Source organism: Desulfobulbaceae bacterium DB1 (assembly GCA_001914235.1).
In the GTDB taxonomy this organism is placed as follows: Bacteria; Desulfobacterota; Desulfobulbia; order Desulfobulbales; family SURF-16; genus DB1.
Map to the genome: position 1 here is coordinate 115,344 of MQUF01000003.1, position 115,343 is coordinate 230,686.

Sequence of the window (115,343 nt, forward strand, 5' to 3'; positions counted from 1 at the left end):
TCATCGTGGATCTGGTTGATGATGCGAAAATCCTCCATTTTGATCTTTCCTTCCTCCTGCATGCGCTCCAGGGTATCGGAGCGAACCGTGCCCGCATCCGCCACCCCGTTCAGCACGGCGAGAACGACGTTGTCATGCTTTTGCCCTTCCAGAAAGGCGGCGGTGTCTTTTTGCGGATCAATGCCGTTTTCCAGCAGCAGGCGCCAGGCCATGTGCGCCCCGCCGAAGGAGGAAAAATCTACCACCATGAACTTCTTGCCGCGGATGTCGGCGATGGTCTGAATCGGGCTGTCTTTTTTGACGAAAATAACCCCGCCGAAAACATCCATGGGCTTGCCGCCGACGGAATTAACCATGTTGGCGATGGCCCGGGCCTTATATTTCTTTTCCATTTCCACGAAAAAGGAGGAATTGGCCAGGAGGAAATCAATATTGCCGTCCTTGACCATGGGCTCGATCGCTTCAAACTTGAGCGGGATGACGGTTACCTTCTCGCCAAGCTTGTCGGTGAGATAATCCGCGGTGGGGCCCCACTGCTTGATGGCGACCTCCGCCCCTCGCTTGGCAAGCACCCCTATCTTGAACTCGGCCGATGCCGCACCGGCAGACAAAATGACGAGCATCGCGACGAACGCGACCAACTGAAAAACCTTCAAGGATTTCATGCCGTACCTCCCTCTGAAGAATTGAAGATTACGCAGCCTTTCGCAAAAAACCGCCGCTGCTTTTTGCCGTTTCGTTCCGGCACCTTTTGCTCTGCCGTTTCCACCATCCGGATCATGATATTATTTTGTCACTGCGGCTTTCGGGCAAACAACCGGGGACGATGTGTCACCAAAACATCCCGTAAACAGTCTAGGGATAAATGATATTTGCTGTCAACAAATTTTAAATACGGCAGATATCGCCTGCAAATCCGAGGGAAAATGGGGGGGGAGGAAATACCCGGACAGGGTCAATCGGTCCGGGCACTGAAAATAAGGATACAGCGAAGATGACGGAAAATCAGGAACGGTAATCGGCGTTTATTTTGACGTAATCGATGGAAAAATCGCAGGTATAAATGGTGTGTCGTGCCGTGCCGTCCTTGAGGTCGATGATGACGGAAAATTCCTTTTGCTTCAAGACGGCGGTGGCCTTTTTTTCTTCTTCCGCCCCAAGCCCGAGGCCGTTGCGCACCATCAGCACATCATCGAATGAGATGTCGACCCGGTTGGCATCAAAGATAACGCCGGAGCGGCCCAGCGCGGCGATAATGCGGCCCCAGTTGGCGTCCTCGCCGAAAAAGGCGGTTTTGACCAGATTGGAGTTGGCCACCGTGCGGGCGGCGCGTTCGGCATCAGCCGCGCTTTTGGCCCCCATCACCTGGACGGTAATGAGCTTGGTCGCCCCTTCCCCGTCCCGGACAATCTGCAGGGCCAGATCCAGGCAGACATCATCCAGGCATTGCTGGAAAAGCGCGGCATCGGTGCTATCAGTGCCGGTAATTTCAGGGCTGCCGGCCGCGCCGTTGGCCAGCAGCAGCAGCGTGTCGTTGGTGCTGGTATCGCCGTCCACCGTAATGGCGTTAAAGGAATGGCGCACGCTTTGCGACAGCATGGCCTGCAGCACATCGGGCCGCACTGCGGCGTCGGTGACAATGAAAGCCAGCATGGTGGCCATGTTGGGCATGATCATCCCCGCCCCCTTGGCCAGGCCGAGCATGGTGATCTTTTTGCCGGACAGGACAATTTCCCGGCGCGCCGTCTTGGGCACCGTATCGGTGGTCATCATGGCCCGGGAGACATCGGCAAAGCCCGTATCGGCAAGCCCTTCGGCAAGTCGGCCGATGCAGTTGCTGAAAATCGCAAGATCAAGCTGCATGCCGATAACCCCGGTTGAGGTAACCAGCACGGACTGCCGGTCAATGCCGAGACCTGCGGCCACCACCTCCGCCGTGCCGCGGGCCAGGTGCATCCCCTGCTCGCCGGTACAGGCGTTGGCAATGCCGCTGTTGACGATGATGGCCTGGGCGCGGCCGCATTTGAGGTGCTCCATATCAAGCAGCACCGGCGCGGCCTTCACCTGACTGGTGGTAAAGACGCCTGCCGCGGCGGCAGGTTTTTCCGAATAAATCAAACCCACGTCGAGCCGGTCCTTGCCGCGGATGCCCGCCTTGACCGCCCCCGCCTTAAATCCTGGAACACTCAATGTCTCGTTCATAGTCAATTACGCTGTGAAATCCTTTGTTTCCGACGTATCTATTCAATTTGCCTCGCCGCAGCATTTTTTATATTTCTTGCCGCTGCCGCAGGGGCAAAGCGCATTGCGCCCAACCTTCACCGCATCCCGGCGGGCCGTCGACTTTTTCGTGTCCGCCTGCTCATCGCTGCGGCTCATCTCCATCTGCCGCCGTTTCTGCAGCTGCTGTTCTTCAAGGCGGGAGATCTCCTCCTGCCGAGCCAGCTGAATAAGCAGCAGGGTGGATATGGTCTTTTCCTTGACCCGCTGGATCATCTCCATGAACAGGTTGTATCCTTCCTTCTTGTACTCATCCAACGGATTCTTCTGCCCGTATCCGCGCAGTCCGATACCCTGCTTGAGATGATCCATGCTCAACAAATGGTCTTTCCAATGGGTATCGACGATCTGCAGCAGCACCACCCTTTCCAGATAACGCATGTTTTCTTCGCCGATTTCCTGTTCCTTGGCGACAAAAGCACCATCCACTGCCTGCGCGATCTTCTCTTCAAAGGTTTTCGCATTGAGGCCCTTGCGCTCGTTCTCATCGAGCTCCAGCTTGAGTCCCATGGTGGCCAAGGCGCGCTCGCGGATCAGCTCCCATTCCCACTCCTCGGAGGGAATTTTCTCATCGCAGAATTCCGCCGCCAGGGCCGCGACAAGATCGACCCGCATGTCCTCGATAATGCTCTTGATATTGTCACTGCCCAAAACCTCGCGGCGCTGTTTATAGATCACCCCGCGCTGCATGTTCATGACGTCGTCATATTCCAGCAGATGCTTTCTGATGTCGAAGTTGTGGCCTTCCACCTTGCGCTGGGCGTTCTCAATGGCCTTGCTGATCATGGTGTGTTCAATGGGCTCGTCCTCTTCCATGCCCAGCTTGTCCATGATGCCGGCAATACGGTCCGAGCCGAAAATACGGAGCAGATCATCTTCCAGGGAAAGATAAAAACGGGATGAACCGGGGTCGCCCTGGCGGCCGGAACGGCCTCTGAGCTGGTTGTCGATGCGGCGGGATTCATGACGCCCGGTGCCGAGGATATGCAGCCCGCCAAGCTCGGCCACACCGGGCCCCAGTTTGATGTCGGTGCCGCGACCGGCCATGTTGGTGGCAATGGTCACCCTGCCCTTCTGACCGGCCTCGGCGACAATTTCCGCCTCCTGGGCATGGTGTTTGGCATTTAAGACCGAATGCTTGATCCCATCTTTTTTCAGCATGGCGGAGAGCATTTCGGAAATTTCAATATTAACCGTGCCCACCAGAATCGGCTGGCCCTTTTCATGCAGTTCCTTGATCTCCCGGACCACGGCGCGGAACTTGGCCTTGGCGTTTTTGTAAATGACATCGGCGTAGTCGATCCTGATCATGTCCTGATGGGTGGGAATGACCGTTACTTCCAGATTGTAAATCTTCTTGAACTCGGGCGCTTCGGTGTCCGCCGTGCCGGTCATGCCGGCCAGCTTGTCGTACATGCGGAAATAATTCTGAAAGGTGATGGAGGCAAGGGTCTGGTTTTCGCGTTCGATTTTGACCCCCTCCTTGGCCTCAAGCGCCTGGTGGAGGCCATCGCTGTAACGCCTGCCCGGCATGGTACGGCCGGTAAATTCATCAACGATGACCACCTCGCCCTCGTGCACGAGATAATCCACATCGCGACTGAAAAGGTGGTGAGCCCGCAGTGCCTGGTTGAGATGATGGAGCCATTCGATGTTCTGCGGATCATAGAGGTTCTCCACGTTGAGCAGTTTTTCGCCCAGGGCCACGCCTTCCTCGGTCATGGCCAGGGATTTCGCCTTCTCATCCACCTCGTAATGGATATCCTTCTGAAACCCGGGAATAACCTTGTTGACATGGTAATAAAGCTCGGTGGAAACTTCCGCCGGGCCGGAAATAATCAGCGGCGTCCTGGCTTCATCAATGAGGATGCTGTCCACCTCGTCGACAATGGCATAAAAGTGGTCCCGTTGACAGTAATCCTCCAGTCGGAACTTCATGTTGTCGCGCAGATAGTCAAAACCGAATTCATTATTGGTGCCGTAAGTGACATCCGCTCCATAGGCGGCCTTTCTCGCCTCATCATCCATGCTGTGCAGGATGGTGCCGGTGGATAGGCCGAGGAAACGGTAGATGCCGCCCATCCATTCACTGTCCCGGCGGGCCAGATAATCATTGACCGTAACCACATGAACCCCGCGGCCGGCCAGGGCGTTGAGATACACCGGCAGGGTGGCCACCAGGGTCTTGCCCTCACCGGTCTTCATTTCCGCGATTTTGCCCTGGTGCAGGATAATGCCGCCGATGAGCTGCACGTCATAGGGGCGCAGCCCCAACACCCGGACCGCGGCTTCCCGCGCCACGGCAAAGGCTTCAACCAGCAGATCATCCAGGGTTTCCCCTTTTTCCAACCGGCTTCGAAACTCCACCGTTTTGGCCGCCAAGGCGGAATCATCAAGCTTCTGCATCTCCGGCTCAAGCTTGTTGATGCGATTTACCAGCGGTTGAATCTGCTTCAGAACGCGTTCGTTTCTACTGCCGAAAAACCTGGTCAATACCTGTCCAATCATGAAAACTCCTTACCCCTTTTTTTGCCAGATCATTGCCTCTTCATTACAGTCGGGGAATTTCGGGCAATTGATGCAATCGCTCCACACCTTATGGGGCAGTTCTTTTTTGTCTATGGCTGTAAAACCCAAGGTTTTAAAAAACTCGGGCTGATAGGTCAGCGTGAATACCCGGGGAATGCCGAACGACTCCGCTTCCGCCAGGCAGGAAGAAACCAGCTGCGAGCCTATTCCCCGCCGCTGATAATTTTCGTCAACCGCAAGAGAACGAATTTCCGCCAGATTTTCCCAGCTGATATGCAGGGCGCCGACGCCGACAATGCGCTCTCCGTCTTCTTCTTGCACGGCATAAACCTGAAAATCCCGCAACTGATCGTAAAGAGAGCTGTAAGACCTGGCCAACAGAAGACCCTTCTGGGAAAAATGATGCAGCAGATTGTAGATCGCTTTCACATCCTCCATGCAGGCATTACGGATCATACGGAAGTCTCCTCGTGATTATTGCGGCAATTTTCCGCCGATTGCGGCCTGCCCATTTTTTATTTCTTCGTGTCGCCGGTCAATTTGGAGGCAGGCAGCAGGGTAATATAGGCCCGCACATCCTCCTGTTTTTCCAGTTTCACGGCAAGCACATTGGCATCGGCGAGCTTTTCAAACCTGCCGATAAAAACCCGGTAGGCATCCGTATCCCCTTCGGGCGCAAGATAAAAAGCATCATGCCCTTTGGACTGCCAGCCCAGCACATCCCGTTGCGCCTTTTTCTTATCGCGAAACGAACCAACCTGCAACGAAAAGAACGACGGCTCCGGATCCGAATCAATCGGCGTTATGACCGGGGAGGGCCCAACCACCTCGCCTGTTCCCGCTTTTTTCGCCATATCCGGCGAACGGGGAATGTGCTGCTGCATGCTTTTGCTTTTTTCCCACAATTCGGAGGCCATCCTGGTCAGCAGGTCCGCGCCTTTGCCCGGCGACGCGGGAAGAAGGATGGTCTGACCGCTCCACACCCCGAGCAGAAACATCCAAAGAAAAATGCAGAAACAGACCACACCCAGCCCCAACACCCCGCCGATGCCCAGTTCAAAACGAAGGACAAAGCGCTTCTTCTGTCGTTTGCCGGCAGCCATTTCCCTACATCTGTTCCGGCGCGCTCATGCCGAGGAGCACCAGGCCGTTGTGAAAGACGACACGCAGACTTTCACAGAACCAGAGGCGGGCACTGCTCAAGGCCGCATCATCGGACAGCACCTTATGCTTGTTGTAATAACTGTGAAAAAGAGCGGCAAGCTCCTGCAGGAAGTAGACTATCTTATGCGGCGCCAGTTCCGCCGCCGCGTCCTGAACCAGGGCGGGATAAGCGGCAATGGCCTTTAAAATTTTCTGTTCTTCCGGCGACGTCAGCAGGGAAAGCCGCGCAGCCGCCAGTTCTCCCGCCTTCACCCCCTTTTCTTCCGCCTGGCGGGCGATGCTGGCCAGGCGGGCGTGACCGTACTGCACATAATAAACGGGATTTTCCTGGCTCTGCTTCGTCGCCAGATCGAGATCAAATTCGAGCTGACTGTCTGCCTTGCGCATGAGGAAAAAGAAACGGGCCGCATCAACGCCCACCTCATCCAACAACTCGTCCACCGTGACAAAATTGGCCTTGCGGGTGGACATCTTTACCTGCTGCCCATCCCGCATCAGCGTAACAAACTGATGAAGCACGACCGTCACCTTTGACTCATCATAACCCAAGGCCTTGACGCCGGCCAGCACATCCGGCACGGTGGCGATATGGTCGGACCCGAAAATGTCCACCATCCAATCATAGCCGCGCTTGAATTTCTCCCGGTGATAGGCGATATCCGGCAGACGATAGGTTGGCTCGCCGCTGCTCTTGATGATGACCCGGTCCTGCTCCTGGCCGAACTCCGTTGTCTTGAACCAGACCGCGCCTTCTTTTTCATAGACAAGCCCCTTTTCGCGCAGGGCGGAAACCACATCGTCAACCAGTCCGTTTTCATACAGGCTGTGTTCGTTGTAATAGGTATCAAAGGCAATATCAAGGCGCTTCAGCGTCTGGTCGATGTCGGCAAAAATGGCCTTTTCCGCCGCTTCCTTAAACGGCGTCACATCCGCCGTGTCTTTCAGTGAGTCGCCGGATTTTTCCACCAGCCCCCGGGCAATATCATAAATGTACTGGCCCTGGTAGCCGTCCTCCGGGAACTGGTGGGGCAGCCCCAGCAGCTCGAGATACCGGGCCCTGGTCGACTCACCCAGCACCCGCATCTGGCGGCCGGCATCGTTATAATAATATTCCCGCTCCACATCAAAACCGCTTGCCTGAAGCAGACGGGCAATGGCGTCCCCCAGGACGGCCTGGCGGCCATGGCCGACACTGAGCGGGCCGGTTGGATTGGCGCTGACGAATTCCACCAGCGCCCGTTTTCCTTTTTTTTCAGCCGCCCGGCCGAAGCTCTCTTTCCGGGCACACACCTCCGGCACCACGGACTGCCACACGGATTCCCGGATAAAAAAATTAACAAATCCGGGGCCGGCGATTTCAACCTTATCATAAAGTTCGCTTGTCATTCCCATGACCGAGACGAGCTGCTCCGCCACCTGACGGGGATTGATTTTTCGGCCGCTTGCCTTTTTTTCCACCCCGCTGATCACCATGGCGGCATTGGTGGCAAAATCACCCTGACCTTCAAATTTCGGATATTCGACGGCATAGTTGCCGGCGGCAACCGCCGACCAGTAGCCCAACTCGACTCCCCGCTGGAAACACGCATCAATATATTTTTTCAACCGAGATTTGATCATAATGTAACGTTTTAAATTTCACTCCAGTAACAATTAACAGGCAACTGCATCACAAAAAGAAATGTAACTATCCAGCTGTTTAGACTGTAGACTGAAGGCTATAGGGCTGCCGGTACTGTCGTATTACATATTTTAGGCGCTTTTCCTTCAGTCTACAGCCTTCAGCCTATCTACCTGGATAGTTACAAAGAAATGTGCAATTTTTTATTATACTACTTTATAAACAGAGTTTGCAGAGAAATAAAGCCACTACTTGTGCTGATCGGCAATAAATTCAGACAACCTGATCCCGGCAGATTTTACTTTGACACCGGAATCGCGGTTCGAAAAAAGTGCCTGAAGTACTTAAAATGCCTAAAATACTTAAAGTGACGGTACCTTCTGATCAGTTAACACCTTACATTTTAGGCACTAAAACCGGCAACAGGCCGAAATCCGAAGTGGTGACATAACTTATTGAAATCATGTTACGACATCAGGAGTTCTGAAATTGCCCAATCTCCCCGAATGGCGGAACTCACTCGTGTGAGGACAAATAAACCCTTTTGTTTCTATTGCCGAACAGGCAAAGCACTTCGTAGTTGATGGTCCCCATCCATCCCGCCAGCTCATCGGCAGTGATCTCCCCGCCCTGCTGACACCCCATCAACGTTACCTCATCGCCGGGCACAACCCCGGGAATATGGGTGACATCAATAACCGTAACATTCATGCAGACCCGGCCGCGTTGCGGCGCGCGGCGGCCGCGCACCAGCACTTCCGCCTTGTTGGACAAGGAGCGGAGATATCCGTCATTGTAACCGACGGGCAGAACGGCAAGCAGGCTTTTGCCGGGGGTGACATAGGTACGGCCGTAGCTGACCCCGTATCCGGCCGGCACCTCTTTGACCTGCAGCACCCGTGTTTTAAACGACATAACCGGCCGCACGGACGCCTTCCGCGCCCACTCGTCATCCGCCGGACGACAGCCATAAAGGGAAAGCCCCGGACGCACCATATCCCAGTGCATATCCGGGAAACGCAGCAGGGCGGCGGAATTGGCGATGTGAAGCGCGGGTTTGTCCGGCCACAAGCCGTCAAAGGCGCTGACGGTTTCGGCAAAAAGCGTGTTCTGGGCGACTGCCGGCCCGGCATCGTCCCCATCTGCCAGGGGGCAATGACTCATGAACCCGACCGGGTAGACGTTTTTTGCCTGGCGCAGACAGGAAAGAAAAGCGGGAATCTCCCGGGGCAGGATGCCGATTCTGCCCATGCCGGTATCTATTTTCACATGAACCCCGATTTGGGCGCCGGATCGACAGGCAACACGGGATAACGCAGCCACCTGTTGTTTATCGAAAACAACGGGCTGCAGATTGTATTGCACGACATCGGCTATTTCGTCATTCGCCGCCCCGAGGAAAACGGCAATATCAGCCGTTATTCCATGCCGACGAAGCATGACCCCTTCGCCGACTTCCGCAACACCCAAGGCCGTTACCCCCTCCTCCGCCAGACAGCGGGCCGCGGGCAACATGCCGTGTCCGTACGCATCCGATTTCACCACGGCCATGACCCGGGTTGCATTGCCGAGACACCGCCGCAAGGAACGGAAGTTTTCCCGCAGGGCGGCAAGATCGATCTCCACCCACCGGGCATTCATGTTTCCAGCGTTCTCCACTGCCGCCAAACGGCAAGGCTCGCCAGAATAAGCCCCCATCCGACGGCAACAAGAACCAGACTGTAAATTGCCGGAGAAAGTCCGACAAGACGAAGAAAACGACCAAGAAAAATCATAACGAGAATGAGCGCCCATGCCTTAAAGGAGAAAACGGCTCCGAGGCAGGATCCTTCCTGCCTGGCAAGAATGCGGGCAATATTTTTTTCCGCACTCTTTTGAAACACCAGCAGCCCTTTTGCCGTGCCAAGCACGAAAGCCGCGCCAAACAGCAGGTAATGGCTTCCGGCAAGCAACACGCCGGCGCCGCGAACCAGCAGAACAATCCCCACCAGCGTCCAGAAGAAGGCTGCGGCAAACAAAAGGGTTTTCCGAGAGGCGGCAGGTTTGAAGCGGGAAAGCATGTATTTTCTCCGGAAAAAACCACCAAACCCAGCAAAGATGATTTCGTAAAAACTGAAAATCAACCACGGAGACCACGGAGCACGCAGAGGTAACATGCTGTAATTTAAAATATTTTCCCTGCGCCCTCTGTGCTCTCAGTGGTAAAAAAAGACTTTTTACGGGTTCATCAACAAAGGAGACTCAAAAAAAGATAGGCCCGTCTCCTTAAAGAAGACAGGCCTAATCAACAAGCAGAAAATCCTGCAAGATTACATCATATCTCGGTTACGGTGATGGCACCCTCGGGGCAGACCTCAACGCAGGTCTCACAACCCAGACACTCGTCAGCGTTCACAGGCTCGGCTTTGCCGTCTACCATCTCATAAACCTGAGCAGGGCAGGCGCTTACACATTCTTCATCACCAGCACATTTATCTTTATCAACTATTACTTCCCACATAATAACACCTCCTGTTCATTAAAATATTAGGGGGGAGACTTGTTCTACCCCGGCATCAACCCTCGTGCATTCGATGGCCACAATAATGTTGCTTTAGCCTGATCACAGCGGATGTTTTTTTATTCAGCGCCGCAAAATTGCGCTGAAAAGAGTCGCAACAGACCACCGAATCCTCTGCTTTTATAACAAAATGCAGCTCAAATCTGTTTTCCATTAAATCATAGCCTTCTATTTGTCAACACAATTTTTAAGCAGTTGACCTTCCCCTTTCAATATTTTAAATAGGGGTGAAATATCTTTTCCCGACCACAGGTTATCACGCTTTTAATTGAACGGAGCAGTCATGAAAATAAAGCAGAAATCAGCAAAAAAACAGGTGTCCGGCAAGCTTGCCGCGCAAAAATCAGAAGAGGCGATGATCGAAGGCATTCTCGAAGGAAGCCCGGAAGGAATCGGCGTCGCGGTTATCCGGCTGGACTGCGGCTGCAAAAAAATGGCAGCGGTGGACAAGAATGGCGACCCGGCCAGCAAGGTCATCATCTATCGTGATCTTGCCGACTCCATCTGTCCCAAGTGCAAGGAGGACAACGGCGCCTTTATGCGGGTCAAGGAGGAGTTTATCCACTGGGTTACCCCCGCCCCTGATGAGGCCACCATGCAGATGATCACGGAAAAGGTGCTCGGCACCCGATCAACCCATTAACTTCCCCCAGCAACCGGAATTTTGTCATGACTTCACCAAAAGTACTCTTTTTGCCCATGCTGTTTTGCCTTTCCTGTCTGTTCGTCATATCGCCAAAGGCGCATGGCGCGGACACCCCTCCGACTGACTTTATCAAGTCCGTGGTCGACAACGTCTTTCACACCCTGAATATGTATCCGGTGGCCGGGCCCCAGGAAAATCTGCCGAAGCGGCGGGCGAAAATAAAAGAAATTATTGACGAGAACTTTGACGCGGAGGAAATGGCAAAGCGCGCTTTAGGCAAATACTGGAAAGCACAACCGGTTGAAAAACAGCAGGAGTTCACCAAACTTTTTTACTGGCGTCTTTACAACTTTTATATCCTGCGAGTGGAGACCTATTCGGACGAAAAGGTCATGTATAAAAAAGAGCTGCTGAAAGGCGACATTGCCGGCGTTCATACCCTGATCAGCAGCAAAAAATATCCGGAGTTCGACATTGAATACCGGGTGAGAAAGGCGGACGAAAGCTGGAAAATTTATGACGTGGTGATTGAAGGGGTCAGCCTGGTGGCCAACTATCGCAGTCAGTTCGGCAATTTTCTCAGCAAGAAAACCTTTGATGAGCTCCTGCGGGAACTGCGGGCGAAAAATGAGGAAAACAATCTGCGTTAAGGTCGGCCTGATTGATTCGTAACAACTTTAAATCATAACGCAACGTCGCAAAGCCCCAACGAAAATCCCCCGGAAACACCGAGTTGTCTTTGCCGCTCCGTGCCTTTACGTTGAAAAATGACCAATTAAAGTGAAACGCCTTACCGGGATGCGGCATACTCCCTGGCCTTGGCCACCAGGGCGCGGGCCCATTCCGGGGTACCCACCGCGTGAACATGGGCATAGAGCGCCAGCACATTTTTATAAACCAGGCCGTCGCCGCCGGCGGCAAAACCCACTCCTCGTTTCATATCAAAGGCGAGATCGGCAACGCTCCCTTGCCAGTGCGCCACCCGGCTGTAACGAAACTCATGCCCCTTGATTTCCGTTCCGACCGGATAGAAGGGATTTCCCGCACGGGCGGTGAGCACCGTGTATCCATGGGCCTGGGGTTTTTTCTCAAGGGTAAAATGAACGGGAAAGATGCCGACCAGCGGATAATCGCGGCCATCCAGACATATTTTCTCCCCCAGATAAATCAAGCCGCCGCACTCGGCATAAACGGGCAGACCATGCTCCACCTCCTCGCGTATCGAGCTGCGAAATGAAACATTGGCGGCAAGCAGGCCGGCACTTGTTTCCGGAAAGCCGCCGCCGATGTAAAGGGCGTCAATTTTCGGCAACTTCTTTTCCGTCAGGGAATTGATATCCACCAATTCCGCTCCCAATTCCTGCAAAGCGAGAAGATTTTCCGGATAATAAAATTGAAACGCCGCATCGCGTACCACGCCGATGCGAACCTTGCCGGCAGCGTCGGCACAGACCGCGGTCTGTTTTTGCTTCGGCATGGGCGGCTTGGGCATGAGGCTTTTCACCGCGACAACATCAAGAGAGCGCGCCACCGTTTCCGCCAGCAGGCTGATCGCCTCCTCCGCGCCGTCATACTCCTGAAATGGAGTAACCCCGAGATGGCGCATGGGAAAGATATCGCGTTTTAAACGACGGATTGCTCCCACCACCGGCACACCGGCATATTTTTCCACCGCCTCGCGCACAACGCTTTCATGACGGGAGCTGCCGATCCTGTTCAGAACCACGCCGGCGATATCGACCCCCGGATCAAGCATTTTACAGCCCAGCACCAGGGCCGCCACCGTTCGGGTTGTTTTGGTGCAATCGACCACCAGCAGGATCGGCAGCCCGAGGCGGGAAGCCAATTCCGCCGTACTGTATGTCCCGCCGGCATCGACACCGTCATAAAGCCCCCGGTTTCCTTCAACAATAATAAAATCAGCGGATCGGCCGTGTTCGGCGAATGAGGCCAGCATGGCCTCTTCCTGCATCAGGTAGGGATCAAGATTGAAACACGGTCTGCCCGCGGCCAGGCTGAGCCAGCCCGCGTCAATATAATCCGGCCCCTTCTTGAAGGGCACCACATGATGCCCCTCACCGGCCAGAAGGGCCACGAGCCCGACAGACACGACACTCTTGCCCGATCCGCCGCCGAGCCCGGCAACGACAATTCCTTTCGGACTTTTCATCTTTCAGCTCACTCTTTGATATACGCTTAAAAAAAATGCGCCCCTGCCGGCAACGCAAAATACCCATTCCTTGTTTCTCACATTTTCCTTTTTCATGCCACCGACCTCCAGTCAAGTCAAGCACTCATTGGAATTTGAGAAATCTTTTCGCTTCCTGCTTCACGCACTTGAAATTCTCCATTAACATGGTTACAGTCATGAAACTTATGCAAAAATGACCGAAAAAGCATTTACTGGAGAGCGACGAAAGAAACCGGGAGCATTCTCATTGATTTTCCTGAAATTTTTTCCCGCCTCCGCTACTTCCTCTTTCGCAAGCAACGTGCTCTCACACAGAAAATTTCACTCTAATGATGAGGATATCCATGCCCGACAAACAACTCAGAGAAGATCTCCCGAAAGTCATTGCCGAGATGGAGCAGAAATGCCAGGAACATCCGGAATCCATCATGGCCCATCATCATCTTGCCCTTGTTTACCGCAAGGCGGGTCGCCACAATGATGCCATTCGTGAATTGAAAAAATGTATTGAAATAGACGATCATTCCGCCGAGGCGTATATTAATCTCGGCGCCGTCTACTTTGAACTGGGCCAACTCGATGAGGCCCTGCAGGCCAACAAAATGGCCCTCCTGTATGCACCGAATCCCGCCCAGGCCCATACCAACATCGGCCTCATCATGCAGCAGAAAGGCGAACAGGAAAAAGCCATTGACGCCTATACCAAGGCAACACTTGCCGATCCCGAACTGGGATTCGCCTGGGTGAACCTGGCATCGGCGCAAATCATGACCGGCAATTTCGATGCCGCGCTTTCATCCGCCAAAAAGGCGGTTGAGCATGATCCGCAGTTCGGCATGGCGCACAACAATCTGGCAGTGGCCTACTACTATGCCAAGGATTACAAGGCCGCCAAGAAATCCATGGATGAAGCAGCACGGCTCGGCTATTCCGTTGATCCGAATTTCGTCAAAGCCGTGGAACAAGAACTGTAACCATGGCGAAAAATCCCAACATCAAAGTCCGTCCCTGGTGTCCCTTCTGCGGCCAGGAAGTCAATCCGCCCACGGAACCGCTCAAACGTAAAATTGATGAGTTCAAGGTGGGCAATTGCCAGTGCGGCGCCGTCTACACCTCCGATCCCACCGGGTTTAATGTCGGCGCGGCAATGGTTGAATGCATGATCTACGCCTGCGACGAAAACCCTGATCTTGCCTGGGAACTGGTGGCGGATGATGATTTTCTTACCGGCCGTATCGACAATTACGACGAAGTGACCCATCAGGTTTACGAATTTAAAAACGTGGACGGACGCAGGGTGGCCGGCGTTCTCTACTTCATCCGTCTTACCCGCGATCTCGCCGATCTATCGAAACGGCTCAAACATCATAAGGAAAAAACGGATGAAGTCACCAGCAAACCAATGGCAAAACTGGTCGTTCCTCCCCTGGAACCTGAACGCGACCCCAAGAGGAAGAAAAAACGGGCAGACAAATCGAAAATCAAGGAACTTGTTTTCAGCGGCAATATCGACGCCTTGGTTGATTTCTGTTTCGACGATATGAAGACACTGCGCTTCATGCTGCGGCTGCTTTATGATCCGGACGAGGGAAAACGCTGGTACTGCGCCCAAGTCATCGGCCAGGTCTGCGCCCGTTTGTCCACACGAAAGCCGGGAGTGGTCAGCGACATGCTGCATCGGCTCTATGAATCCTGCACCGATTCCGCCTCCACCCACTGGGGGCTGCTTGAGGCAATCGGTTCCATTATTGCCGCACGACCTGACATTTTCGGCGGATTCGCCAGGCATCTCCTCATGTACCGTGGAGTGCCGACCAGCAGGGCGCTGGTTTTATGGGCCATGGGCACCATTGCTGAAACAAGCCCGGAGGTGGTTCGCAACACGCCGATTTACAGCGTTTTTTCATCCGTCAATGACCCTGACCCCCTGATTCGGGGCCAGGCAATCCGGCTGTTCGGAAGAATAAATGCCGTTGAGTTGAAAAGCAAAATCGAGGAACAGGTCAATGACAGTGCGCCGCTCACCGTTTATGAAAAAGGTCTGCCGGAGCATACCACTGTCGGCCGCTTGGCACATGAAGCGCTGGCCTTGATGACTGAATAGTAATTTTATTTTGCAAAGTTTTTTTGGAGAGAACAATGACAGCTTTACAACAGAACATACAAAAAGCGGAAGAGGAAAAAAGCCAGGCGCGTCTCGACTATGAGTCCGGCTTGGAATTCATGTCCAAGGGAGAGATGGCCCAGGCGGCCAACATGTTTCATAATGCCCTGGTCGGCTTTGAACAGGATAAGGATATTAACGGGATTGCCAACGCCACCGACAAGCTCGGAGATATCTGTTCGGATAGGAAAGATTTGAATAATGCCCTCGCCCACTACGACAAGGTAATTTCCATTTGCCAGGATCAGGGTGACAGCTTCAGTGTCTTTGCTGTTGACAAGAAAAAAGCCAGGCTCTTTGCCGCCTGCGGCAAATATGACGATGCAATCACCATGTATCTGAATATAGTGGATGAATACAATGCCATGCGCAACCCGCAGGGAACCGTCGACACCCTGGAAACCCTGGCCGAGGTCTATGTCGCAGCCGGCAACCGGGACAAGGCCGCGGATTGCTACCGCACCGCCGCTCGGATCCACGAGAAATACAAACACACCCGGCATGCAGCAACCCTCCTGCAAAAGGCGGAAGAAACACTCAAAGTTGCGTAGTGCCGTGTAAATCTTGAATTGTCCTGTAGGTCGGCATACCTATGCCGAGGCTATCTTGTCGGGAAAGGGTTCCCGACCTACAATAAAGCGTCAATCGAAACGTCTTCCAATAAAAAAAGCCGTCAATCCCATTTGGGGAGTGACGGCTTTTTTAACATTCTGAAAAAACAGACTACAACTTATTTTGCATCCTCGGCAGCGTCACGAGTTTCCTCGTTCTTGATCCTGGAAGGAAGGGCGTACATGGTCGTGCTGCCGCTTGACCAGAACATCAATTTTCCTTCTTTTACCAGATCATTGGCAATGTTTTTTATTTCACGCGGTTTCGCGTCGGGATCACAGGCGTAAAAGTCCTTCACATAGAGCTGCGGTTTGGGAGCTTTGGTTGCCTTGTCGATCATTGCTGCCTTGAGTTCCTCTTTGCTCATCGCCATTTCATTTACTCCTTTTTATATTGAGTTCAGGTAAACTTCCATTTCCGCAGCGTTCTAAAACTGCAGCGACTGCAGGAACATGACGTTCCTGCAGTCATTAAGAAAGCCCCAACTGCTGAAAGGCAGTCAATTACTTAATATGGCTGGTGAACTTGAACTGGGTGGATGTTCTCCAGGTGTCGTAGGCCAGACGGTAATCGTCAACGGACTTGATGGTGAACGGTATTCCGGTCAGTTCGAAGAATTTCTCCCAGCCGATTCTCTCAGCCCACTCGCCGAGACGCTCGTATTTACGGGCATGCTTGGCGTAGGTCTCAAGAATATTCTTCACTGCGGCAACAGTCTCCGGCCAGCGGGGAGTGTTGTTGGGCAGGAAGGGGATAACCAGCTTGGAGAATTTCGGCATGGAACGGGAGTTGGAAACCTTACCGCCGACAAGAATGGCGATACCGTCACCTTCCGGATCAGCAAGCGGCATGGCCGGACACATGGTGTAGCAGTTACCGCAGAACATACAACGCTCAGCGGTTACCTTGACCGATTTTACTTCCTCGCCCTTGCTGTTGGTCTCTTTGGCGGGCTTGACAGCTCCAAGAGGACAGGCGGCGATGGCCAAGGGCAGCTCGCAGAGACCGGAGATGGCGTCATGGTCGATCATCGGCGGTTTCCGATGAATACCGAGGATAGCGATATCGGAAGCGTGTACGGCACCGCACATGTTCAAACAGCAGGCCAGCGCAACACGAACCTGCGCGGGCAGGGTCATGCTGGTGAAGTAGTCGAACAGTTCATCCATAACGGCCTTGACGACACCGGAAGCATCGGTTGCCGGGGTATGGCAGTGTACCCAGCCCTGGGTGTGAACGATGTTGGACACACTTGCGCCGGTGGCGCCCACCGGGAATTTATTGCCGCGGCTCTTCAAATCGTCCAGCAGGGGCTGCACTTTTGCCTTGGAATCTACCATGAACTCGACATTATTCCTGGTGGTCCAGCGGACACACCCGTTACAATGCTTGTCGGCTATTTCGCAAATCTCGCGAATATGCTCGATACTGATCAAGCGGGCAGCACCGACGCGAACCGTCCAGCACTCGTCGCCGCTCTCGGCCTTGTGCATGAGAACGCCCGGCTGGGCGATCTCATGATACAGCCATTTGCCGAAATTCTTTTTGATCACCGGCGGTAAAAACTGCTCATAATGTGGCGGACCAATATCTGTAATTCTGTCTACCATCGGATTTTGTGGATCGTAACCCATTGTATACCTCCTTCTCTATCAGTAAGTATAGTAACTTATATTTAGCGCAGGAACGAGCAACGCTTATTGAGCGTGACGAGCGCGGAACTCTCGGATGTCGCGCTCCCAACCGCCTTCAACCTCACTTTCTTCCCAGAAGATATAGGGGTTGGAGCGGGGCTCTCTCACATGCTGCGGAATCGGCTCAACTTCCATGACCTTCAGGAAGGTGGGCAATCCAACGCGCTGCATGGTCTCACCGACACGCTCGCGGTTCTTGCCGACTTCCATCCACCAATCCCAGATCTTCTCGATCTTCTCGACAACCTCTTCGTATTCACTCTCAGCATCGATGTTGACAAAGGGGAAAGTCATGGTGGCGAACTGGGCGCCGTCCAGAATCGGAGCCTTGGCGCCGATACAGATGGTCGCACCCTGCTCCAGGCCGGGACGAAGGGCGCGCGGCATGACGTTGATGCAGTGCATGCAGCGGGTACACTCTTTATTATCGATCTTCAGGGTATCGCCTTCCATCCACATACAGCCGGTGGGGCACAGGTCGATGACCTCTTTCTGAATATCGAACTTACCCCAGTCGCGACCGGCATGGGCGCCGCCGTTGGAGGGGTATTCACCCTTGATGTAACCTTTGACCGCAGCCTGATCGATGCGGATGTCATCACGCCAGGTGCCGATAACGGCAAAGTCGGAACGGGCGATGGCGGCAACGCAGTCATTGGGGCAGCCGGAAAATTTGAATTTAAATTTATACGGGAATGCCGGGCGGTGAATCTCATCCTGATAATGATTGGTCAGGAAGTGGCACAGGGCCTGGGTATCATAGCATGCCCACTCGCAGCGGGATTTACCGAGACAGCAAGCCGGAGTACGCAAGTTGGAGCCGGAACCGCCGAGATCCTGATTCAGATCATGGGTCAGCTCGTAGAACAGGGGCTCCAGATTCGGGGTGGTGGTACCCAGAAGTACCATGTCACCGGTTGAACCGTGCATGTTGGTCATACCTGATCCGTATTTCTGCCACAGATCACAGATTGCGCGCAGTTTTTCCGTGCTGTAATACATACCGGACGGCTGAGCGATACGGACGGTGTGGAAATGGGCGACGCCGGGGAACTGCTTCGGCACGTCGGAGTAGCGGCCGACGATACCACCGCCGTACCCGAATACACCGACGATACCACCATGCTTCCAGTGGGTAATCCGGTCTTTGTAAGACAACTCTACCTGACCCAGAATGTCGAAACACTCCGGTTTGGTCTCGGCCTGACGTTTGAGATCTGATACAAAGCTCGGCCAAGGTCCTTTTTCGAGTTCGTCCAATAAGGGCGTATCATGCTTTGGCATTTTCTCGTTTCCTCCTAAGGATCTGTTAAAATATGTAAGCCAATAACCTGCTCACCCGTCAGCTATTCCCATCATGACGCGCCTAAATACGCTCACTTTCCGCCTCGGAATGAACAAACACAATACTGAATAGTAATTCAGTTTTGACGAACTTATCCATCTCACATCGTTTTGTCAACAAAAAATCTTTATCTTTAAAAATGAAAATCACGGAATCGTCAAAATCGTTTTTCGTTTGTCATAACACAATGATAAATCAACACGATAGCACACGCATTCGCTTTCCTCTCCTTGTTCCCGCAGACTCGGAACACAGGCTTCGAGCTTTTCCCATTTTTCGCTCCGATTTGCCGAGCATCCGCGATCTTTTTTTCATCAAAAAAAAGATCGCGACAACCCAATTCCCACGAAAATGTTTCTCTTTTTTTGCACATTTTTTTTGCTTTCCATGGTTAAATGGAAAATGCAGGCTCATTCATCGAAACCATCAGGAAGAAGAAAGAAAAGTGCCACGACCGAAAAAAACTCGACTCTGTGAAGGCGGCATGTGCGGCCGGGCTTTCAAACCGACCGGCACCCCCATGCCGAAATTGCGCAAGATTGATCTGCTGCGCGATGAACTGGAAACACTGAAACTCTGCGATATGGAAGGTATGACCCAGGAGGAAGCGGGAAAGCGGATGGGAATATCCAGAGGAACGGTGCAGCGTATCCTGACCACTGCCCGAAAAAAAACGGCAGAGGCCCTGGTGACCGGCGCGGCTCTTGTTTTCCAGGGTGATTTCCCTGAAATAAAGCCGTTCCACCCCAAGGCCCCGGACCTGGATGCGACAGAGGACAGCTGAAAGAAATCAGCCGGTACGCCCTCCATGCCTTTTATCAATGATGGCAGTCACCCCCGCCCTGACAGGTGTGCTGGGGCTGCATCATCGGAAATCTGTCCTGCAGAAAGCCGGCAATGACCGCTTCCACGTCCTGGTAGTCATCCCGCTGGGCGAAATAAACATCAATCCCCACCTCATTAAAACCTATCAGGGGCCGGGCACCCATGCCGCCCACCACCAGGGCGTCGACATTGCGCTCCTTGAGCAGTTTGACCGGCACCATGCAGCCTCCCGCCTCATGGGCCACATTCTCAAGGGTCTCAATTTTGGCGATTTTTCCTTCCTCAATATCAATGACGGTGAAGAGGTCACAGTGACCGAAATGATCGGAACGGGTGGCCTTGATGCCACCGGGACTGTTCGTCGGCACGGCAAGTTTTAATGTTTTCATGTTGTTCTCCTTTCATCACGCCTCTTCGGGAGGCGGACCGAAAATTTTATCAGTGAATTTGACATACCAGGCAGCGGACCGCACCTGAATAATACAGGAAGCACCAAGCCGCCCCGCCACAGCGGCAGGACGTCATCGTCGCGCCGGGTGTTCCAGACACCGGACACCACATTCCTCCGCAACCTTGAAAATCGCCTTGAAAATCTTCACCATGCACCCTTTACTCAACTGTGGCCGGACCAAAAATTCTCGGCACCAGCTTGATATACCAGGCAGCGGACTGTATCTGAATGACATAAGCAAGGGCAATCAGCAGTGCAATGGTCATACCCTGTTCCTTGAAGGCAGTCATGGCAATGGCCAAGGCAATGGACAGATCGCGCATTACCACGCCGAACACCATGGCAATGGCATCATCGCGGGAAAACATCATCTTGCCTATCACGGTCAACATAATATACGAGAGAAGATAAAAAATAATCAGCGGAACCAGAATCACCATGATGTCAGCGGGATTGGCGATGATATTTTTTGCCTTGAGGGACATGGCCACAAAAGCTATCATCGTAACTCCCAAGGCGGAGATGGGCGGAAATTTCGGCTTATAAATCTCCATCCAGGCCTTCTTGCCATGTTTTTTGACCAGATAATTCTGGGTAAGAATCCCGGCGACCAACGGCACAAAAACGAAGATGCAGATCTCCTGAAACATAAACATCATATCCACATCAACGGTGGCCCCCATGAACACCTTGGTATAAACCGGGGCAGCCATGGCGCCGATGAGGAGTCCGAAGACGAGCATCTTGGTGGCCGCCTCTTTGTTCCCCTTGGCAAATCCGGTCCAGGATATGGTCATCCCCGAGGCGGGCAGAACCCCGATCAGAAACAGACCAACCGCCCACAGACCATATTTTTCCGCTTCGCCGGCAAAGAAAATTTTGCCGAGGGCAAAGACGATGATTGGGACAAGAATAAAATTAATGAGCTGCGTGGTGAGCTGCAACTTCGTATCCTTGCCCTGGAAAATCGATTTGACGTTAAGGGTCACCATCATGGGATAGACCATGACGAAGGTAATGGGAATAATGAGCTGCTTCAAAGGTTTGGCGTCAAAAAGATACCCGCCGCCGACAAGCCCGCAGATCATGGAAACAGGAATAGTATAAACAAGATTTTTTTGCAGAAATTTCAAAAAATTAAACATTGCATGCCTCCTCGAAAATGAACCAAGCGCAGAGCATATCAATCTCGCATTGTTTTTTTAGACAGCCCTACTTTGCCTCGTCGATCATCGAGCGTATCTTGGCAAAAGTCTGGGCCAGGGATTCAGGAAATTTCGGGTCATCAGGGACCAGAGCTGCAATATCCCCGGCACTGAAACTGAGATAACGGATCTGGGTTTTGTTGTTTTTGGAAAAAACATGGACAAATTTAGGCATCAGAATGGCACGCTCCGGATTACCGCTCAAACTCTTGTCCGCCTTCGTGGGCTTGCAGACCTGGATCATATGCAGATCAAAGTCTTCCGGAACCTCACCACCATGCTCCCGGAAAGTTTTTTTCATATCCATGGTGTCAAGATTATTCACCACAAATCCATTGGCCTTGACAATGGCGGCGAAGTCGGCAACAAAACGGCTTACACTCTTCGCGCTTTCGGTTACATAGAGATCTTCATTCCTGTTCATAGCCACTCCTCCATTCCTTTCCTTAAAATTTATGAAAACACAAAATGCCGCTTGAAATTATTATGTGCATATGCTCATATATACGGCGGTGAAAAAGGATTGTCAAGGGGAAGCTTAAGCATTTTCTAAAATTTCAATTATGCAAATTGACACTACTTGTTTTTCGTACTATAAAAATCATTCATGCATCTGTTCAACAAACGAAACAGCTCCCGGAAGCACTGAAGCACAAAGAAAAACGGAGAAAAAAAATGGGAAAAAAAATTGTCATCATCGGCGCTGTCGCCGCCGGGCCAAAGTCCGCCTGTCACGCGAAACGGCTTATGCCGGATGCGGAAATCACAATTCTTGACCAGGACAGCCTCATTTCCTATGGCGGCTGCGGTATCCCCTATTACGTCTCCGGCGACGTCAACGACGAAGACCAGTTGCGCAAAACAAGCTTTCACATGACCCGCGACGTCGCGTTTTTCGAAAATGCCAAGGGCGTCATGGTTCGCACCCGTACCCGGGCGCTGGCCATTGACCGACAAAAAAAATGCGTTGAGGTGCAAAATCTCGACAGCGGCAACAAAGAAGCGATCCCCTACGACAACCTGGTGATCGCCACCGGCAGCCGGCCCTTTGTCCTGCCCATCCCCGGCGCTGATCTGGACGGGGTTTACACCATCAGCGACCTGCACAAGGCCATTGCCATCAAGGAACGGCTGGCCAAGGGAATGATCGGCAAAGCGGTCATCATCGGCGGCGGCGCCATCGGCCTTGAAATGGCGGAGGCCTTTTGCGACCTCTGGGGTGTCGAGACCTCGCTGATCGAATTCATGCCCCAGGTTCTGCCCCGCATCATTGACGCCCCCTTTGCCGCCATGCTGCAGAACCATATGCGCCGGCACGGAGTTGCCATTTATACCGGGGAAGGCGCCCAGGCCATCGAAGCCGACGAAAACGGCAAGGCCTGCCGCGTGGTGACCGCAAAACGGACCATTGATACCGACATCGTCATCATGGCGGCCGGTGTCCGGCCCCGGACCGATCTGGCCCGCGACGCCGGACTCTTGGTTTCACCCCTGGGAATCGTGGTCAACAACCGGTTGCAGACCTCGGACCCCAATATTTATGCCGCCGGCGACTGCATTGAGACCATCAATCTCATCACCGGCAAGAAATTTTTCGCTCCCATGGGTTCCCTGGCCAATCGAGAAGGCCGGGTGGTCGGTGACAATCTGGCCGGTGTTCCCTCGACATTTCCCGGCGTTGTCGGCAGTTTCGTCATGAAGGCATTTGAAAGCTGCATCGGCGCCACCGGACTCAGCCTGGAAACGGCCCGCGCCGAAGGGTTTGACGCCGACGCCTCCATCAGCGCCCCGTCCGACCGGGCCCACTTTTTCCCCACGGAAAGCAAAATGCCCATGCAGCTGGTCTTTGACCGGAAAACACGCCGGGTGCTCGGCGTTCAGGCCTTCGGACCCATGAACGACGCGGTGCTGGCCCGCATCGATGCCGCGGCGGCCCTTATCTCCAAAGAGGGCACCATCGATGATTTCAGCCTGCTGGAAATGGCCTATGCCCCACCCTTTGCCACTGCCATTGACGCACTGAACGCCGCGGCCAACGTGGCGGACAACATGGCCTGCGGCCGCCAGCGCAATATCGCGGTCAACGACTTTCTCGCCTGGATTGACAATCCCGCCTCCCATGGCGACTGGCTTGCCCTGGACATCAGACACCCCAAGGAGGTTGAACCATTTGCCGAGAAATTCGGCCCCATCTGGCTCGGCATGCCCTATGCCGAGGTGCGCCGACGCGTTGCCGAACTGCCCAAGGACAAAACCCTGCTCATTATCTGCGATGCGGGCACCCGCTCCTATGAGATCCAGGTATTTCTCGACAGCCTCGGACGCACCAACAGCCTGGTGCTGGGCGGCGGATTTAATATTATTTCCCGGCTCGGCGTGGAATGGTGGCCGAAAAAAGCGGTTTAATATTTCACCCAGGGATTGCACATTGACATGACGGATTCACGCTGCCGGTTCATCATGCCGAAAATCGCGGCACAGGCAACATGTGCCATGCTGGTCATTTTATCCCTGTGCATGATCCGGTCGGAAACCGCCCTCGGGCTGACCGGCCGGATCGATCTCAATTCCGCCACCCAGGAACAACTGCGGGAACTGCCCTATATCGGGCAAAGCCGGGCCAGGGATATTATCAAATACAGGACCCTTCACGGCCCGTTCACCAGCCTTGACCAGCTTCTCGCGGTAACCGGCATCGGCCCTGATTCGCTTGATGCGATCAAGCCCTACCTGGCGATCGGCGGCACCGCAACCGATCCAATCGCCCTTGCCGATTTCCACAAAAAAATCACCACCCATGCCGGCGACATCATCATGCTGCCGGACGGAAAATACTACGACACCCTCGTCGACTTCATCCGTCGGGCGGACCATTCGATTGACATGGCCATGTTTCTGTTCAAAACCACGTCCTCGTTGCAGAACAAACCGGCCCTGCTGGTCAAGGAACTGGAAAAGGCCCGAAAAAAAGGAGTGGAAGTCCATATCCTGCTGGAGAATTCCGATTATGACGACTCCATCAACAAGGAAAACCAGAAGGTGGCGCGCGCCCTGCGCAAAAGCGGCATCAGCGTCGCCTTTGACGGGGCAAAAAACACCACCCATGCAAAAATCGTGGTCATTGACCGCCGCTATTGCTTTATCGGCAGCCACAATCTGACCCATTCGGCCATGAGTTTCAACCATGAGTTTTCCCTGCTCATCGACGACACAAACCTGGCCTCGGAACTTATCGAATACATGCAAGGTCTGCGTTCGTCGTAAGAGGGAGCTTTCCGCCCAGACCGCACGATCACTACCACTGCAAACGTTCCCTGGAGACGGAACGAAGGAGTATCAGCATTATGCCCATTGAAGCCGAAATAGCGGCCGCGCTTGAGCTGCAGCAACAAGGTCGGACCGAGGATGCCTTGTCCTGCTGCCTGCCCCTGCTGACACTTGACCTGGACGACTTCCGCGTCCATTTTCTGGTGGGAATGCTCTACCGGCAACTTGAAAAAAGCGCCCCCGCCATTTTCCATTTTTCAAAAGCCGTGGACCTTCAACCCGATCTGGCCAGCGCCCATTACAACCTGGGCGTCCTCCACTATGCCGAGGGCCGGATGACGGAGGCGGCGGCGTCCTACCAGCGTGCGGCGCAACTCCTGCCCGACGACCCCGATATTTTTTTCAATCTGGCCCTCACCTTTAAAAGCCTGGGCCGTTACTGCGAGGCAAAAAGCTGCTATGAGCAGGTGCTCGCCGTCAATCCGGACGATATTGACGCCCACTATAACCTCGGCGTGCTGCTGCGGGACATGCATGAAGCGGAAGAGGCGATCAGTTCTTTTGAAAAAGCGGCAGCACTTTCACCCGCCCATCTTCCTTCCCGCAAACACCTGGCTTCTCTTTTCCACCTGCTCGGCCACCGGGAAAAGGCCCTTGCCGCCTACCAGGCCATCCTGGCACTCGACCCGGACAATGAATCCGCCCTGCACATGGTCGCTGCCCTTGCCGGAGAAACACCTGAGGCCCCTCCTTTATCCTACGTCCGGGAACTTTTTGACCGGTTTTCCGAGCGCTATGACGAAACAATGGCGGAAAAACTCGAATGCAGCATTGAAAAACAGCTGCGGGACATGCTCGACAGCCGCTGCGGCGACATTCGATTTGCACGGGGGCTGGACATGGGATGCGGTACCGGACTGTCCGGACTGGCCCTGAAAGAGCGGGTGCGCCATTTCACCGGCATTGACCTGTCAGCCGGCATGCTGCGCCAGGCCAGGGAAAAAGGGGCCTATGACGAGGTGGTTCAAGGCGACATCATCACCTTTTTAAAGAAAACGGATAAACTCTATGATTTTTTCCTGGCGGCGGACGTCTTTGTTTACCTGGGCGACCTGAGACAGGTGTTCGATCTTGTCCGGCAAAAGGCCCATCCCGGCGCCTGCTTTGTTTTTTCCTCGGAGACCTGCGACGCAGGATTTCGCCTGCAGGAGTCAGGGCGCTATGCCCACGCGGAGAACTACGTCAGGGAGCTGGCGGCGCAATGCGGATTCCACTTTGATTGCTGCCGTCCGGCCAGGTTGCGCAAGGAAAAAGGTGAATGGATCAGGGGCAATCTCTATCTGTTGACGGTTGCATGCTGAATTGCAGGTTATCTGCCGCCATTATTACCTGTCAATTCTCAATTTTCAATTGCTGCCCTATCGTTTGACCCGGCGAATAACCACCTTCTTTTTCGTACTGCCGCCCGTCGGCGTGCTTGCTTTTTTGCGGCGGACGAGAATTTTTTTCTTTTTCTCCGGCAACGATTCCTCGCCGGCCGCATCGTTCCCTCCCTTACTATCAAAGGGCTGGGAATAACTGCAGCCCGCCTTGGGGCAGCGCAGCACCGTGAGACCAGACGCGGTCTTTTTTTCCACCAGAAAGGGCGAACCGCAGCCGGGGCACTCGACCGCATAGGGTTTGGACCAGGCCATGAACTCACAGTTCTCCGCTGAACACACATAGAGCTTTTTACCGGTGGGCGTCCGCTTGGCCCCAACCGATTCCTTGCCGCAGACCGGGCAAAGCAGAGCACCCTCCTCCTCAGCCTGGGCAAAGGCTTCGGAATGACGGCAGGCGGGATAACCGGCGCAGGCCCAGTATTGCCCGAATCGATCGCTTTTCAACACCAGCTGCCGCCCGCAGGCAGGGCATGATTTTTCCCCTTTTTCTCCCGCGGCCACGGGCTCCATCACTCTTTGCCCGACCGCAGGGGCTTCGGTCGACGGCGCGGTGAACAACGATTCGTGCTCCTCCGGCTCCAGCTCTTTCGTCTCGTCCGGCGGCCCGCCGACCGTCTCCATCTCCTCACCCGACTCCGGTGCAGGCAACACCTCGGACGCAATGATGGCTGCCGCGGCGCTTTCCCCTTCCTCTTCCGGCTGCGCGTCAAGGTCGGACCGCTCTTTTTCCCCTGCCTCCGGAAGCGGTTCGCAAACGTCGGCATCCGCTGACAGGACCGGAGATCCCTTCTCCGGAACCTGTTCTTCAATCGCACCCTCTCCGAGTCCGGCTTCAGTCTGGCCGGAAAGCTTAATGATCTTTTTGGAACGCTGCTGCTGCAACGACACCGTCCTCGGCACCTGAACCTTGACCAGCGGCACGCCATGCATGACAAAATTCTGGTCAAACTGTTTCAAGGCAAAATCAAGCGGTTTGCGACCGCTTATGACCTCATTGACCGTCTGCTCAAAGTAAGCGGACAGATTGATTCCCTTCATGGCCGGGAAAGCGCGGTTCAAAATGGCAACAACCTTGCCGCCGTTCTCCTCCAGGTGAAAAGAGCCGTTGGCATCAATGGCCAGATAGCCTTTATCGAGCATCTGCTGCATCATTATGACCATTGATGTTTCGGCCGGCAGGGAAAAATCGCGCAGATCATCAAAAAGGGTTTCAAAGGTATAGTATTCCAGCGCCACGCTTGACGCCTGTTCCGGAATAACTTGCTCCACCCGGATTTGCCGGCCCTCCGCCAAATCCGCCAGCGGACTTTCCCGCAGCAGATTCGGATCATAGCCGCCCTGAAAAACCTGCAAAAAGCCTTTCTCATGCAGAATCGGGCCTCTGCCGTGGAAGAGGCAGCCGCCGCTGCCGCACTCCACCAGCAGATGAAGGCCGCGGGCAGCATCCATCTGGCCGGCCAGGGCGCGGCAACGGATCAACTCATAAAGATTTTTTTCCTGCTCGGAAAAAAAATCCGGCAACTCGCTGCCGGCAAGACCGGGCAGAAGAGGGAGAATCACCCTTCCCTCGACCCCGCGCGCCACCAGCTCCTCCTCCCCGTAGCAGGCGACCACTTCTAATCTGATCCGCGCCATGGTTCTCTCATGATCCATCGAAGAACGGACAAAAGGGGTCGTCGTCAGGCCTGTATGCCTGCCGTTGATTTCCGCGCCGCCGTAAAACTTGTGCACGCTCCGAACTACCGCGGCAGGTCCCATGCCGAGCAGGGTGACGCCGTCATGCAGCAATTCCGCCAGGCTATAGGGCATGGGCGGTTCAATGACGAATTCCGTTTCCTCGATTTTTTTCACCAGGCAGGGCTGGTTCTCAAAAAGCGCCACCGCCTTTTTCGCCGCGGCGGCATCCCTGAAAAAGCCGTCGTCGGTAATTCCATAGGCCTCTTGCACATGTGCCGGGAAATCACCCCTGGGACCGGACAAACGAACATTGATCCGCCATTTTGCCGGGCCGGCAAAAGAGGCAATTTCAGCCTGCCGATCTTCCAAAAGAAACAAAGACGTCAAAAAAGAAAAATTAAGCAAGATCCCGCCGGGACCGCTGGCGGTACCGAGCAGCCGATTGATATGCCGGATGAGACAACCGTTGAAAAGCGACCGAATATACAGTGCGGCGGCCTTGCCGTCATCAACCGGTTCCACCATATGAAAAGAAGCGGCCAGCTCCTGTTCGGCAAAGCCGGAAACATGAATTCTACGAGCGGACTTCCGTCCTTTGGTCGCGGCGAAAAGAAATTTCCCCACCACCCAGCTCCACAACTCCCCTCGTTCTTCGCCGTCCAGCGCGAGATAGATATCTTTCTGCAGATTGGTCAGCAGATTTTTGGCAAATTCCTTTGCGTCATCGGCCGGAGCAAACTGAAACCCGACCGTGCCGCTATAGAGCTTCGGTTCTTTCGGATTATGAGTCACCTTCATCGGCATGGCGCGCAAAAGCAAGACATCATAGTCCCCGCCTGTTTGATCATGTAAGGATTTCGCCTTTGCTTCCGAATCAACAATCACCAATGATGCCATGCACGCTTCTCCTGCTTGAGAAAAGAATAATAACAAGTACGAATTGTATTGTAGCGATTGAATTGCAAAAAAGCAAAATATAGATTTTTTCCGTTCCCTTCTGTATTCTGAAAAAAAAGAGGTAGTTACAACCACCAGCCAATTTTCAGCCAAGACACGGCGCAGAGAACAGACATGGCATTTCTCACCCTAAGCGGCATCGATGAAGCCATTTCCCAGCTTAATATCAACCCTGACACCCTTAAAGGGCGTCTCATCGAACTGATTCGTTCCCATTTCACTGATGATGAAAGCCTGCAGACACGAGAATCCATTGACCCGGCGGAAATCATTCACGCTTTATGGGAAACAGTGGATCCGGAACAGATCCGGCAAAAAAAGAAAAATCTCTCCAGCCTCAAATCCGCGCTCAACAAAACACTGAAAGAGCTTGCCCTGGAAGGAAAAAACCCGGAAGGAATCATTCTCAACCGGGACAACATCTTTGCCATCTCAGATGAACACAAGGATTCGATCCTGCAGCAACTCGGCCTCAGCAGGTCAATGACGACGCAGGACCTGGTTGCGGCATTCCGTGAACTCCTGACCCACGCCCTGCAGACGGAAAATCCACGGGAGACGGCCGCCCAGCTTTTGCATGAGCTGGATATAACCAAAAAGATGGTCGCACAAACCGCGGGACTGACGGAACAGGGCGCAGGAACAGGAGCCGGAGAAAGAAACGATGGCGTCGAGGCATCTTCGAACACACAGGAACCGATTGAAATTGAAGAGGTGGAAATCGGCGAAGACGAAGATTTCGAAATACGAGAAGAATTTATTACAGAAACGGCTGATGCGATCACCGGCACCACGAACGAACATACAGCGGAGGAGGTATCGCAGACTATCATTTCCGACGAGGAAGAAGTTGCCGAAGCTGAAATCCTGGAAGACGACGAAACGGAAATTATCGAACTGGACCAGGAGGTCATACTTGAGGAGACCGACCAGGAAACAGGAACAGCGGACGGCGGCATACCCGAAGCTGAAACTCTGGAGGACGACGAGGAAACCGAGATTGTCGAGCTGGACCAGGAGGTCATCCTTGAAGAAACCGGCCAGGAATCAGGCGCGCAGGACGGCGACATACCCGAAGCCGAAACCCTGGAGGACGACGAGGAAACCGAGATTGTCGAGCTGGACCAGGAGGTTATCCTTGAAGAAACCGACGACGAAACAGGCGCGCCGGGCGGCGACATACCCGAAGCCGAAACCCTGGAGGACGACGAGGAAACCGAGATTGTCGAGCTGGACCAGGAGGTCATCCTTGAAGAGACCGACCAGGATTCAGGCGCGCCGGGCGGGGATTTGGACGCGGCCGGAGGAGAATTCACAGCAACGGAAAAGGGCTCAGATGGCCACGGAGGAGAAGGAGAGACTGCGCAGCAGTCCCGCGAGACTGGGCACCCGCTTGACTTGAGCCATTACATCGATGCGGATGAGGCTCTGGCCGCCCCACCAGACACCCTGGCGGAATCACACGATGAGTATATCGCCCAGATCCTTGAGCGCTTCATGCCCAAGTTTATCAAGATACCGGCAGGCCATTACATCATCGGCGCTCCCCATCCCAACCCCAATGAGCGAGCCGCGGACAAAGTACGGCTTGCCGGTTTTTACATCAGTCAGCTGCCGGTTACCAATGACCTCTTTGATTTCTTTGTCCGCGAGACCGGCTATGAAACGGATGCGGAACGGGCCGGATTCGGCAATGTCTGCAGCGGCCGCATCACCAGCCGTACCGACCCTGAAACCGGCCGTCATGTTGTGGCCATCAGTCGCGGTTCGTCCTCGCAAAGGGTGCAGGGCGCCAATTGGCGGCATCCGGCCGGACCGAACAGCTCACTGGAAAACAAGGCGAATCATCCCGTGGTGCAGGTCAGCCGCCGGGACGCCCTGGCCTTTGCCTCCTGGGCGGGGAAAAGACTGCCCACGGAAGATGAATGGGAAGCTGCCGCACGCGGCACGGAGGGGCTGCTTTTCCCTTGGGGAAACGAATGGCGAAACGGCATGGCAAACATCGAATCTTCTCTTGTCGGCGACACGACACCGGTCATCCGCCACGGCAAACAGTCAATGAGTCCCTTTGGGCTTTACGATCTGCTGGGCAACATCTTTGAGTGGACGGCAACGCTCCATCATCCTGCCGCATCGGGGCCTGGATCGACGTCCCCCATTTATATTCTCAAGGGAGGATGCTGGACATCAAAGGAGGGCATCACCTGCGCCGCACGGCTGCTGGAAAGAGATACCTGGTCCAATATTATCGGCTTCCGTTGCGCGGTATAAGGCCGCTCACCACTGACACAAATCGTATCATTGCCGGATGCTCGCGTGACGATCAATCATGACGACAATGCCGCATCAATCAATTCATCCGGCACATCATCGGTTATTGTAACTTTGCCTATGCAGGTGGGCAGGACAAAAAAAGGTTTGCCGGATACCGACTTTTTATCTGTTTTCAAAAACGATTTCATCAATTCCTTATCCAGCCCGCCGGGAATCGCCACCGGCAGTCGAAAGCCCGCAAGCAGCGCGCGGATTTCATCAGCCTCCTCCCGGGAAAGCAGCGATTTGGCCACGGCAAGCTTATTGACCGCCACCATTCCCATTGCCACCGCCATGCCGTGGGCAATGGTGAAATCAGACGCCGCCTCAACGGCATGACCAAGAGTGTGACCGTAATTCAGGATGCGCCGCAGATCCGCTTCCTTTTCATCAGCCGCAACCACGGCTGCCTTAATGGCGCAGCAGCGCATGATCACCTCTTCGAGAACCGGCAGGTCAAGGGCAAGAATGCGATCCCGATGGCGATCCAGGTAATGAAAAAAATCCCTGTCATAAATGACACCGTACTTAATCACCTCGGCCAGACCGTTCAACAGCTCTTCAAAGGGCAGGCTGCGCAGCACACGGCTGTCGACATAAACCGCTTTCGGCTGGTAAAACGCACCCACCAGGTTTTTTCCCTCAGGAATATCAACCCCGGTTTTCCCACCCACCGAGCTGTCCACTTGGGACAGCAAGGTAGTGGGCACCTGGACAAAGGCAATACCACGCATATAAATCGCGGCGACAAACCCGGTTATGTCGCCGGTGACCCCGCCGCCGAGGGCGATGAGACAATCCTTGCGATCGACGCCCATACGGGCCAGGGAACTGGTGAGCATGGTAATGGTGGCAAGATTCTTGTTGGCCTCGCCGTGGGGAAATGTGACGATATCGCATGCCAACCCAGGCGCCCGCAGGGAATGAAGCAGTTTTTCGCCATACAGTTTCCCCACCCGGTCATCGGTGATGACCACATATCGTTTGCCGCAAGGCCGATGCCGGAGAAAGTGGCCGATTTCCTCCAGCAATCCCTCTTTCACCGTAATCGGATACGATCTGTCGCCCAACCCCACATCTATTTTTTTTATTTTTGATTCATTACTCATTTCTTTTCGACTCCGGAATACATTCTACAGGCTGATATGGTAAGTTTGCTTGACAAGTGAAACAGGTCCAATAGACTATTACAAGAGAAACGATACGGATCTGATATTTTTTTCGCATGAGGAGGCACCATGAGCGCATCAAAGGAAGCAGAAAAGAAAAAAACCGACGACAATCAGTTAACCAAGGCAGGACGGGAGGTGGGCAAGGCTCTGGCCCGCTCCTCGTTTCAGGCGGAACAAACCGGCAGAAAAATAAAGAAAAAGGTCGGAGAAACAGTTTCCCGCATGACGGGGAAAGCTACAAAAATCAAATCCCCCTTTACCGAAAAAGGCGGCATTGCCGTTACTGAAACCATGGGTTTTTTGGCAGGAGAAATCTTTGATTACCTCTGCCAAAAAGGAGAAATGGGGACAGAGCAACTTGTTCATACCATTATGCACCGGCAGAACTCCAGTGCCATGGTTTACTGCGCCATCGGCTGGCTGGCGCGGGAGGGAAAAATCACCTTTTCATCGGATGGGTCTCTCATTTCCCTTTCCGAAGAATGTTGAAATAATTCGCATAAAAAGACCATCCCACAAGAAAAAGGAAGAGGAAATCACCATTCATCTTCATCTTGGAACTCGATGCACATTCCTTTGTCATTTCCCGAGAGAGCCAAACACAAAAAAAAAGGAGACGCCGAGAGGCGTCTCCTTTTTAATGTCGGAATCAGGAATAAACTTCCGAATTACATTGCCGATCCTGATGCAGCACCCTGCATTTTGACGGCAACTTTCTCGGTGAGGCCTTCATAGTACTCGCGCAGAATAACCAGAACTTCCTCACGGCCGAAATGATCCGGAATAACAGCGCCCTCGGAAAGAGCCTTCCGCAGCTTGGTACCGGAAAGGATAACACGATTTGACTTGTCATGCGGACAGGTGCGCAGAGAGGCCATGCCGTCGCACTTGGAGCAGTAGAAGGTCCAGTCGATCTTCATCGGGCGGCACAGCAGATCTTTGCTTGCATCACCGGTGGTGGGGATCTTGTCGAAGATTGTCTGCGCTTCGAACAGACCGTAGAAATCGCCGACGCCTGCATGGTCACGACCGATCAGCATGTTGTTGACGCCGTAGTTCTGGCGGAAGGTGGCATGCAGCAGACCTTCACGGGGACCAGCATAACGCATGTCCAGCGGATAACCGGCCTGGATGACGTTGTCTTTTACAAAGTGATGCTCAACCAGGGTGTCGATTGCCTTGACGCGCACGTTGGCAGGAATGTCACCGGGTTTCAGGTTGCCGATCAATGAGTGGATCAAAACGCCGTCACATACTTCGATGGCGATCTTGGCCAGGAACTCATGGGAACGATGCATGGGGTTACGAAGCTGCAGAGCGGCAACATTTGCCCAGCCTCTTTCCTCGAACATGGCGCGGGTCTCGGCCGGGGTCAGGTAAACACCTTTGTACTCGGCGGGGTACTCGCCCTCGGACAGAACTTTCACCGGGCCGGCAATGTTGACGGGCTTCTGGGCCATAACCATCTGAACGCCTGGATGATCTTCCATGGCAACTTTCCAGAATTTGTCATCGGCACTGTCGTCGCCTTCGCCCTTGAATACTTTCTCACATTCCCATTTCTTGTCGGCGTCGGTCATCTCGAATTTTTCGGTGACCTTCATGGTGGCCATCAGCTCGCCCTTGCAAACAAGTGCGATTTCCTCGCCGGCAGAGATGGCGTTTGCCTCGTCCTTGGAAATATCAAGGGTAATCGGCACGGGCCAGAAGGTACCGTCCGCCATCTGGAAATTCTCGCAAACGCCTTTCCAGTCGGCTTTGGTCATGAAGCCGCTCAGCGGACTGAAACCGCCGATACCCATCATGATCAGGTCGCCTTTGGCGCGGGCGCTAACCTCGATTTTTTTCATACCGGCAGCTCTGTCCTTCTCTGCCTGCCGCTCGCTGCCATGCAATAATGCACAAACAAGACCTTTCCCGCCATGAGGCGCAACTAATTTTGCCATTTGATTCCGTCTCCTTTAATGATAGTTAAAGTCAGATATGTCCTCTAACAGAAATGAACCCTTATTCATTTTTAGACACATTTATATAAAATGGGACTGTTTGGTTGTCAAGAAAAAAAAGGGGATAAAACGGATTAGACAAAAGAGACGGCTTCAGGAGAAACGGCGGGAAATGAACGTACGCCTAGTGATGGAAGAAGAAATAGCTCTTCTTCACGGACTGAAAATAAAAAAGAACACGAATCATTTACACTTTTTCGTCAAACAGCAACCCGATAAGATCCTGCAGTTTTTCCTTCAACTTCAACACCTCTTCCGAAGGAAACTGCTTGATGACCTCGTCTGTTTTTTTGTCCCGCAGCTGACTGACGATGCTTTTTGAGTCCAGGTCCTTGTGGAGCCCGAAACGAAACGTGCTGCCGATGGAATCAAGGCGCTCGTTAATTTCCTTGACGGCCTCTTCCAGGTCTTCCTTTGACAGCCCCTTGTCTTTTTTTTCTTCCTTGCCCGACTTGCCGTGCAGGGCCTGATCATTCAGCTTAACCGTCGCCCCGTCGCTGCTTTCAGGCACAGGCTGCACCTGAGGCTTGGTTGCGTCTTCGATCTCAACCGTCGACACGGCAGGAATGCCATACACTTTGACATCGGTAGTTACATTGACATCCATGACAACCTCCTGCTTGTTAATCTATGCTTTACTGCTCAGATATCTCGGCTTGGGACCTGCTCCATGATTCATGCTGTACCCTTTGAGCACGGTTTTCCCCCGCCGCAGTGTCCGCAGTTTTTCCTTTATTTTTCCCCGTTGATTTCGCACCTGCATGATGAGCACGCGCTCATCATCACGTATCTCAGCCATTATTTTCATGAGCTGCGCGGCAGTCTCGCTTTTGCCGTCCAGCGAAGCGGGATCAAACAGCTCAAGGCACTGTTGTAATCGCACAAAAGCACGTTCGCGCCTCCCCGTCCATTCCGCAAGAGTCTGCAACCGACCTTCGGCGACCAGGGAGGCATGCTCCCGCTGCATTGCGGCAAACTCGCGCAATGCAGCGGCAAGCTCATCCTGTATGTTTTTCGGCTGAGCCATAACCTTGTCGGCGTTTAAATGGAAAAAGACAATCCGCCCTGAACGGCAACCTTACGTTCGACTTCCAAAACCTCTCCTGTCGACCCGCCGTAAGACTCGAGCTTATTCTTTTCCTTTCTTTCAATTTCAGCCATGGCGGTTTCTTCCCATATCTCTTTTAAACGACGCATATACGATATGGTCTGGCGCACGACTTGTTTGTCGTTCTTAACCGCGGCCCCTGGCAGCTCCACCAGGATTGCATTGTAAAGGCCCCGCAGAAACGTGGCGGCCTCGGAATTGTCATCCTCTTTCACCGAGGCATTCAATTCGGCAATTATGGCAATGGCTTTGCCCAGATTTTCTCCCCTCAGTTGCGGATTATTATTTTCAATACCGATCAGTGCCATATCAAGATGAACCAAGGTCCTTTCATACATGAGATGGATGAGCTTTACCGGGTGAATTTTTGATTGGGCTTCGGACTGCCGATAGGCATTGCGGGCATGAGCTGAATTCATTCTTTTCTCCTTTATGGACAGACTTCCATTCTGCCATACTTTCGGCGTTTAGTGTTATTTGTCGGCACCGGCCCATGATTTGGCGATGCTGTCAAACTGGTTGGCAAGGTAACTTGAAAGCGATGTCATCTGGTTCATATATCGGTCTAATTCAATGAATTGTTTAGTCAATAATTCATATTTTTTATCCAGACGGTCATTTTCCTGCTCAATCTTCAATTCCAAGTCATCAATTCTTGCCTGCGCCGAATTTTCTTCGCCTTCAATCTGGCCTTCCGCGCCGGTTATGAAACGAAGCTGATTATTGACTTTATCGGCAAACCCTTCAATATCACGGGTGGCGTCGCCCAGGAAAAAGGCGCTGACACCATCGGGATTATCCGCAAGGGCCTGGTCAAGCATTTCTTCATTTAATGAAATTGATCCATCCCGGTTAAATTCCAGGCCAAGATCAAAAAGAGTACTGATATCTCCCCCCTCGTCCCCATACGCGGCGGATGTCATGAGACTCTGCAGGCTTTTCGGCAAATCGCGCACCGTGGTGCGGGCAAGGACCCCGAACTGTTCGGCTTCGCTGTCATAGCCGGTCGTCGCCTTCATTTCACTGACGGCGTCATTATACGCGGTAACGAGGCCCTGAATCATTTCCTTGATGGCGTCATTGTCTTTCGCGATGGTAATGGTTGCCGCACCTGCCCCTTCCAGGGTCAAGGTCAAACCGGAAACAACATCGGCAACGGAATTGGTCTGGCGCTGATAGTTGACGCCATCCACGGCGAACTGGGCATTGAGCGAGGCGCCGGCCGCGCCTTCCTGCTCCGCCATGGCCATATCGGAAAGCTGGGAAAGAAAGGTAATCCGGCCATCTTCGCCGGTGCTGCTTGAGCGAAGACTGAGGCGATACGGAGCCGTCGGATCACCGTCATTGATCACCTGAGCGGTGACCCCGGGATTGTCCGAGGCATCGTTAATCAGATCGGCGAGCCCGGCAAGTGTGGTATCCGCCGCAACCGTCACGGAAACCGTATCGCCGTCGCCGACTTTGTAAAAAAGGGTTTTGTCGGGCGCGGCAAAATCAAGATCCGCAAGATCTTCAGTGACCATGACCCGATTCTCTTCACCTGTGCCTGCGGCAAGATCGCTTCTGATGCGCAGAAAGGTTTCCCCGCTTTCGCTGTATGTTTCCGCGGTAACCAGGCGGCCGTTGTCGCCGGCGCCGACATTGTCGACATGACTGTTAACGGCGGTGACCAGCTCATCCATGGTCATGTCGGCGCCAATGGCCAGGGCAATATCAGTATCGCCGCCAAAGGTAATGGTCATTGTTTCCCCGGCATGGGCGACGATATCAACGGAGCTGTCCGCCACACCGGTGGTGGACTGCCGACTCACCGGCACATGGATGCTTGCGGTCGAATCCGCCATGCCCTGGGCCGACAACCAGGAACTCTGGGAGGCAAGCCGGGTGACATCAAGGGAAAGACTCTGGGCTGCCGCCCCGTCCACCACTGTCGCCCCGGCGACACTTTCATCGGAACTTGTCGCGCTTCTGCCCAGAAAAGACCCGGACAGAGACAGTTTCAGGGCAGCGCTTTTCACGGACAGCAACTTATTATTGACCGTGGTCAAGCCGGTCAGCTGGTTTTTAAACTTGGTAATTTCATTCTGCTTGCGGTCCACAACCTGCTGATCAATCTCGCGCAACTGCTCAAGCATGCCCTGCAGATCGATCCCGGATCCCACCCCAAGCGTTGTTATTGAACCTACCATTGCGTATTCTCCGATCAACCAAAACGTTATTCTGCTTTCAGTGTTATTCTAGATAATATATCGACATTTCACGAGACGGACTTGAATTTTTTTTATTTTCGTAGAAAAACCCAACAGGAAGGGGAGGAAACGGATCAGACGCAAAAAAAAGGGGACAACAGCCGTAAAGCCGTCGTCCCCTGTTGAGGTTTCTATCAACTCCCGTTGAAACGTTGCAGTGTTCAAACGTTTCAACGTTTTTTCAATCAGTCATTATCCCTGCAGCAGGCTCAGAACGTTCTGGGCGCTGGCATTGGCCTGGGCCATGGCAAAGGTGCTGGCCTGGGTCAAAATCTGCATCCTGGAGAAGTTGGCTGATTCCTCGGCAAAGTCAACGTCGCGGATTGACGATTCAGCGGCGGAGATATTAACCTTGGTAACGGAGATATTGGATATCGTCGAGGTCAGCTGGTTCTGAACGGAACCAAGGTCGGACCGTACTTTGTCGAGATCCTTCAAGGCCGAGTCGGCAACCGCGATGGCAATCTGCGCCCCTTCCTGAGTAAGAACGCTGACGTCAGCCAGACGGTTGGTGGTGGTATCGGCCATCTTTGTTCCCGATGAACCACCGGCGTTGGCCGCCAGGGTGGACCCGGACTGAATGACGGAATCCTTGGCAATGGTCATGTCCTGGGCCAGGGTCTGATTCCCGCTGGTGACATAATCACGCTCCAGGACCGTTCCCGCGCTGAGACTGACCGTCCCGGCACCCTCGACAAAATTCATGTCGTTGGTCAGGATGGTGCCCTGGGCCAAGGTGGTGCCGTCAAGGAGGATAGAACCGGCGGAGAGGCTCACCGCATTCTGGGCAGTCAAGGCACCATCGGCAACAACGCTGCCGCCAAGGGTGGAACCGGCGGCCAAGGTACTGGCCGTGGCAATGGTGGAACCTGACTCAACCGCCATGCTCTGGGTTGTGGTCAAGGCACCGGTAAGAGTGACGGTACCGCCAATCTCGCTACCGGCGAGCAGGGTTGAACCTGTTGCCTCGATCGTACTTCCCGCCTTCACGGTCATATCCTGAGTCAATGTCGTGTTACCGGCAGTGACGAGATCCACGCCGAAATAGGAACCGGTATTCAAGGTACTGGTGTTGTTCAGCACGGTACCATGGGCCACGATCATATCGGAGCTCAAGGTTACCGCAGAGAGGGCAAGGGTGGTATCCGCATTCAGGGTGGTTCCCGCCGCGATGGTGTCCCCGTTGGCATCAATCAGGTCCTGGGTGATAACCGTACCGGCGGCCAGGGTAGAGCCGCCGGCCAGGGTTGTACCGGCGGTCAACAGGGCCGCGCCGGTGGTGGTATACGTGGCTGCGGAGGTGGTGAATTTGCCGCCCAGCACGGAACCGGACTCAATGGTGGATGTACCGCCAATGGTGGAACCCGCCTTGATGGTGGAATCAAATGTGCCGACAATATTGGCGGCAAAGTTGGTATCACCGACAAGATTGCCGCCGATGGTGGTGCCGGCCGCAAGCGTACTTGCCGTGGCAATGGTGGAGCCCGCCGCCAGAGTGGAGTCGATGGTGGTGCTCATTGCACTGCCCGTGGTCACGTTTGTCGTAAAGTCCGTGGCGGAACCACCGGCCAGGTCGGTAACCAGCAGCTCGTTGGAGCCGGCCTGTTTGAGCTGCACATGACCGAAAGTCGACATCTGCGAACCGGCCAGTACCGCACCGGTGCCGCCGGTCACGCTGATGGCGCGGCCGTCGGACGAGGTCAGCTTCAGGATGCCGTCGGCGCCCACGCTGGCCGATATGCCGTGATCCGAGGTTTTATTGTTGATAGCCTTGACCAGGGCGCCGTCCGAATCATTGGCCACGGTGGTTACCGCGCCGATGGACACGCCGTTGATGGCGAAATCGGAACCGGTGGACCCGGCAGCCACTGCCGCGCTGCTCTTTGACTCAACCACCGCGGAGGCGGAAATACCAAGAACGTCGGAGAGCTTGTTGATGGCGTCAGCCAAGGCGCCCATGCCGTTTTCGGCACTGTTGTTGGCCTTGATGTCGACCGCCTGCAGGGTAAATTCCTTGCTCTGCAGATTACTGTAAATGGAAAGCTGCACCGTTCCGCCGGAAGCGTTGGTCAATGACAGATTACCAGAGGTCACATGACCGACTTTGGTTGATTCGGAACTGGCGATGGAGATATTAACGGTTTCACCGGAATAGGCACCGACCTGGAACTTCTTATCAGTAAAGTTACCGGAAAGCAGTTTCTGGTTATTGAATGCCGTAGTCTGGGCAATGGTGTCCAACTCCTCCAGAAGCTTGGTGATGTCGGACTGAATCGCCTTACGGGACTCTGTGGTCTGACCGTCCTGAGCTGCCTGGATGGCTTTGGTTTTGATGGTATTAACGATATTGATGGACTCTTCAAGCGCACCGTCCGCGGTCTGCACCATGGAAATACCGTCGTTGGCATTTCGAATCGCCTGACCAAGGCCAAGGGCCTGGGACTTCAACGAGTCGGCAATAGCCATACCGGAAGCATCATCGGCTGCCTTGTTGATACGAAGTCCTGATGACAATTTCTCCAACGAAGCCGAAAGAGCATTGTCGTTTTTGATCATGTTTTTGTGGGCGCTCAATGCAGCTACGTTGGTGTTAATTCTAAGGGCCATAATTTTTTCCTCCTTGATTTTAAAAATACGGGAATCCTTTCCCGCGCCAAAACAAAATAGAAATCAATACAAATTGTACAAACCGGAAACACACTTATTTTTGTTTCGAAACAGCAATCACCCCCCTTTCTTCCGTCATTCCATTATATTGTTGGGTTGGAAATGTTTCTTCAAAGTACTTATCGGCCCCCTCTTTCCCTACTTAAATATTTTTTTACGGCGGGTTCATCACCGGCAAAAACAGAGTTTTCTTCACCACGAAAAAAATGGTATGCTTTTTGCTAATAAATCCGGGCGGTGGATACCGGCCAATCGTTTTATCAAATAAGCTGAAGGGATTTTTCAAATGAGCACGAAAAAATCAGGCAGGACAAGAAAGGGCGCCAGCCCACAGGCACAGGAAAACCGTTCTGCCCAGGCCTGCCGGCAAAAACTGGAAAAGGCCGTCGCGCTTCACCATCAGGGAAAACTTGCCGAGGCGGGCAAAATTTACCGGGACGTACTGAAAACGGAGCCCAACAACCAGGACGCCCTCCACCTTACCGGCCTGATAGCCCTGAGTGATCAAAAATTTGACACTGCCAAGGAATTGATCACCAAGGCCATCGCCATCGCGCCCAATGTTTCTCTTTTTCACGCCAACCTGGGAAGGGCCCTCGCCGGGCTGCCCGACTATCCGGCAGCAATGAAAGCATATCTTACGGCCACACAACTTGATCCGGAAAATATCGAGGCGACATTTCACCTCGGCAATCTCTATAAAAACACCGGAAAATTCGCCGAAGCCGAATCATGCTACCAGAAAGTCCTGCGCCATACCCCGGATCATGTGGCCGCATTAAACAATCTCGGCAACATCTATAAGGACCAGGGGAAGTTTGAACTGGCCTTCGCCTGTTACGAAAAAGCCATTGCCGCTGACCCGTTGGTTGCGGATCTCTATATCAACATGGGCAATGCCTATAAAGACATGATGATGCCGCAGGAGGCCGTAAATTTTTACCGGAAGGCCATTGAAGTCCGTCCCGACTTCCCGGATCCATACAACAATATCGGCTATATATTGCAGCACACGGGGAAACTGAGCGATTCAATCATCTATTACCAAAAGGCGCTCGATATGGAGCCGGATCTGCCCGAGGTGTACCACAACCTCGGCAATGTCTACAAGGACATGGGTGAATTTCCGGAGTCGATTGCCGCATACCGCAAGGCTGTCGCGTTGCGACCCGACTTCGTCAATGCCCACACCAATATCCTGTTTGCCATGAACTATGATGAAAAAGCGACCCCTCCGGAAATGCTGGACGAGGCACGAAAGTGGTGGCAGCAGCAGGCCGCGCACCTGGCAGACCAATACAGGCTCATGAACAGCCCGGTCCCTGGCCGCAAGCTTCGCATCGGCTACGTTTCTCCTGACTTCTGCCTGCATTCGGTAAGTTTTTTCTTCCTGTCCCTGCTGGAAAAACACGACGCAAACCGGTTTGAGACATACTGCTATTCGGATGTGAAAAGGCCTGACGCCATGACGATCCGCCTCCAGGGACTTGCCGGTCACTGGCGTCAAATTACCGGAATGACAGACGAAGCGGTCGCCGACCTGATCCATTCGGACAAAATCGACATTCTCTTTGACCTGACCGGTCATACCGCCAACAACCGCTTGCTGGCCTTTGCGCGAAGACCGGCTCCGGTCCAGGTTTCCTGGTTGGGCTACCCGAACACCACCGGCGTTGCCACCATTCAATACCGGATTACCGATGCCGTTGCCGATCCGACCGGAACATCGGATTGCTTTTACACGGAAAAATTAATCCGCTTGCCCGGCTGTTTTCTCTGCTACTCGCCACCCGAAACCGCGCCCGATATCGGAGAACTGCCTGCCGGACAACAGGGGAAAATAACCTTTGGCTCTTTCAACAATATCACCAAAACCTCTGAATCGGTGATCAAGGTCTGGTGCGACATCCTCAAACAGGTGAAAAACTCCCGGATCATGCTGAAAAGCATTGTGTTCGAGGATCCCGCCGCCCAACGACGCTATCTGGATATGTTCCGGCGATACGGCATTGCGGCCGAGCGGGTTGTTCTGAAAAAACGCACCACCTCGACGGAAGAACACCTGGGCCTGTATAATGAAGTCGACATCGGACTTGATCCCTTTCCATACAACGGCACAACAACCACCTGCGAGGCTCTCTGGATGGGGGTTCCGGTTATCGCCCTCAGAGGGAATCTTCACTGCTCACGGGTAAGCGCCAGCATCCTCACCAACACCGGCCTTGATCAGTATGTCGCGGAAACACGGCAGGAATATGTGAACAAGGCAGTTGCCCTGGCCGGTGACATGAAACAACTCGAGCAATTCAGGGCCAGTGCCCGAACCCTGCTTTCACAATCAGTTCTCCTCAACAAAGCATTGTTTGCCGCGGAGATGGAAAAGGCGATCACAAAGATGTGGCACCACTGGTGCGCATCACACCAAGGACAACCAACAGCCATGACGGAAGGGGAAATGATGAACCGGCAAAGCGCAGACGATCTGAACAAAAAAGGCGAAGAACTTTTTGAGCAAGGACAGCTCACCGAGGCCGCGGACCTGTTCACCCTAGCCATTGAAAAAGAACCGCTGCATGCCGCGGCCCACAACAACCTGGGAGTCCTGCATTACCACCTCAACCAGTATGACGAGGCGCTGCGCTGCTTCCGCAAAACCCTGGAGATAAATCCGCAAGACCGGGTTGCCCTCGACAACATCGGCGATTTACTTACCGCCATGCTGCCTCCGTCATCCTCTCCGGAACGGATTGCCCCGGTGGCGGAAGATCGGGAATCCGTCATTGCCGCCATGAACTCCTTTCCCTTCTGGTATCACAAGATAAAACTTCCCGGCGGCATCGTCACCCCGGGATATGCCCCTATTCATGCCGATGCATACCGCATCCCCGCCGACCTTACCGGGAAACGGGTGCTTGACGTGGGGGCATGGGACGGTTACTGGAGCTTTGAAGCGCTCAAAAGGGGAGCAGACGAGGTTGTTGCCATTGATGATTTCAGCGACTACCTGGGCTCCCTTGAAAAACGCGACCGCAAGGCCTGGGAAACCTTTGACTTCTGCAAAAAACAACTCGGATACGGCGATAAACGCTGCAAACGCCTGGAACTGAATGTCTACGAAGCAAGCGAGGCCCGGCTCGGCAAGTTTGACGTTGTCTTCTTTTTCGGCACCCTTTATCATTTGCGTTACCCTCTCCTGGCTCTCGACAAGCTATCATCCCTTTGCGATGGGGAAATATTTGTCGAAACCGCCATTCTCGATGATTTCAGCCCTTACAAGGGAGGTTTTCAACAAGGATATCCCGGCCGGCAGATGGTGATGGAATTTTATCCGGGCAAGGAATACGGCAACAACGAAACCAACTGGTGGGCTCCCACCCTTTACTGCCTGATCAACATGGTAAGTGCCGCAGGTTTTCACAACTGCCGTGGCTGGAAACTGACGGACAACCCGCAGGAACTGCCCCACTGCCGGGGCTTTGCCTACGGCAATAAATTTACCGAAAATGAAGCCATTGCGTGAGCCAGCCTTTTTTCCCTGCCCACCGCACTCCTCACCTGCAAACCTGCTGAACCAGTCAAGAAAAAATTGACGCAGCCAAAAAGCAATGATACCTTCAGGAAAAATGATCATTCAGCGAACGAACAATAACCATTCAGAACCTTCGAGTCTCTGCAAGATGATTAATATCGACCGTTCCGCATTCCTGCTGCCGACCAAGGCATTCCGCCGCCTTACAATACTGTTGACGATCCACCATTCGCCAAGCATCAGTCAGCACAAAATCGCCCAGGAAACAAACCTGAGCAGTTCCATGGTGAACAACTACATTAAGCAGTTGACAACCCATGGCCTTGTTTCGGTTTCAAGCCGCAATAATCGGGACTGCAATTACCAGCTCACCAAAGAGGGAAAAAACGAACTCACCTCCCTGCTCATGGGCTATTCCGCTGAAATAGTTCAATTTTACGCGCAAACCAAAAACGAAATATCCAACCGCATCGCAGCTCTTCTCACCGGCAAGAAGCAACTTCGTTTTGTTCTTTACGGCGCCTCCGAAACGTGCGAACTGGTCATGAGGGCGCTGGAAAATTTTCCGCAGGTTACGATTGCAGCCATTGTCGACAGCTTGCCCCACAAGCAGGGGGAAGCATTCAACGGCTTTACGGTCCAAAAACCGGACGCAATAGCCGCCATCAAACCGGACTGCGTCTTGATAACCTCCTATGCCAAACAGGATGAAATATACGATGCGACAAAACATCTTGAAAAAAACGGCATAACCGTTCAACGACTGACCACGGTGTAAACGCCATGCAGACTCTTCAGATCGGCAGACATACCATCGGCGAGGACATGCCGACCTATATCGTGGCCGAAATCGGCATCAATCATAATGGTGATGAAAGCCGGGCGGCCGCGCTCATTGCCGAGGCCGCCCGGGCCGGGGTAAATGCGGTCAAGTTCCAGAAAAGGCATCTTCCCAGCCTCTACCCCGCGGAGCTGCTCAATACACCGGAGAAATTCGAACAGAACTTTCAGTACATGATTCCACTGCTCAAAGAGGTGGAGTTGCCCGATGAGGTATATCCGCGCCTCAAAAAACAATGCACTGAGCTGGGGATTGATTTTCTTTGCACCCCCTTTGATATAAAAAGCGCTGATTTTCTTCATGATCTCGGCATCAACGCCTATAAGATCGCCTCCGCCGACCTTACCAACCTGGAGCTTTTGGCACACGTGGCTGCCTTTGGCAAGCCGCTCATTGTTTCCACCGGCATGTCGCTCTGGGAGGAAATAGAGGCTGCTGTCGATTTTCTGCGCCGGCAACCTGCCCCCTTTGCCCTGTTGCATTGCCGCAGCGTCTACCCGGTCTGGCCGCGGGAGGTCAATCTGCGCATGATCAACAAGCTTAAAAAATTCGGCTGCCCGGTGGGCTATTCCGGTCATGAGGTCGGCATTGTCATCCCGCTGGTAGCTGCCTCCATGGGCGCCTGCATCATCGAAAAGCACATCACTCTGGACAAAACCATGCGCGGCCCGGACCACAAGGTGAGTCTCGACCCCTATGAGTTCAAACGTCTGGTGCGCGACATCCGGGTTGCCGACCAGGCTGTCGGCAAAAGCAAGCGCTATCTCCTCCGGGGGGAAGTGCTCAACCGGGAGCTTTTCGGTAAAAGCCTTGTAGCCTCTCGGGATATTCCCGCCGGCACCGCTATTTCCCGCGAGATGGTCATGACCAAAGGGCCCGGCAAGGGACTGAATCCCCTTAAAATAAATGAATTGCTCGGCACCACGGCCAAACGCCACATCCGGCAATTTGATTTTTTCAAACAATGCGATCTGGAAGACGCGGACAAGGCAGCAAACCTTGCAAGATCGTTTAAAAACGAGTGGGGCCTTATCGCCCGCTTCACCGATGCCGAAGCCATGCTGGCCCACCACCCCAAGGTGCTTGAGTTTCATCTGGCGGAAAAGGACTTCTCCCTCACCCCGCATCTCAACGGCGAATACCCCTGTAAACTCGTGGTGCATGCCCCGGAATACATGGGAGACGAACTGCACGATCTGGCCAGCCATAACGAAGGGGTCCGGCTGCGGTCCGTGGACCAGACAATCCGGGCAATCGAACTGACGAAAAAACTGGCCCCATTTTTCCCGGGCAAACCGAAATTCGTGACCCATCCCGGCGCCATGAGCCTGAATACCAAGCTGAATCCGCTGGAATTGGCAGCCAACCTCGGCAAATCCGTCCGCGAAATCATGCCCATGGCCGGTGACGATATCGAATTCCTACTGGAAAACCTTCCCCCCTATCCCTGGTATTTCGGGGGGCAATGGAAAGGCAACTATTTCATGGCAGCCGATGAAATTGCCGCTTTCTGCACCCGGCACGGGGTAAACATCTGTTTTGATCTTTCCCACGCCGCGCTTTACTGCAACGCCAAAGAGATGGATCTTGCCGACTACATACAAACCGTTCTCCCTTATATCCGGCATATCCATTTTGCCGATGCCTACGGCCTGGACGGCGAAGGCATGCAGATCGGCGAAGGCGATATTGATCTTAACCGCATCATGCCGCTGTTTGCCGACTATCACGGCACCTGGGTTCCCGAGGTCTGGCGCGGCCACCTGGAAAACGGGCAGGGATTCTTGACGGCGCTGGAACGGCTCAGGCCGTATCAGCTGTAACGGCGAAAAAAACATTTAACTATCAACCGATTCATGCCGAACAGCAACACATACCGTTCACTCATTAAACGATCTTTTTAAGGTAATTTTTCCCGATGAACATCCTGATGATCACAGCCAATGACCCGGCAGGCATGGGCATTGCCTTTACCAACGCCATCAACCGGTACAGCGGGCATCGATGCAGGCTTGTTACCAGTCAGGACCGTTATGGGATCGATTTCGGCAAGGACATCCATCTGCCGGATATCCACGATGATGATTTCGGCGAGGTGGAGCAGCTGCTGAAAGATGCCGACATCATTCATTTTCATATGCTGACGGACGAGAACTCGCATCTCGGCCCGCTGGTTATCCGTCACTATACGGAAGGAAAAAAGATCCTGCACCATCACCATGGCCATCCCGATTATCTGATCAACGTGGCGGCATACAACGAAAAATACCGCAGGCTCGGGCGCCGGGTTATCGTCTCCACCCCCGACCTTCTGCAGATTGCCGAGAATGCCACCTGGGTGCCGAACCTGGTGCCCATCAATGATACGCATTACCTGCCGCGCCTTGAAGAGAGTCTGCCCCCCGGACCGCTGAAGATCTGTCAGGCCCCGACCAGGAAATTCGATAAGCATACCGATGTGTTTTGCCGGGTTTTCCTCAGGCTCAGGATGGAGTACCCGCACATCGATCAGGTGATCCTGGAAAGGATGAACCACCTCGACTGCCTGAACAGCAAAAAAACATGCCATATCGTTTTCGACCATATGCGCGGCTGGTTCGGCATCTCGTCACTGGAGTCCCTCTGCCAGGGGAAACCGGTGATCGCAGGACTTGACGACTGGAACATCAAATGCATCAAGGAGTTCACCGGAACCGACGAACTCCCTTGGCAGGTGGCCCGCGATGAGGACTCCCTTTATCGAGTCCTGCACACATTGATAGCGGACCGGGAATTACGCGACGCGGTCGGCAGGAAGTCCCGGGAATTCATGGAACAGCACTGGACCGAGCAGCAGGCCCTGCAGGTGCTGCTTGCTGTTTACGCCGCTTTGTAAGGACACAATATGACGCTGAAGGCAAGCGACAACCCGCCCTCCTGCTTTCCGGATGATCTTTTTGGGCGGCCGGCTGCCGGCGACGAAACAGTGTGGTGGGTTGCCCGCACCAAAAGCAGGCAGGAAAAGGCCCTGGCCTGGGAGCTGAAGGCAAGAGGACTCGCCTATTATCTGCCGCTCACGGCAAAACCGCAGAAATGCCGGGGCAGGATGCGGACTTCGATTCTGCCGCTTTTTAACGGTTACCTGTTTTTCAAGGGTGACAGGCAGGGACGCTATGATGTCCTGTGCGGCGGCCGCATCGCCCAGCTCATCGAGGTGCCGGACCAGGAAAGAATTGCCCATGAACTGGCAAATCTGCACCGGGCCACCCAGGCCAGGATACATTTGACCCTCTGCGACTTTGCCAGAGAGGGCCAGCGGGTGCTGGTTATTGCCGGCCCCTTTACCGGCATGGAAGGCATAGTCCTGAAACAGAAAAATCAGACCCGCCTGATCCTGAACCTCGCAGCGATCAAACAGGCGGCAACTGTTGAAATTGCCCTGGACCACGTCCAGCCGATTTAACACAACTGGTTGATATCAGAAAGATTTTATCAAAAATTCGGGTGTACCCGAAAGGGACGAAGTGCGCCCGGCGTTTGTTACGGCGCCACTGGCCCTGCCACAAACAATGCGAAGCCATCCCGAATAACTCGCTCACCCAAAACAGACTATGGAATTAAAGTCCGGTAAAATACTGGTGACAGGAGCCGACGGTTTCATCGGCTCGCACCTTGTCGAATATCTTATTCGCATGGGATGCGATGTCAGGGCCTTTGTCATGTACAACTCATTTAACTCCTGGGGCTGGCTGGACAGCCTGGACAGGGACGTGAAGCGCGACCTGGACGTGTTTGCGGGTGACATTCGCGATCCAATTGGCACCAGGTCCGCCATGCAGGGTTGCCATACCGTCTTTCACCTGGCGGCACTTATCTCCATCCCCTTTTCCTATCATTCGCCGCAGGCATTCATCGATACCAACATCAAGGGAACACTGAATGTGGTACAGGCGGCCCGGGATCTTGGCGTTGCCAAGGTCGTGCATACATCCACCAGCGAGGTTTACGGAACGGCCATCTCTGTTCCCATGGATGAAAAACACCCCCTGCAGCCGCAATCGCCCTATTCAGCTTCCAAGATGAGTGGAGATCATGTCGCTCTCTCTTTTTTTCACGCCTTCGAGACGCCGGTGGCGGTAATCAGGCCCTTCAACACTTACGGCCCGCGTCAGTCAGCCCGGGCCGTCATTCCCACCATCATCTCCCAGGTGCTTTCCGGCGCCTTGGAAGTTCGCCTGGGCGCCATGCATCCGACGCGGGATTTCAATTTCATCTCCGATACCGTGGCGGGGTTCATTGCCGTGGCGCGATCGGATAAAACGGTCGGCGAAATAATCAATGTCGGCGGCGGCTGCGAGGTGGCCATCGGCCGTCTGGTGGAATTGATCCTGGATCAAATGGGCTCCACGGCGCAAATCATTACCGAAGAGAAACGACTGCGACCCAGCAACAGCGAGGTGGAAAGGCTTTGCTGCGACAACGCAAAGGCCCGGCAACTTACGGGATGGCGGCCCGAATACCATGGGGAAGAGGGCCTGCGGCGCGGTATCGCGGCAACGGTGGAGTGGTTCTCCCGTCCCGGCATTATGGACCTTTATAAAACGGATCGCTACAATGTCTAAGACCGCGGTGATACTTGCAGGAGGCAAGGGCAAACGGCTTCGCCCCTATACGACGGTTCTGCCAAAGCCTCTCATGCCGATCGGCGACTATCCCATTGTCGAGGTCATCATCCGACAGCTCGCCGCAGCGGGCATCGACCGTATCATCATGGCCGTCAATCACCAGGCGGACATCATCAAATCCTATTTCAATTCCGGCGGCAAGTGGGGGGTGAAAATCGAATATTCCCTTGAAAAACATCCATTGGGCACCATGGGGCCGCTCAGATTGCTCAACGGCAGGCTGCCAACCCATTTCATGGTCCTTAATGGCGATGTCCTCACCGACCTCGACTTCTCCGCCTTTTACGACCACCATGTCCAACAAAACAACCTTTTCACCGTGGCCGCCCAGCACCGCGAGGTACGCTCCGAGTTCGGCGTGCTCGAAACCAATGCCGAAGACAGGCTCATCGCCTTTCAGGAAAAACCCGTACAGAGGCATCTTGTCAGCATGGGCATCTATATGGTTGCCAGGGAAACGGTGGATTTCATCCAGACCGACAGGCTGTTCGGCTTTGATGATCTGATGCACGCCCTCTTAAAGGCGAATCGCGAGGTCAGCATCATGCGGCATGATGGACTCTGGCTGGATATCGGCAGACCCGACGACTACATGCGGGCCATCGACCTCTTCGAGGAACGACAGGAACAATTTTTAGGCAAAGGCTGGAAATAGCGGATGGAATGGCAAATCCCCCTTTTTGACCTCAACCTGGGACAGGAAGAACGGTTGGCGTTAATGGGCGTCCTCGACTCCGGCTGGTTGACCATGGGCAGAGAGACTGCCGGCTTCGAGGAGGAATTCAGCGTCCATGCCAAAGTACCCCATGCCATAGCCGTGACAAACGGCACCGCGGCGCTCCATCTCTGCCTGAAGGCCTTCGACATCGGTCCGGGTGATGAAGTCATCTGTCCGTCCCTGAATTTTTGCGCCGGTCCCAATGTCATCGTTGCCGTGGGGGCCGAGGTGATTTTCGCGGACATTACCTCCCGGGACGATCTCTGCCTTTCTCCCATGGACGTGGCTGCCAGGATCACGCCGCGCACCAAAGCCATCATGGCGATGCATTATGCCGGATACCCCTGTGACATGGCGCATCTCAACGACATCGCCCGCAACCACGGCCTGCACCTCATCGAAGACGCGGCCCACGCCTTGGGCGCCGAGCTGGCTGGGACCAGGTGCGGCGCCCTCGCCGATGCAGGATGCTTCAGTTTCTACTCCAACAAAAACATGACCACCGGCGAGGGCGGCATGATCACCACCTCCCACCCGGAACTCGCGCAACGCCTCCGCCTGCTGCGTTCCCACGGCATGAGCGTGCCCACCCTGGACCGCCATAAAGGCCATGCATTCAGTTATAATGTGATTGAGCCCGGTTTCAACTACCGCATGGACGAATTGCGGGCGGCCCTGGGGCGGGTCCAGCTCAAACGGCTCGACGCGGGGAACGCCGGTCGTCGCGAGCTGGCACAACGTTACCGCGACAATCTTGCGGGAGAATTCGTGACCTTTCCTTTCTCCAGTCCGCGCGGCCAGAGCGCGCATCACATTCAGCCGGTTCTCCTGCCGCCGGGCACGGACCGCGGAGACTTCATGCAATTTCTTAAAAGCCGGGGAATCCAGACCTCCATCCACTATCCGCCGACCCATCTCTTCGATTGGTATCGCGGCAGATACCCAGGGGTGAGCCTGCCGGTCACCGAGGAGGCGTTCCCCCGTCTTGTCACCCTGCCCCTTTTCGCCTCCATGCGCCAGGAACAGGTTGATCGTGTCTGCGAGGCGGTTTGCGATTATTTCTCCAGCCAAACAAGGAGGACCGCATGAACGTTCTTGGCGTCGGTGCCCATTTCGACGATCTCGAGCTGGGCTGCGGCGGTACGCTGATCAACCACGCCAGGGCGGGTGACAGGGTAACCATGCTGGTCATCACCCACTCCGGGTATGTCGATCCCGACGGCAATGTCATCCGCAAAAGAGAAACTGCCCTGGCTGAAGGGCTCAAAGCGGCAGGGATCATCGGTGCCGATTTGATCTGTCTGGAATATCCCACCCTCGAGATTTCCTTCGATGAAGCGCTGACCAAACGCATTCAGCAGATAATCGAAGGGCGGCAAATAGACACCATTTACAGCCACTGGGAGGGAGACCTGCACCGTGATCACAAGCTCACCGCCCAAAGCACCCTCATGGCGGGCAGACACGCGCCGCGCTTTCTGATGTATCGCAGCAACTACTATGTAACCGGTCAACCCTTCGGCGGGAATTTTTATGTCAACATCTCCGATGTTATTGAAGAAAAACGCGAAGCCATCCGGGCGCATGCCTCGGAAATGGAGCGGGTCAACTACAGCTGGCTCGACTTTGTGGAGAGACAGGACGCCAATCATGGCCTCATCATCGGGGTGCGGTACGCGGAGCAGTTCAAGGTAGTTCGCTATCTGCTGTAAGCGGCAAACCATGATCGTGACCATTCATCAACCCGACTTCGCACCCTGGCTGGGCTTCTTTGACCGCTGGCAGAAGAGCGATCTCTTTATCGTGCTGGACGACGTGCAGTTTCTGCGCCGGGGCTGGCATCACCGCGACCGGGTCAAAACCGCCGCCGGTCCCCGCTGGCTGACCGTGCCGGTGAAAAAGAAAGGGCGCTTCGCCCAGCGGATCAATGAAACCGAAATCGACAATGCCATTGACTGGCGGACAAAACATCTGGACACCATTGCCGCGGCTTACGGAAAAACGCCGGGATTCAGGACGGTTTTTCCGCTTCTTGCCCGTACATACGGCGAGCGGCACACCCTGCTCGTTGAATTCAACCTTGCGCTTCTCGCCCTCTTCGCCGGGCTGCTGGGGATCGGCACGCCAATGGCTTTCGCCTCGGCCCACCCCTCCACCAGCCGGGCCGGCGAACGACTGGCCGAACTGACCGCAATCCATGGCGGCACGGTCTACCATACAGGGACGGGTTCCCGCAGTTATCTCGACGAGAATATTTTCGCCGCGCGCGGCATTGCGGTCCTCTGGCAGGAGTTCGGCCATCCCCACTATCCGCAGCCGCACGGCGATTTCGCGGCCGGCATGTCAGTGATCGATTTTCTGATGTGCCAATCCCCCGCAAATGCCAAAGGATACCATGCCTAACATATCCGGCCCCAGGCATCGAACGCTTGACTGGGATTCAGAAATACTCGGCATAAGTTGCGGCCAAGTGTTCCCGCCCTCGGTCGAGGCTGATGGCGACGCTCTTGCTCGCGATATTCTCGCGGCCATTCCTCCCGGTGAATCGCTCACCTTGTGCAAGCTTCCGGCATCCTGTCCGCGCACGGCGACCGCATTGCTGCGGCGCGGCGGCAGGTTCGTGGATTCCGAGATGGTTTTCCACTTTCATGACAGCGAAAAGCTGCCGCAAAACACCATTGAGGTCAACGCTGTTTCTTCCGTCGCCCCCGGTCCGTTTCTTCCTCTCGCCGCCGAAATAACCCATAGCCGTTTTTTCCTCGACCCCGGCATAGGACGGGACAAGGCAATAACCCTTTGGCGCGAATCCATCCGCAACCTCTGCGCCGGCCGTGCGGACCAACTCATCGTGGCCCGGCTTGATGAAAGCCCCGCCGGGCTTGCCGCGGTCTTTAACGAACAAGACGGACGGAACATTTTCCTGGTCGGGGTATTACCGAATATGCGCCGCAAAGGGGCAGGCCGGGCCATGCTCCACTATCTTGCCGTCCAGAACCTCGGACCATTACGCGTCCAGGTTCTGGCCTCAAACACGGCCGCCCTGAAATTCTACGGCGACTCCGGCTTCAGACTGGAATCGGTTCGCCATATCCTGCATCTTCATGCAGGAGAAATGACCGAAGCACCAGAGCCTCTCCATTATGCAAAACGAATTTGACCATGTTACAGGTACATTACGACAAGCAGCGACATGAACTTTTCTTTCCGCTGGACCAAACGCTTCCAGCGGAACTCTCGGGACATGAAGCCCTTGACGATTTTCTGAAACTTTTCAGGGCATTCGGGGGGGAACCCCATATGTCCGGGGATGACGATGCGCTTGTTTCGCTGTCCATCGGCATCGACAACTGGCGCAAGCTGCTCAACGCCGCCTTGCCGCCTCGCGAAGCGCGCTTCCACGCAGATGCGCTCCAGGGAATTCTGTCTTCGGACACAAGGGAACCAGTTGACGGCCTGCAGGTAAATTTCCACCAGAAATCCTTCGACACTCCGGCACGATACTGGAACTTCCTTTTGCAGCAGGGCCATTTCACCCGTTATTTTTTCAACCGGGTGGGGTGGATTTCCGGGCCCGAACATCGTATTGTCAGCCCGTTTCCCCTGCATGTGGATATTGAGACCGCCAGCACCTGCAACATGAACTGTCCCATGTGTTACCGCCGCATGCTCAAAGAGACCGGGCAGATGGACCCAGCGCTTTTCCGCAGGATCGTGGACGAATGCGCGGAACAAGATGTTTATTCGGTCCGGCTTTCCTGGCGCGGCGAGGCCCTGACGCATCCACACATCAAAGAACTCGTGGCCTACGCCTGCAAACGCATACCGAACGTCTCGTTTCTGACCAACGCCTTCTTCGTCGACGAGTCCATGGCCCACTGTTTCATTGAAAATGGCGTCAGTTACGTGGCGGTGAGCTTCGACGGCATCGGCGAAACCTATGAAAAAATCCGCGCCCCCGCAAAATTCGAGGAAAACCGCACCAGGCTGGCGAAACTGCGGGAACTGCGAGAAGCGGCGGGTGCAGGCCGGCCCCAGGTACGTCTGTGCACTGTCTGGCCAGCCATAAAGGATGAGCCGGAGGCTTATTATGAGGCCATGAGCCCTGTTTCGGACTACATCGTTTATAACCCCTACATCAACTTCACAGGACCGATGGAAATAAAGCCGGCTTTCATCTGCCAATACCCGTGGGAACGTCTTGTCGTCGCCTTTAACGGCGATACCCAGTGCTGCACAGGCTGGAATGCGAGGGACATCATCCTTGGCAACGCAACGGATCGCAGCCTCAAGGAAATGTGGCACAGTCCGAAGATGAACCGGATTCGCGACATCCACGCCTCCGGCTGCAGAATGACTCTGGAATCCTGCGCCGCATGCCGGCACGGCTCCAAGGGAGATGAGGATGCCGGTATCGACGAAATCCTTGCGCGCCGCTGGTAACACCGCACCGTTGCGGGTGGCGCTCATGGCCTGCTGGGGCATTGGCCTTGAAATTCTCCAGGCCTTGAAAGCTGACCAACGCATCTCGATTGTCCTGGTATTGAGCCGGCCGCCATGTGCCGACGATCCCTGGGCCGGCAGAGTCACGGAACGGGCGATCGAGCTTGGCATCCCCACGATTTCTTTTATAAACATGAACGTTAACGACCTGCTCAAGACGCTGGACGGAAGGAGTGTCGACCTGCTCCTTGTCCATGCCTATCCATACAAACTTCCGCGTGAAGTATTCAGCCGGCCCCCTCTGGGAACAATCAACATCCACCCCTCGCTGCTGCCCCGTTACCGAGGCCCTCAGCCGACACGCGAGGTCCTGGCCGACGGCGGGAAAGAGACCGGCCTCACGGCCCATTTCATGGATGAAGATTATGACACGGGCGATATTATTCATCAGGAACGCATTCCTGTTTTTGCCGCCGATACCGTCGAAAGCGTGATCGAACGTCTTAAGACCGTGGTGCCGGCACTGATGCAAGAGACGGTTTCCCGTCTCCTTGATCCGCGCTTCAATCCCCTGCCGCAAGGCGGTATGCTCTCGAAAGCGGGAGTCAGCGAGCAAACGATATTATGAAAAAATCGGAAACCCTGGTCCAGTTCAGCTGCGAAAACTGGCTTGAATACCTGCGCAATGAATGGCGGCGAAGCAGGGGAAAATCATTATCCTACCTGGTCAATCGTTACCAGTGGAAAAAATATCCCTGTAAAAAGGTTCCCCGCTTCCCGTTGAACGTTGATATCGAGGTGAGCAGCCGCTGCCAGATCAAATGCGCCCACTGTTTTCGCCAACAGGTAAATATCGGCGAAAATGACCTCATGGACTTCGAACTGTACAGAAAGATCGTCGCCGAATGCGGCAGGCAGGGACTCTTCACCCTCAAGTTCTCCATGCGGGGCGAACCGCTGCTGCATCCGGACATCGTCGAGATGGTCGATTTCGCCAAACATTCCGGCGTCAAAGAGGTCTGGATCAACACCAATGGCGGCCTGCTCAGCGAAGAACTGGCCGAAGGGCTGATGCGGGCCGGGGCCGACTGGATCACCATGAGTTTCGACGGCCTGCGGGCCGAGTACGAAAAAGTCCGCTTCCCCCTCAACTACGAAGAGTCGCTGGCCAAACTCCGCATGCTGCGCCGCGTCCGGGACAAGATCGGGGCCAACACCCTGCTCAACGTGCAGAGCATCTGGTCGGCGATCAAGGACTACCCCCGGGAATACATCGGCCTGATGAAGTCAATCGTCGACCGGGTGGCCTACAACCCTGACATGAATTTCAAAGATGTCCTCCTCACCCCGGATCCAGCCTTTATCTGTCCGCGCCTGTGGCAGAGGATCTGTATTACCAGCAGGGGAAACTATCTGAAATGCCCCTCGGACTTCCGCATGGAAGAAATCCTGGGCAACGCCGCAGAGATGAGCGTCACCAAGGCCTGGGAAACGGTGCAGGAAGAACAGCGCCGGCTGCACCTTGCCGGCCGTCGGCTGGCAAGTCCGGTCTGCGCGCGGTGTCACCATGGCGCGCAAAAAAAGAAAATCGCCCGGCCGATCAACGAGGAAATGCGCGAGGACTTCACCTACGACTTCAAAGAGGAATTCGCGGGCTGGGGGGCGGCAAACCGTCCGGACCCCGACCGCCGCACCAAGGAGAGTTGACCGATGCCGCAAACGAAGCCGTCCGCAGCCGAGGATTACTGGGGCAAATTCCTCGGTATCGAAACCTACAAGCTGGAGTGGCATGCCAAACGGCTGCTGTACTCGCTCTTCGGCATCACCCTGCCCAAGCTCAGGGACCAGCGCCATTACTGGCAGCGGCGCGGCGAGGTCTACCTCGACGAGATCACCTCCTCGGGCTACCTGGACCGGGAGATCTTCTTCCAGAACATGCTGATCGATTTTCTGGGCCGGGTGCCATTCTCCAGTTTCTTCGAAGCCGGCTGCGGCTTCGGCTGGAACATCGGCCGCGTCAAACGCGAGTTTCCCAACGCCTTTGTCGGCGGCGTGGATTTCAGCCGCAGCCAGCTGACCAATGCGCGGCGCTATCTTCAGGGAGCGGAGATCCCGCTGGTCAACGGCGACGCCTGTGCCATGGCCTTAAAGGACAAGGCCTTTGAGGTGGGTTTCTCCCTCGGCGTCTTCATGAACATCCATCCGGCCAGGATACGCGCAGCCCTTGCCGAGATGCTCAGGGTCTGCTCCCGCTGCGTGGTGCACATCGAGTACGACGAGAACAACACCACCCCGGCGCTGCGCGAAAAACGCGCCTTCAAGACCAATATCGTCAGCCACGATTACCGTGGACTGTATCGCGAACTCGGCGCAAAAGTTGTCGAATTCCGTACCCATGCGGACTTTGGCGAGGCTTTTCGCGCCCATGCCCGGACAACTACCAGCCGCCTCGATCGCTGGGAAGGATTCGAAGGACCGGAAAAGTACATCTTTCTTGTCGTCGAGCCCTGAACACCAGCCAGACCGACAGGACAAAAACGACGTACGAAAAATGAAAACGATGAAAACAAACCACCGTCCTTACCTCATTGCCGAGATCGGTTTCAACCACGAAGGAAGCATGGAGACGGCCAGGCGCATGATCCAAGCGGCCTCCCGGGCGGGGGCCGATGCCGTCAAGTTCCAGACCTTCCGGGCCGACGACCTCGCCCTGCCCTCCGCCCCCCACTACGAAATGATCAAACCGGCGGAGATGACGCGCGACGAGCTGCGCCGGCTGAAGGCCTGGGCTGATGAAGCGGCAGTGGACTTCCTGTCCACCCCGTTTTCGCGCGAGGCCGTGGAGTGGCTTGCGGGGTTAGGGGTAGCCGCCATCAAGGTGGCCTCGATGGACTGCACCAACACCCATCTGCTCGGCGCCATCGCCGCCACGGGATGCAGGATCCTGCTCTCCACCGGCATGGCCGGTCTCGACGAAATCGGCCGTACCCTCGACTTCCTGGACGCCCGGAAGAGCGGCGAGGTGGTGCTGCTGCACTGCATTTCCAACTATCCGGCCGCGCGCCATGAGCTGAACCTGGCCGCCATCCCTCTGCTGCGGCGGACCTTTGGCCGGCCGGTCGGTTATTCCGACCACCATCCCGACCCAAAGGCCTGTCTCACGGCCGCCATCCTGGGCGCCGAGGTCATCGAAACCCATTTCACCCTCGAACCCAACCGCCAGGACGGTGACCATGCCCACTCCCTGGGGCCGGATGCCCTGCAACGCCTCGGCGCCGACATCGCGGCAGCCGTGGAAATGCTCGGCAGCGAAGAAGCCTTCCTGACGCGACCCGACCGGCACAATGCGGCCACCTTCCGGCGGGGACTTTACGCCGCCCGCCCGCTGCATAAAGGCGAACGCCTGGCGGAACAGGACCTGCTGCTCTGCCGTCCCGCTTCGGAGTTCTCCCCCGCGGACCTCGCCTGGCTGACCGGCAAGGTACTGCGGCAGGAGGTGGCCCAGTACGTGGCGATCCGCCGCAACGACCTGATGATGGACGATGTCTGATTCCGACACAAAACAGGACATCCTGATCGTCGTGCAGTGCCGCTACAACTCGCGGCGCCTGCCCGGCAAGGCCTTGCTGGAACTGGCGGGGCGGCCCATGCTCGAGTTCCTGTTGCGCCGCTTAGGCCCGGCGGCCGCCCGGCCAGGGACCCTGCTGCTCCTGGCCACCACCGAGCAGAGGGCGGACGATGCGGTCACGGCAGTGGGCCGCGCCCTCGACGTTCCCGTGATTCGCGGCGCGACCGACGACCTGCTGGCCAGATACCGGCAATGCCTGGCGGCGTATCCAGCCAGGCAGGTGGTGCGGGTGACGGCCGACAACCCCTTGACCTGCCCGGCGATGCTCACCGCCTGCCTCGACTGGCTGCGGGACCACGATCCCGACTACCTGGCGGTTGACGGCATGCCGTACGGCACCGCCACCGACGTCTTCGCGGCCCGTACCATTGCCTGGATGTGCGAGCACGTTACCGAGGCGGCCGAGCGTGAACACATCAACCTGCATATCCTGAGAAATCCGGACAAATTTACCATACAGCAGCTGAAGGCACCAAAGGAGATATGCCGGCCCGAGCTGCGCCTGACAGTGGATACCGCCGAGGACTATGCGCACCTCGTCTCCCTTTTTGTCCCAGCCGACCCCTCGCCCTGGGCAATGCCGCTGACCGAGGCCATGCGCCGTCTGCAAATCCTGCATGCGCGGACGGAGATGGCAGGAGCCCAGCCATGATCTATCCGGCCATGAACACCCTGTGGTTCTGGTTCGACAAGGCGACGCGCCGTGCCCTGCATGGCGCGCCCGTTGATTGCGAACGGAAATTCGAGATACTGGTTGCCAAAGTCGGCTGGCAGGGCCTGGAAATATTCCTGACCCCGGCCCGATTGCATCCCCATCAGGGCTTCTCGCGCAACTTCGTCCGCGCCTTCCGCGCACTCGACTACCGCTCCGTGCATATCGGCGATGCGGACCCGGACTTCCTGGACGGCCGGCAGGCGGCCAGGGACCTGCAGCGGCTGCACGTCGTGCTGCAGGAACTGGAGACCCCCCGCATCATCCTGCATGCCCATCACCTGGAAAAAAACCGCGGCCGACGCGTCGCCCTGCTGCGGTATTGCCTGCCCGGCACCACCATCCTGATTGAAAACAACGGCTTCGACGCCGGCTGGGGCTATCGTCCAGAGGATTTGCTCGAACTTTTCCGCTCCTGTCCCGAGTTCGGCCTCTGCCTCGACATTACCCACGTGGCCGACTTTCAGGAGCTCTGCCTGGCGGCCTTTCTTGCGCACCCGCCCCTTGCCGGCCGCATCCAGGAGATGCACGTCAGCTACTCCACCCATTTGCTGGAGCAGGACCCTTATGCTGCAAGGGGCTATATGGGCTACAGCCCCTTCCACGCCCTGTTCTCCGTTATAGACGAGGCGCCCCCGCGGGAAGCTGTGGAACTGGCGCAAAGGGTTCCGGTAATACTCGAAGGCATTGTCCCTAAAGAAGATACGGATTGTATCTTCCTGGCCAGGGAGAAAGCCCTTTTCGCGGATCAAGGAGAAATACAATGAATGGGCCCCGCTTTCCTGTGTGGCGGCCTTTGCGCACCTGGATCGACGAGCCCTTCGGCGGCCATGTTCCCGGACAAGTTGCCATCCGAGTGGATGGAGCACGCCGTCCGGGCCTGTCCTTCGGCCATGTTGCCCGTTGCGTTATTTTAGCCGAGGCAATTCGAGCACGAGGGGGCGAATCGACCTTTCTGATGGCCGAGGATGAGGAGGGCATGCTGTTTGTGCGGCAGCGGGGATTTACGGTCCTGCCCTTGACCGGCCCGGCCAACCGCCTGGAAAACACGGCCCGCCTAGTCGACGACCTTGGCGCGCGATGGATAATCGTGGACCTGCCTTACCCGGAACTTGACATCCATGCCCTGGAGGCATGGAACGACTCCGGCGCCAGGGTGATTTTCATTGATGATGCCCGCTTTGTCTTCCCCCGAGTGACGGCCGTGCTGAACAGCAGCGTGCGGGCAGCGGCGGCGGCCCGCCTTGCGCCGGGCAATGGCGTACGGCTTTTTCTCGGCCCCGAGCACTTCATCCTGGGCAATGTGCCCGTGGCTCGCGGCCCGCGGGCTGCCGGCGATCCGAGTATCCTGCTGACCTTCGGCGGCTCGGATCCCACCCGATTGACCCCCCGAGTGGTCGCCGCGCTGGCCGCAGGGAACTGGGGCCTGGCCCGTTTCACGGTCGTGCTCGGCCCCGGCTACGGTGAGGCCGGCGAACTGTTGCGACTGACCGCCGGTGATGAGCGCTTCGATTTCGTCAGGGCGCCGGCCTGCCTGCTTACGGAAATGTTGCGCCATGATCTGCTGGTCTGTGCCGGGGGCAGGACCATGCAGGAATGCCTGGCCCTGGGGATGCCTTTTCTGCCCGTAGCCTCAACCCACAGCGAGGCGGAGGAAATCGCGGCTCTGGCCGAGCTGGGATGGGTGCAGCGCGGCCTCGGCATCTGGAACGCCGAGGCATTCACCGCAACGCTGGCCGGCTTCATTCTGGATGCGTACCCTTGTCGCGAACACTACCCTGCAGAACCTTGACCCATGCAATCCAAAACGATGACAACAACTCACATTGACATCAACGGTATCCGGATCGGCCCGGGCGAGCCCCCGTATTTTGTCGCGGAACTGGGCATCTGTCACGGAGGCGACCTGGAAGTGGCCCTGCAATTGGCCCGCCAGGCTGCGGCCGCTGGGGCGCCTTGCGTGAAAACCGAAACATTTCAAGCTGATCGGTTGGTCGGCGACCCTGCCCTGACCACGTCTTACGTCATAAACGGAGAAACGCGAACTGAACTCCTTGCCGAACACATGAGCAGATTTCAGCTGAGTTTCAACCAGCACCACGCGATCAAAAAGGAGTGCGACCGGCTGGGAGTAAGTTTCATGGCCACGGCCCACGATGCGGAGTCCGTCGAATTTCTCAAAGATATCGGCGCCGCCGCAGTCAAGGCGGCTTCACCCGATCTCATCCATATTCCCCTGTTGCGCTGCATGGCCGCTTCGGGCCTGGCCGTTTTTCTCGACACGGGCAGCGCCCATCTGCACGAGATAGTGCAGGCCGTTTCGACCTTGCGCGGCGCCGGGGCGCAGCGGATCGTGGTCAACCACAACCCGGCCGGCCACCCGGCAGCGGCGCACCGGCACGATTTGCGACAGATCCCGCGCCTCATGCAGATCCTGGGGGTGCCGGTGGGCATATCGGACCACTATGAAGGCTACGACATGCTGCCGGCAGCCACCGCGCTCGGCGCCTGCGCGCTCGAAAAACCGATTTCCGAGGATCGGTTCGTGCAGGAGCCGGAACGCAACTGGTCCATCTCCATTGCCGATCTGCCCGAGCAATTGCAACGTATCCGGGAGGTCTATCTGGCCCTGCAGCCCATGGACACACTGCATTTGACGCCGGAACAGGAACAGTACCGGCTCCGCAACCGGATGTCTCTGGTGGCGGCAAAAGACCTTGCGCCGGGAGATCCGATCGACCTGCAGCACGTGGACTTTGCCCGGCCCCGCCAAGGCATCGGCGTGGAGCACTGGGATGCCGTGCACGGACGACTGCTGCGCAGGGCTAAACCCGCCAGGTCTTTTATCGACTGGAGTGATCTGGAGTAAGCCCATGCCGGAAAACTGTCTGTGCGTCATCGGCGCCCGCGCCAACTCCCAAAGGCTTCCGGGAAAGAACAAACGAAAGCTTAGCGGCAAACCGCTTTACGCCATAACCATTGAGGCGGCCCTGGCCTCCGGTGTTTTCAGCCGGGTACTCTGCAGCACCGACGACGCGGAGATCATCGCCGGTCTCAAGGACTATCCGGTCCAGATCCACCCCCGGCCGGATGACCTGGCGCGCGGCGACGTCATTTTTACCGAGGTGCTCGGCAGCATTCTCCGCCACCCGCAATACGGCGGCAACGAGGCAGCGGTCTGCGTCCTTACGCCATGCCATCCCTTTCGCGGAGCAAACCATATCCGCGAGGCATATACCCTCTTCCGGCAACGGAGGGTCGCCTCCCTGGCGAGCCTGACCCGTTATCCCTGCCCGCCCTCCCTGGCAATGACCTTGCAGGACGGTCTTATCGTCAATCCTCCAGAGGGACGGATAGAAAAAGGCACGTCAGGACCGGCCTATTATCCCGACGGCGCCATTATCTTTGTCGACCGGCAACGATTCCTGGCCGCAAATCGCTTTTACATGCGGGAAACGGCGGGCTACGTCCTGGCTTGGCCTTACGGTCTGGACATCGACGAGGCCGAAGACCTGGCATTGGCCAGACGGCTGGCCGGCTGCTTTCCGGCCCGACCATGAACGCTGCCGGCATCCAATCACCAAACGAAACGGCGATGGACGGTAATGCCGCAGGCGCCCTGCTCCGCCAAGTCTGGGACCTCAACTGCCAGAAGGTGGCCAGGCTGCACGGAAGCGCGCTTATGGTGCGGACGGCCGAGGGACACTACGTTCTCAAACGTCATGCCGAGCACTGCACCCCCAACCGCGATGGTCTGGCAAGAATCTATGCAGCCGTCAGTGCCGCCGGCCTTTCCCCAGCCATGGTTACCTTGCCGAACGGCGGTGTCTTCTGGGAAGGGGGCGGTTGCCTATACTCGCTTCAGGTGCATGGCGTTTCATGCGCAAAGGCGCCGACCCCTGCGGCAACGGGAGAGTGGCTTGCGCGGTTGCATGACTGTCTGGCCGCGGTTGAGGGGGCGCCGGTTGCCAATCACCTGGATCGACTTGTACCCGATGTACCGCAAGGCGCTGACGAATACTGCCTCACCGAGGCGACCCCCTTTCTCGGGGAGGCGGAATCCTTGCACAGACACCGCCAACCGGTTCATGGCGATCTGCACCGCGGCAACCTGCTGTTCACCGCAAAAGCCCCTTTGGCCATCGACTTCGACTCCGCAACCGGCAGCCACCCCGCGCTGGACGTGGGATTTGCCGCCTACCGCCTGTTCGGCGCCGACCCCGATGCCTTCCGCGGCGTTGCCCTGGCATACACAAAGAGCAGGCCGGAAGCGGGAGTCTCGCCCAGAACCGCTGCGCTGATGCTGCTGCACGCCGTGGTGCAACGGATTGTGTTCATTCTTCGCACTGCCGCGAAAGGGGATGGTCAATGGCTCTACGACCTGGACAGGCAGCAACGGTATCATCGGGACGCCCTGAGTCTCGTCAACCACTCGCAACGCTGCAGCATGTAATCGCTTTCAAAAAACAGTAATGACAAAAAAAACCCGGATAGTTTTCTGCCAGGGGCCGATACAGCTTCTCAACTGCATCGCGCTGCTGGAATGCCGTAAAACGCTCTGCCCCGCGGAGGCGCATACCGATTATCTTCTGCTTGGCGGTATGTGCTCGCAGGACAAAACGGCCGGCATCGTCCACGCGGCCCAAAGCATTGCCACGCTCTGGCCCTGGGAAAAAATCGTCGATCTCTCTGCTGACGAAACTTCGATCTGCCAACAGTATCGAAACGCGCCACGCAAGGCGGAAGGGATGCTGCGGGAGATATGCGGTTTGCCCGGCGCTGACGAGGTCTTCACGCAACGTAACTGGCAGCCCGTCAACGAGGTTCTCCTCAACGCCTACCGGGATGCTTATCACGTTTGCACAGGCGACGGCCTCGGCATCGTCGATTTTTCTTTTACCGACTATTTCGTGCCGTACCACGAAGTCAACACCTTCCTCTCCATTTTCCACAACAACTTCCGGGAAAATACCGCTAAAACAGGGAAAAAACCGCTGCTCCGGATATTCGACAGGCAACACCTGCTTGCCGCAATCGACAGGTATATCGCGGTCTCCGCCGAATACCGAGGAACGCTCCCCACCACCCGTCCGGAGGCAGCGATACTGCTGCTTACCAGCAACTTAAGCGAGGCGGAATTTGCGCCCCTTGCGAGCGAAATCGACCTGTACGTCAACCTCGTTGCCGCCGTGTACCGGGGCGAGGAGGTTGTCGTCAAGCCGCACCCCAGGGAACGGAGCGACAAGGCCGACATGGTGGCCAACGCGCTTAGGGAGCGGCTGGGCGCCCAGGTGCACTGCATCGAACATCCCCTGCTTCGTTCGCTGCCGGTGGAAATACTTTTACGGCAGTATCGTTTCAGGCACTTTCTGGGGCTGCAGACGAGCGCCATGCGCAACGCCCTTTTCTTATACGGCAAGGAGCCGGATCGATTCTGCTTCTCGCGGGAAATACTGCCTTTCTATTACCCAGGGGTCCGTAATTATCTCGGAAATCTTTTCCGCATGGAAAAAATCATCCAGAAAAGGATCGCCACCTGGGACGGCAAGAGCATCCTGTTCGACACCCGGATAGACAAACGCAGCCGCGCCGATTACCAGATATTCCTGCAGGGGGAGCGGCTGGCACGGCAAGGGAAGCGCAAGGAGGCCTCCGAATGTTTTCGAAAAGCGAACGAAATCGACTCGAATTTCGCATTGCCCTACTTCGGACAGGGGCTCCTCGACCTGGAGGAGGGCGAACCCGGCCAAGCAATACGCAATCTGCGGAAGGCATACGAGTGCAATCCGAGCAATGCCGGCCTGGTCTTCGACCTTTACCATACCATGGTCAAGGCGGCAGGAAACGAGGAGGCGGAAACCATGCTCGACGATTTCTTTGCCAGTCCGCACCCCGCCATCGATGCCCCGAATATCTTCCTGCGCCTTTTTACGGAAGCGACTCCTTCCTTGCAAGATGCGGCCACTGAAGCGCGCCTGGACACGGATTGCCTCTTCGACCTCTTGGAATCCTGGGCCGAAAAGAACATTTCGGCGGAACAACCGGAAGGACGCTTTCTCCGGCAATTGATGGGGACCGCCATCGGTTCTGCGCTCCGACGTCGCTTCCACCATCTCCGTCCCACCTGTAAAGAGTTCCCCGGCAACCACGTTGTCATTCTCTCGGATGGCTCGGTGACCACCTGCTGCATGGATTGGCGCGGCAGCAACACCTTTGCCTCCCTCTACGAAAAACCGCTGGAAAAGATATGGAAGGAGGAGGTGCGGGCCGCGCTTCGCGGCGATCTGTACGATTTCGAATTGTGCTCCCAATGCGTCGGCTCGGCCCGCACGCCGCAGCTGACCGCCGACACGGCCACACGGCAGGCATGGCGCCGGACGGAGGAAGGCTTTCCCGATTCCCTGACCATCGAGGTGATGGGGGCGTGCAATTACGCCTGCTGCCCGGCCCGGGAGGTCGGCACGCTGCGGCCGGTAAAACCGGATCTGGGCCTGATATTCGCACATATCGAGAGCATGCTGCCCGGAATTCGCCGTCTGCGTCTTTTCAACTGGGGAGAGCCGTTACTCCATGACGGTCTGGCCGACTTCATAACCCAATGCCGCAAAGCGAGCCCAAAGATCGTCCTTCTCGTTTCTTCCAACGGCATCTTGCTCGACGAGGCCATGGCCAGATGTTTCGTCAACAACCGGGTTGAGCACCTGGTCATCTCGGCGCACGGCGCGCCCGGCACGGAAAGCATGCTCAGGTATTCGAAAAAAAATGCCGATTACGACAAAGTGCTCGGCAATGTCCGCCGCTTGCTCGATATCCGCAACAAGTCGAATGCCGTCTATCCCAAGGTATCCCTGCGGGCCATCCTTTTTTCGTGGAACGACTCCGAGGAGGCCATGGGGCGGTTCAGAAGGGACGCGGCGAGCCTCGGCCTCTCCGCTGCAAACGGCCACCCCGACCACGACAATTATCACTGGATTCTCGACAGCGGCGGTCTGGGCAAAAACGCGTCCAAACGTTTTTATCGAGGTTCCGGGGAACTGGAACGGTTAATAAACGATAAAGAATTTTTTGCTCCCAAGGCATCGTAAGCCGTCGCATGCACTACCGAGCTGAAATGCCGCCCATGGCCCCCCAAGTGTGTATATCCAACACCAACCATAGGAAATAGCATGAAAATCGGAGCTCTCGTGCCGGCCCGGCTCAACTCATTGCGTTTGCCGCGCAAGAACATACTGCCGCTTGCCGGAAAACCTCTCGTCAATTGGACCATCGATGTCCTGCTGGAAAGCGACTGTTTCGCGGATATCACGCTCTCCACCGAAAGCGAAGAGATCGCCGATGTGGTCAGGAGCCATTATCCGGAGAGCGCCGTAAAAATTCTCTTTCGCCCCGAAGGGCTTGCCCGGCACGACAGCCCGATGCGGGAAGTGATCAGGCATTATCTGCAAAATCGGCCGGCAATCGACTGGCTGGGTATTTTTCTGCCGACTTTCCCCTTCCGCACGGCGGCGCAGATCCGGAAAGCAAGCAACGCCATTCATACCCTGGCCCCCATCCGCGTCACCTCGGTGACCAGAGAGGAGACCTTTTCCCGTGATTTTTATTACGAGAGCAAGGAGGGCTTCCGCCATTTTTTCCGCGATCACGGCATATTCTGTCGCCACAGTTCGGGATGTTACACCTTCCACCACCGTGACTTTACGGACGGCGAATGGAGCCGGTACAACCTGGCGATGAACGAAAGAAACTATCGCCTGCAGGTCGACGCCAGAGAGAATACCGATGTCGATACCCAGGAAGACTTCGAGCTGTCCAAACGCCTTACGTCGGTGCGTGAAATCGAGCCACGGCCACTTGTGCTCCACGAAGCCGGGCCATGGTTCGTCTCCCTGCCAAAGGGAGTCCCGCTCGAAGACTTTCTGGCCTTTATAGGCCCCGCCCGGCTCGCCGACCCCGGCCAACCGCTCCTGATCCTCGAAAAAGCGCCACAGCCGGTTTTTCAGTTCCGGTTTTACGAATCCTCGCCAATGCGAAAATATCTTGCCTGCCAAACGGCGGAACGTCTTATGCGCCCAAGCGAATTAGTCGTCAAAACACAAAACATGCAACTTCTGCCAACGACTTACAGGCAGAACGAATCGTACAGACTGACCGCGAAAGCCCCGAACGGAGCCACGCAGATCGAACCCGTATCCAAGGAAGCCATGCTGCACATTCCCGCCACGGACACGGAAGAGGCCATTGCCCATGATCGCGTCATCTTCATGGAAGAGCTGAGGAAACAGCAATTTTATCTGGATCCCTTTCTCTTGACGTAAGATGCCCCTCATCAATATCTATCATTGCTGTATCCAAAAAAGCGCGAGTCAATGGTTCCTGCAACTGCTGCGGGACGACAGCGTCAAGCGCGCCTGCTCCCTGGAGGTTTTCTCGCCGCACCTGGATTTCACCATAACCACCGAAAATCGCGAACTTTTGAGGCGCGGATTTCCCGGCAATGCGATCGTCTCGCCGCTCTACATCCCATACGAAGAGTTCCTGATCTTGCCAAAACCGCCTGAATGGAAGGCCTTCTATGTTGTTCGGGACCCAAGGGATATCCTGATATCCTGGTATTTTTCAGTAAAATGTTCGCATGTCCTGAACAATGCCTTTCTCCGTGAAACGAATCGACTCCTGCGGGCGCTCTCGCTCCGGCAGGGATTGGACTATATGATCGCCAACATCGAAGGGTTGCACCGGGAAATGTATGCCGCCATGCACGGATGGCTGGCCGCCGGCGAAAACGAAAAAGTGCTGCTGGTCAGGTATGAGGACGCCACCGGCGACGCGCAGTTGGAGACAATGGAGCGGCTCTTCGATCATCTGGGTATCGGGTTGTCGCGAGCAAGCCTCACTTCCCTTTTGCGGAAATACTCCTTCGCGCGAATGAGCCGGGGCCGGGAAAGAGGCGACGAGGATGCGGGTTCCCATTACCGCAAGGGGCTGCCCGGTGACTGGAAAAAATATCTGCACGCTTCGCAGCAGCAGGCAGTGCGGGGAAAGCTACAGGGCATCTTGACCGGCTATGGTTACGAATACAGTGCTGATAACGGGCTCTAACGGTTTTATCGGCAGCAGCCTGCTTGCGAGATTCGGCAAACTGGGCAAAACGGTAGCTCTGGACTGCGGACCGGTCGATATGACAGGCCTTGCCGCCCATTACGTTTCGATGCGTCTTCCTCATCCGGGGATAAAGCAAGTGATGGCGCATTTCAAACCGCGGACGATCGTCCACTGCGCCGGCACGGCCTCCGTCCCCCAGGCCATCGCCCATCCGGACGCCGACTTCCGTTCCGGCCCAGAAACCGTCTTTCAGTTACTTGACGCCATACGCCAAAGCGGCATAGAAACCACCTTCATCTTTCCTTCCAGCGCCGCTGTGTACGGCAACCCACGGCAACTGCCGATAGAGGAAGATGCCGCCACCGCTCCCATTTCCCCGTACGGATACCACAAACTGATCTGCGAAAAGATCATTGAAGAGCACCAGCAACTCTACAACATTTCTGCCGTTATCCTCCGGATTTTCTCCTGTTACGGCGAAGGATTGCAAAAACAACTGCTGTGGGACCTGTGCCGCAAGATGCACACCGGCAAACTCGAACTTTTCGGCACCGGTGAGGAAACGCGCGACTTCGTCCACATCCGCGACCTTGTCCGTGTCATCGAGCTGGTTACGGAAAGAACCGAAAAAAATCTTATCCTGAATGTCGCGAGCGGCCGGCAAAGCTCCATACGCCAAGTCGTTGACCTTGTCCTGCGCGCTTTCGGCAGCGACGTCCAGCCCGTTTTCAACAATATCGCACGGGCCGGCGACCCGACTCACTGGGCAGCCGATATCACCAGACTGACGGAACTCGGTTTTCGGGCCGAGGTTACCCTACCGGACGGCATTTCCCAATACGTCCGATGGTTCAAAAAGGCCCATGCTCCCGCCTGAACGGATGCGCATAGGCTTTCCCGTCGTCGGCGACCGCAGCTGGATCGGCGGGGTCAACTACATCCTCCACCTTATCAAGGCGGTCTCGTCGCTTCCTGCGGCCGAGAAGCCGGAAAGTTATCTCATGTTCCGCAAGTGTTTCGCGACCTCGGAGACGATAGCGCTGTACCGGGAGGTCTTCCCGCATCTGAGGGGTTTACTTTATTACGGGCCGGAGCCGGAGCTCGGCCGCTTGCTCGGCAGTCAGGTCCATGTCCGCCCCGACATCGAGAGCGCCTTCGATCTTATCGATTTCGTTTTTCCGGTCATCTACGACGCCGCGGACTATCCCTCGGCATCATGGATTCCCGATTTTCAACACAAGTTCATGCCGGAACTCTTTACCACCGGGGAAATAGCCTACCGTGACGGCTGTTTTGCGAAAATCGCGGCCCATGCATCCTTCGCGGTCTTCAGCAGCCGCGCCGCGGCAAAGGATTTCAGACATTTTTACCCGGATTCCGCAGCCGTAAGCCAGGTCCTCCACTTTCGCTCCCTGCCCGAAGAGAAGTGGTTCGACGAAAATCCCCGCTCAGTTTGCGCGAAATACGGTCTGCCGTCGCAGTTTATCATGTGCTGCAATCAATTTTGGGCCCACAAGGATCACCATACCCTTTTCAGCGCCCTGGCCAGAATGAAAGCGCAGGGCCATCCGGTGTCGCTTGTCTGCACCGGCCCGACGGTTGACCACCGCCAAAAGGCCACGGCATATTTCGCGGAGTTACAGCAAACAGTCGAGGAGTTACAAATCAGCGATCAGGTCAGGATCCTGGGGCTTATCGACCGTTTCGAGCAGATCCAGCTGTTAAGGGCCAGCCGGGCGGTCGTGCAGCCATCTCTCTTCGAGGGGTGGAGTTCGGTCGTAGAGGATTGCCGCGCACTCGGCAAATGCATTTTTCTCTCGGACATCGAGGTGCATTGTGAGCAGCAGCCGCAACCGGCCTTTTTCTTCCGGGCCGGCGATGCTGCCGATCTTGCGGGGCTCCTGGCCAGGGAGCTGCCCGGATTAACGCCCTCGCTCTGCCACCAGCTGGAGGAAAAGGCCCTCAAGGGACTTGCGGATGAGCGGGAAAAATTGGGCCGCGCCATCGTACGTCTTGCAAAAGAAGGTATCGGCATCCATACGCGAACGAAAGGGCAGAGCCCCACTGCGGCATCGCCTTCATGAAAATCTTCACCAGCCTGGCGCCACACAACCTTCCCAGACAGCAGCTCGCGGTACACAGTTGGCTTCGAGCCGGCTTCATTCCTTACTCGCTGAACATCGGAGAGGAAATCAGGCTGCTGGAAGACAGCTTCCGGGATGTGCGGTTCCTTGAGGTGCACGACGAACAGACCACTATCGCCTACCTGGGGAAGGCGTTTGTCAATATCGACGCGTTTTTTGCCCATATTCTTCGTCATGGCGAAAACGAGGTGTGCGGCATCGTCAACGCCGACATAATCATCGACCCTCCCTTCGACCTCCACGATATTCTCATCAAGGAGGCCGCTGGCGGGCTCGTTTTCGGCAACCGCATCGACATTCATGCCCCGGAAGAGAGAAATGGCGAACTCTTCGGGCTTGGCTTCGACTACTTCTTCCTGGACAGCAATCTGGCCGCCTGCTATCCGGCCTCGAAATTCAGCATGGGCAAGCCCTTCTGGGATTATTGGCTGCCGATTGTGCCCTTACGAAAAAAACTTGGACAAGTAAAGTGGTTACGCACACCGATAGCCTTTCACCAAAACCACCCGACGTGCTGGAACAGGGAAGATTACATCTTTTTTTGCTTTGAAATGGCGAAGTCGCTCCAGATGGCGGATTTTGCCGGCGCGACGCCGGGAAATCGACAGGCTGCAGACGCGGAAACGCTTCGGAGATGCAGCGCCGCGGCGGATAAGCTGCTCGAAGAGATCCGGCTGTCGGCCCTTTCCCTGTCCGCAGCGCCTGCTCAGTCCGATTTTTTCACGGCAAAGGCGACCCCATAGCCTAAATCCGAAAACTCATAGGAGGAAAAATTCGCGAGCGATTTCACTTCTCTTTGCCAGACCGCGCGGAGATAGGCATGGGCAGGATGAACAATATCGTCGAACACCACCACGCCGCCGATGCGGAGTCTTGGCAGCACAACCTGCAGGTCTTGCGCGGCGCCCTCTTCGGAATGGTCGCCATCGACGGTTATCATATCGAAATAGGCCTCGGCATTGTCCGTAAAAAACCGGGGCACCGCCTGATGCGAATCCCCCGAGACAAGGGTGAGTTTCCCTGAAAATCCGACCCTGGCGAGTTCGGCGGCAACAAAATCCGGCCCGGGATTTTCCATGCCGGCATAGTCCTTCTGCCACAGGTCGAACCCGACTAACGAGGCCTGCGGTCTGGCGGCGGCAACCATGGCCATGCTTCTTCCCCTGCGCACGCCGATTTCGAGATAATCGCGCAGTTCAAAAAGTTCCGCAAGACTGAAAAGCACAGTGCAGATGTCGGCGTACTTCCATCTCGCCCCGTACCGATCCATGCCTCTGGCGAGGAAATCGACAAGAAACAGGGAATACGCGTCGGGAGAAAGCCGTTTCAGGGTCTCGCCCACCGTGAGGTACACCTTGGCATCGAAAATGTACTCCGTCAAGGTCTGGGCGCCCGCCAGGGCGGGTTGGTAAAATTGCTGTCCGGTATACCCGGATACATTGCAGGGAACGACTCTGTTTTCTTTCATCGTGTTTATTTTCGGAAAAGTGTCTACGGGAGAAGACAGCGCCGCATGCGCGTCTAAGATACCTTTTTGTCCATCAGCGAGGAAAAAACGTTTCCAATAAACGTACTCGAAAAATGAAGCGAACGAAACACATCAAAAAGATTCTGTGCATTATCAAGCCGTAAAAGTGCTCCAGAAAAGAACATAAATGAAGCTGCAAAATACCAAAAGCCCAATAATTAATGCCGTCCAGAAATTTCTGTGATGGAGGCATAGGTTGATGTTTGCGCATCTATTTATGGCATTGTGTCGGTATCCGATTACCCCAGAAATTCAGCCTGAATACGTGAGCGCGGCCCTGCATATCGACAAATTGGCTAAAGAGTGGCGGAAATCCCCTTTTTGCTTCTTTTTTTTGATTAGTTATCACTCGAAATCAATGTACATTTCTCTTTTATCATGTTTTCATCCCCTTTAGCGCATCCATTAGTCACCATCGTCATCCCCACCTTCAACCAGGCCCGCTATCTGCCGGCCTGTGTGGATCACTGCCTCTTTCAGAGCTACCCGGACCTGGAAATCATCATTGTGGACGGCGGCTCAAACGACGGCACCAAAGAGTATCTGGCCGGCCTCAAAAACAAAATCGCCTCCCAGCAGATGGAGCCGGTGAGCCACCTCGCTGAAAATGACGAAATCATCCGGACGCCTGTTCGTGTCTATCCCCAGAACAGAAAACTGGAAATTATCACCTTTGCAAAGGACATCGGCGCCACGCGAACGTATAACGAAGGGTTGGGCAAAGCGACGGGAAAATACTGCACCTATGTGGTCGGGGACGACCTCCCCCACCCGCACATGATTGAAGAGATGGCGCACATCCTCGAAAACCATGACACGGATTTTGTGTACTCGGACATGAACCTGGTCGACGACAGCGGCTGCATTGTCCGCCAGATGCGGCAACCCGACTATGACTTCAGGAGATGCCTGGCCGACTGGTTTCATCTCGGGGTGAGCAAGCTCTACCGGACCGAACTACATGAAAAGGTGGGGCTGATGGACGAAGGCTACACAGCGGCCAACGACTACGATCATTATCTGCGTTTTGCCATGGCCGGCTGCCGTTTTTACCACCTTCCCAGGGTGCTTTATTCCATCCGCTGGCATGGTCCGGAAAGAAAAACCGGCCAGCACAGCCCGAGCCGTTATGAAATCCTGCTGGAAGAGTCCAGACAGTGCGCCGGAAGGGCACGAACCTTTCTTCAAGAACATCGGCCGGCTCCGGAGCGGTAAACGTGTCAGTCAACATCCCTCTTTTCATTCTCGGCCATCCCCGCTCCGGCACCACCGCCCTGGCGCAACTGCTCAACACGGTGCCGGAAGTTGCCTGTTTATACCAGGAGGGAAATCTGCTCTATCGACTCTGGCAGACCCTGCAGCGGATCGACGTGCTGAACGAGCCCGTCTGCGACCTGCTCATGGATTTCAGCGTAACCGCCCGGCACAACCTGGTAAACCGGGTCCCCAAAAAGGACGCCCGAAAACTTCTTTTCCCGCAAGACGCCATTGAACAGCTTGAGCAAACCTACCGGCACGGACTTCAAACATCACATGACCCGCAAGAGATATACGCCCAAGTCTCCACGGCGTTTTTTACGCTCTTTGCGCGAAACGCCAAGGCCAGAATCGTCGGTGACAAGGTGCCTGATTTCATCCTTATTCCCGAGCACATTACCGCCCCGCACCCCGACAGCCGGGTTATTTTCATTGCCAGGGATCCCAGGGCGGTCGTACATTCGACCCTTCGGTTCAACAAGCAGTGTCTTCACCTTTTTGCCGCGCCAAGCGCCTTTGCCATGGCCGTGTCCTTTTGCCTCAAGCAAAAGGGCCTCAACCGTTTTTTTGCCGATTTTGCCGGCGACAGACTTCTTTGCCTCGATCAGGAAGAACTTCGCACCTCACCGCAGGCTGTTGCCCGCAAAGCAGCCGCCTTTCTGTCAACCCCCGTTCCGCCAGGCAAAACCAGCGGAATTCCTGCCCCAGAAACAAAAAACCGGCAAACAGAGATGGCGCCGAAAGATAAACAGGCCGTAACCGCCGTGGCTTGCGCCTTCGGCGTTTTGGACGCGAAACGGAAAACTCCGGGAAAATGGCGGGAAAAGGCCGAAGGCATGCATGAGCTCTCCTGCTGCCCCGCTCAGAGTATTCCGCAATGTGTCCGGCAGGCGGCAACATTTTTCCGCGAATCAGCTGCCGAAAAAAATGAGCTTGGCCATACCCTGGTCCAACTTGCCGATTACTCGCATAAACGTGCCGATTTTCACCGGGCGTCATCACTTTTCCGGCAGGCCGTTGCCGTTATACCGCAAGATCCCGTGGCCTGGTATAAGTACGGCACCCTCTGTTATGATATGAAACAATACGACAAGGCCCTGTTCTGCGCGGAACAAAGCGGCAAACATTGCCCCAACACCGCATATTATGGCTTTCTGCAAGCCAAAAACCATTATTTGGCCGGTATGACGGAACGACTCATGGGCAGCACCCAAAAGGCTGAACGTGCCTTTCGCGCCGCCCTCAAGACCAAGCCGGACTTCAGCCTGCCCTTGAAAATGCTGGACATCCTTCAATCTCAAAAGGCCAACCCACTATGAACGAGGCACATCCGACTCTTCTACAGCACAATATCTCCCTGCTGCAGCAACACAGGCCTGAGTTGCTTGCTCTTGCCGTTCCCGTCGACCAGTCCGCCGGTTTTACCGTTATCGTGTCTGACGACGGCAAGCCGAATATTGAGGCCCCCCATCCGCTGACCCATGTTGCGGACCTTGTGCATGACCCCCTTCATGTTGCGAAGAGTTTCAGCAGTCTGCTTGAACTTCTTGCAAAAGAACAAGACGCTCTTGTTTTTCTGGTGGGCATGGGCCTTGGCTACGAGGCAACGCTGCTGGTAAGCAGCTATCCTCATTTCCGTTTCGTCATACTTGAGCCGAACGCGGAACTTTTCTCCGCTGCCCTCAAAGCGGCTGACCTCGCTCCGGTACTGGCAAATCCCCATGTTGCCCTGCGGGTGGGAAATAAAATAAACATCCCCCAGCTTCTTCGAGAGCAAGACGATGCCCTGCGCGCCCTGCCCATGCACCTGGTTGGTCATCGGAAACTGCTGGAGCTTTTTCCCGGCACATACAACCCGATCTACTCCAGGTTGCAGGCTGAGCTGCTCAACTTCAAGGGAAAACTGCAGACCATTGTCAAACAGGGGCCCCTTCTTTTTCACAACACCGTGGCAAATGTGCCCCGGTTGAGCGAGTCGGTGCATGTGCTGGCCCTGAAAAATATCGCCCAGGGGTTGCCCGCGGTCTGCGTGGCCGCTGGGCCCTCGCTGACAAAAAACGTATCCCTGCTTCACGGGCAGGAAAACCGGGTCTTTATTATCGCCGTTGACAGCGCCGCCAAGATTTTGCTCGATCACGGCATCACCCCCCACCTCATCGTGACCATCGATCCCATTCCGGCCGGCATGACCAAACTGCGGCATGTTATCGCCGGTCATGGGAACATCCCGCTGGCCTATACGCCGGAGGCATTTCCGGAAACGGTACAGGGCTTTCAAAACGGGCCCAAATTTGTGATTCCCGGAGTCAATGATCTTTTCCGCCTCTATCTGGCGCCGCTTCTTGATCAGGACGAAACTTTTCCTCACATGATTTCCGTCATGCACGCAGCCACCCAGCTTGCAACGGTTGCTGGTTGCAACCCCTTCATTTTCATCGGTCTCGACCTGGCCTTGGCAGACGGGCAAGACCATGCGCAAGGTTGCCCGGTTTCCTGGAAAAATTTTACCCGGGAAGAAAAGATCAAAATCCCCGGCTGGCATGGAGGGGAGGTCGAGACCGTTGCCGTTCTCAAGAACCAGCTCCTCGCCCTGCAGGACATTATCAGCCGGAACAGTGAGAGCCGCTTTATCGACGCTACCGAAGGCGGTGCCTTGATTCCAGGAACCGAAATTATGACCCTGCACGAAGCCCTTGGCAAATATGCCGACAAGCAGATGTCCTTTGCCGTGGTCATTGAAAATATCTTTCGAAAGGCGGTGAAACCGTCTTGGGAGGCAACGGAATATGCGCTGCGCGATCTGCTCAAAGCGGTGAAATCAAGCCGGAAAACTGCACAAAACGGCCTGCGAAGCGGCCAGGAGGCGACGAAAGAATGGAAGTTTTCCAAAATCCCGAACAAAAGAAGCCTGGCCTTAAAGAAATTCAAAAAAAACGTTATTGCCTCTGGCGCGTCATTTGACAAACTGACGGGATCGTCCGAGATCATCAACGCCCTTTATCCACTCCGTGCCGAAGCGCACCATGAATTCATCTATGCCCGGGAAAAATTCACCGAATCGGCCCCGAAAAAAACCCCGGAACAGCGTGTCCTTGAGGAACTTGAACACAACATTGCATATTTTTCCTCCTGGTTTGCCACAACAAAGGATGCCGAAACAATAATCACCCCCGTCCTGAAAGAACTGGCCGCTCACGGCGCCAAGGGAGAAAAAACAAACACATGACACGCGGATCCCAACGAAAAAGAGCTTTTATCACCGGGATTACCGGTCAGGACGGCAGCTATCTGGCCGAGCTTCTTCTCGCCAAGGGCTACACGGTTTACGGGCTTGTTCGCCGGGTGGCCTTCGAGGATGCGGCCCATAGAATGCACAGGATCGCCCACCTGCTTGAGCGGATGGAACTCATCCCCGGCTCCCTGGAAAGCTTTCCCAGTCTCTATAACGCCATTCGAAAAACCAAGCCGGATGAAGTATACCATCTGGCAGCGCAGAGTTACGTCAGCGCCAGTTTTGAAGATGAATTTTCCACAATGAACGCCAATATCAACGGCACCCACAATATACTGGCCGCCTGCCGTGACCTGGTACCGCAGGCCCGCTTCTACTTTGCCGGTTCCAGCGAAATGTTCGGACGTCCCACCCAGGTTCCCCAAAACGAGAACACCCCTTTTGATCCGCGCTCGGCCTACGGCATTTCCAAGGTTGCGGGCTTTCATCTCACCAAAAATTATCGTGAAACGTATAATTTTTTTGCTTGCAGCGGTATTCTCTATAACCACGAATCACCGCGCCGCGGATTTGAATTCGTCACTCGCAAAATCACTTCCCATGTGGCCAAGATAAAAAAAGGTCTGACGGACAGATTGGAACTTGGCAATCTTGATTCCCGGCGCGATTGGGGGCATGCCCGAAAATATATGGAAGCCGTGTGGTTGATGCTGCAGCAACCCGAACCGAAAGATTACGTCATCTGTTCCGGCAAAACTCACACCGTACGGGAATTCTGCAAAATCGCCTTTGATTATGTTGGTCTCGATTACCGCGATTATGTCCATTCGGTACAGAAATTTTACCGGGCGGATTCCGGGGGAAAAATACTTATCGGTGACCCGGGCCAGGCAGAAAATCATTTAGGCTGGCGCTATGATTTCCCTTTGGAAAAACTGGTCCATGAAATGGTAGACCACGATCTTTCCATTGTCCGGCCAAGAGAAGGAGACAAGGCGGTTGAGCGATTTCTTCCCTTATGACGTCACTCCGCGGCAACAATGGAGACCCTGAAAACACAACTTGTTGTTATCGGCGCCGGGTTGGCCGGGATTACGGCGGCACTGACGTCACAAAATAAAATTAAGGATATTGTCCTTATCAACAAAGGCGAAATTTTCGCCAGCGGTTCTACCTTTCGTAACCGCAATCATTGCTGGGGTATTACCTATGCCGGCAATGACGGGGAGAAAGATATCCTGTATGATACGATCAGGAAAATCAGCAAAGGGACAAACACGGCCCGGCTGAGCCGCATTCTGGTTGAAGAATCCCAGCAGGCCTTTCAGCTTTTAACGGACTGGGGAACATCTTTTCGGCGCGACGCAAAAGGGTCGATCAACCGGATACGTCCTTGCTTCTGCGAGCAGCCGCTTGCGGCAATTATTACCTCAACGGAAAAATTCGCCCACCGTCTGGCAAAACGTCTGGCAACGAGCAAAATTCGTGCTCTGGGAAAAACCGTAGCCAGCCAATTACTTCTGGAACACGACAGAATCACGAGCCTTATTGCGGAATCAGCAGGGCGCGAGATAAAAATTTCCTGCCGGGCGATTATCCTGGCATGCGGGGGAGGAGCAGCCTCTTTTCACCCGAACATCGTCGATCCCGGCCTTACCGGTGACGGATACACACTCCTCCGGCAGCTCGGCGTCAAACTTCACAACATGCAGTTTGTGCAAGCAGTATGGGAAGATGTTTCCCCTGAAGCGCCACGTTTCCAGCTTGGCTGTTTTGCCGACGGAAACCATGTTTTTTTTGATCGGCACAACAAAGAAATTCCCCTTCCCCCGCCTGCCACGCAACTCAGCAAATCCCGTCTTGGTCACGTGTCGATCAGTAATCTCCAGGCCGATCATCAATTTGATGCGCCTCTTCTGACCGCCGCCGAAAAATCCCCCATAAAAGTGGTTCGGATTACAACAAACGAGACCATCAACACTCTTCTCCCCCACATACAGGTATGTAACGGCGGGGTGCTCGTCACGGAGCATGGAGAAACAGGCGTAAACGGTCTTTTCGCGGCCGGAGAAATAACCACCGGCATGCATGGCGGTGACAGGATTGGCGGTATAATGATAGCGAATTGCCTCGTCTTCGGCAAACGAGCGGCTGATGCCGCCATCCGCTATCTGTCATGAGAGACGGCCTTCCCCCTTCTTGTCGTCGACAACCAAAGATATATCGGCAGCAACATGTTATTCCGCCGCATCGTCGGCGGTTGCTTCCTCCGAGTCAATCTTTCTGCCGAATATCCAGACCGCAACAATGCTGATCTCATAAAGAATAACCAGCGGCACGGCCATGAGCAGCTGATTGACCACATCCGGCGTCGGGGTGAGGATGGCGGCGATAACAAAGGAGAGGAGAAAGGCGTATTTTCTGTTGCGGTTCAGGAAAGGCCGGTCAACAATGCCCAGTTTGGCCAGCAGCACCATGAACACCGGCAATTCGAAAACAACCCCGAAGGCGATGAGCAGACGCAGGCTCAGGGCAAAATACTCCTTGACCGTGGGCAGGGCGGAAAGAAAATCAGTGGTGTAGCCCATGAGAAAACGGAAGGCCGGCGGGAAGACGACATAATAACCGAAAGCGGCGCCGCCGAGGAAACAAACCGAGGAAAGCAGGGTAAAGGGGATAATCACCCGTTTTTCATGCTGATACAGACCGGGGGCGACAAAGGCCCATAGCTGCCAGAAAATAACCGGGCTGGCCAGGAGAATGCCGCTCACCAGGGCTAATTTCAGATAAAAAAAAAGCCCTCCTGGTACGAAGTGAAGATGAGGCTTGAATTTTCCGGCAACACCTCAAAAAGAGGCCGGACAAACCAGGCGCCGATATCCTGAACAAAGGCATAGGAGACGGCGAAACCGACAAAAATGCCGATAACCGACCGGATCAGGCTGCTGCGCAGATCACGCAGATGCTCGGTCAGCGCCTGTTTTTCAAATGTATCCATTGGAACCTGCCGATAAAAGAAATGGTTACGGAATTGACGACGCAAATTTTCCAAACGCCACTATAGCCCCAGGGAACAGGGTGGTCAAGAAAACATCCGCGGCAGGAGTTGAAATCAAAACAAAAAAACGGTATGTAAGACCATGCTGACCCCACAACAACAAGAACTCTGCCGCTCCGGCCTGGAGCGGCTGCACAGGCCGATCCTTCCCCTGGTGCGCCTTGCCGGCATGCTTTATCTGACCGGCCCCTTTGCCGATCTCGAAGCGCTGCTTGCCGAACTGGCAGAACCCGTGGAAACCGGCGGCGTCTTTTATCAGGATCCGCGCAGCCTGCTTGCGCCCTACCTTGAGGCAATGCGTCCTTTTGAACGCCTGAAGAATCCCCGGGAGCCCGCCCGGATCATTGTCGATGCCAACCTGCAGGCCGCCGATCAATTCACCGCACTCGACGGCTGGGTGAGCCAGAATGTGCTGACCCGGGAACTGGAAGAAATCAACAGTCTGCTCTGCGGTCCCTGCAAGTGCACCCTTTGCTGCACCGGGCCGGCGCCAGGCGCTGCTCAGGATTTTTTCGAGATCCCGGTCACGGAAGACGAGATCTCGCTTTTTCCCCTGGACAGGATTGACACCCCGGAAAGCCGCCGGGCAGCCCCGGAGGAGGAACCTCCCCTGGAAAACGATGGTACGCCCTTTTACCGGCAACCAATCGCGCTCTATCACTGGCATACGGGCTGGAGCATGATCCTGCCCCGGCAGAGCCGGTGCCCCCATCTTGATCCCGCAAGCGGCGGTTGCCGTATTTATCCGCGACGGCCCGATGTCTGCCGCAGACCGCAGATTTTCCCCTACATGCTTGAACGAAACCCTGAGCTTGACCGGGAATACGACGACCGCCTGCTTCCCGCCTTTGTCATGCGCGGCAAACTCCTGGCGGTCTGGGACTGCCCCTATGTCCGGCAGTTTCAGCAAGAGATCGGCACCTATGCGCAACGATGCGGACTGGAGCCGATATTTAAAGAAAATAAAGCATAATGGTGTGGCTGAAAATCCCTACCGCCCCCGATTTTTCCGGAAATCTCAATTCGTGTTGGCAGCCAGTTTGTCCACTTTCTCACCCAGCCGCTTCATTAATCCCGCATATTGCTCATTGCGAATAATATTTTTAAATTGGCTGCGGTAATTCTGCACCAAACTGACCCCCTCAATCACCACATCATAAACAAGCCATTGACCATCTTTCCGGACAAGCTTATACTGAATCGGAATTTCCAGATTATTCCGCTTGATCACCGTGGGAACGATGGATTTATCCCCCCGCGCCCTGTCTTTCTGAAAAATGATTTCCTCACCGGAATACGCTTCAATCTTATCGATGTACGAATTCTCGATCAGTCGGGAAAATGAATCGACAAACCTTTCCTGCTCGCTTTCGTTGATCTGTTTCCATTCAGCGCCCAGGGTGAGTTGCGACATCTCGGCAAAATCGAAATGATGCCGGACAACGGTGAGAATCAACGACCGGCGCACATTCATTTTTTCCGGGGTTTTCAACTCCTCGTTCTGCAAAATCGCCATTATTTCTTCCACGGCACGCTGCATGCTTTCGCGTGCGCCGGGACTCTCGGCCCCGCCGGCACTGCCCACAAGCAACAAAAAACAACAAAAAAAGGAGAAAACGACCCTGACACTATTTTTTTTTCTGCGTGAATGCATGATGACGTATTACCTTTGAAGACCGGAAAGGGGTTCCCGTCCGCCGTTCCCCGCCCAAAGCCACCAGAGCGGGGTTATTTTACGAATTTTCCTTTCAGCCAGATACTCCCAGAAGATGCGTGCAGGGGACAGGGGAGCATCCGCCGGAAGAAATACTTTTTCTTCCGTGACAATCATATGAACGGGCACGTCCCAGCAGGACATGGGCAACGGCTCATCCACCACCTGCTCGCGGCCGACCAGGGTGACCACCTTGGCGTCGGATGCCAAACACTCCAAGGCGGCAAGAATTGCATGACTCAGGTCGAAAAAACCTTGCCCATCGCCGATTCTCCCCCCGCAGGCGTCTGCCGAGAGTGAGCCGGTAACCAGCAAAGAGATCCGCAGCCCGGCAAAATCCGCGCGCGACATTTTCCCGGCAAACTTCGTCAGTCCCTTCATGCTGACGGCATGCGGCAGATCACGGAAAGCAATGGTATTGGGGAAAAAGCGGTAAAAACCTTCCTTGAGACCGGGACCCGGCATTATCAACTGTTTCCCGTCAAGCAGACAATTGATGCGGACCTGAAGCAACTGGGGCGAAGGATCAACGAAAATCAGGCCGGCAGCCTGATACCAAGGTTCCCGCCGCAACAGTTCAGCGGCTTTCCCGCCCTTGCGCCAATCAGAGGAAATGATTCCCTGAAGGGCGCAGCGATCCCGCACAGCCTGTTTGCGCCGTTGCAGTTCGTCTCTTGCGGAACACATTACCGGGGGGCCTGAAGTTTTTATAAGTGCGGCTGTTTTTTGGTTCCGTGCAGAACCTGAAGGGAATTATTCTTAAAAGGCTGAGTGACTGAACTCATGGCGATTTTTCCGGCAGAACCCGAGTTATTGTCCATGGCGGCCATTTGTGCCTTGCGGGCAAAGCCGTATTCAACCAGATGGCTGATATCATTCCACATGGTTTCACTGCCCATGATGGCCACCACGATTTCGTTGTCCCCCCGGCTGAATTTGCCGACATAGGTCTGCCGGGCAGCGTTCGTATAGCCGGTTTTCCCGCCGACAGCTCCCTGGACCCGCCACAATGCCTTGTTGTGGCTGTGCAGCACCTGCCCAAAACGGGTTTTCACCTTGGTCCGCCGCATGCGCTCGGCAAACTCCCTGTCGCGCATGGCCTTGTCAAAGACAACAGCCAGATCGCGCGCCGTTGACATCTGACCCGGCGCGGTCAAGCCGCTGGCGGTTTTGCAAACCGTATTCGTCGCGCCGAGGGATCGTGCCTTGCTGGTCATCAACTTGGCAAAACTCTGCTCGGAACCGGCCACTTTTTCCGCCACAGCCACGCTGGCATCATTGGCGGAAGCAAGCAGAACGGCATTAATCATATCATCAGCCACATAGGACTTGCCGGGTTGAATATAAATCTTGGATCGGGGCATGCCGGCCGCATGCCGGCTTGGTTTGACGATATCGGTATCGCGCAGGGATTGAATGGCGATAAGCCCGGTCAGCACCTTCAAGGTGCTGGCAGGCTGAGCCGGGCGGTCCGGTTCATGGGCATAAAGAACCGCGCCGCTGCCGGAGTCCATGATGATGGCGCTGCGGGCAGAGAGTTTCCGACGGAACTTATTGGTCGACTCAGCCCGTTTGGCCTGGACAGTGGTCGGTTTTTGCTTTTTCTCCGCGGAAGGACTGAGAAGGACTGCGCCGTCCTCGGGACTCTGCAGCTTGATTGCGACAGGAGCTGCCTGTGTCTTCTTGGCGGCGAATTTATGCGTCGTCTGAAGAATAAAGGAACTGGAAGTATTTTTGGCCCCAACCTCCGACCCGCCCCAGAAAAAGAGCAGCAGAAAGCAGAGTGCGGAAATATAAACACGGGACAGGAATTTTGATAAAACGGTCGCAGGGGTCATCATAAGCACGGAGCCGGTTAATTGAGCCGAACATTCAGCGGGAATTATGAAAAACAAATCAGCAGCAAGTAAAATGTCGTTCAATTACCCCGCACCCGGCAGGGATTGCAAGGATAATTGCACAACCATATTTCCACCTTATAGAAGAGATTTTGGAAAATCAAGACTTTTTCTTCAACAAAAAATCGCCATCCCATTGTTTTCATGGCATAATCATGTCAATTCAAGCCTGTTGCCGGAGAGCGACGAACCACCTGGCACATCAATTTTATCCTAAAATATCAATATGATAAACGAATTTCCCATCGTCAGCCAAACTGTTTCCACTTCTTCATTTTTTTTCTTTACCCTCAGCCGGAACGGCAGGGTGATCCATCTCACTTTTGCACAGGAAAAACATCGCCGGGCATGCCTTTTTTTACAAAAATCCGGCGCCATTGTTTCCTCGCCCCCGACAGAGCTGTCTCGCGCGGATCTCCTGACGCTTCTCCAGCGGACACCATGCCTGACGGAGTTCAGCGCAACCACGTTTATCGAGCAGGCCACCTCTTTTCAACGGCGAGTCTGGCGGCTTATCTGTGAAATCGGCTTCGGCTCGACACGAACATACGGGGAACTTGCGGAAATGCTCGGCAATAAAGGACTGGCGCGGGCAGTTGGCCGGGCATGCAATGCAAACCCGATCGCGCTTTTCATCCCCTGTCATCGGGTGGTGGGGAGCGCGGAGATCGGCGGATTTTCCGGCGGAATGGAAGTGAAACAAAAACTGCTGGAGCTGGAAAAAGTCAAACCATGTCGAGCATCACCTGACTGATCTGATCAAGCGGCACCACCCGGTCGACACCACCGGCGGCAATCGCCTCCTTGGGCATGCCGAACACGACGCAGCTCGCTTCATCCTGGGCAATGGTCTTTGCCCCGGCCTCGTGCATCTTCAACATGCCCTGGGCGCCGTCCTTGCCCATGCCGGTGAGAATAACGCCGATGGCATTCGCCCCGCCATAGGCGGCAACGGAATTAAAAAGCACATCCACCGCCGGTCGCTGATGGCAGACCAGGGGGCCAGTTTTGACATTGACATAATAGCGCGCACCGCTGCGCCGCATAACCATATGGTAGTTTCCCGGCGCCACCAGCGCCTGTCCCGGCAACACGGCATCCCCATCCTCTGCCTCCTTGACCCGAATTTTACATAAACCGTCGAGACGCTGGGCAAAACTGAAAGTGAAATTGGCCGGCATGTGCTGGACAATCATGATACCAGGAGCTGTGGGAGGCAAACGGATGAGCACCTCCTTCAAGGCCTCGGTTCCCCCGGTGGACGAGCCGATGGCAATGACCTTATGGGTCGATTCCGTAAGAGAGCGCTTATAGCTTGCAGGAGTTCTGCTGATGTCTGCGCCGCAACTCTTTTGCAGATCCGCCGGCCGAACCCTGGCCGCGGCCCGAATCTTATCGGCGAGCTGCACGCTCATATCCCCCACCGAATAAGCCTCGCCCGGCTTGGAAACGACATCCACCGCTCCTGACTCAATGGCCTCCAGGGCCAAGGCGCCGCCTTCACGGGTCAAGGAGCTGACAATGATCACCGGCAGGGGATAATGCTTCATCAGCTTGCGCAGAAAAGTCAGCCCGTCCATGCGGGGCATCTCGATGTCCAGGGTGATCACATCGGGCTGCAAATGGACAATCTTGTCCCGCGCCACATAGGGATCGGGAGCCGCGCCGATGACCTCGATATCCGGCTGCCTGGAAAGCTCTTCCGTAAACACCTTGCGGACCACGGCGGAATCATCGACCACCAGTACCTTTATCTTTCCCATAATTACAAACTCAACAGTTCCTCGGCCCGATCGAGCTCGGCAATCAGATCCACCATACACTTCTGCACCGTTTCCATGGAAATGGAAAATCGGGCAAGCCCATCCCCCCGCAGCTCCGATGCCAAACCGTCGACACCGACACCGATGCCGAGCGAGATAACCAGACTGTTACTCAAGGCGACAAGGGCGGTCAGCGGGGCTTGCTGCAAGGCATCGGCGTTATGGTGACAGCGGACCGCATCAATCAGGGGCCGGTCGAATTCCCATTTTTTCAGAATCATCCCTCCCAGCTCGGCATGATCAATACCGAGAATCTCTTTCTCCGCCTCGACAAAAGAACACCCTTCCAGCTCCACCTTGGCGTTGATTCTCCGTAAATCATCGGCGACAAAGCCGCTTAAAAAGCGCTTGCCGATATCATGCAGAATGCCGGCGGTAAAGGCGCTTCCCGAGTCAACGTCTTTTATGTGTCGTACCAGGATTTTGGCCGTTATGCCGCAGGCGATGGAATGCTTCCACATGTCCCCCGGGTCCAGCCCATAGCCCGCGCCCGCCGCTCCCTGGTAAAACCGGGCGCTGCTGCTGGTGATAATGATATCCTTGAGGATGTCGTGACCAATGACCACCAGCCCTTCGTCCAGGGAGTTCACCTTGCGGGGCAGGCCGAAGTAAGCGGCATTGCAGATTTTAAGAACGTTGGCGGTAATGACCGGGTCATACTGGATCACCTCGGCTAACCGGTGGGCAGTCACGTCGGGATCCTTGACAAGTTCCATCACCCTTTCCGCAACTTTGGGAAAAGGAGGCACATGGCGGATTAATGCCACAATTTCTTCAACACGGCTCATAACTCAAATTCTCCCCGCCCTGAAACCTTTAAAAGCACCCGTCCCGAACCGATCTCCAAACTCACGGTTCGATTGACTGAACCGCCGATATCCTCTTTGGCGATGGAAATATTATTTTTTTTAAACAGTTGTCGCAGCAGCAGATAATTCCTCTTGCCGATACTAAACAGCCCGGTGGGATCAAGAATCTGCGCCCCGCCGACGACCTTGACGACCAGGCGGCTCTTGATTGCCCCCAGCAGATAGGCCTCCTTGAACAGGCAAGGAATGCCCGTATCGGCGAACATGTACGGATTTTTTCGCGCCCGCTCCCGGTCAAGTTTTGACTCGGGCAGCATATAGTGAAGCAGGCCGCCCACCTTGACTGCCGGGTCCCAGATGACAAGACCGATGCACGAGCCCAGAGAATAGGTAATCAAGGTCTCTTTCGCGTTGTTGCTGACCTTCATGTCTGAAATGCCGACAATGACTTTCATAATCCGTTATTTAATTTTCCGGTAAACGGTTGTCGCCGCCTGACGGAATCGATTGGTGATACTTGTCAGACTTTCCGAATGACCGATAAAAAGATAGCCACCCGGCGCCAGGCAATGATAAAATTTCTCCACCAGCTCCATCTGGGTTTCCCGGGTGAAATAGATCATCACGTTGCGACAGAAAATCACATCCATTTCTCCCTTCCAGGGAAAGTCGTCCATCAGGTTGAAGCGCCTGAAGGTGACAAACCGTGACAATTCATCCTTTGCCTTGACATAGCCCGCACACTTTCCCACCCCTTTCTGGAAAAACCTCTTCAGATATTCCTGGGGCACCTTGTCCATTTTATCCATGGAATAAATCCCCTTTTCCGCCACGGACAGAACCTTGGTGGAAATATCCGTGGCCAGGAGGGAAAAACGGAAGGCAGGATTGGCGGTCATGAACATGGAAAGCGCCATGGCCAGGGTATACGGCTCCTCCCCGGATGAACATGCCGCGGACCAGACCTTCATGCCGGAGGACGCCCGACCGCTCTCCACAAACTGGGGAAGAACGGTGGATTCGAGAAAATCAAAATGAGCTTTTTCCCTGAAAAAACTGGTAAAATTAGTGGAAACGCAGTTGATGAGATGAACGAGTTCACTGCCGCTCGCATCGTGGACAACCAGATCGTAATAATCGGCAAATGAAGTGATGCCGCAGGCCCTGAGTCTTTTCCCCAGGCGCGCATTGAGCAGTTCCTTTTTTTCCGGCTTCAGGTAGATGCCTGTTTTCGAAAAGATAAGCGTGCTGAACTTTTTGAAGTCGTCATCGGTCAAACGACTCTGTTGAAAAGAGATATCCATCCGCTACTTCCGAAGTCAGGCAACAGGCCGCTATATTGCGGCCGACCTCAAGCCTGCTTCGCCGATAACTTCATCAACATCAAGAAGGATTTTCACCCGGCCCTTGATTTTTGCCATGCCGAGAAAATTTCCCGTTTCCAAGTCTCCGCCGAATGAAGGCGGAGGCTCAATCTCTGATTCGACGATATTAAGCACCTCCGATACGGAATCAACAATCATGCCGACCAGGAGAACGCCGGACTCGCCCTGTACCTCAACGACAATGATGCAGGTCCGTTCATTATACTCCTGGGAGTCCATGTTGAATTTCAGGCGCAGATCAAGCACGGGAATAACGCTGCCCCGCAGGTTGATCACTCCCTTGATGTAACGGGGAGTATGGGGCACGGCGGTGATCTCCATCAGGCCGATGATTTCCCGCACCTTGAGAATGCCGATGCCATACTCTTCACGGCCCAGGTCAAATGTCAGATACTTGCCGGCCAAGTCCTTTACGTTCTGTTTTGTTCCCGCCTGTGCGTTTTCAAGATGTGCCATACTTTCTTCTCCAATAAAAAAGTCTTGTTGCGAGATTACACTTTTCACCCTGCCGGCTTGCCGGATCCCAGCTGATCGCTGAGATTGATCAGGCCGGCGAGATCAAGAATCAGGCCGACTCGTCCATCGCCCAGGATGGTGCCGCCTGCCACTCCCCTGACATCTTTCATATAGCCGCCGAGGCTTTTGATAACCACCTCCTGCTTGCCGAGCAGTTCATCCACCAGCAGGGCCCGTTGTCGTCCTTCGTTTTCAATGACCACAACGATTCCGTCACCGATCTCGGTGCATGCATCCGCCACGCCGAACAATCGGTAAAGGCGTATCACCGGAATCAGCGTATCCCGAACCAACAGGGTTTCACCCTTGTTCTGCACCGTGTTGTAATGATCCATCTGCGGCCGCATCGACTCCCGGATGGCAATGGTCGGGATAATATAGCGTTCCTCGCCGACCCGCACGACAATGCCGTCGATAATCGCCAGGGTCAGCGGAAGATACATGAGAAAAAGGGATCCTTCCCCCGGCGTGCTCTGCAGCTCCACCTTGCCCCGCAGTTTTTCCACTCCCTTTTTCACCACATCCATGCCGACCCCGCGGCCGGACACATCGGTTATCTTGTCGGCGGTGGAAAAACCGGGCAGAAAAATCAGATTGTTTATATCGTGATCGCTCAAATCGTCATTTTCACTGATCAAACCGCGTTCAATCGCCTTTTTCCTGATTTTCCCCGTATTGACCCCTTCCCCGTCATCGGCGATTTCGATGATGATGTTGCCGCCTTTCTGATAGGCGCTCAACCGCACCGTTCCCGATTCCGGTTTGCCGGACCTGATCCGCGCCTCCGGGGCCTGAACCCCGTGATCCACGGAATTACGGATCATGTGCACCAGGGGATCATAAATGGAATCGACCATGTTGCGGTCAATCTCGGTTTCTTCCCCCTCCATGAAAAGTTCCACTTTCTTCCCTGTTTTCTTCGACAGGTCGCGGACAAGACGGGTCATTTTCTGGAAGGTCTGGCGGATGGGCACCATGCGCATGGACATGGCGGTTTTCTGCAATTCAGTGGTGATCCTGGTCAGTTGGGCAAAATCCTTGTTGAGCTTTGGGTCGGAAAGCCCCTCGATGACCGGGTTGTGGCGCACCATGGCCTGCATGATGACCAGTTCGCCCACCGCGTTCACCAGCCCGTCAAGCTTCGTGACATCAACCTTGATGGAGGCTTCGACAGCCTTCTTCTGCCCGGCGGGCGAGGATGCAGAGCTGGTTTCCGTTTTCGGCGGATCAGGGGCCGCCGGAGTCACGGGCAATGATGCGGCAGCCTTTTCCCCCGGTGCCTTTGACTCTTCGGCAACCGCGGGCGCGGCAACCGCCGTCTTCTTCCGGCTGGTTTCCGGGACAACCTCTGCCGCGCCGCCTCGCTGGCAGATCTTTATCCGCTCAAGAAAATCGGCTATGTCATAACGCTGATAAACAGAGGGGCCTTTTTCCAGAACATCGCTGACATTCTGTATCATGGTGCGGAGAAAATCACCGACCCCGAGGACGATATCAATGATATCCGAGTTCATTGAAAGCCGGCCATTGCGCACATCATCAAGCAAATTTTCCGTGGCATGGGCAAGTTTGTTTATCGTCATCAGGTTGAGAAAACCGGAAACGCCCTTAATGGTATGAAAGGGGCGGAAAATATTGTTGATAATTTCCAGATCTTCCGGATTCTGTTCAAGCTCCAGCACATTCAGTTCAATGGATTCCAGATGTTCGAAGGCCTCGGTGATAAAACCACTGATCAGATCGCTGTCCTTCAAAAAATCAGGCACCTCGCCCTGGGCAAGAAGAGAAGCCTCCTGCCCGCCTGGTTCCCGACTCTGGGCGGCGACCTCGGTCTGCTCTCCCTTCTCCATTATCCGGGTGACCAGCTCAAGGGACTCCTTGACAACGGCCCGCCGGTCCCTGCTCGTATCTTGCCCCGCATCCATTCCGGCCTGCCCGGGAACGACGCCTTTTTTCCGCTCCATAAGTGCCGTGATCAGCCCCAGCTGATGATGAATATCGGGAGCATTGTAGGCAACACCGTTTTCATAGACATCCTGGACATGGGCAATCATGATTTTCAGGGTGTCGGCAACCCCGAGCACCACCTCGATGACGTCGCCGTCCATGGCCATCGTGCCGCTCCGCACTTCGTGCAGTAGACTTTCCGTGGCATGGGCAAGCGTACTGACGGCATCCAGCGCCAGGCTTCCCGCTGTGCCCTTGATGGTATGGAAGGCCCGGAAAGCCGAATGAATCGCCTCCTGATTATCCGGCTCTTTTTCCAACGACAGCACAGTGGTTTCAATTGTCGTGAGATACTCGGCGGTTTCATCGAGAAAACACTCGAGCAGTTCCCGATCCTTGAGAAATGCGGCGTCATCGTCCGGCATGCCTGATGCGGCCCCTTCCCCGCCGAAAAGAGCGCCTTGGTCTACCTTGCAGCCGATACTGTTCAGATGTGCGCAAAAAGCATTCAAAACAGCATTGTCGCCGCTTCCCCGGGCCACCTCCTGCATCCGGGAAATACAGTCGCCAAGGCGTGCGTAACTTTCGGCGGAATCCGGCAGCTCGCCCATAATCAATTGCTGCAGGGCCTGTTGAAAGGCGGCGGCCATGCGCAACAGGGGAGACGGAGAGGCAATCTCGCCACCGGCGCGCAACTGCTCCAGCAGCTCCAGCAGCTCTCCCACCAACGAGAGATCTCCCGGCTCAACCACCATTATTTTAACCGCCATCTCGTCAAGCAGATCCCTGACGCCTTGTAACTCACCGGCCATATAACCCCTCCGACTTATCGGAAATAAAAAATCTCCACTCGTGCGCGAACTGCGCTTGTTTTCCTCTTTCTATTTGCCCAAATCACAAAGTTTTTTTCAAGTCTTTATCAAGCAACCACCCTTTTTCACCCATTCTTCATTGTTCGAGCAGCCCGGGATTCAATCTTGCCAGCTGTTCTTCAATGGCCTGCAGGTTCTGTTTCACCTTGTCAATAATCTCCGCCTGCGGATATTTTTCCGTAACCTGCACAAGCAACCTCCGAGACTCCATCAGCAGTTTTCCTTTCTGCTCAGGATTCTGAACATTGCGCGATTTCACGAAAAATGCCGCCGCTTCCTTGCGTAATTCCGCCGCGGCAAGAGTCGATGCCTCAACAATCTTGGCCTGGGCCTTCAGGCGATATGCCTCGTTGTCGGCGAGCTGCTCAAAAAGGGTGATGGCCTGATCAAACTGCAGCTGATCGAGCATGGCAACCGCGTCATTCCATTGGCCTTCAAGGGCCCCCATGCGCAACGTTTCCAGGTTTGCCGCGACATCGGCATCAGGCGGCCTGATCTCGGCGGCCACCTCTTCTGCCGCTGCCGGCGCCTCATCCCCGCCACTTTCCACCTTGCCGGATAATCCATCCAGCAGCGATCTTGCCGCACCGGCATAATTTGACCCGGGAAACTCCTCTTCCAGCAGGCGAACCCCCTCCACCAGGGGGGAGGGCACATTTTGCCCGTCAAAGGTCATCCAGCCGAACAGTGAGCGGCGAAAGAGATCAAGCTCCCGATCATGCGTCCCTTGACCTTCAAGCAGCGCCAGCCTTGCCGCGATGTCCTTTTGCGCCTTTTCCACGGAGCTGAAAAGCCCGGCAACATGCTCATACTCACGCCGCGCCTTTGCAAATTCGCCCAGGGCAAAAAATATCTCCGCGGACTGCACCCGTAACGGCCATCCCTCCAGATCATTCATCGCACCGGCCACGTCGAGAAAAACAGCGGCCGACTCCGCCAGACGGCCCTCCTCTTGTAAGGCCTGACCGTAAACGCGACGCGCTTCGATACTGGGAACGGCGTCGGGATGGGCCGCCCGCAGATTTTCATAGGCGCTGATCACTCCCGCGGAATCTCCTTGCTGCGCGCGGTAACGGAGAACATCTTCTCCCTGGCGACTGACGACATCCCGGTATTTGTCCAGTTGGCCGGGAAGAGCTCCTGCTGCAACGGCAAAAACCGCCCGGCAGTCTTTTTCATAAAAATCGATGTCCTGCTGGAAAACCACAAAGGGCAAGGAGGGAATTTGCTCCAGTCCCACGCCTTCCTCATCCAGCAGGGCGTTTAATTTTTCATAGCCTTCAACAATCCCGCTCAACAATCCGGAGCATTCACGCCACCGTTCTTTTTCCGGCATGGGATAATCATACATGGCGAAGCTGTCGGCCAGCTCGCGCCATTGCTGCGCCTGCTCGCCATAAACGTCTTTCCGTCCGGCGAGAAAAGCCCGGTCCGGCAGGATTTCCCGCAGGGAATACACGGGCGACCGCGGTTGCACGGGAATGACGGACTCCGGCGACATGACGTCCTCCGACGCCGGCAAACCAGCGGACTCAGGAACCTGTCCGGAACCTTTCACTTCCTCATAGGGGGGCACCTTTTTTTTCGGGGACATCGCCTCCCAGGATGATTTCGCCGCCCCGCAACCGGCAAGCAGGGACAGCATGCAGGCCATGCCCAGCAACTGCCCCGCCGTATTTCCTTTTTTCTTATGCTCGATCACACGATTACCTCTTCTTCACTGATCACTGTTTCGCCAGAATGGCCGGAAAGAACGCTCGGCCACAACCTCGCCACCGGCAGAAAATTTTCCAAATGTTACAACAGAAGCCTTTTGCTGATTATCAGCCGACACCGGCAGGCCTCCGTTGCCGTCACTGACCGCCACCTCGACCTGTCCCAAATCAGGATAGACAAGGGGCACCTCGTTTTGCCCGGAAAAGGCCAGGTCAACGACATCGAGCATGCCGGCGTAATTTTTAGCAAGAACGACACTGGCCGCAACCTTGGACCATGCCGGCAGCGCCCCGCTTGAACCGGCAATGCGGGTCGAATTGCGGGTCATCGGCCTGTTGTCGTCAAATCCCACGTAGGCGGCAACGGTGAAGCCCTTTTGGCCGACGGTCAACCCGTCTCCCGTGGCGCGGACCTCCGGTACCACCCCGGCAAACGAGGCATTGGTAAAACGGTTCGATGTCCCGGTTTTCCCCAGCACCGGCACCCGCAGGTCAAGCTGGGCCAACTGCGCCTCCACCACCGGGTCGCTGCTGTGCAGAAAAATATTGTCAGCGGCATAGCGACCGGTACCGAACCGCACCACATTGCGAAGAATATCGCTCACCGCCAGCGCGGTCTTTTCATCGAGCAGACGCCGACTGCCGACCTTTGCTTCATAAATGACATCCCCATCGGCGGACTCGATCCTGCTTATCAAGGAAAGCCCGGGATTTGCATCCTGGCCGCTGCGAAAGGCGATACCGGTTGTCAAGGCTTCATAGACACGGGCCAGCTCGAACAAACTCATGACATTCGAGCCGAGGGGGAAGGACAGCACCGGCTCAAGGCTGCTGACAACTCCCATTTCCCGACTCAGCCGGATGAGATAGCGCAAACCGGCCAGCACCCGAAAATCGCGGATGGAATGAAGCACCTCGTCCCCATAGGACGGCAGAGATGATAATTTCTGCAGTGCGGTGCGCATATTCTCGGCAAGCAGGTCGATCGTTGCCAGGCTGAGCTGATCATCCATGCGGACATTTGCCAAAAAGTCTCTTTTTTCCCCTTCCGACAGCGCGCCGAGCAGCTCAAACAGCGCCCGGCGTTCCACCGGGCGCCAACCGGGGCCGGGATTCCCATCCGTATAGCTAAAGCGCTCGCTTCCCGCAAATGCCGTCCCCTGCCCCCATCCTCCATCCGCAGCGGGAGACGAACGGACGTAGAGGCCGGAAACAAAAGCGGAACTCCCGGGGGACATCTCCAATTCCGCCAGGAATTGACGCTGCAATTTTCGATAGCGAATATAATTACGGCCGACAATCCGCGCCCGAACCTCACCTTCGGCGGGGGACACATCATCGGTAAGTTCATCCAGCTCATCCTCAAACTGGTCGCTGAAATGAATAAAGGCGAGATTGTTCACATCCTCCTGGCGACCGTCAAAAATAAGATCCGCCTCACTTGCCGCCATCGCCTGTTCAAACGCGGCCTGTTCCAGGGCTGTTTTTTCAACCAGAATCCCCATTTCGTCCCGCACCCGGCGCAGGTAATCCTGGTAGGATTCCCCTTTCTCACGCGCCATTCCGACATGGGCAAGAACCTCCTTGAACTGGGCGGGCGTCAGCTTGTCGCAAAGATGATACAGCAGCCAGACCGAGGCGACATTTTCAGAATGGACCCCTGCCCAGTTCATGGAAACCCATTTATGGGGACTGTCGTGATCAGGGCGGGGAATATAGGCCTGTCGATGATAGACGAACATGTTGCGCGCATTATTAAGCGGATCAAGGGAATTCCAGCCGAGCTGCATGGCCGCGGCGTAAAGCAGCGGTTTGACGACCGAGCCCATGGGCCTTTTCCCGGCAATGGCCCGGTTATAGAAAAAATTATCCATCCCGCCGACCAGGGCCTCCAGCCGGCCTTGCTGCAAGACAAGCGCCGCGCCCTGCAGTTCAGGGTATTTCTCCAGATCAAACAGGTATTCCCCCGGCTCCTTGCCGGTTTCGCGGACGGACACATAAACGAGATCATTCGGCTTGATCTCCTGGAACAACTGAGGAACATCCTTTTTCGAGGCAACACTCCAGCGTTGTCCCTTGTACTGAATCAGGGAGGAAAGAAGCGGCAGAAGCCCCTTTTCATCAATCATTCCCTGTTGCACCGCGTCATGGCCGTTGGTCGAAAAGGAAACCAGGATGCCGGCCGGCGGCCCCTTCCTGATTTCCAGAACCCGGGCAACGAGAAACTGCCCGACGGAGAGGTTCCTCCCTCCGCCGAATACCATATCAGCATACAGCTTCTGCAGTTGCTGCCGGTCATAGCCGTTCAACCTCACGTCAAGCCGGCTCAATTCACTCTGGACGGCAAAAAGGGTACCATCCTGCAGTTTCTTGTCAATGGTGGTGAAAATCCGCACCCCGGACGTTGCCACGTTATCGATTCCATACTCCTCGAGAGCCGCCTCAATCTCCGCATCATCCAGCCCATCCTTGACAAGATCCATCAGGGTGTTGAGACGAAACTGCATCTTGCCCTTGTTAAAGGGGATCTCACTGCTTGTCGCCTGCTGGTATTCGTCCGCGGAAATCATGCCGAGCTTCTCCATCTGCCCCAACACGTATCCCGTGCGTATCCTGGCATTCTCCCTTGCCTTGTTGATGTCTTCTTCGGTTTTTTTGATAAACGGATTGTAATAGTTGGGCCGCTTGACGCTGCCGGCGATGAAAGCGGCTTCCAGCAGATTCAGCTCATGGGCTTCCTTGTCGAAATAGTAGCGGGCGGCAACACCGAGACCAAGCCCGTTGCCGCTTACATAAAACTGGTTGGCATAAAATTCGAGTATCTTTTCCTTCGGATAATGATATTCAAGCCGCAGGGCAAAAAGCAATTCCGTCAACTTTGCCTTGACGGACCGGCCTTTTCTTTCAAATAGATTTTTTGCGGTCTGCTGGGTAATGGTGCTGCCCCCCTGGACGACCCTGCCGGCCCGCAGATTGGCGAACATGGCCCGGGCAAAGCCGGGCAGGTCGATGCCGTGATGTTGAAAGAACTGGTGATCTTCCGCGGCAACAATGGCCTTGATAAAACTTTCCGGCAGCTCGTCGTAGGAGAGATACTGCCGATGGGCATCCTGAAAGAAAACGCCGATTTTGGTCACCCCGTCGGCATAATAGGCCGGGCTTTCCATGGCTAATTTCTTTTCAATGTTTTCCTGACGGATCGCCTCGCCGGGGGAAACAACGACGAGCCATTGAAAAAAACCGGCAGCGGCAAGCACGGCCGCAAACGACAAAGCAACAAAAATATATAGAATTTTTTTTCCCATTCGCTTACAACTATAAAAATGAATTAAGGTTCATAAAATCTTGCGGCGGCAAAACCGGCCGGGGCGGCATCATTGCCTGATTTTGTTCAATTTCAGCCGACAGAGCGTCATCGCCGCAAAGACGGCCGACTAAAGACTATTTAATTGCATTTCACGGCCGTGTCATGTAAGAAATCTTTATTTTTTTTGGTACGGATATTGATTGCTTGCAAAGAGCCGCCCAAAAAAACCGGGGAAGGGGAATTTCTCACCGAGTTCACGCCTCAAACAAAGACCCCTTTTTTTATGCAGGACTCAATCCTGTCAGCCCCGACGCCGATAAACGGTGCTGGATCAATTATAGACGCCTCTCTCTGAGAATGAACCATAAAGCGTCTGCCAACAATACTTTTTAGAAAAATGCAAAATAAATCACCATACCTATTTCCTTTCTTTCTTTTTTTTCTGTTGACCTTTCTCTGGGGCTGCGCCGCAACCGACACCACCCGGCAACTGGCTTCCATTGACGATGACTCCGCGAAGATTGAAGAAAATGCGGCAGCAGAGTTTGAAGAAAACGCGGCAACGGACGACTCAACATTCTCCGAACCGGAGTCCACCATGGCCGAGGAGCTGAAAGAACTGCAAAACCTCGGGGTCTGGATGCCGAAAAACCAGTATCAGCTTGAAGAAGAAACCAGTTATGATTTTCCGGTCACCATGAATAAAGAGGTGGAGTTTTATCTGGATTTTTTCCAGAACAAGCAAAGAAAATTATTCACCACCTGGCTTGAACGCTCCACCCGCTATCTGCCGATGATCAAGGAAGAACTGCGCGAAGCCGGACTCCCGGAAGATCTTGCCTACCTGCCGATGATTGAAAGCGGGTACAGCCTCACCGCCTTCTCCACCGCCAAGGCAGTCGGCCCCTGGCAGTTCATGAGCCCCACCGCCCGTGATTACGGCCTTGAAATCAACAAATATGTTGATGAACGGCGCGATCCCGAAAAATCAACCAAAGCGGCGGTCGCCTACCTTTCCAACCTTTATAACATGTTCGAAGACTGGCAGCTTGCCGTGGCGGCCTATAACGCCGGCGAGGGCACGATTAAAAAAGGCATCAAGAACTGCAATGCCGGCGATTTCTGGGAACTTGCCCAGCAGCAGTATTTGAACAATGAAACCAAAAGATACGTGCCCAAACTCATCGCCGCCATCATGATTGCAAAAAATCCGGAAAAATACGGATTCACCAATATCAATTACGCGCCGCCCCTGGAATACGAGACAGTGGATGTGCCGCCCGGCACATCGCTGCGCGCCGTGGAAGTCGCCTGCGAAACAAATCTCGAGGACCTGCGGAATCTGAACCGCCAGCTGCCGCAACTGATGACACCGCCGGGCGAAAAGGAATATACGCTGAAGGTTCCGGTGGGCAAGAAGGAATCCGTTGCCAAAAACCTTCCCAATGTCAAGGCAACCGCTGGTATCGAATACAAAACCCACGTGGTGGCCGGCCGCAGAGAAACCCTGACAAAAATATGCTCCCTTTACAATATCAGCAAAACCACCCTGCTGAAGGCAAACAATCTCCGCCAGTCAAAACTGACTCCGGGACAGCGCCTGAGAATTCCCCAGAGAACCATCAACTATGTCCTGTGGGACCAGAATTCGCCCAAGCATGCGGAGGGCACGACACAGCAGCACATGGTGCTGCACAAGGTGAAGCCCGGCGAAACCCTTTCCAGCATCTGCCGCCGCTACAACGTGCCGGCCGAACTCATTGTCTCCTGGAATGACCTGAAGAATGCCAACTCCATCAAGGCCGGCCAGCAGCTGGCCCTTTATGTGTCCGATGCCGCCGGAATGGAGAATGTCGTGGCCGAGGCCGTGACCGGAAACCAGACCGCCGCCCTGCCTGCTGACGATCCTGCCTCTTACAAGGTGCGCAAAGGCGATACCCTGTGGGCGATTTCCCGACGCTTTCAAGTGACGCCGCAACAAATAAAGAAATGGAACAACATCAAAGGCAACGTCATTCAGCCCGGCACCATCCTGCGGCTGAGCGAGTCGAATGAAATTGACGTCCTGTCCATGCTTCCTTCCAAAAAGGCAGCCCTTTAATCACCCCTGAAATCATGGAAATTTCCGGCAAAACAGCGCTGGTTCTCGGTGCGGGCAAAGGCATCGGCAAATATATCGCCCTGGCCCTGGGCGGAGCCGGGGCACGGCTTGTCATTACCCATTTCGACTGGCAGGAAGAGACCAAGGAAACACTGGAGGAATTCCGCCAAAAGGGCTTTGATTATCTGGCCGTCAAAACGGATCTGCGGCAGCCGGGACAGATAGACCGCCTTTTTACCGAAATCGGAAAGAAATACGGCAGGCTCGACATCCTTATCAACAATATAGAACGAGGCGGCATGCCGGTGCTCCACGGCCCCTACACCTCGGAACAGTGGGATCTGGAGCTTGAAACCACCCTGAAGGCCAAATGGTTTGTCATGGACCGGGCCCTTCCCCTGCTGAAGGCCTCGGGCAACGGGGTTGCCCTCATCTTTTCATCCATCTCCGGCCTCGTCGGCCGGACCGGGCCGGCCGGACTGATCTTTAACGACGGCTACAGCGCCGCCAACCGGGCGATCTCCTCTTTCACCGAAACCTGGGCACGTTTGGGCGCTCCCCAGGCCAGGGTCAATGAGCTGATGCTCGGATTCTTTGAAACCCGTCATGCCGAAGGAACACGGGGGTGGCCCCTGCTGACCGAAGAAGAGCGACAAGCGATCCTTGACCATACCCTGCTCGGCCGTACCGGAAAAATCGACGATATTATCAAGGCGGTCTTTTTTCTCATCAAGGACGCGCCCTTCATGACCGGCACCACCATCAGGCTCGACGGCGGATACCCCCTGGGCGCATCCGCCGTGCCGCCCATGCCCAAGGGAATCATCTAATCGACGCGCTGCAATCAATCGGAACAGTTACATTTGCCCGCTTTCTGCGCCTCCAGCCTTTTCAGCACATCCTCCACGGCCCATACCGGGATTTGCCGCATGATAACCTCGACCGCGGCCTGCTTGATCGAATCCGGATTTTTCGGATTTTCAGGCTTTGCCTCGGCAAGAACATCTTCCGCGTCATACCAGCAAAGCTCCTTGCCCTGCTTGTCATAAACAGTCAGGATGCGCCGGTTGTTTTCGTGGATATGTTCTTCCTCGATCACATTGCCGACAATCTGTAACGCCACTTCATAGGGAACGAATTTTACCTCTTCACTCATTGCTACCTCCTGAATTTATAGCTCCATTTCAAAATATCAGGCCAGCGACTTCGGCCAGAAAATCCGCTGATACATGTTCTGGGCATAACGGTCGGTCATGCTGGCGATAAAATCGCAGACCCTTCTTTCCGGTGAGGTGCTGGCGGCAAAGCTGCCGATCTCTTTTTCCAGAAAATCCCGGTTATGCAGCAGATATCCATACAATTCCCGCAACAGCTTGCTCGCCTTGACAAACTCATTGTGCACCTGGGGCGACTGATAAACGTTTGCATACAAAAACCGGCGTAACTGCTGCATGGCCAGCCCCACCCCCTCTTCCACCCCGAAAACCAGCTTTTCATCTTGCGGGTGGGTTTCGGAAAGCACGGCTTCGATCATGGTGACAATCCGCTTTGCATGCTCCTCCCCCAATGCTTTTTTGCACTCACGGGGGATGTCATCCTGCCGGATGACCGAACTGCGGATGGCATCATCAAGATCATGGCTCAAATAAGCGATGATATCGGCGTAGCGGACAACACATCCTTCCGCCGTAATCGGCAGATCCCGCCGGTTATCAGGCAGCACCTGCCCATAGCCCTTGGAATGCTTCATAATGCCGTCCCGTACCTCATAGGTGAGATTCAAACCGAGTCCGTCATTTTCCAGCACGTCAACAACGCGCAAACTCTGCCTGAAATGTGAAAAACCACCGGGAACGAGCTCATTCAACACACTTTCCCCGGCATGGCCAAAAGGAGTATGCCCCAGGTCATGGCCCAGGGAAATGGCCTCCACCAGATCTTCATTCAGGGACAGCGCCCGGGCAATGGTCCGGGCAATCTCGGAAACCTCCAGGGTGTGGGTCAACCGGGTCCGGCAATGGTCACCGGTGGGCGCCAGAAAAACCTGGGTTTTATGCTTCAGCCGTCGAAACGCTTTTGAATATACGATACTGTCCCGATCGCACTGAAAGGCGCTGCGGATCGGACATTTCTCAATCGGCACGGCTCGGCCGCGGCTTTCAGCGCTCAAACAGGCATAAGGGGAAAGATGCGCCCGTTCCCGCTCCTCGATTTCCTGACGAATAGTCACCACTGACACCTCAAGCGTCGCTCACCAACACGACTCCATTCTCATATCGGCAACACAGTGAGAGCCGCAACGCGGCAATCACAAAAAAATCACGCTCTTGCACAACAGCCCCTCAGCCTTTGAAAAAATATCTCGGCCACAGCACGCAGCGACGGCAATACGGAGACGCAACGCAATGCTCGATGCCGCAGAGGTTATGTCGTAACGGCTGCTAATTTCTTTGACGCAACCGAAAACAGCCGTTATGGTACGGTTTCCGTCGCGTGCGCATCACCCATGCAGCATACTGTTCCCGCAGGGAAAGAACAAAGGAATACCCATGAACCACAACCACGAACATTTCATGCTCCAGGCCCTGGAGGAAGCGCAACAAGCTCTGCGGAGCAAGGAATTCCCGGTGGGCTGTGTTCTTGTCCATGACAATCGGGTTGTCGCCCGGGGCAGACGCATTCACAGCGGTTCATCCGGAAGAAACGAACTCGACCATGCGGAAATCGTCGCCCTGCGTCATCTCATCACCACCCATCCGGATATCAACCCCGAACACATTACCGCATACTGCACCATGGAGCCATGTCTGATGTGTTATGCGGCCCTGTTGCTCAGCCGCATCGGCACCATCGTCTACGCCTATGAAGATGTCATGGGCGGCGGCACCGGGCTGCGGCTGGCCGGGATGCCCCCTCTCTACCGCGAGGCAAAAATCGAAATCATCTCCCATGTTCTGCGACAGGAAAGCCTGCAGCTTTTCCGGCAGTTCTTCCAGGATCCGGCCAACAACTACTGGCAAGGCAGTTATCTGGCGGAGTACACCGTCAGCCAACCCTGATCTCCACATAGAAAAACCGGACATGCCTGATGGGGGGCTCACGTCCGGTTATGTGCAGTTTTCCCGGCAAACTGCGCGCCGCTGCTTTCCCTGCGCAATCTTACAGAGTGGCAATCACAGCGATCATGATAAACATGCATATCATGAAAATTCCGACTTTCATTGGAACAGAGCTGTCTTCTTCGTGATGATGTCCGTGTCCGCCCATAGTTTCCTCCTCCAGAAGCATGTATGAAAAGTAGCCTTTTTGCAGAAATTGCAATGTACCTTATTCAACGGAAATAGCAACTGCAAAGCACCCCCCCTTTTGCACGACGAATTATCCGCGCCCGATATCTGTTGAAAATACCGGCCATTGGGGTTAACTGGACCATGACCCCAGACGATAAGCCGTTGTAGGAAAATAACATGGCCGGAGAAATGCGCCCCAACGGCATAAGGAGCCGTAACGAAATTGAAAAAAATGGCCATGTTATTTCGGTACGGCTCCTAAACAGCGAAGGAGACTCCATGCACAGCCTGACCCCCCGGACAGTGGGCTTCAAGCCCCGAGAAAGAAATATTTTTTTCCATATCCTTACCGCCTGTAACCTCTCCTGCCGGCACTGCTACATCAACACCGAACAGCACGGCAGCGGGACGCTTTCCCGGGAAACCATGGATGCGTGGCTGGCGCTTTTTCATGATCCGCAAAAAAAATCAAATCTCATTTTTCTGGGCGGTGAACCCACCATGCATCCGGATCTGGCCCAGGCGATAAAAACCGCAAAAAAAATCGGATACGACAGCATCACCGTTGACAGCAACGGTTTCCTCTTCCACGACCTGCTGACCAAAATCACCCCGGCGGACGCCGTGATCAGCTTCAGCCTGGACGGCCCAACTCCGGCAATCAATGATCCGATCCGCGGCCAGGGGGTCTTTGCCGTCTGCACCGCAAATATCAAAAAAGCCGTTGCCCTCGGCTTTGACACCAGTCTCATCTATACGGTCAGCAAAATGAACATCGAGCACCTGGCCCAAATGCCGGTTCTCCTTCAACAGCTTGGCATAAAACGATTTTTTATCCAGGTTATCGGCATCCGGGGAAAATCAGCGGGCAAGGAAAAAGACCGGCTGCAACTCACCCCGGAAGAATGGCTGGCCGCTGTTCCAAAAGTGGCGCAAGAGGCAGCGCAACGAGGCATCCACGTTATCTTTCCCAAGGTGTTTCTTGCAAAAGGAGAAAAATTCGAATGCGCCGGCCGGGTGGCGGAGAACTATTTCATCTTCCCCAACGGCCGGGTTTACCAATGCCCGCTGTGTGAAGATTTCCCGGTTCACGCCTTCACCATTGTCGACAACGGGCTGGTCCACAATACCGGGCTTACGGAAGACAGATTCTTCACCCTGGACATTGCCGAGGGCTGCGTCATGAACAAACTCCTGCAACCGGGCAATATCAGCTATGACGAGCAAGGAACCCCTTTGCACCGCATCTCCTGCTGTCTGCTGAAGCAGGAAATCGGCAACGACTGACATCTTTGCCGCATGCAGGCGTAACGCCTCTGTTACTTGAAGACCAGCATGATCAGAAGGGCCAATTCATAAAGGACAAAAAGCGGCAAGGCAAGCAGGACGGTGGAAACAACATCTCCGGCGGCAAGAAGAAAAGAAAGCAGGACAATGGCCAGGTAAAAATATTTCCGCTGCCGGACGAAATAAACGCGGGTTGCCAGTCCGGTCTTGCCGGCCGCCACCATCAGGAACGGGATCTCAAAGGCAAGGCCGAAGGCCAGGGAAGAGCGGACGACAAAGGTGAGGTACGAGTCAAGTTTCGGCAGGGCCTCCAGATTCTCCCCGGCGAAACTCATCAAAAAGGACAGCGCCTGGGGCATGATGACCAGATACGCAAAGCCCACTCCAAAGAGAAAAAGGAGGGTGGCCCAGAAGACCACGACCAGAACCGCCTTTTTTTCATGGCGGTGCAGCCCCGGCGCGACAAAGGCCCATGACTGATAGAGAATAATGGGGAATGCCGCGATAATGCCCACCAGAACGGAAATCTTCAGATAACTGACAAATGCCTCGGTCAGATTGGTGTAAACCAAACCGGAGAGGGTGGGACTCGCCTGAAAAAGCGGAACAACGAGCAGCTCCGTAATCTGCCGGGAAAAGACATAGGCAATGATCGAGCAGAGGACAACGGCACCGAAGGCCATGGTCACCCTGCGGCGCAACTCATTGAGATGATCGCCGAAATGACTGGCAAGAGGACTCATCAGCTCTTTTTTTCCGACTTGTCGCCTGCTTCCTCGCCTACCGGGGCCGAAGCGCCGATCGCCTCCCCATAGACATCCTGACCCGATCCGCCGGCCGTCTCCGGGACAGCGGCTTCTTCTTTCGCCGTTTTTTCCGACCCGGCATGTTCCGCGCCGGGCAAAGCGGCCCGCTCCTCATCACTCAAAGGCTGCAGCAGCTCCAAGGGCCGTTTCGCTTCCTTCATCTCCTCCTGTAGGGAATCCTTCAGGGCATTTGCCGTTTTCTTCAATTCAAGAAACTGCTTGGCCAGGGATTTCGCCAGATCAGGCAATTTGTCCGGCCCGACAACGATAAGCGCCAGGGCCATGATAAGAATGAGTTCAGGAAGACCTATGCCAAACATAGTAGCACTTCACGTTAAATTGAGGATTCCCGCTGCAGGGGAAAAATAAGCCGTTGCCGCAAAATAATGTCGTCGGCCGGAGCACGGAAACGACAGGAGCAGCCGTAACAAAAGAAAAGCATTTCGCAACGGCATAAGGAGCCGTAACAAAAGAAAAGCATTTCGTAACGGCATAAGGAGCCGTAACAAAAGAAAAGCATTTCGTAACGGCTCCTAAATAATTCCGGCAACAAGGGTTGCCGACTTTGTCAATCTACGGTATTTGATTTTTAGTGTCAAGCAGCATGGCGCATTGACTTTTCAGAAGTCTTTGGCTAAAGTTGGCCGGCGTCGAAAAATGTTGCAAGAGAGGAAGAGCGCTTCGGCATTACGGGCGTTTTGCACCAACTCTGATGAAATATGACAAATTCGCAAAAGGCCGAAAAACCGACTCTCCGCCTGCGCTGTTGCATGCGCTCAGAGGCCGGGGTCGACAGACACTTTTGCGAAGCCGACAAATAAGGAGCGGATCCAATGGCCAATGTTGTGGTGGTGGGCACCCAGTGGGGCGATGAAGGGAAAGGAAAAATAGTCGACCTGCTTACCCGGTATGCAGATTATATAGTTCGCTTTCAGGGAGGCAACAATGCCGGCCACACGCTGGTGGTTGAAGGAAAGAAATTTATTTTCCACCTCATCCCCTCCGGCATCCTTTACGAAGACAAACAGTGCTTCATCGGGAACGGCGTTGTGCTTGACCCGGAGGTGCTGCTTGAAGAAATGCGGAAACTGGCGGAAAGCGGCCTGCCTGTCAATCCCTCCCGCCTGACCATCAGCGAACGGGCCCATCTCATCATGCCCTATCACAAGCTGCTTGACCTGGGCAGCGAAGCGGCCAAGACGAAAGGGACCAAAATCGGCACCACCGGCCGAGGTATCGGACCCTGCTATGGCGACAAAATCCTCCGCTGCGGCATCAAGGCCGGCGACCTGCTCGATCCGGACCTTTTCAAGGAAAAGCTGGCGGCAAATCTTGAAGAAAAAAACCGCATCCTGGCCGATTACTACAATACCAATCCGCTTTCCCTGGACGAGATATACGGCCAATTCCAGGGCTTTGCGGAAAAACTCGCCCCCTATATCGACAATGTTTCGGTGAAGCTTGACGAAGGCCGCAAGGCGGGCAAGCATATTCTTTTTGAAGGCGCCCAGGGCACCCAGCTCGACATCGATCACGGAACCTATCCCTTTGTCACCTCCTCCAATGTGGTGGCGGGCAATGCCTGCACCGGCTCGGGTTTCGGCCCGTCCCATATCGATGCCGTTATCGGCATTCTCAAGGCATACACCACCCGGGTGGGAGAAGGTCCCTTCCCTTCCGAACTCTTTGACGACACGGGAGACGGGCTGCAGAAACGAGGCGGCGAATTCGGCGCCACCACCGGCAGAAAAAGGCGCTGCGGCTGGCTCGACACCGTGGTGGCCAACGAAGCGGTGCGATTAAACGGCATAACCGGCCTGGCCATCACCAAGCTTGACGTGCTGAGCGGGGAAAAAACATTGAAAATCGCCACCTCCTACCAGGCGGACGGCAAAAAATTCCTCGCCATGCCGGGCAATATCCGCACCGCGCAGAAACTGCAGCCGGTTTACGAGGAAATTCCCGGTTGGGATGATGATATCAGCGGGGTGCGGAGTGTCGACGATCTGCCCCGGAAAACCCGCGATTATGTCAAAAGAATCGAAGATCTCACCGGAACGCCGGTCATGCTGCTTTCCGTCGGCCCTGACCGGGCCGAGACCCTGCTGCTGCAAAATCCCTTTCACAAATGATCCGGCCGAACATCGGTTGAATTGAAAATCAATCATGTAATCGTTCCCGCGCAGCGGCGCGGGAACGATCACTTCTGCCCCGCCTGCCGATCAGTCAGCCCATGGACGGCATGATCCCTTCAGATCTTTCCCGTCACCAGGGTCTCTTTGCCTTTTTTTCTTTCACTTTTCCACCACGAAACAGTACAATCGTTCACAGGAAATTTCCTTAAACAACGCCATGGATACTATTTTCAACTTCACAACACGCATTTTCGACCCCCTGCATGTTTTCTGGGAAAAAGAGTCCAGCCAACGTGTCGTGGCCGGCGCCCTGGTGCTGATATTCGTTCTGAGCCTGGGCCTGATAGAGCTCAACCGCCAGGGACTGCTGCACACCTCATTTTCGGCCCCGGTGCCTCTCACCCATTACATGGCAATCAATCTGGCATTTACCCTGGTGCTGATTCTCGAGGTTGTCAGCCTTATCTTCACCCTCCCCTGTTCCATTTCCAAGGCCCTGGGCAAGCAGTTTGAAATACTGGCACTCATCTTTCTGCGAAACTCCTTCAAGGAACTGACCCTGCTGCCTGAACCGATCTCCATTGATGGTCATATTGATGTGCTGTGGCGCATACTTTCCGATGGAGGCGGCGCCATCATTATCTTCGCCCTGCTTGGCTTCTATGCCAAAATGCAGCGAAGGTCGGAAGAAAGGCATATGTCGGGCCCCGCCCTCTACAGCTTTGTCGCCTCCAAAAAAATGGTTGCCTTGCTCATGCTGGCCATCTTCTGCGGCATGGGTGCATACAACGGATTTTTACTGATCAGCGGCGCGAACACATTTAACTTCTTTCATAATTTCTATACGGTGCTCATCTTCTGCGACATCCTGCTGGTGCTGATTTCCCAATGTTTCCAGCCGGGATTCAGGGCCGTCTTCCGCAACTCCGGCTATGCGCTGGCGACCCTGCTCATCCGTCTTGCCCTGACCGCGCCGCCGTTTCTCAATGTTCTGATCGGGGTGGTTTCCGCGGTTCTGGCCTTGCTGCTCACCCTGACATATGACAAATTCTACGCCTCCACCAAGCTGTAGAACCTGGATGCCCACGAGAAAAATCTCCATGCCGTCGTTTTCTCCCAGCCCCTCTTCCTCATTTTTACTCAAAAAATAAACAGCTCGCGCGACACAAGAATCAACCACCCTTTTGACGAAATCGTGCCGATGCCTCGCACGAACGGAATTTCTTCAAATTATCATTCAAGATTCTTGACATAATCACATAAATGTATATTTATATGATTATACGAGAAAGAAAACGTTTCGCCTGCCGTGTTCACCAAACAGAATGGAGGTCGTGGTATGAAAGAACAACTTTGCTCAATGACGTCGGACTACGCTGCCCAGCCGACCACCTCAGTAACGCTGGAAATGCCTGTTGCGCTTCTTCAACATGTAAAAAAAGCTGCATGCCTGGAAGGATGTAACTACCAGGATCTCATAACCTGCTATGTCAACCATGGGCTGATAAACAGTCAAGCCCAGATCAGCCGCAAAGAATTTGCGGAGCATGCCAAAGAAGTCCTGAAAACCCACGGTGTCCACTCCGATGCCATTACCGAGGTCTTCAACAAACTTTTGTATTGAGTAAAAGAAGCAGAGACCGAGAGAACATCGATACATGACGGAGAACACCAATGAGAGAAACCTGCAAACTCTGGCCTTTCTCGCCAAATGCCTGGCGGACGAAAATCGGCTGCGCGTTTTATTTTGCGTGAGTAAGGAGAAAAAGTCCGTTTCCAGTATTGTGGAGGAACTCAAATTATCTCAGCCGCTCATCTCCCATCACCTTAAAGAGCTGAAGAGGTCGCTGCTCGTCAGCGTTGAGCGCCGCGGTCCTTTTGTCTATTATGAATTGACCGATGAACGAATCCTGCCGATACTCGAAAAGCTCAACGAGTTGGGCGAGGACCTGCTCAAAACCAGAACAAGTTTTTGATTTATGAGGATGTCTGCGCGTATGACCGAAATTGAAAAAATCATCAACCGGATGGCGCCCGAAGAAGCCCTGGCGGCAATAGCAGCGGTTGCCAACAAGCTGCTTTCTCAAATCAGTGACGAAGCGCGCCTGAACTTTGTCGTATCCCTGATCGGCGATACCGGCTCCGATAAAATATCCAGCATGGTCAATCTCTGACTGGCGGAATGCATGGACGAAGGTATCGATCCAACAAGCATGTGCCAAAGTCTGGTCCATAAAATTGCCCAGTCAAAACAGCTGATGGCGGTTGCCGATCCGGACATTCTTATCCTGTTTGAAAGCTGGCTGGATGAACTTGAGGAAGAGGTGCTTCATTACTTGAAAACCAATGGAAGCACCGACCCTCTCGACCTTGCCGAAAACCTCGGCATTTCAAAAAGCGGCGCTTCTTTCCTGCTCGCGAAAGTGACAAAAAAATAACCTGAAGGAGGACATTATGGACACATTAACTGTTTTTCACAGCGGGAATCCGGCATGACTAACCTGCAAAAAGGCTATAGGCGTAGCCGGCGAAATGAAAGACAAATACGGCGCTGATCTTGAAATCAAGATCTTCACAACCGATTCAGAGGAGGCAAAACACCATAATTTCAAGAGCTCGACCAATGTATTATTGAACGGTGAGCTCCTGCCATTGGATGTTGCGACTGATCGAAACAAATTAGCTCGGTTTCTGGCGAAAAACATGTAACCAAAGGAGGAACGACGATATGAATATGCTTATTATCATCAGCACAAGTGATGGAGAAACTATTTACAATGCGATGCGCCTGGCAAATGTCGGAGTAAAAAAAGGCGACAACATCAGTGTTTTCATGCTCGGCAAAGGTGTCTTGTTTTCACAGGCAGGAACGGAACAATTTGATGTCATGGGGCAAATAAATCAATTCGAGGGTGACTTCTATGTCTGAGGCGTCTGCATGGAATCCCACGGTCTGGAGGGATCAAGCAGCTGCCCCATTGGTTGGATGGACGATTTGTACGAAATATCAAAAGACGCGGACAAGGTATTAACCTTCTAACGTTTCAAAACCATATTCGCATTAAAAAGGAGATGGTATCCCCCATGAAATTCACCCCACTAAAATTTCAAGGAACATTGGCAGCAGCGGGAGTTGCCTTAATGCCTTATATTTTTTTGAAAAATACTATTTTCAAAAGTGAAGGAGAAATCTCCTTATCGAAATTATCGCTGCTGTCCGGTAGCCCTTTGGAATACGCGACCGCCTTTTTTTTAACGGCAGTCATGGGATTATTTATACTGATTCACCTTACCCTTACAGCAATCTTCCTGAAGGAACTTTTCATATGGCTGCTTCAGCCCAATGATTTCAAAGAATTAACAGAAAACCCCTTAACAAATTCAGCAATTTTTTCACCACTCATTTCATTGCCGCTGACCATGGTGGTGCTTTTTGGTCCAGTCAGTTTTTTTCTTCCTCAATTAACTGAAAACATGCAGCATTTCATGCTGCCGGCATTTCTTGTCTTCAGCTTCTTGTGGGCGATAGCGATCTCCCTTGAAATAAAAGCGGTGAAAGTTTTTTTTACAAAACCGGTTGAGCTCGAGAAGCTGAACTTTGGTTGGCTGCTTGATGTCTTGGCGCTTGGGGCAGTGTCACTATTTGGTTCAAGCTTGGCGGATTTTGCACATAACAACTTCATATCATCATCTGCCGCATTTATGGTTATGGTGACACTTTTGGTGGGGATAGCCGTTTTCCTCGTTAAAATAACGGTGCTTTTTTACCAGCAAATTAAAGCAAAAGTAATGCCTGGGATTAATATTCTGCCGGCATATTTCTTAATCGTACCACCGATGTGCTTACTGGGATTCAGTTTCTATAAATTACTGGGATACGCGAGTAAAACCTATGGTTTTGACACAAACGCGATCTCATTCTTGATTATCGTGTTTTCATACCTGACAGCAATGAGCTGGTTTATTTTCTCAATTATCCTGTTAAGAGAATATCTGGAAAAGGAATTTCTATCGTCTGATTTTTCTCCGGCTCAATGGGGGATGGTCTGAGGTTTTGTCGGCACCCAAGTCTTGGGGACAATGATTTACAAATTATATTTCACGAACATTTTGCTCGGCGTGGTTAATTTTGCCAGTATTATATTGGTGATAATTGTTTTTATGATAATCTTGAGAAAATTTATTGCAGCCACCATGAAACCAAAAATTGCGTAAAACGCTTCAAGGACAGAGCCCCGGCAAGGAAAGAGGCGAATTTTCCCGTTGACACCGGAACACTCCACCATTTTCAGGCCTCCGCTCTGTCCTTTGCTCAACAGGGCAACTCCACTCACCCTTTTCGGGCTATGCCCGCACACTCCTCCCCCTCCTGTCCTTCATTCTCCCCATTGAAAAAAGAACCCCCACCACGCACAATCCGCAGAAAAGCACCATGCTCAGATGCATGCTGGCCAGGAAATCCATCCGTGTTTCCCGGCTGACCGGGCTGTCCCCCATGAAATGGTTAAAAATAATGGTAATGAGAGTCATGCAGAGCAGCATGCCCATGGTCCTCATGGTGGCCATAAAACTTGAGGCAACACCGTAATGTTTCGGGCCGACACTGCCCATCACCGTGATCATGTTGGGAGTGGAAAAAATCCCGAATCCGATGCCCATCAGCCCCAGCATCCCCATAATCAACGGCAGAGGTGTCTGTTCATGCACCAGGGCCGCGACCCCGAGTCCGGCGGCGCAAAATCCCATGCCCAACGTTGCCAGAAGCGGCGGGGAATACCTGTCCGCCAACCGGCCGAACACCGGGGACAGAACCGCCTGAAACAGGGGTTGGATAATGAGCACCGTGCCGGCGGCCTGGGGTGAAAAACCCCGCACATACTGCAGGTACAGACTGAAAAAAAACCCGATGCCGAACGAGGCGGCGTAATTGATCAATGTGGCCAGATTACTCAGGGCAAAGACCCGGTTATGGAGCAGCAGATTCACATCCAGCATCGGCGATTTGATCCGGTATTCAAAAAACAGAAAAAACAGCAGTCCGCTGCCGCCGATAAGACCGAGTTCCACCCCCGAATTTTTCCGGTGCAGCGCACCGTAGACACAACAGCAAAGAGAGGCGCAATAAAGAAAGGTTCCGGGCCAGTCATACCGCTCGCCCCGGGCTTCCGCCCATTCCCCTTTCAGTTTCAGCAGGGCGAGAAGAAAGGCTGCCGCCTCCACCGGCACGGCACAATAAAAAATCCATCGCCACCCCAGATGGGACACCATGAAACCGGACAGAACAGGGCCGACGGACAAACCAAGATAAACGCAACCGACAATAAACCCCATGGCCCTGCCCCGCTTTGCCGGAGGAAAAACCGACGACAGGATGGCAATGCTGGTACCCGTAATCATGGCGCCGCCGCTGCCTTGAAAAAACCGGAACACAATAAGACTTTCGATGCCCTGAGCCAGGGAAACAAGCAGGGTTCCAAGGGTAAACACCCCGATCCCGAGCAAAAAGACCCGCTTTCTTCCATAAATATCCCCCATCCTGCCCGCCGGCAGCAGAAAAAGGGAAAAGGCAAGGATATAGGCGGTTTCAATAAGGCCGAGTTGCACCGCGCTGGCGGAGAATTCCCGGCCGATGGCGGGAAGGGCCACACCCACCGCCGACAGCATGAAGGGAGTCAGAAATTGCACGGCGCTGACGATAAACAAAGTAACCGCGCCGGAAATCCGGCATGAATCCGGTGTCCCCGCTTTTTGTGGGCTGCAGTTTTCCATGGTGTCCTAATTGTTATCGCTCCAAAGCCCTGATCGCCACGTCAAAGCCTTGAGACGGTTCTTGCAATGGTCCTCAAACCGTTCTTTCCGACTAATACACGTTCCGCAGTGGTTTCGAAAGAAAGAATCGCCGGCTGGTTTGCGGTGAACAGCAAGCACGGGCTATTCAAGAAAGTCCTCGCAGGGATAAGAGGTGGGGTGATGCCATGCGAAAGAGTGGGAGCGGGAGGTACGTGCCGATTCCAGACAGGAGCAGGCAAGGAAACGCACTGCCGTTTTGTTATCCGAAATGCAATTTCAATTCACATTTTTTTCTTGTTATTCTCTACAGTTACAGCAAAAAAAGTGCGACAGAAAAACCGACGGAACAGCAGCCGCCTTTCCGGAATCCGTCATGCCGGCCCGTTGCGAGAGTGCCGCACATCACATCGTTGCCACATAGCGGGCGCCGGCCATCACATCCGCCATGTCAAGCGCGACATGGGCCAGCATATTGACCGAGACCTGCGCCCCTTCCGACGGACGAACAGGGGGAACGGAAAAAACCGAGCTCAGCCGGTGCAACAATGAAACATCAGGATGCAGCATCTTCTGGTCCAGCGCCTGCTGAATATACCACATCGTGTCACCACTGGTGACATGAATCAACCGCACAGCCAGGTCAACCCGTCCGCCGCCCATGTTCGTGCCGCTGAGCAGGGTATGCACCTGACCGGCCAGAACAAAATCCACCCCGGCCTCCTTGCCGAGACGGATCGCTTCTTCCAGGGAACCGTAATGAGTCTTTTCGAGCTTTACCCGTTGAAACGCCTGTTTGCCGAGCAGAACGTCCTGAAACAAGGCGGCGACACTCTCTCCCTGCCGGATATCGATGCCCTCCGGCACAAGAAACGGCGGAATAACCACCGACTTCTTGCTCAGATCGGTCGCCGACACGGGATGGATATAAACCACCGGGGAGCCGGTCGTCACCTCCGCCCTTTCCTGGTTGTGCCAGGCACAGCCGCCTGCCAGCAAAAATATGATCAGTATCAGATAACGCGCCATCTTTGCTCCTTATTCACGGAATCGATGAATCCGCGAAAACTCCGAAAATGCGGCCATCACCTTTCGTACACCGACATGGCACCGCTGCCGCCGCCGTCATTTGCCGCCAGAAGAAAATCGACATTGGCGCTTCGTTCAATTTCAAGCCCGGCGACCGACAAAACCTCCGACGAATCCGCTCCAACCATCTTCACATTGAGAATCACCGTGCGCGGCGTGACCGAGTAGGTGCCGACGATTATGGCCTGGGCCTCTTCGTCATGCGCCACCAAAGAAGCATCCCGGGTCAGCATCAGTTCGCCGGTGTCATTTTTCACATACAATCCCTGGGCCTTCCTGATTTCGGCAATGCGGAATCCCTGCTTAAAAAGACTGGCGGATAAACCCTCCGTCAAGGCACGGCCGAGGCCTGACGACTGGTAGAGATCGTCAAGACTGACAAACGTGGTCAAAATGAGGCGCTCCCCGCGAGGTGCGCCCGGTCCCCTGTTGACCACCAACTGCCTGGCCAGATTATCACCGAAGCCGAAGAAATCGGGACTGGCAAGAGAAACCGTGCCGCCGTTTCCGGAAACCGCGCACCCGGCCAGTATCATGATCAGCCCCCCCGTCATCACGGCAAGGACGGCAGAAAAAAACCGCGCGCCCGGCAAATGTTGCCTGGCGCAGCAGGCGATCTTTGCTTTATTTTGTTTTCCCAGCATGACACAACCTCATTTTGTCTGAAAACCCTTACCGGCCCTCAAGGATCAGCCGTTCCGCCCGGCGCAGCCCGTCAACGGCATCCGCATAAAGGCCCGGCGATGCCGCGGCTGACGCGGCATAGGCGAACTGCTGCCGGGCCAGCTCATAGCGAAATTCCTCCATATAGCGAAGCCCCTGCTGATAACAGAGCCCGGCATATTTATCCATGTTTCGCTGCCCATCGCCGGAAAAATGCTGCGGCGCGCTTTCGGGCGGCAGCAGCGAACAGGCCGGGATCGCCGGCAAGAGCAGGGCCAGACCAAGAAGAAGCAGGAAGCGGAAAGCTTGCGCCGCTGCCCGTTTTTTCCCCGTCCGCGCCTTCTTTTTATTCCGGAAAAGATTACAGAGATATGTCATACCATGATCCTCTTCTTATTGATTCTCTTCTTGTTGCTCTTCAGGGGCAATTTCCGCAAAATTCCGCAATGCCACAGAGGCGCCCCGCCGGGGCGGCGTTGACTCGTCCTGCAAAAAACCGCAGATCAGATCATCCATCTGCAGCGCAATCGAACCGCTGGACAAAACAAGGCCGTTTGACTGCTGCAGCAGCCTGGCGTTGATGATCACCTGTCCGTTGCTGATGGTATACGTGCCCACCACAACCGCCTGGGCGTTCTGAACATAACTGAGTTCCGCCATATCCCGGGACAGCCCGTATTCGCCGTAACCCTCCAGAATCTGGATGGACGGCGTCATCCGAATATCGATCACCTCGATGCCGGACCGCTGCATCTCGCTTATCATCTGCTCCGCCATGACCCGCCCGAAGCCTGATGTCCGATAAAGATGATTCAAATTGACAAAGGTGGTGACCACTATCCGATACTCATCGCCGATCGGCTCTTCAGCACGGTCGAGCAGCTGCCGGGTCAGTTCCCGAACCTTCAGCTTCAGCTCAACAGCCTGTTCAGCGGGAAGAGGGCCAAGCTTCTTTTCCCTGGTAAAAAAATCCTGCACACCGGCAAAGAAATCTCCCATCACATCCTGCCTGTCCGGCACCCGCCCACTCCGATAGGAATACTCAACCGGCACGGACCGGGAATAATCAAATCCATTCACAGCAGGAGGGAACAAACGGCTTTCCGCACAAAGAGAATTGGTCTGAAGGCCGACCACAACCAAGAAAATTACCGGAATAAACCTCATCACGCCCTCCTTTCTCGTCTCACTTTTTGCACGCCATGGCTCCTTCATCACATTGCAAATCGCCGCTTGCGCCATATTCCCAGCCGGATGAGGCGGAAGCCGCACCGCCATTTCCACAGACAGGAGACGACTCGGACGGATAGATCACCGGAATACACCCGCCATCGGAAGCTCCCTGCGACCGTATACCGACACTTTCCGCCAGTTGCGAAGTAAGCTGCGCGTCACGCGCACAGCCTCCGAGAAAAACCAGGCACAAAACAATGACCATATTTTTTTTCATTTTCGCCTTCACGCTTTCTTCCGTCAAAAAAACGGCACTCTGCCAATTTATCAACATCTCATGGGCCGACATCTTCCTTTACAAGGAAAATATTACCTAGTTGTCGGCAACCTCTTCCCATATTGCCGCAGTTTCCGGGGAAAGACCGGAATCCATGCCCCGTTTTCCGGGATCAATCCGCCGGTTGCGGCAATTTCTCCACAGCCTCATCGGGGAATTAAGCATTTTCCGTGCCGTTATGTGTTCGCCGGCAGCCTGCGGTTGCCGGCACCAAAAAATGACCTCCCGCTAAAAAGAACGCCTCACTTCAGTTGATGACGAATTTTTTCCTGGTACCGGAATCCGCGAAAAACCGGCTCTCCATTTGCACGAATGGACCGGAAAAGTTAAAACTTCTTGCCAAAAAAGTGAAAGCGATTATATTTAACAGGTTTAAAGTTCAAATTATCAGCAACTATTCAGGGAGGCGCTGTAAAATTATGGCACGTATTACTGTTGAAGACTGTCTGAGCCGAATAGGCAATGAAAACCGCTTTATGTTGATTCATCTGGCGGTTTCCAGGGTCAAGCAGCACCGCAACGGCCAGCAGTATCTCGTCAAGGGCAAGAACAAGGAAGCCGTCATGTCCCTGCGGGAAATAGCCGCGGGCAAAGTGAATTTTGATAATATTGCCGATTTCAACAAAAAAACGGCAGCCGAAAAAAAGGTGATCATCGAGCCTTCCCTGGATGCAGACGCTTAATGCAACAACCGACCGCATAACAGATGGAAACAGATTATTACGATATTCTTGGTGTCGCCAGAACCGCATCAGCCGATGAGATCAAAAAAGCCTATCGAAAACAGGCGATGAAATATCATCCGGACAAGAATCCGGGGAACAAGGACGCGGAAGAAAAATTCAAAGCCGCGGCCGAGGCGTATGAGGTCCTGCGCGACCTGGACAAACGGAAAATTTACGACAGATACGGCAAGGAAGGACTTCGCAACAGCGGATACAGCGGCCCGGGCAATTTTGAAGATATTTTTTCAAGTTTCGGTGATATTTTCGGCGATCTGTTCGGTTTCAGCGGCGGCGGAGGCAGACGCCGCAGCCAAGGACCGATGCAGGGCAACGATCTCCGTTATGACCTGACCATTTCCTTTATGGATGCGGTTCACGGCATTGAAAAGGAAATCGACATCACCAAGCGCGAAACCTGCTGGACCTGTGAAGGAAGCGGCATCCGTCCCGGTTGCAAGAACAAGACCTGTCCCGCTTGCCATGGGTCTGGCCAGATCACCCGTTCCCAGGGATTCTTCAGCATCCGCACTCCTTGCCCGGAATGCCAGGGCCAGGGCGAAATCGTCACGGATCCCTGCAACGACTGTCACGGCAGCGGCCTGGTGCGCAAGAGTAAAAAAGTTTCCCTGAAAATACCCGCCGGGGTGGATACCGGGGCCCGCATGCGCCTGCGGGGCGAAGGAGAAGGCGGACGGAAAGGCGGCCCGAGCGGCGACCTGTATGTTGTGATCCATGTTGAACCGCATAATTTCTTCCAGCGGGACGGAGACCTCATCTACTGCGAACTGCCGCTCTCCATGACCCAGGCGGCCTTGGGGTGTTCTCTTGCCGTGCCGACCATACACGGGGAAAAAAATCTGTCAATTCCCAAAGGCACCCAGCCCGGACACACTTTCAGGATTGAAGGTGAAGGAGTTCCCAGTCTGCGCGGCCACGGCAAGGGGGACATGGTGGTGGAAATCAAAG

The 115,343-nt window shown here is 54.7% G+C and carries 110 protein-coding genes and 1 pseudogene (2 of these 111 cut by a window edge); 60 read left to right on the top strand and 51 right to left on the bottom strand.

Annotation, left to right across the window (positions count from 1 at the left end; genetic code table 11):
- From BM485_02850 to BM485_02890, 9 genes are all read right to left on the bottom strand, one after another.
- Positions 1-665, bottom strand: partial view of a hypothetical protein gene (locus BM485_02850; protein ID OKY76206.1) — the 5' portion only. 226 nt of this gene lie to the left of the window's left edge; the window shows 665 of its 891 coding nt (coding positions 1-665); the start codon lies at positions 663-665; its stop codon lies off the left edge, out of view.
- Positions 666-1,005: 340 nt separating this feature from the next.
- Complete coding sequence (locus tag BM485_02855) at positions 1,006-2,190, bottom strand: bifunctional ornithine acetyltransferase/N-acetylglutamate synthase (protein OKY76595.1); 1,185 nt, start codon at positions 2,188-2,190, stop codon at positions 1,006-1,008.
- Positions 2,191-2,244: 54 nt separating this feature from the next.
- On the bottom strand, positions 2,245-4,788 hold the full coding sequence (gene secA, locus BM485_02860) for a preprotein translocase subunit SecA (GenBank protein OKY76207.1): 2,544 nt from the start codon (positions 4,786-4,788) through the stop codon (positions 2,245-2,247).
- Positions 4,789-4,797: 9 nt separating this feature from the next.
- Positions 4,798-5,265: a GNAT family N-acetyltransferase gene (locus BM485_02865; GenBank protein OKY76208.1), complete on the bottom strand. Its 468-nt coding sequence runs from the start codon at positions 5,263-5,265 to the stop codon at positions 4,798-4,800.
- 59 nt (positions 5,266-5,324) lie between these two features.
- Positions 5,325-5,912 (bottom strand): hypothetical protein, encoded by a 588-nt coding sequence (locus BM485_02870; GenBank protein OKY76209.1) that lies wholly within the window; start codon positions 5,910-5,912, stop codon positions 5,325-5,327.
- 4 nt (positions 5,913-5,916) lie between these two features.
- A complete protein-coding gene (locus BM485_02875; GenBank protein ID OKY76210.1) occupies positions 5,917-7,593 on the bottom strand; it encodes an arginine--tRNA ligase in 1,677 nt (558 codons plus the stop codon).
- Positions 7,594-8,110: 517 nt separating this feature from the next.
- Positions 8,111-9,235 (bottom strand): alanine racemase, encoded by a 1,125-nt coding sequence (locus BM485_02880; protein ID OKY76211.1) that lies wholly within the window; start codon positions 9,233-9,235, stop codon positions 8,111-8,113.
- Positions 9,232-9,654: a hypothetical protein gene (locus BM485_02885; protein ID OKY76212.1), complete on the bottom strand. Its 423-nt coding sequence runs from the start codon at positions 9,652-9,654 to the stop codon at positions 9,232-9,234. The genes BM485_02880 and BM485_02885 overlap by 4 nt, the downstream gene beginning before the upstream one ends.
- A gap of 254 nt (positions 9,655-9,908) precedes the next feature.
- Positions 9,909-10,094, bottom strand: a complete 186-nt coding sequence (locus tag BM485_02890) for a ferredoxin (protein ID OKY76213.1) — start codon at positions 10,092-10,094, stop codon at positions 9,909-9,911.
- Positions 10,095-10,437: 343 nt separating this feature from the next.
- Here BM485_02890 and BM485_02895 point away from each other — a divergent pair, with 343 nt between their 5' ends.
- Both BM485_02895 and BM485_02900 read left to right on the top strand, forming a co-directional pair.
- Positions 10,438-10,797, top strand: coding sequence for a hypothetical protein (locus BM485_02895; GenBank protein ID OKY76214.1), 360 nt, complete (start codon positions 10,438-10,440; stop codon positions 10,795-10,797).
- 26 nt (positions 10,798-10,823) lie between these two features.
- A complete protein-coding gene (locus BM485_02900) occupies positions 10,824-11,450 on the top strand; it encodes a hypothetical protein (protein OKY76215.1) in 627 nt (208 codons plus the stop codon).
- Positions 11,451-11,590: 140 nt separating this feature from the next.
- On the opposite strand, the gene BM485_02905 is transcribed toward BM485_02900, so the two are convergent.
- Entirely contained in the window at positions 11,591-12,970 is a 1,380-nt protein-coding gene (locus BM485_02905; protein OKY76216.1) for a cobyrinic acid a,c-diamide synthase, read from the bottom strand.
- A gap of 365 nt (positions 12,971-13,335) precedes the next feature.
- Here BM485_02905 and BM485_02910 point away from each other — a divergent pair, with 365 nt between their 5' ends.
- From BM485_02910 to BM485_02920, 3 genes are read left to right on the top strand one after another with little or no spacing between them, the layout of a single operon-like run.
- Complete coding sequence (locus tag BM485_02910) at positions 13,336-13,965, top strand: hypothetical protein (protein OKY76217.1); 630 nt, start codon at positions 13,336-13,338, stop codon at positions 13,963-13,965.
- Positions 13,966-13,967: 2 nt separating this feature from the next.
- Positions 13,968-15,095, top strand: coding sequence for a PBS lyase (locus BM485_02915; protein ID OKY76218.1), 1,128 nt, complete (start codon positions 13,968-13,970; stop codon positions 15,093-15,095).
- A 35-nt stretch (positions 15,096-15,130) separates the two neighbouring features.
- Positions 15,131-15,706 carry a hypothetical protein gene (locus BM485_02920; protein ID OKY76219.1) on the top strand — a complete coding sequence of 192 codons (576 nt, stop codon included), beginning with the start codon at positions 15,131-15,133 and terminating at the stop codon, positions 15,704-15,706.
- A 179-nt stretch (positions 15,707-15,885) separates the two neighbouring features.
- Here the strand turns inward: BM485_02920 and BM485_02925 are convergent, their stop codons facing one another.
- From BM485_02925 to BM485_02935, 3 genes are all read right to left on the bottom strand, one after another.
- Positions 15,886-16,140, bottom strand: coding sequence for a sulfite reductase (locus BM485_02925; protein OKY76220.1), 255 nt, complete (start codon positions 16,138-16,140; stop codon positions 15,886-15,888).
- A gap of 130 nt (positions 16,141-16,270) precedes the next feature.
- Positions 16,271-17,401, bottom strand: coding sequence for a sulfite reductase, dissimilatory-type beta subunit (locus BM485_02930; protein ID OKY76221.1), 1,131 nt, complete (start codon positions 17,399-17,401; stop codon positions 16,271-16,273).
- A 63-nt stretch (positions 17,402-17,464) separates the two neighbouring features.
- A complete protein-coding gene (locus BM485_02935) occupies positions 17,465-18,745 on the bottom strand; it encodes a sulfite reductase, dissimilatory-type subunit alpha (protein ID OKY76222.1) in 1,281 nt (426 codons plus the stop codon).
- Between the two features lie 545 nt (positions 18,746-19,290).
- Here BM485_02935 and BM485_02940 point away from each other — a divergent pair.
- Entirely contained in the window at positions 19,291-19,590 is a 300-nt protein-coding gene (locus BM485_02940) for a DNA-binding protein (protein ID OKY76596.1), read from the top strand.
- 34 nt (positions 19,591-19,624) lie between these two features.
- On the opposite strand, the gene BM485_02945 is transcribed toward BM485_02940, so the two are convergent.
- The 3 genes from BM485_02945 to BM485_02955 form a co-directional block, all read right to left on the bottom strand.
- Positions 19,625-20,020, bottom strand: a complete 396-nt coding sequence (locus BM485_02945) for a dinitrogenase iron-molybdenum cofactor biosynthesis protein (GenBank protein OKY76223.1) — start codon at positions 20,018-20,020, stop codon at positions 19,625-19,627.
- Positions 20,021-20,240: 220 nt separating this feature from the next.
- A complete protein-coding gene (locus tag BM485_02950; GenBank protein OKY76224.1) occupies positions 20,241-21,227 on the bottom strand; it encodes an arsenite transporter in 987 nt (328 codons plus the stop codon).
- A gap of 67 nt (positions 21,228-21,294) precedes the next feature.
- Positions 21,295-21,711 carry a hypothetical protein gene (locus BM485_02955; protein ID OKY76225.1) on the bottom strand — a complete coding sequence of 139 codons (417 nt, stop codon included), beginning with the start codon at positions 21,709-21,711 and terminating at the stop codon, positions 21,295-21,297.
- Positions 21,712-21,962: 251 nt separating this feature from the next.
- Between BM485_02955 and BM485_02960 the strand changes: the two genes are divergently transcribed.
- The 3 genes from BM485_02960 to BM485_02970 all read left to right on the top strand — a co-directional run bounded on the left by BM485_02960 (position 21,963) and on the right by BM485_02970 (position 25,915).
- On the top strand, positions 21,963-23,693 hold the full coding sequence (locus tag BM485_02960; protein OKY76226.1) for a pyridine nucleotide-disulfide oxidoreductase: 1,731 nt from the start codon (positions 21,963-21,965) through the stop codon (positions 23,691-23,693).
- An 87-nt stretch (positions 23,694-23,780) separates the two neighbouring features.
- Complete coding sequence (locus BM485_02965) at positions 23,781-24,551, top strand: hypothetical protein (protein ID OKY76227.1); 771 nt, start codon at positions 23,781-23,783, stop codon at positions 24,549-24,551.
- 80 nt (positions 24,552-24,631) lie between these two features.
- A complete protein-coding gene (locus tag BM485_02970; GenBank protein ID OKY76228.1) occupies positions 24,632-25,915 on the top strand; it encodes a hypothetical protein in 1,284 nt (427 codons plus the stop codon).
- 57 nt (positions 25,916-25,972) lie between these two features.
- On the opposite strand, the gene BM485_02975 is transcribed toward BM485_02970, so the two are convergent.
- Positions 25,973-28,570 (bottom strand): hypothetical protein, encoded by a 2,598-nt coding sequence (locus BM485_02975; GenBank protein OKY76229.1) that lies wholly within the window; start codon positions 28,568-28,570, stop codon positions 25,973-25,975.
- A gap of 174 nt (positions 28,571-28,744) precedes the next feature.
- Between BM485_02975 and BM485_02980 the strand changes: the two genes are divergently transcribed.
- Entirely contained in the window at positions 28,745-30,901 is a 2,157-nt protein-coding gene (locus BM485_02980) for a hypothetical protein (GenBank protein OKY76230.1), read from the top strand.
- A gap of 56 nt (positions 30,902-30,957) precedes the next feature.
- On the opposite strand, the gene BM485_02985 is transcribed toward BM485_02980, so the two are convergent.
- Positions 30,958-32,052: a 3-dehydroquinate synthase gene (locus BM485_02985; protein OKY76231.1), complete on the bottom strand. Its 1,095-nt coding sequence runs from the start codon at positions 32,050-32,052 to the stop codon at positions 30,958-30,960.
- A 129-nt stretch (positions 32,053-32,181) separates the two neighbouring features.
- Here BM485_02985 and BM485_02990 point away from each other — a divergent pair, with 129 nt between their 5' ends.
- Positions 32,182-32,604 (top strand): hypothetical protein, encoded by a 423-nt coding sequence (locus BM485_02990; protein ID OKY76232.1) that lies wholly within the window; start codon positions 32,182-32,184, stop codon positions 32,602-32,604.
- A gap of 179 nt (positions 32,605-32,783) precedes the next feature.
- Here the strand turns inward: BM485_02990 and BM485_02995 are convergent, their stop codons facing one another.
- The 6 genes from BM485_02995 to BM485_03020 form a co-directional block, all read right to left on the bottom strand.
- Positions 32,784-34,061, bottom strand: a complete 1,278-nt coding sequence (locus tag BM485_02995) for a sulfate adenylyltransferase (GenBank protein OKY76233.1) — start codon at positions 34,059-34,061, stop codon at positions 32,784-32,786.
- Between the two features lie 247 nt (positions 34,062-34,308).
- The gene (locus tag BM485_03000) at positions 34,309-34,728 is read right to left on the bottom strand and encodes a hypothetical protein (GenBank protein ID OKY76234.1); all 420 of its coding nucleotides are present in this window, start codon (positions 34,726-34,728) and stop codon (positions 34,309-34,311) included.
- A 21-nt stretch (positions 34,729-34,749) separates the two neighbouring features.
- Positions 34,750-35,148 (bottom strand): hypothetical protein, encoded by a 399-nt coding sequence (locus BM485_03005; protein OKY76235.1) that lies wholly within the window; start codon positions 35,146-35,148, stop codon positions 34,750-34,752.
- A 14-nt stretch (positions 35,149-35,162) separates the two neighbouring features.
- A complete protein-coding gene (locus BM485_03010) occupies positions 35,163-35,648 on the bottom strand; it encodes a flagellar export chaperone FliS (protein OKY76236.1) in 486 nt (161 codons plus the stop codon).
- Positions 35,649-35,702: 54 nt separating this feature from the next.
- Positions 35,703-37,418 carry a hypothetical protein gene (locus tag BM485_03015; protein OKY76237.1) on the bottom strand — a complete coding sequence of 572 codons (1,716 nt, stop codon included), beginning with the start codon at positions 37,416-37,418 and terminating at the stop codon, positions 35,703-35,705.
- Between the two features lie 252 nt (positions 37,419-37,670).
- Positions 37,671-40,085 carry a flagellar protein FlaB gene (locus BM485_03020; protein ID OKY76238.1) on the bottom strand — a complete coding sequence of 805 codons (2,415 nt, stop codon included), beginning with the start codon at positions 40,083-40,085 and terminating at the stop codon, positions 37,671-37,673.
- Positions 40,086-40,431: 346 nt separating this feature from the next.
- Here BM485_03020 and BM485_03025 point away from each other — a divergent pair, with 346 nt between their 5' ends.
- The 28 genes from BM485_03025 (at position 40,432) to BM485_03160 (ending at position 70,666) form a co-directional block, all read left to right on the top strand.
- Positions 40,432-43,665, top strand: coding sequence for a hypothetical protein (locus BM485_03025; GenBank protein OKY76239.1), 3,234 nt, complete (start codon positions 40,432-40,434; stop codon positions 43,663-43,665).
- 103 nt (positions 43,666-43,768) lie between these two features.
- On the top strand, positions 43,769-44,452 hold the full coding sequence (locus BM485_03030) for a hypothetical protein (protein ID OKY76240.1): 684 nt from the start codon (positions 43,769-43,771) through the stop codon (positions 44,450-44,452).
- A 5-nt stretch (positions 44,453-44,457) separates the two neighbouring features.
- Positions 44,458-46,338 carry a hypothetical protein gene (locus BM485_03035; GenBank protein ID OKY76241.1) on the top strand — a complete coding sequence of 627 codons (1,881 nt, stop codon included), beginning with the start codon at positions 44,458-44,460 and terminating at the stop codon, positions 46,336-46,338.
- Positions 46,339-46,433: 95 nt separating this feature from the next.
- Entirely contained in the window at positions 46,434-47,390 is a 957-nt protein-coding gene (locus BM485_03040) for a hypothetical protein (GenBank protein ID OKY76242.1), read from the top strand.
- 9 nt (positions 47,391-47,399) lie between these two features.
- Positions 47,400-47,957, top strand: coding sequence for a hypothetical protein (locus BM485_03045; protein OKY76243.1), 558 nt, complete (start codon positions 47,400-47,402; stop codon positions 47,955-47,957).
- Positions 47,958-48,105: 148 nt separating this feature from the next.
- Positions 48,106-49,116 carry an NAD-dependent dehydratase gene (locus tag BM485_03050; GenBank protein OKY76244.1) on the top strand — a complete coding sequence of 337 codons (1,011 nt, stop codon included), beginning with the start codon at positions 48,106-48,108 and terminating at the stop codon, positions 49,114-49,116.
- On the top strand, positions 49,109-49,834 hold the full coding sequence (locus tag BM485_03055; GenBank protein OKY76245.1) for a nucleoside-diphosphate-sugar pyrophosphorylase: 726 nt from the start codon (positions 49,109-49,111) through the stop codon (positions 49,832-49,834). Before BM485_03050 ends, BM485_03055 begins: the two co-directional genes overlap by 8 nt.
- 3 nt (positions 49,835-49,837) lie before the next feature.
- A complete protein-coding gene (locus BM485_03060; protein ID OKY76246.1) occupies positions 49,838-50,986 on the top strand; it encodes a hypothetical protein in 1,149 nt (382 codons plus the stop codon).
- Complete coding sequence (locus tag BM485_03065) at positions 50,983-51,609, top strand: hypothetical protein (protein ID OKY76247.1); 627 nt, start codon at positions 50,983-50,985, stop codon at positions 51,607-51,609. The genes BM485_03060 and BM485_03065 overlap by 4 nt, the downstream gene beginning before the upstream one ends.
- Before the next feature lie 10 nt (positions 51,610-51,619).
- Positions 51,620-52,300, top strand: a complete 681-nt coding sequence (locus BM485_03070) for a hypothetical protein (GenBank protein ID OKY76248.1) — start codon at positions 51,620-51,622, stop codon at positions 52,298-52,300.
- Complete coding sequence (locus BM485_03075) at positions 52,293-53,054, top strand: hypothetical protein (protein ID OKY76249.1); 762 nt, start codon at positions 52,293-52,295, stop codon at positions 53,052-53,054. Before BM485_03070 ends, BM485_03075 begins: the two co-directional genes overlap by 8 nt.
- Before the next feature lie 2 nt (positions 53,055-53,056).
- Positions 53,057-54,337, top strand: a complete 1,281-nt coding sequence (locus tag BM485_03080) for a hypothetical protein (GenBank protein OKY76250.1) — start codon at positions 53,057-53,059, stop codon at positions 54,335-54,337.
- 25 nt (positions 54,338-54,362) lie between these two features.
- Complete coding sequence (locus BM485_03085; GenBank protein ID OKY76251.1) at positions 54,363-54,965, top strand: hypothetical protein; 603 nt, start codon at positions 54,363-54,365, stop codon at positions 54,963-54,965.
- Positions 54,962-56,044 carry a hypothetical protein gene (locus BM485_03090; protein ID OKY76252.1) on the top strand — a complete coding sequence of 361 codons (1,083 nt, stop codon included), beginning with the start codon at positions 54,962-54,964 and terminating at the stop codon, positions 56,042-56,044. Before BM485_03085 ends, BM485_03090 begins: the two co-directional genes overlap by 4 nt.
- A gap of 3 nt (positions 56,045-56,047) precedes the next feature.
- Positions 56,048-56,848, top strand: coding sequence for a hypothetical protein (locus BM485_03095; GenBank protein OKY76253.1), 801 nt, complete (start codon positions 56,048-56,050; stop codon positions 56,846-56,848).
- Between the two features lie 49 nt (positions 56,849-56,897).
- The gene (locus BM485_03100; GenBank protein OKY76254.1) at positions 56,898-57,887 is read left to right on the top strand and encodes a hypothetical protein; all 990 of its coding nucleotides are present in this window, start codon (positions 56,898-56,900) and stop codon (positions 57,885-57,887) included.
- On the top strand, positions 57,880-58,617 hold the full coding sequence (locus tag BM485_03105; GenBank protein ID OKY76255.1) for a hypothetical protein: 738 nt from the start codon (positions 57,880-57,882) through the stop codon (positions 58,615-58,617). Before BM485_03100 ends, BM485_03105 begins: the two co-directional genes overlap by 8 nt.
- Positions 58,614-59,444 carry a hypothetical protein gene (locus BM485_03110; GenBank protein OKY76256.1) on the top strand — a complete coding sequence of 277 codons (831 nt, stop codon included), beginning with the start codon at positions 58,614-58,616 and terminating at the stop codon, positions 59,442-59,444. The genes BM485_03105 and BM485_03110 overlap by 4 nt, the downstream gene beginning before the upstream one ends.
- Positions 59,441-60,469 (top strand): hypothetical protein, encoded by a 1,029-nt coding sequence (locus BM485_03115; GenBank protein ID OKY76257.1) that lies wholly within the window; start codon positions 59,441-59,443, stop codon positions 60,467-60,469. The genes BM485_03110 and BM485_03115 overlap by 4 nt, the downstream gene beginning before the upstream one ends.
- A gap of 3 nt (positions 60,470-60,472) precedes the next feature.
- Complete coding sequence (locus tag BM485_03120) at positions 60,473-61,546, top strand: hypothetical protein (protein ID OKY76258.1); 1,074 nt, start codon at positions 60,473-60,475, stop codon at positions 61,544-61,546.
- Positions 61,547-61,550: 4 nt separating this feature from the next.
- Positions 61,551-62,237, top strand: coding sequence for a hypothetical protein (locus tag BM485_03125; protein OKY76259.1), 687 nt, complete (start codon positions 61,551-61,553; stop codon positions 62,235-62,237).
- A complete protein-coding gene (locus BM485_03130) occupies positions 62,234-63,130 on the top strand; it encodes a hypothetical protein (GenBank protein OKY76260.1) in 897 nt (298 codons plus the stop codon). Before BM485_03125 ends, BM485_03130 begins: the two co-directional genes overlap by 4 nt.
- Positions 63,131-63,149: 19 nt before the next feature.
- On the top strand, positions 63,150-65,762 hold the full coding sequence (locus tag BM485_03135; GenBank protein OKY76261.1) for a hypothetical protein: 2,613 nt from the start codon (positions 63,150-63,152) through the stop codon (positions 65,760-65,762).
- 81 nt (positions 65,763-65,843) lie between these two features.
- Positions 65,844-66,992: a hypothetical protein gene (locus BM485_03140; GenBank protein OKY76262.1), complete on the top strand. Its 1,149-nt coding sequence runs from the start codon at positions 65,844-65,846 to the stop codon at positions 66,990-66,992.
- A gap of 1 nt (position 66,993) precedes the next feature.
- Positions 66,994-67,776: a hypothetical protein gene (locus BM485_03145; GenBank protein ID OKY76263.1), complete on the top strand. Its 783-nt coding sequence runs from the start codon at positions 66,994-66,996 to the stop codon at positions 67,774-67,776.
- On the top strand, positions 67,742-68,656 hold the full coding sequence (locus BM485_03150; GenBank protein OKY76264.1) for a hypothetical protein: 915 nt from the start codon (positions 67,742-67,744) through the stop codon (positions 68,654-68,656). Before BM485_03145 ends, BM485_03150 begins: the two co-directional genes overlap by 35 nt.
- Positions 68,643-69,863 carry a hypothetical protein gene (locus BM485_03155; GenBank protein OKY76265.1) on the top strand — a complete coding sequence of 407 codons (1,221 nt, stop codon included), beginning with the start codon at positions 68,643-68,645 and terminating at the stop codon, positions 69,861-69,863. Before BM485_03150 ends, BM485_03155 begins: the two co-directional genes overlap by 14 nt.
- Positions 69,860-70,666 carry a hypothetical protein gene (locus tag BM485_03160; protein OKY76266.1) on the top strand — a complete coding sequence of 269 codons (807 nt, stop codon included), beginning with the start codon at positions 69,860-69,862 and terminating at the stop codon, positions 70,664-70,666. Before BM485_03155 ends, BM485_03160 begins: the two co-directional genes overlap by 4 nt.
- On the opposite strand, the gene BM485_03165 is transcribed toward BM485_03160, so the two are convergent.
- Positions 70,630-71,391 (bottom strand): glycosyltransferase, encoded by a 762-nt coding sequence (locus BM485_03165; GenBank protein ID OKY76267.1) that lies wholly within the window; start codon positions 71,389-71,391, stop codon positions 70,630-70,632. The genes BM485_03160 and BM485_03165 overlap by 37 nt on opposite strands.
- 438 nt (positions 71,392-71,829) lie before the next feature.
- Here BM485_03165 and BM485_03170 point away from each other — a divergent pair, with 438 nt between their 5' ends.
- From BM485_03170 to BM485_03190, 5 genes are read left to right on the top strand one after another with little or no spacing between them, the layout of a single operon-like run.
- Positions 71,830-72,666 carry a glycosyl transferase gene (locus BM485_03170; GenBank protein OKY76268.1) on the top strand — a complete coding sequence of 279 codons (837 nt, stop codon included), beginning with the start codon at positions 71,830-71,832 and terminating at the stop codon, positions 72,664-72,666.
- A 2-nt stretch (positions 72,667-72,668) separates the two neighbouring features.
- Positions 72,669-74,027, top strand: coding sequence for a hypothetical protein (locus tag BM485_03175; GenBank protein ID OKY76269.1), 1,359 nt, complete (start codon positions 72,669-72,671; stop codon positions 74,025-74,027).
- Positions 74,024-75,934 (top strand): hypothetical protein, encoded by a 1,911-nt coding sequence (locus BM485_03180; GenBank protein OKY76270.1) that lies wholly within the window; start codon positions 74,024-74,026, stop codon positions 75,932-75,934. The genes BM485_03175 and BM485_03180 overlap by 4 nt, the downstream gene beginning before the upstream one ends.
- Positions 75,931-76,962, top strand: a complete 1,032-nt coding sequence (locus BM485_03185) for a GDP-mannose 4,6-dehydratase (protein ID OKY76271.1) — start codon at positions 75,931-75,933, stop codon at positions 76,960-76,962. The genes BM485_03180 and BM485_03185 overlap by 4 nt, the downstream gene beginning before the upstream one ends.
- An 18-nt stretch (positions 76,963-76,980) precedes the next feature.
- Entirely contained in the window at positions 76,981-78,120 is a 1,140-nt protein-coding gene (locus BM485_03190; GenBank protein OKY76272.1) for a hypothetical protein, read from the top strand.
- A gap of 57 nt (positions 78,121-78,177) precedes the next feature.
- Here BM485_03190 and BM485_03195 read toward each other — a convergent pair whose 3' ends face one another.
- Both BM485_03195 and BM485_03200 read right to left on the bottom strand, forming a co-directional pair.
- Positions 78,178-78,696: a twin arginine-targeting protein translocase TatC gene (locus BM485_03195; protein ID OKY76597.1), complete on the bottom strand. Its 519-nt coding sequence runs from the start codon at positions 78,694-78,696 to the stop codon at positions 78,178-78,180.
- Between the two features lie 26 nt (positions 78,697-78,722).
- Complete coding sequence (locus BM485_03200; GenBank protein ID OKY76273.1) at positions 78,723-78,938, bottom strand: preprotein translocase; 216 nt, start codon at positions 78,936-78,938, stop codon at positions 78,723-78,725.
- Between the two features lie 142 nt (positions 78,939-79,080).
- Here BM485_03200 and BM485_03205 point away from each other — a divergent pair, with 142 nt between their 5' ends.
- Complete coding sequence (locus tag BM485_03205) at positions 79,081-79,971, top strand: hypothetical protein (GenBank protein OKY76274.1); 891 nt, start codon at positions 79,081-79,083, stop codon at positions 79,969-79,971.
- Positions 79,972-80,016: 45 nt separating this feature from the next.
- On the opposite strand, the gene BM485_03210 is transcribed toward BM485_03205, so the two are convergent.
- The 3 genes from BM485_03210 to BM485_03220 are packed head-to-tail and all read right to left on the bottom strand — an operon-like array spanning position 80,017 to position 82,634.
- Positions 80,017-80,652, bottom strand: coding sequence for a hypothetical protein (locus BM485_03210; GenBank protein ID OKY76275.1), 636 nt, complete (start codon positions 80,650-80,652; stop codon positions 80,017-80,019).
- A gap of 9 nt (positions 80,653-80,661) precedes the next feature.
- Positions 80,662-81,399, bottom strand: coding sequence for a hypothetical protein (locus BM485_03215; GenBank protein ID OKY76276.1), 738 nt, complete (start codon positions 81,397-81,399; stop codon positions 80,662-80,664).
- A 20-nt stretch (positions 81,400-81,419) separates the two neighbouring features.
- A complete protein-coding gene (locus BM485_03220) occupies positions 81,420-82,634 on the bottom strand; it encodes a hypothetical protein (GenBank protein ID OKY76277.1) in 1,215 nt (404 codons plus the stop codon).
- Between the two features lie 202 nt (positions 82,635-82,836).
- Between BM485_03220 and BM485_03225 the strand changes: the two genes are divergently transcribed.
- Positions 82,837-83,364: a hypothetical protein gene (locus BM485_03225; protein OKY76278.1), complete on the top strand. Its 528-nt coding sequence runs from the start codon at positions 82,837-82,839 to the stop codon at positions 83,362-83,364.
- On the opposite strand, the gene BM485_03230 is transcribed toward BM485_03225, so the two are convergent.
- The 9 genes and pseudogenes from BM485_03230 to BM485_03270 all read right to left on the bottom strand — a co-directional run bounded on the left by BM485_03230 (position 83,336) and on the right by BM485_03270 (position 94,982).
- A complete protein-coding gene (locus BM485_03230; GenBank protein OKY76279.1) occupies positions 83,336-84,373 on the bottom strand; it encodes a chemotaxis response regulator protein-glutamate methylesterase in 1,038 nt (345 codons plus the stop codon). The two genes, BM485_03225 and BM485_03230, sit on opposite strands and share 29 nt — an antisense overlap.
- Positions 84,374-84,375: 2 nt before the next feature.
- A complete protein-coding gene (locus BM485_03235) occupies positions 84,376-85,221 on the bottom strand; it encodes a phosphohydrolase (protein OKY76280.1) in 846 nt (281 codons plus the stop codon).
- Positions 85,218-85,697 (bottom strand): chemotaxis protein CheD, encoded by a 480-nt coding sequence (locus BM485_03240; protein ID OKY76281.1) that lies wholly within the window; start codon positions 85,695-85,697, stop codon positions 85,218-85,220. Before BM485_03240 ends, BM485_03235 begins: the two co-directional genes overlap by 4 nt.
- Before the next feature lie 6 nt (positions 85,698-85,703).
- On the bottom strand, positions 85,704-86,546 hold the full coding sequence (locus BM485_03245; protein OKY76282.1) for a protein-glutamate O-methyltransferase: 843 nt from the start codon (positions 86,544-86,546) through the stop codon (positions 85,704-85,706).
- A 30-nt stretch (positions 86,547-86,576) separates the two neighbouring features.
- The gene (locus tag BM485_03250) at positions 86,577-87,083 is read right to left on the bottom strand and encodes a chemotaxis protein CheW (GenBank protein OKY76283.1); all 507 of its coding nucleotides are present in this window, start codon (positions 87,081-87,083) and stop codon (positions 86,577-86,579) included.
- Between the two features lie 44 nt (positions 87,084-87,127).
- A complete protein-coding gene (locus BM485_03255) occupies positions 87,128-88,909 on the bottom strand; it encodes a hypothetical protein (protein OKY76598.1) in 1,782 nt (593 codons plus the stop codon).
- A gap of 273 nt (positions 88,910-89,182) precedes the next feature.
- Positions 89,183-89,476: pseudogene (locus tag BM485_03260) on the bottom strand (hypothetical protein).
- Positions 89,477-90,038: 562 nt separating this feature from the next.
- The gene (locus BM485_03265) at positions 90,039-91,664 is read right to left on the bottom strand and encodes a hypothetical protein (protein ID OKY76284.1); all 1,626 of its coding nucleotides are present in this window, start codon (positions 91,662-91,664) and stop codon (positions 90,039-90,041) included.
- A 15-nt stretch (positions 91,665-91,679) separates the two neighbouring features.
- Positions 91,680-94,982 (bottom strand): hypothetical protein, encoded by a 3,303-nt coding sequence (locus BM485_03270; GenBank protein OKY76285.1) that lies wholly within the window; start codon positions 94,980-94,982, stop codon positions 91,680-91,682.
- 399 nt (positions 94,983-95,381) lie between these two features.
- On the opposite strand from BM485_03270, the gene BM485_03275 reads away from it, so the two are divergent.
- Together BM485_03275 and BM485_03280 are read left to right on the top strand one after the other, a co-directional pair.
- On the top strand, positions 95,382-97,085 hold the full coding sequence (locus BM485_03275; protein ID OKY76286.1) for a hypothetical protein: 1,704 nt from the start codon (positions 95,382-95,384) through the stop codon (positions 97,083-97,085).
- Between the two features lie 14 nt (positions 97,086-97,099).
- On the top strand, positions 97,100-97,915 hold the full coding sequence (locus BM485_03280; protein ID OKY76287.1) for a 3-oxoacyl-ACP reductase: 816 nt from the start codon (positions 97,100-97,102) through the stop codon (positions 97,913-97,915).
- Positions 97,916-97,929: 14 nt separating this feature from the next.
- Here BM485_03280 and BM485_03285 read toward each other — a convergent pair whose 3' ends face one another.
- Positions 97,930-98,241 (bottom strand): hypothetical protein, encoded by a 312-nt coding sequence (locus BM485_03285; GenBank protein OKY76288.1) that lies wholly within the window; start codon positions 98,239-98,241, stop codon positions 97,930-97,932.
- Between the two features lie 36 nt (positions 98,242-98,277).
- On the bottom strand, positions 98,278-99,315 hold the full coding sequence (locus BM485_03290; protein ID OKY76599.1) for a deoxyguanosinetriphosphate triphosphohydrolase: 1,038 nt from the start codon (positions 99,313-99,315) through the stop codon (positions 98,278-98,280).
- 319 nt (positions 99,316-99,634) lie between these two features.
- On the opposite strand from BM485_03290, the gene BM485_03295 reads away from it, so the two are divergent.
- Positions 99,635-100,144, top strand: coding sequence for a tRNA-specific adenosine deaminase (locus BM485_03295; protein ID OKY76289.1), 510 nt, complete (start codon positions 99,635-99,637; stop codon positions 100,142-100,144).
- A 510-nt stretch (positions 100,145-100,654) separates the two neighbouring features.
- Entirely contained in the window at positions 100,655-101,662 is a 1,008-nt protein-coding gene (locus tag BM485_03300) for a heme biosynthesis protein (protein ID OKY76600.1), read from the top strand.
- Between the two features lie 32 nt (positions 101,663-101,694).
- On the opposite strand, the gene BM485_03305 is transcribed toward BM485_03300, so the two are convergent.
- The 3 genes from BM485_03305 to BM485_03315 are packed head-to-tail and all read right to left on the bottom strand — an operon-like array spanning position 101,695 to position 102,988.
- Positions 101,695-102,405, bottom strand: a complete 711-nt coding sequence (locus BM485_03305) for a twin arginine-targeting protein translocase TatC (GenBank protein ID OKY76290.1) — start codon at positions 102,403-102,405, stop codon at positions 101,695-101,697.
- Positions 102,405-102,788: a hypothetical protein gene (locus tag BM485_03310; protein OKY76291.1), complete on the bottom strand. Its 384-nt coding sequence runs from the start codon at positions 102,786-102,788 to the stop codon at positions 102,405-102,407. The genes BM485_03305 and BM485_03310 overlap by 1 nt, the downstream gene beginning before the upstream one ends.
- A 14-nt stretch (positions 102,789-102,802) precedes the next feature.
- Positions 102,803-102,988 (bottom strand): hypothetical protein, encoded by a 186-nt coding sequence (locus BM485_03315; GenBank protein OKY76292.1) that lies wholly within the window; start codon positions 102,986-102,988, stop codon positions 102,803-102,805.
- Positions 102,989-103,301: 313 nt separating this feature from the next.
- Here BM485_03315 and BM485_03320 point away from each other — a divergent pair, with 313 nt between their 5' ends.
- The 7 genes from BM485_03320 to BM485_03350 all read left to right on the top strand — a co-directional run bounded on the left by BM485_03320 (position 103,302) and on the right by BM485_03350 (position 108,653).
- The gene (locus tag BM485_03320; protein ID OKY76293.1) at positions 103,302-104,600 is read left to right on the top strand and encodes an adenylosuccinate synthase; all 1,299 of its coding nucleotides are present in this window, start codon (positions 103,302-103,304) and stop codon (positions 104,598-104,600) included.
- A 220-nt stretch (positions 104,601-104,820) separates the two neighbouring features.
- A complete protein-coding gene (locus BM485_03325) occupies positions 104,821-105,675 on the top strand; it encodes a hypothetical protein (GenBank protein ID OKY76294.1) in 855 nt (284 codons plus the stop codon).
- 267 nt (positions 105,676-105,942) lie between these two features.
- Positions 105,943-106,227 carry a hypothetical protein gene (locus BM485_03330; protein ID OKY76295.1) on the top strand — a complete coding sequence of 95 codons (285 nt, stop codon included), beginning with the start codon at positions 105,943-105,945 and terminating at the stop codon, positions 106,225-106,227.
- A gap of 34 nt (positions 106,228-106,261) precedes the next feature.
- Positions 106,262-106,579, top strand: a complete 318-nt coding sequence (locus BM485_03335) for a transcriptional regulator (protein OKY76296.1) — start codon at positions 106,262-106,264, stop codon at positions 106,577-106,579.
- 237 nt (positions 106,580-106,816) lie between these two features.
- Positions 106,817-107,041 carry a hypothetical protein gene (locus BM485_03340; protein OKY76601.1) on the top strand — a complete coding sequence of 75 codons (225 nt, stop codon included), beginning with the start codon at positions 106,817-106,819 and terminating at the stop codon, positions 107,039-107,041.
- A gap of 290 nt (positions 107,042-107,331) precedes the next feature.
- The gene (locus BM485_03345; GenBank protein OKY76297.1) at positions 107,332-107,532 is read left to right on the top strand and encodes a hypothetical protein; all 201 of its coding nucleotides are present in this window, start codon (positions 107,332-107,334) and stop codon (positions 107,530-107,532) included.
- A 155-nt stretch (positions 107,533-107,687) separates the two neighbouring features.
- Positions 107,688-108,653, top strand: coding sequence for a hypothetical protein (locus BM485_03350; GenBank protein OKY76298.1), 966 nt, complete (start codon positions 107,688-107,690; stop codon positions 108,651-108,653).
- 35 nt (positions 108,654-108,688) lie between these two features.
- On the opposite strand, the gene BM485_03355 is transcribed toward BM485_03350, so the two are convergent.
- The 7 genes from BM485_03355 to BM485_03385 all read right to left on the bottom strand — a co-directional run bounded on the left by BM485_03355 (position 108,689) and on the right by BM485_03385 (position 113,580).
- Positions 108,689-108,937 (bottom strand): hypothetical protein, encoded by a 249-nt coding sequence (locus BM485_03355; protein OKY76299.1) that lies wholly within the window; start codon positions 108,935-108,937, stop codon positions 108,689-108,691.
- Positions 108,938-108,947: 10 nt separating this feature from the next.
- Positions 108,948-110,372 (bottom strand): MFS transporter, encoded by a 1,425-nt coding sequence (locus tag BM485_03360; GenBank protein OKY76300.1) that lies wholly within the window; start codon positions 110,370-110,372, stop codon positions 108,948-108,950.
- A 423-nt stretch (positions 110,373-110,795) separates the two neighbouring features.
- Positions 110,796-111,419: a hypothetical protein gene (locus tag BM485_03365; protein OKY76301.1), complete on the bottom strand. Its 624-nt coding sequence runs from the start codon at positions 111,417-111,419 to the stop codon at positions 110,796-110,798.
- Positions 111,420-111,475: 56 nt separating this feature from the next.
- Positions 111,476-112,033, bottom strand: a complete 558-nt coding sequence (locus BM485_03370; protein ID OKY76602.1) for a hypothetical protein — start codon at positions 112,031-112,033, stop codon at positions 111,476-111,478.
- A gap of 118 nt (positions 112,034-112,151) precedes the next feature.
- Positions 112,152-112,520 carry a hypothetical protein gene (locus BM485_03375; GenBank protein OKY76302.1) on the bottom strand — a complete coding sequence of 123 codons (369 nt, stop codon included), beginning with the start codon at positions 112,518-112,520 and terminating at the stop codon, positions 112,152-112,154.
- A 15-nt stretch (positions 112,521-112,535) separates the two neighbouring features.
- Positions 112,536-113,309 carry a hypothetical protein gene (locus tag BM485_03380; GenBank protein ID OKY76303.1) on the bottom strand — a complete coding sequence of 258 codons (774 nt, stop codon included), beginning with the start codon at positions 113,307-113,309 and terminating at the stop codon, positions 112,536-112,538.
- Between the two features lie 19 nt (positions 113,310-113,328).
- Positions 113,329-113,580: a hypothetical protein gene (locus BM485_03385; GenBank protein ID OKY76304.1), complete on the bottom strand. Its 252-nt coding sequence runs from the start codon at positions 113,578-113,580 to the stop codon at positions 113,329-113,331.
- Positions 113,581-113,692: 112 nt separating this feature from the next.
- On the opposite strand from BM485_03385, the gene BM485_03390 reads away from it, so the two are divergent.
- The 3 genes from BM485_03390 to BM485_03400 all read left to right on the top strand — a co-directional run.
- Entirely contained in the window at positions 113,693-113,884 is a 192-nt protein-coding gene (locus BM485_03390) for a hypothetical protein (GenBank protein OKY76305.1), read from the top strand.
- 187 nt (positions 113,885-114,071) lie between these two features.
- Positions 114,072-114,335, top strand: a complete 264-nt coding sequence (locus tag BM485_03395; GenBank protein ID OKY76603.1) for a DNA-directed RNA polymerase subunit omega — start codon at positions 114,072-114,074, stop codon at positions 114,333-114,335.
- A gap of 23 nt (positions 114,336-114,358) precedes the next feature.
- A protein-coding gene (locus BM485_03400) for a molecular chaperone DnaJ (protein OKY76306.1) crosses the window boundary here: on the top strand, positions 114,359-115,343 show its 5' portion. The gene runs 128 nt beyond the window's last position; only the first 985 of its 1,113 coding nucleotides appear in the window; it begins with the start codon at positions 114,359-114,361; its stop codon lies beyond the right edge, outside the window.

What these genes read in the sequence shown, in the direction of transcription:
- secA (OKY76207.1), bottom strand. Translation starts at nt 4,788, where the DNA reads ATGATTGGACAGGTATTGACCAGGTTTTTCGGCAGTAGAAACGAACGC.
- BM485_02865 (OKY76208.1), bottom strand. Translation starts at nt 5,265, where the DNA reads ATGATCCGTAATGCCTGCATGGAGGATGTGAAAGCGATCTACAATCTG.
- BM485_02870 (OKY76209.1), bottom strand. Translation starts at nt 5,912, where the DNA reads ATGGCTGCCGGCAAACGACAGAAGAAGCGCTTTGTCCTTCGTTTTGAA.
- BM485_02875 (OKY76210.1), bottom strand. Translation starts at nt 7,593, where the DNA reads ATGATCAAATCTCGGTTGAAAAAATATATTGATGCGTGTTTCCAGCGG.
- BM485_02880 (OKY76211.1), bottom strand. Translation starts at nt 9,235, where the DNA reads ATGAATGCCCGGTGGGTGGAGATCGATCTTGCCGCCCTGCGGGAAAAC.
- BM485_02885 (OKY76212.1), bottom strand. Translation starts at nt 9,654, where the DNA reads ATGCTTTCCCGCTTCAAACCTGCCGCCTCTCGGAAAACCCTTTTGTTT.
- BM485_02890 (OKY76213.1), bottom strand. Translation starts at nt 10,094, where the DNA reads ATGTGGGAAGTAATAGTTGATAAAGATAAATGTGCTGGTGATGAAGAA.
- BM485_02895 (OKY76214.1), top strand. Translation starts at nt 10,438, where the DNA reads ATGAAAATAAAGCAGAAATCAGCAAAAAAACAGGTGTCCGGCAAGCTT.
- BM485_02900 (OKY76215.1), top strand. Translation starts at nt 10,824, where the DNA reads ATGACTTCACCAAAAGTACTCTTTTTGCCCATGCTGTTTTGCCTTTCC.
- BM485_02905 (OKY76216.1), bottom strand. Translation starts at nt 12,970, where the DNA reads ATGAAAAGTCCGAAAGGAATTGTCGTTGCCGGGCTCGGCGGCGGATCG.
- BM485_02910 (OKY76217.1), top strand. Translation starts at nt 13,336, where the DNA reads ATGCCCGACAAACAACTCAGAGAAGATCTCCCGAAAGTCATTGCCGAG.
- BM485_02915 (OKY76218.1), top strand. Translation starts at nt 13,968, where the DNA reads ATGGCGAAAAATCCCAACATCAAAGTCCGTCCCTGGTGTCCCTTCTGC.
- BM485_02920 (OKY76219.1), top strand. Translation starts at nt 15,131, where the DNA reads ATGACAGCTTTACAACAGAACATACAAAAAGCGGAAGAGGAAAAAAGC.
- BM485_02925 (OKY76220.1), bottom strand. Translation starts at nt 16,140, where the DNA reads ATGGCGATGAGCAAAGAGGAACTCAAGGCAGCAATGATCGACAAGGCA.
- BM485_02930 (OKY76221.1), bottom strand. Translation starts at nt 17,401, where the DNA reads ATGGGTTACGATCCACAAAATCCGATGGTAGACAGAATTACAGATATT.
- BM485_02935 (OKY76222.1), bottom strand. Translation starts at nt 18,745, where the DNA reads ATGCCAAAGCATGATACGCCCTTATTGGACGAACTCGAAAAAGGACCT.
- BM485_02940 (OKY76596.1), top strand. Translation starts at nt 19,291, where the DNA reads ATGTGCGGCCGGGCTTTCAAACCGACCGGCACCCCCATGCCGAAATTG.
- BM485_02945 (OKY76223.1), bottom strand. Translation starts at nt 20,020, where the DNA reads ATGAAAACATTAAAACTTGCCGTGCCGACGAACAGTCCCGGTGGCATC.
- BM485_02950 (OKY76224.1), bottom strand. Translation starts at nt 21,227, where the DNA reads ATGTTTAATTTTTTGAAATTTCTGCAAAAAAATCTTGTTTATACTATT.
- BM485_02955 (OKY76225.1), bottom strand. Translation starts at nt 21,711, where the DNA reads ATGAACAGGAATGAAGATCTCTATGTAACCGAAAGCGCGAAGAGTGTA.
- BM485_02960 (OKY76226.1), top strand. Translation starts at nt 21,963, where the DNA reads ATGGGAAAAAAAATTGTCATCATCGGCGCTGTCGCCGCCGGGCCAAAG.
- BM485_02965 (OKY76227.1), top strand. Translation starts at nt 23,781, where the DNA reads ATGCTGGTCATTTTATCCCTGTGCATGATCCGGTCGGAAACCGCCCTC.
- BM485_02970 (OKY76228.1), top strand. Translation starts at nt 24,632, where the DNA reads ATGCCCATTGAAGCCGAAATAGCGGCCGCGCTTGAGCTGCAGCAACAA.
- BM485_02975 (OKY76229.1), bottom strand. Translation starts at nt 28,570, where the DNA reads ATGGCATCATTGGTGATTGTTGATTCGGAAGCAAAGGCGAAATCCTTA.
- BM485_02980 (OKY76230.1), top strand. Translation starts at nt 28,745, where the DNA reads ATGGCATTTCTCACCCTAAGCGGCATCGATGAAGCCATTTCCCAGCTT.
- BM485_02985 (OKY76231.1), bottom strand. Translation starts at nt 32,052, where the DNA reads ATGAGTAATGAATCAAAAATAAAAAAAATAGATGTGGGGTTGGGCGAC.
- BM485_02990 (OKY76232.1), top strand. Translation starts at nt 32,182, where the DNA reads ATGAGCGCATCAAAGGAAGCAGAAAAGAAAAAAACCGACGACAATCAG.
- BM485_02995 (OKY76233.1), bottom strand. Translation starts at nt 34,061, where the DNA reads ATGGCAAAATTAGTTGCGCCTCATGGCGGGAAAGGTCTTGTTTGTGCA.
- BM485_03000 (OKY76234.1), bottom strand. Translation starts at nt 34,728, where the DNA reads ATGGATGTCAATGTAACTACCGATGTCAAAGTGTATGGCATTCCTGCC.
- BM485_03005 (OKY76235.1), bottom strand. Translation starts at nt 35,148, where the DNA reads ATGGCTCAGCCGAAAAACATACAGGATGAGCTTGCCGCTGCATTGCGC.
- BM485_03010 (OKY76236.1), bottom strand. Translation starts at nt 35,648, where the DNA reads ATGAATTCAGCTCATGCCCGCAATGCCTATCGGCAGTCCGAAGCCCAA.
- BM485_03015 (OKY76237.1), bottom strand. Translation starts at nt 37,418, where the DNA reads ATGGTAGGTTCAATAACAACGCTTGGGGTGGGATCCGGGATCGATCTG.
- BM485_03020 (OKY76238.1), bottom strand. Translation starts at nt 40,085, where the DNA reads ATGGCCCTTAGAATTAACACCAACGTAGCTGCATTGAGCGCCCACAAA.
- BM485_03025 (OKY76239.1), top strand. Translation starts at nt 40,432, where the DNA reads ATGAGCACGAAAAAATCAGGCAGGACAAGAAAGGGCGCCAGCCCACAG.
- BM485_03030 (OKY76240.1), top strand. Translation starts at nt 43,769, where the DNA reads ATGATCATTCAGCGAACGAACAATAACCATTCAGAACCTTCGAGTCTC.
- BM485_03035 (OKY76241.1), top strand. Translation starts at nt 44,458, where the DNA reads ATGCAGACTCTTCAGATCGGCAGACATACCATCGGCGAGGACATGCCG.
- BM485_03040 (OKY76242.1), top strand. Translation starts at nt 46,434, where the DNA reads ATGAACATCCTGATGATCACAGCCAATGACCCGGCAGGCATGGGCATT.
- BM485_03045 (OKY76243.1), top strand. Translation starts at nt 47,400, where the DNA reads ATGACGCTGAAGGCAAGCGACAACCCGCCCTCCTGCTTTCCGGATGAT.
- BM485_03050 (OKY76244.1), top strand. Translation starts at nt 48,106, where the DNA reads ATGGAATTAAAGTCCGGTAAAATACTGGTGACAGGAGCCGACGGTTTC.
- BM485_03055 (OKY76245.1), top strand. Translation starts at nt 49,109, where the DNA reads ATGTCTAAGACCGCGGTGATACTTGCAGGAGGCAAGGGCAAACGGCTT.
- BM485_03060 (OKY76246.1), top strand. Translation starts at nt 49,838, where the DNA reads ATGGAATGGCAAATCCCCCTTTTTGACCTCAACCTGGGACAGGAAGAA.
- BM485_03065 (OKY76247.1), top strand. Translation starts at nt 50,983, where the DNA reads ATGAACGTTCTTGGCGTCGGTGCCCATTTCGACGATCTCGAGCTGGGC.
- BM485_03070 (OKY76248.1), top strand. Translation starts at nt 51,620, where the DNA reads ATGATCGTGACCATTCATCAACCCGACTTCGCACCCTGGCTGGGCTTC.
- BM485_03075 (OKY76249.1), top strand. Translation starts at nt 52,293, where the DNA reads ATGCCTAACATATCCGGCCCCAGGCATCGAACGCTTGACTGGGATTCA.
- BM485_03080 (OKY76250.1), top strand. Translation starts at nt 53,057, where the DNA reads ATGTTACAGGTACATTACGACAAGCAGCGACATGAACTTTTCTTTCCG.
- BM485_03085 (OKY76251.1), top strand. Translation starts at nt 54,363, where the DNA reads ATGGCCTGCTGGGGCATTGGCCTTGAAATTCTCCAGGCCTTGAAAGCT.
- BM485_03090 (OKY76252.1), top strand. Translation starts at nt 54,962, where the DNA reads ATGAAAAAATCGGAAACCCTGGTCCAGTTCAGCTGCGAAAACTGGCTT.
- BM485_03095 (OKY76253.1), top strand. Translation starts at nt 56,048, where the DNA reads ATGCCGCAAACGAAGCCGTCCGCAGCCGAGGATTACTGGGGCAAATTC.
- BM485_03100 (OKY76254.1), top strand. Translation starts at nt 56,898, where the DNA reads ATGAAAACAAACCACCGTCCTTACCTCATTGCCGAGATCGGTTTCAAC.
- BM485_03105 (OKY76255.1), top strand. Translation starts at nt 57,880, where the DNA reads ATGTCTGATTCCGACACAAAACAGGACATCCTGATCGTCGTGCAGTGC.
- BM485_03110 (OKY76256.1), top strand. Translation starts at nt 58,614, where the DNA reads ATGATCTATCCGGCCATGAACACCCTGTGGTTCTGGTTCGACAAGGCG.
- BM485_03115 (OKY76257.1), top strand. Translation starts at nt 59,441, where the DNA reads ATGAATGGGCCCCGCTTTCCTGTGTGGCGGCCTTTGCGCACCTGGATC.
- BM485_03120 (OKY76258.1), top strand. Translation starts at nt 60,473, where the DNA reads ATGCAATCCAAAACGATGACAACAACTCACATTGACATCAACGGTATC.
- BM485_03125 (OKY76259.1), top strand. Translation starts at nt 61,551, where the DNA reads ATGCCGGAAAACTGTCTGTGCGTCATCGGCGCCCGCGCCAACTCCCAA.
- BM485_03130 (OKY76260.1), top strand. Translation starts at nt 62,234, where the DNA reads ATGAACGCTGCCGGCATCCAATCACCAAACGAAACGGCGATGGACGGT.
- BM485_03135 (OKY76261.1), top strand. Translation starts at nt 63,150, where the DNA reads ATGACAAAAAAAACCCGGATAGTTTTCTGCCAGGGGCCGATACAGCTT.
- BM485_03140 (OKY76262.1), top strand. Translation starts at nt 65,844, where the DNA reads ATGAAAATCGGAGCTCTCGTGCCGGCCCGGCTCAACTCATTGCGTTTG.
- BM485_03145 (OKY76263.1), top strand. Translation starts at nt 66,994, where the DNA reads ATGCCCCTCATCAATATCTATCATTGCTGTATCCAAAAAAGCGCGAGT.
- BM485_03150 (OKY76264.1), top strand. Translation starts at nt 67,742, where the DNA reads ATGGTTACGAATACAGTGCTGATAACGGGCTCTAACGGTTTTATCGGC.
- BM485_03155 (OKY76265.1), top strand. Translation starts at nt 68,643, where the DNA reads ATGCTCCCGCCTGAACGGATGCGCATAGGCTTTCCCGTCGTCGGCGAC.
- BM485_03160 (OKY76266.1), top strand. Translation starts at nt 69,860, where the DNA reads ATGAAAATCTTCACCAGCCTGGCGCCACACAACCTTCCCAGACAGCAG.
- BM485_03165 (OKY76267.1), bottom strand. Translation starts at nt 71,391, where the DNA reads ATGAAAGAAAACAGAGTCGTTCCCTGCAATGTATCCGGGTATACCGGA.
- BM485_03170 (OKY76268.1), top strand. Translation starts at nt 71,830, where the DNA reads ATGTTTTCATCCCCTTTAGCGCATCCATTAGTCACCATCGTCATCCCC.
- BM485_03180 (OKY76270.1), top strand. Translation starts at nt 74,024, where the DNA reads ATGAACGAGGCACATCCGACTCTTCTACAGCACAATATCTCCCTGCTG.
- BM485_03185 (OKY76271.1), top strand. Translation starts at nt 75,931, where the DNA reads ATGACACGCGGATCCCAACGAAAAAGAGCTTTTATCACCGGGATTACC.
- BM485_03190 (OKY76272.1), top strand. Translation starts at nt 76,981, where the DNA reads ATGGAGACCCTGAAAACACAACTTGTTGTTATCGGCGCCGGGTTGGCC.
- BM485_03200 (OKY76273.1), bottom strand. Translation starts at nt 78,938, where the DNA reads ATGGATACATTTGAAAAACAGGCGCTGACCGAGCATCTGCGTGATCTG.
- BM485_03205 (OKY76274.1), top strand. Translation starts at nt 79,081, where the DNA reads ATGCTGACCCCACAACAACAAGAACTCTGCCGCTCCGGCCTGGAGCGG.
- BM485_03210 (OKY76275.1), bottom strand. Translation starts at nt 80,652, where the DNA reads ATGCATTCACGCAGAAAAAAAAATAGTGTCAGGGTCGTTTTCTCCTTT.
- BM485_03215 (OKY76276.1), bottom strand. Translation starts at nt 81,399, where the DNA reads ATGTGTTCCGCAAGAGACGAACTGCAACGGCGCAAACAGGCTGTGCGG.
- BM485_03225 (OKY76278.1), top strand. Translation starts at nt 82,837, where the DNA reads ATGATAAACGAATTTCCCATCGTCAGCCAAACTGTTTCCACTTCTTCA.
- BM485_03230 (OKY76279.1), bottom strand. Translation starts at nt 84,373, where the DNA reads ATGGGAAAGATAAAGGTACTGGTGGTCGATGATTCCGCCGTGGTCCGC.
- BM485_03235 (OKY76280.1), bottom strand. Translation starts at nt 85,221, where the DNA reads ATGAGCCGTGTTGAAGAAATTGTGGCATTAATCCGCCATGTGCCTCCT.
- BM485_03240 (OKY76281.1), bottom strand. Translation starts at nt 85,697, where the DNA reads ATGAAAGTCATTGTCGGCATTTCAGACATGAAGGTCAGCAACAACGCG.
- BM485_03245 (OKY76282.1), bottom strand. Translation starts at nt 86,546, where the DNA reads ATGGATATCTCTTTTCAACAGAGTCGTTTGACCGATGACGACTTCAAA.
- BM485_03250 (OKY76283.1), bottom strand. Translation starts at nt 87,083, where the DNA reads ATGGCACATCTTGAAAACGCACAGGCGGGAACAAAACAGAACGTAAAG.
- BM485_03270 (OKY76285.1), bottom strand. Translation starts at nt 94,982, where the DNA reads ATGGGAAAAAAAATTCTATATATTTTTGTTGCTTTGTCGTTTGCGGCC.
- BM485_03275 (OKY76286.1), top strand. Translation starts at nt 95,382, where the DNA reads ATGCAAAATAAATCACCATACCTATTTCCTTTCTTTCTTTTTTTTCTG.
- BM485_03280 (OKY76287.1), top strand. Translation starts at nt 97,100, where the DNA reads ATGGAAATTTCCGGCAAAACAGCGCTGGTTCTCGGTGCGGGCAAAGGC.
- BM485_03285 (OKY76288.1), bottom strand. Translation starts at nt 98,241, where the DNA reads ATGAGTGAAGAGGTAAAATTCGTTCCCTATGAAGTGGCGTTACAGATT.
- BM485_03295 (OKY76289.1), top strand. Translation starts at nt 99,635, where the DNA reads ATGAACCACAACCACGAACATTTCATGCTCCAGGCCCTGGAGGAAGCG.
- BM485_03300 (OKY76600.1), top strand. Translation starts at nt 100,655, where the DNA reads ATGCACAGCCTGACCCCCCGGACAGTGGGCTTCAAGCCCCGAGAAAGA.
- BM485_03305 (OKY76290.1), bottom strand. Translation starts at nt 102,405, where the DNA reads ATGAGTCCTCTTGCCAGTCATTTCGGCGATCATCTCAATGAGTTGCGC.
- BM485_03310 (OKY76291.1), bottom strand. Translation starts at nt 102,788, where the DNA reads ATGTTTGGCATAGGTCTTCCTGAACTCATTCTTATCATGGCCCTGGCG.
- BM485_03315 (OKY76292.1), bottom strand. Translation starts at nt 102,988, where the DNA reads ATGCTTTTCTTTTGTTACGGCTCCTTATGCCGTTACGAAATGCTTTTC.
- BM485_03320 (OKY76293.1), top strand. Translation starts at nt 103,302, where the DNA reads ATGGCCAATGTTGTGGTGGTGGGCACCCAGTGGGGCGATGAAGGGAAA.
- BM485_03325 (OKY76294.1), top strand. Translation starts at nt 104,821, where the DNA reads ATGGATACTATTTTCAACTTCACAACACGCATTTTCGACCCCCTGCAT.
- BM485_03330 (OKY76295.1), top strand. Translation starts at nt 105,943, where the DNA reads ATGAAAGAACAACTTTGCTCAATGACGTCGGACTACGCTGCCCAGCCG.
- BM485_03335 (OKY76296.1), top strand. Translation starts at nt 106,262, where the DNA reads ATGACGGAGAACACCAATGAGAGAAACCTGCAAACTCTGGCCTTTCTC.
- BM485_03340 (OKY76601.1), top strand. Translation starts at nt 106,817, where the DNA reads ATGTGCCAAAGTCTGGTCCATAAAATTGCCCAGTCAAAACAGCTGATG.
- BM485_03345 (OKY76297.1), top strand. Translation starts at nt 107,332, where the DNA reads ATGAATATGCTTATTATCATCAGCACAAGTGATGGAGAAACTATTTAC.
- BM485_03350 (OKY76298.1), top strand. Translation starts at nt 107,688, where the DNA reads ATGAAATTCACCCCACTAAAATTTCAAGGAACATTGGCAGCAGCGGGA.
- BM485_03360 (OKY76300.1), bottom strand. Translation starts at nt 110,372, where the DNA reads ATGGAAAACTGCAGCCCACAAAAAGCGGGGACACCGGATTCATGCCGG.
- BM485_03365 (OKY76301.1), bottom strand. Translation starts at nt 111,419, where the DNA reads ATGGCGCGTTATCTGATACTGATCATATTTTTGCTGGCAGGCGGCTGT.
- BM485_03370 (OKY76602.1), bottom strand. Translation starts at nt 112,033, where the DNA reads ATGACGGGGGGGCTGATCATGATACTGGCCGGGTGCGCGGTTTCCGGA.
- BM485_03375 (OKY76302.1), bottom strand. Translation starts at nt 112,520, where the DNA reads ATGACATATCTCTGTAATCTTTTCCGGAATAAAAAGAAGGCGCGGACG.
- BM485_03380 (OKY76303.1), bottom strand. Translation starts at nt 113,309, where the DNA reads ATGAGGTTTATTCCGGTAATTTTCTTGGTTGTGGTCGGCCTTCAGACC.
- BM485_03385 (OKY76304.1), bottom strand. Translation starts at nt 113,580, where the DNA reads ATGGTCATTGTTTTGTGCCTGGTTTTTCTCGGAGGCTGTGCGCGTGAC.
- BM485_03395 (OKY76603.1), top strand. Translation starts at nt 114,072, where the DNA reads ATGGCACGTATTACTGTTGAAGACTGTCTGAGCCGAATAGGCAATGAA.